At 44.4% G+C, this 108,941-nt stretch carries 100 protein-coding genes and 1 CRISPR repeat array; of the genes, 46 read left to right on the top strand and 54 right to left on the bottom strand.

Annotation, left to right across the window (positions count from 1 at the left end; genetic code table 11):
- Positions 1–347: 347 nt before the first annotated feature.
- The 4 genes from accC to GJQ68_RS19685 form a co-directional block, all read right to left on the bottom strand.
- Positions 348–1,706 carry an acetyl-CoA carboxylase biotin carboxylase subunit gene (gene accC / locus GJQ68_RS19700; protein WP_162418983.1) on the bottom strand — a complete coding sequence of 453 codons (1,359 nt, stop codon included), beginning with the start codon at positions 1,704–1,706 and terminating at the stop codon, positions 348–350.
- A gap of 33 nt (positions 1,707–1,739) precedes the next feature.
- Entirely contained in the window at positions 1,740–2,192 is a 453-nt protein-coding gene (gene accB / locus GJQ68_RS19695; protein WP_162418982.1) for an acetyl-CoA carboxylase biotin carboxyl carrier protein, read from the bottom strand.
- Between the two features lie 111 nt (positions 2,193–2,303).
- Complete coding sequence (efp, locus tag GJQ68_RS19690) at positions 2,304–2,867, bottom strand: elongation factor P (RefSeq protein ID WP_162418981.1); 564 nt, start codon at positions 2,865–2,867, stop codon at positions 2,304–2,306.
- A gap of 23 nt (positions 2,868–2,890) precedes the next feature.
- Positions 2,891–3,889: a beta-ketoacyl-ACP synthase III gene (locus GJQ68_RS19685; protein ID WP_162418980.1), complete on the bottom strand. Its 999-nt coding sequence runs from the start codon at positions 3,887–3,889 to the stop codon at positions 2,891–2,893.
- 296 nt (positions 3,890–4,185) lie between these two features.
- Here GJQ68_RS19685 and GJQ68_RS19680 point away from each other — a divergent pair, with 296 nt between their 5' ends.
- Together GJQ68_RS19680 and GJQ68_RS19675 are read left to right on the top strand one after the other, a co-directional pair.
- Positions 4,186–4,647 (top strand): (2Fe-2S)-binding protein, encoded by a 462-nt coding sequence (locus tag GJQ68_RS19680; RefSeq protein WP_162341956.1) that lies wholly within the window; start codon positions 4,186–4,188, stop codon positions 4,645–4,647.
- Entirely contained in the window at positions 4,644–6,761 is a 2,118-nt protein-coding gene (locus GJQ68_RS19675; protein WP_162418979.1) for a xanthine dehydrogenase family protein molybdopterin-binding subunit, read from the top strand. Before GJQ68_RS19680 ends, GJQ68_RS19675 begins: the two co-directional genes overlap by 4 nt.
- A 26-nt stretch (positions 6,762–6,787) precedes the next feature.
- On the opposite strand, the gene hslU is transcribed toward GJQ68_RS19675, so the two are convergent.
- The 4 genes from hslU to GJQ68_RS19655 all read right to left on the bottom strand — a co-directional run bounded on the left by hslU (position 6,788) and on the right by GJQ68_RS19655 (position 13,360).
- Entirely contained in the window at positions 6,788–8,176 is a 1,389-nt protein-coding gene (gene hslU / locus GJQ68_RS19670; protein WP_162341958.1) for an ATP-dependent protease ATPase subunit HslU, read from the bottom strand.
- 13 nt (positions 8,177–8,189) lie between these two features.
- The gene (gene lon, locus GJQ68_RS19665; RefSeq protein ID WP_162418978.1) at positions 8,190–10,676 is read right to left on the bottom strand and encodes an endopeptidase La; all 2,487 of its coding nucleotides are present in this window, start codon (positions 10,674–10,676) and stop codon (positions 8,190–8,192) included.
- Positions 10,677–10,873: 197 nt separating this feature from the next.
- Positions 10,874–12,193, bottom strand: coding sequence for an RIP metalloprotease RseP (gene rseP, locus GJQ68_RS19660; protein WP_162418977.1), 1,320 nt, complete (start codon positions 12,191–12,193; stop codon positions 10,874–10,876).
- 3 nt (positions 12,194–12,196) lie between these two features.
- Positions 12,197–13,360, bottom strand: coding sequence for a 1-deoxy-D-xylulose-5-phosphate reductoisomerase (locus tag GJQ68_RS19655; protein ID WP_162418976.1), 1,164 nt, complete (start codon positions 13,358–13,360; stop codon positions 12,197–12,199).
- A 251-nt stretch (positions 13,361–13,611) separates the two neighbouring features.
- Here GJQ68_RS19655 and GJQ68_RS19650 point away from each other — a divergent pair, with 251 nt between their 5' ends.
- From GJQ68_RS19650 to GJQ68_RS19640, 3 genes are all read left to right on the top strand, one after another.
- The gene (locus tag GJQ68_RS19650) at positions 13,612–15,075 is read left to right on the top strand and encodes a S1C family serine protease (protein ID WP_162418975.1); all 1,464 of its coding nucleotides are present in this window, start codon (positions 13,612–13,614) and stop codon (positions 15,073–15,075) included.
- A 301-nt stretch (positions 15,076–15,376) separates the two neighbouring features.
- Complete coding sequence (locus GJQ68_RS19645; protein WP_162418974.1) at positions 15,377–15,769, top strand: 3D domain-containing protein; 393 nt, start codon at positions 15,377–15,379, stop codon at positions 15,767–15,769.
- Positions 15,770–15,881: 112 nt separating this feature from the next.
- On the top strand, positions 15,882–16,094 hold the full coding sequence (locus GJQ68_RS19640) for a hypothetical protein (protein ID WP_162418973.1): 213 nt from the start codon (positions 15,882–15,884) through the stop codon (positions 16,092–16,094).
- A gap of 62 nt (positions 16,095–16,156) precedes the next feature.
- Here the strand turns inward: GJQ68_RS19640 and GJQ68_RS19635 are convergent, their stop codons facing one another.
- The 6 genes from GJQ68_RS19635 to GJQ68_RS19610 form a co-directional block, all read right to left on the bottom strand.
- Complete coding sequence (locus GJQ68_RS19635) at positions 16,157–16,795, bottom strand: flavin reductase family protein (RefSeq protein WP_162418972.1); 639 nt, start codon at positions 16,793–16,795, stop codon at positions 16,157–16,159.
- The gene (locus tag GJQ68_RS19630; RefSeq protein ID WP_235941810.1) at positions 16,795–17,238 is read right to left on the bottom strand and encodes a hypothetical protein; all 444 of its coding nucleotides are present in this window, start codon (positions 17,236–17,238) and stop codon (positions 16,795–16,797) included. The genes GJQ68_RS19635 and GJQ68_RS19630 overlap by 1 nt, the downstream gene beginning before the upstream one ends.
- Positions 17,239–17,295: 57 nt before the next feature.
- On the bottom strand, positions 17,296–17,559 hold the full coding sequence (locus GJQ68_RS19625; RefSeq protein WP_162418971.1) for a hypothetical protein: 264 nt from the start codon (positions 17,557–17,559) through the stop codon (positions 17,296–17,298).
- An 81-nt stretch (positions 17,560–17,640) separates the two neighbouring features.
- A complete protein-coding gene (locus GJQ68_RS19620; protein ID WP_162418970.1) occupies positions 17,641–18,321 on the bottom strand; it encodes an SDR family NAD(P)-dependent oxidoreductase in 681 nt (226 codons plus the stop codon).
- A 169-nt stretch (positions 18,322–18,490) separates the two neighbouring features.
- Positions 18,491–19,192, bottom strand: coding sequence for a GTP cyclohydrolase I FolE (gene folE, locus GJQ68_RS19615; RefSeq protein WP_162418969.1), 702 nt, complete (start codon positions 19,190–19,192; stop codon positions 18,491–18,493).
- Entirely contained in the window at positions 19,152–19,562 is a 411-nt protein-coding gene (locus GJQ68_RS19610) for a 6-pyruvoyl trahydropterin synthase family protein (protein ID WP_162418968.1), read from the bottom strand. Before GJQ68_RS19610 ends, folE begins: the two co-directional genes overlap by 41 nt.
- 298 nt (positions 19,563–19,860) lie before the next feature.
- On the opposite strand from GJQ68_RS19610, the gene GJQ68_RS19605 reads away from it, so the two are divergent.
- Positions 19,861–20,640: a murein L,D-transpeptidase catalytic domain family protein gene (locus tag GJQ68_RS19605; protein ID WP_162418967.1), complete on the top strand. Its 780-nt coding sequence runs from the start codon at positions 19,861–19,863 to the stop codon at positions 20,638–20,640.
- Here the strand turns inward: GJQ68_RS19605 and GJQ68_RS19600 are convergent.
- Genes GJQ68_RS19600 through GJQ68_RS19585 form a run of 4 tightly spaced genes read right to left on the bottom strand, consistent with a single transcriptional unit; the run spans position 20,587 to position 25,251 of the window.
- The gene (locus GJQ68_RS19600) at positions 20,587–22,290 is read right to left on the bottom strand and encodes a L,D-transpeptidase family protein (protein WP_162418966.1); all 1,704 of its coding nucleotides are present in this window, start codon (positions 22,288–22,290) and stop codon (positions 20,587–20,589) included. The two genes, GJQ68_RS19605 and GJQ68_RS19600, sit on opposite strands and share 54 nt — an antisense overlap.
- Positions 22,287–23,135 (bottom strand): 3-deoxy-8-phosphooctulonate synthase, encoded by an 849-nt coding sequence (gene kdsA / locus GJQ68_RS19595; RefSeq protein ID WP_162418965.1) that lies wholly within the window; start codon positions 23,133–23,135, stop codon positions 22,287–22,289. The genes GJQ68_RS19600 and kdsA overlap by 4 nt, the downstream gene beginning before the upstream one ends.
- Before the next feature lie 14 nt (positions 23,136–23,149).
- Positions 23,150–23,728, bottom strand: a complete 579-nt coding sequence (locus GJQ68_RS19590) for a KdsC family phosphatase (protein WP_235941809.1) — start codon at positions 23,726–23,728, stop codon at positions 23,150–23,152.
- Positions 23,710–25,251 carry a bifunctional GNAT family N-acetyltransferase/carbon-nitrogen hydrolase family protein gene (locus tag GJQ68_RS19585; protein ID WP_162341971.1) on the bottom strand — a complete coding sequence of 514 codons (1,542 nt, stop codon included), beginning with the start codon at positions 25,249–25,251 and terminating at the stop codon, positions 23,710–23,712. Before GJQ68_RS19585 ends, GJQ68_RS19590 begins: the two co-directional genes overlap by 19 nt.
- 215 nt (positions 25,252–25,466) lie before the next feature.
- Here GJQ68_RS19585 and GJQ68_RS19580 point away from each other — a divergent pair, with 215 nt between their 5' ends.
- The 10 genes from GJQ68_RS19580 to GJQ68_RS19535 all read left to right on the top strand — a co-directional run bounded on the left by GJQ68_RS19580 (position 25,467) and on the right by GJQ68_RS19535 (position 37,283).
- A complete protein-coding gene (locus GJQ68_RS19580; protein ID WP_162418964.1) occupies positions 25,467–26,372 on the top strand; it encodes a mechanosensitive ion channel family protein in 906 nt (301 codons plus the stop codon).
- Between the two features lie 90 nt (positions 26,373–26,462).
- Positions 26,463–27,407: a DUF6089 family protein gene (locus GJQ68_RS19575; protein ID WP_162418963.1), complete on the top strand. Its 945-nt coding sequence runs from the start codon at positions 26,463–26,465 to the stop codon at positions 27,405–27,407.
- A gap of 127 nt (positions 27,408–27,534) precedes the next feature.
- Positions 27,535–30,309 (top strand): leucine--tRNA ligase, encoded by a 2,775-nt coding sequence (leuS, locus tag GJQ68_RS19570; RefSeq protein ID WP_162418962.1) that lies wholly within the window; start codon positions 27,535–27,537, stop codon positions 30,307–30,309.
- A 58-nt stretch (positions 30,310–30,367) separates the two neighbouring features.
- Positions 30,368–30,532 (top strand): hypothetical protein, encoded by a 165-nt coding sequence (locus GJQ68_RS19565; RefSeq protein ID WP_162418961.1) that lies wholly within the window; start codon positions 30,368–30,370, stop codon positions 30,530–30,532.
- Positions 30,533–31,175: 643 nt separating this feature from the next.
- Positions 31,176–32,051, top strand: a complete 876-nt coding sequence (locus tag GJQ68_RS19560; RefSeq protein ID WP_162418960.1) for a YihY/virulence factor BrkB family protein — start codon at positions 31,176–31,178, stop codon at positions 32,049–32,051.
- Positions 32,052–32,539: 488 nt separating this feature from the next.
- Positions 32,540–32,947 (top strand): hypothetical protein, encoded by a 408-nt coding sequence (locus GJQ68_RS19555; protein WP_162418959.1) that lies wholly within the window; start codon positions 32,540–32,542, stop codon positions 32,945–32,947.
- Positions 32,948–33,243: 296 nt separating this feature from the next.
- Positions 33,244–33,669 carry a hypothetical protein gene (locus GJQ68_RS19550; protein ID WP_162418958.1) on the top strand — a complete coding sequence of 142 codons (426 nt, stop codon included), beginning with the start codon at positions 33,244–33,246 and terminating at the stop codon, positions 33,667–33,669.
- Positions 33,670–34,121: 452 nt separating this feature from the next.
- Entirely contained in the window at positions 34,122–35,144 is a 1,023-nt protein-coding gene (locus GJQ68_RS19545; RefSeq protein ID WP_162418957.1) for a virulence RhuM family protein, read from the top strand.
- A gap of 337 nt (positions 35,145–35,481) precedes the next feature.
- Positions 35,482–36,447, top strand: coding sequence for a Smr/MutS family protein (locus GJQ68_RS19540; protein WP_162418956.1), 966 nt, complete (start codon positions 35,482–35,484; stop codon positions 36,445–36,447).
- A gap of 2 nt (positions 36,448–36,449) precedes the next feature.
- Complete coding sequence (locus GJQ68_RS19535) at positions 36,450–37,283, top strand: hypothetical protein (protein WP_162418955.1); 834 nt, start codon at positions 36,450–36,452, stop codon at positions 37,281–37,283.
- Positions 37,284–37,287: 4 nt separating this feature from the next.
- Here GJQ68_RS19535 and GJQ68_RS19530 read toward each other — a convergent pair whose 3' ends face one another.
- A complete protein-coding gene (locus tag GJQ68_RS19530; RefSeq protein WP_262888127.1) occupies positions 37,288–38,454 on the bottom strand; it encodes a cystathionine gamma-synthase in 1,167 nt (388 codons plus the stop codon).
- 87 nt (positions 38,455–38,541) lie between these two features.
- On the opposite strand from GJQ68_RS19530, the gene GJQ68_RS19525 reads away from it, so the two are divergent.
- Positions 38,542–39,240: a TVP38/TMEM64 family protein gene (locus GJQ68_RS19525; protein WP_162418953.1), complete on the top strand. Its 699-nt coding sequence runs from the start codon at positions 38,542–38,544 to the stop codon at positions 39,238–39,240.
- 18 nt (positions 39,241–39,258) lie between these two features.
- On the opposite strand, the gene GJQ68_RS19520 is transcribed toward GJQ68_RS19525, so the two are convergent.
- Genes GJQ68_RS19520 through GJQ68_RS19510 form a run of 3 tightly spaced genes read right to left on the bottom strand, consistent with a single transcriptional unit; the run spans position 39,259 to position 42,469 of the window.
- Positions 39,259–40,113 (bottom strand): TraB/GumN family protein, encoded by an 855-nt coding sequence (locus tag GJQ68_RS19520; RefSeq protein WP_162418952.1) that lies wholly within the window; start codon positions 40,111–40,113, stop codon positions 39,259–39,261.
- 26 nt (positions 40,114–40,139) lie between these two features.
- On the bottom strand, positions 40,140–40,874 hold the full coding sequence (locus GJQ68_RS19515; protein WP_162418988.1) for an RluA family pseudouridine synthase: 735 nt from the start codon (positions 40,872–40,874) through the stop codon (positions 40,140–40,142).
- A gap of 14 nt (positions 40,875–40,888) precedes the next feature.
- Positions 40,889–42,469 carry a peptide chain release factor 3 gene (locus tag GJQ68_RS19510; RefSeq protein WP_162418951.1) on the bottom strand — a complete coding sequence of 527 codons (1,581 nt, stop codon included), beginning with the start codon at positions 42,467–42,469 and terminating at the stop codon, positions 40,889–40,891.
- Between the two features lie 150 nt (positions 42,470–42,619).
- Between GJQ68_RS19510 and GJQ68_RS19505 the strand changes: the two genes are divergently transcribed.
- Both GJQ68_RS19505 and GJQ68_RS19500 read left to right on the top strand, forming a co-directional pair.
- Positions 42,620–43,174 (top strand): hypothetical protein, encoded by a 555-nt coding sequence (locus tag GJQ68_RS19505; RefSeq protein ID WP_162418950.1) that lies wholly within the window; start codon positions 42,620–42,622, stop codon positions 43,172–43,174.
- Complete coding sequence (locus tag GJQ68_RS19500; protein ID WP_162418949.1) at positions 43,174–43,953, top strand: TIGR02757 family protein; 780 nt, start codon at positions 43,174–43,176, stop codon at positions 43,951–43,953. Before GJQ68_RS19505 ends, GJQ68_RS19500 begins: the two co-directional genes overlap by 1 nt.
- Before the next feature lie 145 nt (positions 43,954–44,098).
- On the opposite strand, the gene pyrE is transcribed toward GJQ68_RS19500, so the two are convergent.
- Complete coding sequence (pyrE, locus tag GJQ68_RS19495) at positions 44,099–44,743, bottom strand: orotate phosphoribosyltransferase (protein WP_162418948.1); 645 nt, start codon at positions 44,741–44,743, stop codon at positions 44,099–44,101.
- Positions 44,744–44,826: 83 nt separating this feature from the next.
- Here pyrE and GJQ68_RS19490 point away from each other — a divergent pair, with 83 nt between their 5' ends.
- The gene (locus tag GJQ68_RS19490) at positions 44,827–45,516 is read left to right on the top strand and encodes an NUDIX hydrolase (RefSeq protein ID WP_162418947.1); all 690 of its coding nucleotides are present in this window, start codon (positions 44,827–44,829) and stop codon (positions 45,514–45,516) included.
- On the opposite strand, the gene coaD is transcribed toward GJQ68_RS19490, so the two are convergent.
- The 4 genes from coaD to GJQ68_RS19470 are packed head-to-tail and all read right to left on the bottom strand — an operon-like array spanning position 45,504 to position 47,950.
- Positions 45,504–45,959 (bottom strand): pantetheine-phosphate adenylyltransferase, encoded by a 456-nt coding sequence (coaD, locus tag GJQ68_RS19485; RefSeq protein WP_162418946.1) that lies wholly within the window; start codon positions 45,957–45,959, stop codon positions 45,504–45,506. The two genes, GJQ68_RS19490 and coaD, sit on opposite strands and share 13 nt — an antisense overlap.
- Before the next feature lie 5 nt (positions 45,960–45,964).
- Positions 45,965–46,804 (bottom strand): DUF3822 family protein, encoded by an 840-nt coding sequence (locus tag GJQ68_RS19480; protein ID WP_162418945.1) that lies wholly within the window; start codon positions 46,802–46,804, stop codon positions 45,965–45,967.
- Between the two features lie 2 nt (positions 46,805–46,806).
- Positions 46,807–47,388, bottom strand: a complete 582-nt coding sequence (locus tag GJQ68_RS19475; RefSeq protein ID WP_162418944.1) for a hypothetical protein — start codon at positions 47,386–47,388, stop codon at positions 46,807–46,809.
- 58 nt (positions 47,389–47,446) lie between these two features.
- On the bottom strand, positions 47,447–47,950 hold the full coding sequence (locus tag GJQ68_RS19470) for an NUDIX domain-containing protein (RefSeq protein ID WP_162418943.1): 504 nt from the start codon (positions 47,948–47,950) through the stop codon (positions 47,447–47,449).
- On the opposite strand from GJQ68_RS19470, the gene GJQ68_RS19465 reads away from it, so the two are divergent.
- Both GJQ68_RS19465 and GJQ68_RS19460 read left to right on the top strand, forming a co-directional pair.
- The gene (locus GJQ68_RS19465; RefSeq protein WP_162418942.1) at positions 47,940–49,394 is read left to right on the top strand and encodes an ATP-dependent DNA helicase; all 1,455 of its coding nucleotides are present in this window, start codon (positions 47,940–47,942) and stop codon (positions 49,392–49,394) included. The genes GJQ68_RS19470 and GJQ68_RS19465 overlap by 11 nt on opposite strands.
- Before the next feature lie 47 nt (positions 49,395–49,441).
- Positions 49,442–49,843 carry a DUF1573 domain-containing protein gene (locus GJQ68_RS19460; RefSeq protein WP_162418941.1) on the top strand — a complete coding sequence of 134 codons (402 nt, stop codon included), beginning with the start codon at positions 49,442–49,444 and terminating at the stop codon, positions 49,841–49,843.
- Between the two features lie 33 nt (positions 49,844–49,876).
- On the opposite strand, the gene GJQ68_RS19455 is transcribed toward GJQ68_RS19460, so the two are convergent.
- From GJQ68_RS19455 to GJQ68_RS19435, 5 genes are read right to left on the bottom strand one after another with little or no spacing between them, the layout of a single operon-like run.
- Positions 49,877–50,659: an SGNH/GDSL hydrolase family protein gene (locus GJQ68_RS19455; protein WP_162418940.1), complete on the bottom strand. Its 783-nt coding sequence runs from the start codon at positions 50,657–50,659 to the stop codon at positions 49,877–49,879.
- Positions 50,660–50,667: 8 nt separating this feature from the next.
- Positions 50,668–51,714: a S66 peptidase family protein gene (locus tag GJQ68_RS19450; protein ID WP_162418939.1), complete on the bottom strand. Its 1,047-nt coding sequence runs from the start codon at positions 51,712–51,714 to the stop codon at positions 50,668–50,670.
- Between the two features lie 8 nt (positions 51,715–51,722).
- Positions 51,723–53,012, bottom strand: coding sequence for a D-alanyl-D-alanine carboxypeptidase (locus tag GJQ68_RS19445; RefSeq protein ID WP_162418938.1), 1,290 nt, complete (start codon positions 53,010–53,012; stop codon positions 51,723–51,725).
- Positions 53,013–53,018: 6 nt separating this feature from the next.
- The gene (locus GJQ68_RS19440) at positions 53,019–53,402 is read right to left on the bottom strand and encodes a DUF423 domain-containing protein (RefSeq protein WP_162418937.1); all 384 of its coding nucleotides are present in this window, start codon (positions 53,400–53,402) and stop codon (positions 53,019–53,021) included.
- Between the two features lie 11 nt (positions 53,403–53,413).
- Positions 53,414–54,097: a YggS family pyridoxal phosphate-dependent enzyme gene (locus tag GJQ68_RS19435; protein WP_162418936.1), complete on the bottom strand. Its 684-nt coding sequence runs from the start codon at positions 54,095–54,097 to the stop codon at positions 53,414–53,416.
- Positions 54,098–54,241: 144 nt separating this feature from the next.
- On the opposite strand from GJQ68_RS19435, the gene GJQ68_RS19430 reads away from it, so the two are divergent.
- The 4 genes from GJQ68_RS19430 to GJQ68_RS19415 all read left to right on the top strand — a co-directional run bounded on the left by GJQ68_RS19430 (position 54,242) and on the right by GJQ68_RS19415 (position 58,813).
- Complete coding sequence (locus tag GJQ68_RS19430) at positions 54,242–54,829, top strand: DUF6992 family protein (protein ID WP_162418935.1); 588 nt, start codon at positions 54,242–54,244, stop codon at positions 54,827–54,829.
- A gap of 142 nt (positions 54,830–54,971) precedes the next feature.
- On the top strand, positions 54,972–56,342 hold the full coding sequence (locus tag GJQ68_RS19425; RefSeq protein ID WP_162418934.1) for a TrpB-like pyridoxal phosphate-dependent enzyme: 1,371 nt from the start codon (positions 54,972–54,974) through the stop codon (positions 56,340–56,342).
- Between the two features lie 16 nt (positions 56,343–56,358).
- Complete coding sequence (locus GJQ68_RS19420; protein WP_162418933.1) at positions 56,359–57,288, top strand: amidohydrolase family protein; 930 nt, start codon at positions 56,359–56,361, stop codon at positions 57,286–57,288.
- 103 nt (positions 57,289–57,391) lie between these two features.
- Entirely contained in the window at positions 57,392–58,813 is a 1,422-nt protein-coding gene (locus GJQ68_RS19415; protein ID WP_162418932.1) for a Gfo/Idh/MocA family protein, read from the top strand.
- Positions 58,814–58,888: 75 nt separating this feature from the next.
- Here the strand turns inward: GJQ68_RS19415 and GJQ68_RS19410 are convergent, their stop codons facing one another.
- Genes GJQ68_RS19410 through GJQ68_RS19400 form a run of 3 tightly spaced genes read right to left on the bottom strand, consistent with a single transcriptional unit; the run spans position 58,889 to position 61,695 of the window.
- Entirely contained in the window at positions 58,889–59,929 is a 1,041-nt protein-coding gene (locus GJQ68_RS19410) for a vWA domain-containing protein (RefSeq protein WP_162418987.1), read from the bottom strand.
- A complete protein-coding gene (locus tag GJQ68_RS19405) occupies positions 59,922–60,824 on the bottom strand; it encodes a hypothetical protein (protein ID WP_162418931.1) in 903 nt (300 codons plus the stop codon). Before GJQ68_RS19405 ends, GJQ68_RS19410 begins: the two co-directional genes overlap by 8 nt.
- Positions 60,817–61,695, bottom strand: coding sequence for a DUF58 domain-containing protein (locus tag GJQ68_RS19400; RefSeq protein WP_162418930.1), 879 nt, complete (start codon positions 61,693–61,695; stop codon positions 60,817–60,819). The genes GJQ68_RS19405 and GJQ68_RS19400 overlap by 8 nt, the downstream gene beginning before the upstream one ends.
- A gap of 106 nt (positions 61,696–61,801) precedes the next feature.
- Between GJQ68_RS19400 and GJQ68_RS19395 the strand changes: the two genes are divergently transcribed.
- Positions 61,802–62,137, top strand: coding sequence for a DUF4296 domain-containing protein (locus tag GJQ68_RS19395; protein ID WP_162418929.1), 336 nt, complete (start codon positions 61,802–61,804; stop codon positions 62,135–62,137).
- A gap of 3 nt (positions 62,138–62,140) precedes the next feature.
- Positions 62,141–64,534 carry an endonuclease MutS2 gene (locus tag GJQ68_RS19390; protein WP_162418928.1) on the top strand — a complete coding sequence of 798 codons (2,394 nt, stop codon included), beginning with the start codon at positions 62,141–62,143 and terminating at the stop codon, positions 64,532–64,534.
- A gap of 13 nt (positions 64,535–64,547) precedes the next feature.
- On the opposite strand, the gene GJQ68_RS19385 is transcribed toward GJQ68_RS19390, so the two are convergent.
- The 7 genes from GJQ68_RS19385 to GJQ68_RS19355 are packed head-to-tail and all read right to left on the bottom strand — an operon-like array spanning position 64,548 to position 70,657.
- Positions 64,548–64,973, bottom strand: coding sequence for a nuclear transport factor 2 family protein (locus GJQ68_RS19385; RefSeq protein ID WP_162418927.1), 426 nt, complete (start codon positions 64,971–64,973; stop codon positions 64,548–64,550).
- 24 nt (positions 64,974–64,997) lie between these two features.
- Complete coding sequence (locus tag GJQ68_RS19380) at positions 64,998–65,474, bottom strand: hypothetical protein (RefSeq protein WP_235941808.1); 477 nt, start codon at positions 65,472–65,474, stop codon at positions 64,998–65,000.
- 49 nt (positions 65,475–65,523) lie between these two features.
- Positions 65,524–66,159 carry an ABC transporter ATP-binding protein gene (locus GJQ68_RS19375; RefSeq protein WP_162418925.1) on the bottom strand — a complete coding sequence of 212 codons (636 nt, stop codon included), beginning with the start codon at positions 66,157–66,159 and terminating at the stop codon, positions 65,524–65,526.
- A 1-nt stretch (position 66,160) separates the two neighbouring features.
- A complete protein-coding gene (lpxA, locus tag GJQ68_RS19370; RefSeq protein ID WP_162418924.1) occupies positions 66,161–66,940 on the bottom strand; it encodes an acyl-ACP--UDP-N-acetylglucosamine O-acyltransferase in 780 nt (259 codons plus the stop codon).
- Positions 66,937–68,331 carry a bifunctional UDP-3-O-[3-hydroxymyristoyl] N-acetylglucosamine deacetylase/3-hydroxyacyl-ACP dehydratase gene (locus tag GJQ68_RS19365; protein ID WP_162418923.1) on the bottom strand — a complete coding sequence of 465 codons (1,395 nt, stop codon included), beginning with the start codon at positions 68,329–68,331 and terminating at the stop codon, positions 66,937–66,939. Before GJQ68_RS19365 ends, lpxA begins: the two co-directional genes overlap by 4 nt.
- Before the next feature lie 46 nt (positions 68,332–68,377).
- Positions 68,378–69,400 (bottom strand): UDP-3-O-(3-hydroxymyristoyl)glucosamine N-acyltransferase, encoded by a 1,023-nt coding sequence (lpxD, locus tag GJQ68_RS19360; RefSeq protein ID WP_162418922.1) that lies wholly within the window; start codon positions 69,398–69,400, stop codon positions 68,378–68,380.
- A gap of 15 nt (positions 69,401–69,415) precedes the next feature.
- Entirely contained in the window at positions 69,416–70,657 is a 1,242-nt protein-coding gene (locus GJQ68_RS19355) for an HD domain-containing protein (RefSeq protein WP_202927980.1), read from the bottom strand.
- Between the two features lie 53 nt (positions 70,658–70,710).
- On the opposite strand from GJQ68_RS19355, the gene porX reads away from it, so the two are divergent.
- From porX to GJQ68_RS19340, 3 genes are read left to right on the top strand one after another with little or no spacing between them, the layout of a single operon-like run.
- Positions 70,711–72,264, top strand: coding sequence for a T9SS response regulator signal transducer PorX (porX, locus tag GJQ68_RS19350; protein WP_162418921.1), 1,554 nt, complete (start codon positions 70,711–70,713; stop codon positions 72,262–72,264).
- Positions 72,265–72,271: 7 nt separating this feature from the next.
- The gene (tsaE, locus tag GJQ68_RS19345; RefSeq protein ID WP_235941807.1) at positions 72,272–72,700 is read left to right on the top strand and encodes a tRNA (adenosine(37)-N6)-threonylcarbamoyltransferase complex ATPase subunit type 1 TsaE; all 429 of its coding nucleotides are present in this window, start codon (positions 72,272–72,274) and stop codon (positions 72,698–72,700) included.
- Positions 72,697–73,917, top strand: a complete 1,221-nt coding sequence (locus tag GJQ68_RS19340) for an alanine dehydrogenase (RefSeq protein WP_162418920.1) — start codon at positions 72,697–72,699, stop codon at positions 73,915–73,917. Before tsaE ends, GJQ68_RS19340 begins: the two co-directional genes overlap by 4 nt.
- 11 nt (positions 73,918–73,928) lie before the next feature.
- Here the strand turns inward: GJQ68_RS19340 and GJQ68_RS19335 are convergent, their stop codons facing one another.
- Complete coding sequence (locus tag GJQ68_RS19335; RefSeq protein ID WP_162342017.1) at positions 73,929–74,393, bottom strand: response regulator; 465 nt, start codon at positions 74,391–74,393, stop codon at positions 73,929–73,931.
- A gap of 260 nt (positions 74,394–74,653) precedes the next feature.
- On the opposite strand from GJQ68_RS19335, the gene GJQ68_RS19330 reads away from it, so the two are divergent.
- The 5 genes from GJQ68_RS19330 (at position 74,654) to GJQ68_RS19310 (ending at position 80,426) form a co-directional block, all read left to right on the top strand.
- Positions 74,654–75,766, top strand: a complete 1,113-nt coding sequence (locus tag GJQ68_RS19330; protein WP_162418919.1) for a ThiF family adenylyltransferase — start codon at positions 74,654–74,656, stop codon at positions 75,764–75,766.
- Positions 75,756–76,457, top strand: a complete 702-nt coding sequence (locus tag GJQ68_RS19325) for a hypothetical protein (protein ID WP_162418918.1) — start codon at positions 75,756–75,758, stop codon at positions 76,455–76,457. The genes GJQ68_RS19330 and GJQ68_RS19325 overlap by 11 nt, the downstream gene beginning before the upstream one ends.
- Complete coding sequence (locus GJQ68_RS19320) at positions 76,454–78,586, top strand: 7TM diverse intracellular signaling domain-containing protein (protein ID WP_235941806.1); 2,133 nt, start codon at positions 76,454–76,456, stop codon at positions 78,584–78,586. Before GJQ68_RS19325 ends, GJQ68_RS19320 begins: the two co-directional genes overlap by 4 nt.
- 6 nt (positions 78,587–78,592) lie before the next feature.
- Positions 78,593–79,708 carry a hybrid sensor histidine kinase/response regulator gene (locus tag GJQ68_RS19315; RefSeq protein ID WP_162418917.1) on the top strand — a complete coding sequence of 372 codons (1,116 nt, stop codon included), beginning with the start codon at positions 78,593–78,595 and terminating at the stop codon, positions 79,706–79,708.
- A gap of 172 nt (positions 79,709–79,880) precedes the next feature.
- Complete coding sequence (locus GJQ68_RS19310; protein ID WP_162418916.1) at positions 79,881–80,426, top strand: inorganic diphosphatase; 546 nt, start codon at positions 79,881–79,883, stop codon at positions 80,424–80,426.
- 119 nt (positions 80,427–80,545) lie between these two features.
- Here the strand turns inward: GJQ68_RS19310 and GJQ68_RS19305 are convergent, their stop codons facing one another.
- The 3 genes from GJQ68_RS19305 to sppA form a co-directional block, all read right to left on the bottom strand.
- Positions 80,546–83,173 (bottom strand): valine--tRNA ligase, encoded by a 2,628-nt coding sequence (locus GJQ68_RS19305; RefSeq protein ID WP_162418915.1) that lies wholly within the window; start codon positions 83,171–83,173, stop codon positions 80,546–80,548.
- A gap of 126 nt (positions 83,174–83,299) precedes the next feature.
- Positions 83,300–84,136 (bottom strand): exonuclease/endonuclease/phosphatase family protein, encoded by an 837-nt coding sequence (locus GJQ68_RS19300; protein ID WP_162418914.1) that lies wholly within the window; start codon positions 84,134–84,136, stop codon positions 83,300–83,302.
- A gap of 61 nt (positions 84,137–84,197) precedes the next feature.
- Complete coding sequence (gene sppA, locus GJQ68_RS19295) at positions 84,198–85,955, bottom strand: signal peptide peptidase SppA (protein WP_162418913.1); 1,758 nt, start codon at positions 85,953–85,955, stop codon at positions 84,198–84,200.
- Positions 85,956–86,034: 79 nt separating this feature from the next.
- Between sppA and folK the strand changes: the two genes are divergently transcribed.
- Entirely contained in the window at positions 86,035–86,520 is a 486-nt protein-coding gene (gene folK / locus GJQ68_RS19290; protein ID WP_162418912.1) for a 2-amino-4-hydroxy-6-hydroxymethyldihydropteridine diphosphokinase, read from the top strand.
- Positions 86,521–86,535: 15 nt separating this feature from the next.
- Here folK and fabD read toward each other — a convergent pair whose 3' ends face one another.
- The 3 genes from fabD to GJQ68_RS19275 form a co-directional block, all read right to left on the bottom strand.
- Complete coding sequence (gene fabD / locus GJQ68_RS19285) at positions 86,536–87,414, bottom strand: ACP S-malonyltransferase (RefSeq protein ID WP_162418911.1); 879 nt, start codon at positions 87,412–87,414, stop codon at positions 86,536–86,538.
- Between the two features lie 104 nt (positions 87,415–87,518).
- Positions 87,519–88,142: a carbonic anhydrase family protein gene (locus tag GJQ68_RS19280; RefSeq protein WP_162418910.1), complete on the bottom strand. Its 624-nt coding sequence runs from the start codon at positions 88,140–88,142 to the stop codon at positions 87,519–87,521.
- A 79-nt stretch (positions 88,143–88,221) separates the two neighbouring features.
- Positions 88,222–90,999, bottom strand: a complete 2,778-nt coding sequence (locus tag GJQ68_RS19275) for a T9SS type B sorting domain-containing protein (RefSeq protein WP_162418909.1) — start codon at positions 90,997–90,999, stop codon at positions 88,222–88,224.
- Positions 91,000–91,539: 540 nt separating this feature from the next.
- On the opposite strand from GJQ68_RS19275, the gene GJQ68_RS19270 reads away from it, so the two are divergent.
- From GJQ68_RS19270 to GJQ68_RS19245, 6 genes are all read left to right on the top strand, one after another.
- Positions 91,540–92,223, top strand: coding sequence for a succinate dehydrogenase cytochrome b subunit (locus tag GJQ68_RS19270; RefSeq protein WP_162418908.1), 684 nt, complete (start codon positions 91,540–91,542; stop codon positions 92,221–92,223).
- A gap of 45 nt (positions 92,224–92,268) precedes the next feature.
- Positions 92,269–94,203: a fumarate reductase/succinate dehydrogenase flavoprotein subunit gene (locus tag GJQ68_RS19265; RefSeq protein WP_162418907.1), complete on the top strand. Its 1,935-nt coding sequence runs from the start codon at positions 92,269–92,271 to the stop codon at positions 94,201–94,203.
- 29 nt (positions 94,204–94,232) lie between these two features.
- Positions 94,233–94,982, top strand: coding sequence for a succinate dehydrogenase/fumarate reductase iron-sulfur subunit (locus GJQ68_RS19260; RefSeq protein ID WP_162418906.1), 750 nt, complete (start codon positions 94,233–94,235; stop codon positions 94,980–94,982).
- Between the two features lie 165 nt (positions 94,983–95,147).
- The gene (locus GJQ68_RS19255; protein WP_162418905.1) at positions 95,148–96,560 is read left to right on the top strand and encodes a sodium:solute symporter family protein; all 1,413 of its coding nucleotides are present in this window, start codon (positions 95,148–95,150) and stop codon (positions 96,558–96,560) included.
- 27 nt (positions 96,561–96,587) lie between these two features.
- Positions 96,588–97,028, top strand: coding sequence for a GNAT family N-acetyltransferase (locus GJQ68_RS19250; RefSeq protein WP_162418904.1), 441 nt, complete (start codon positions 96,588–96,590; stop codon positions 97,026–97,028).
- A gap of 1 nt (position 97,029) precedes the next feature.
- Positions 97,030–98,100 (top strand): alanine racemase, encoded by a 1,071-nt coding sequence (locus GJQ68_RS19245; RefSeq protein ID WP_162418903.1) that lies wholly within the window; start codon positions 97,030–97,032, stop codon positions 98,098–98,100.
- A 22-nt stretch (positions 98,101–98,122) separates the two neighbouring features.
- On the opposite strand, the gene GJQ68_RS19240 is transcribed toward GJQ68_RS19245, so the two are convergent.
- From GJQ68_RS19240 to GJQ68_RS19230, 3 genes are all read right to left on the bottom strand, one after another.
- Positions 98,123–99,004 carry a carbohydrate kinase family protein gene (locus GJQ68_RS19240; RefSeq protein WP_162418902.1) on the bottom strand — a complete coding sequence of 294 codons (882 nt, stop codon included), beginning with the start codon at positions 99,002–99,004 and terminating at the stop codon, positions 98,123–98,125.
- Positions 98,997–100,340, bottom strand: a complete 1,344-nt coding sequence (locus GJQ68_RS19235; RefSeq protein WP_162418901.1) for a sugar porter family MFS transporter — start codon at positions 100,338–100,340, stop codon at positions 98,997–98,999. The genes GJQ68_RS19240 and GJQ68_RS19235 overlap by 8 nt, the downstream gene beginning before the upstream one ends.
- Positions 100,341–100,467: 127 nt before the next feature.
- Positions 100,468–101,157, bottom strand: coding sequence for a hypothetical protein (locus GJQ68_RS19230; RefSeq protein ID WP_162418900.1), 690 nt, complete (start codon positions 101,155–101,157; stop codon positions 100,468–100,470).
- A 242-nt stretch (positions 101,158–101,399) separates the two neighbouring features.
- On the opposite strand from GJQ68_RS19230, the gene moeB reads away from it, so the two are divergent.
- Positions 101,400–102,545, top strand: a complete 1,146-nt coding sequence (gene moeB / locus GJQ68_RS19225) for a molybdopterin-synthase adenylyltransferase MoeB (RefSeq protein ID WP_162418899.1) — start codon at positions 101,400–101,402, stop codon at positions 102,543–102,545.
- A gap of 30 nt (positions 102,546–102,575) precedes the next feature.
- Here moeB and GJQ68_RS19220 read toward each other — a convergent pair whose 3' ends face one another.
- On the bottom strand, positions 102,576–103,085 hold the full coding sequence (locus GJQ68_RS19220; RefSeq protein ID WP_162418898.1) for a DUF4494 domain-containing protein: 510 nt from the start codon (positions 103,083–103,085) through the stop codon (positions 102,576–102,578).
- A gap of 199 nt (positions 103,086–103,284) precedes the next feature.
- Between GJQ68_RS19220 and GJQ68_RS19215 the strand changes: the two genes are divergently transcribed.
- Complete coding sequence (locus tag GJQ68_RS19215; protein ID WP_162418897.1) at positions 103,285–104,763, top strand: SLC13 family permease; 1,479 nt, start codon at positions 103,285–103,287, stop codon at positions 104,761–104,763.
- Positions 104,764–104,794: 31 nt separating this feature from the next.
- Here the strand turns inward: GJQ68_RS19215 and GJQ68_RS19210 are convergent, their stop codons facing one another.
- Complete coding sequence (locus tag GJQ68_RS19210) at positions 104,795–105,595, bottom strand: tRNA pseudouridine synthase A (protein ID WP_162418896.1); 801 nt, start codon at positions 105,593–105,595, stop codon at positions 104,795–104,797.
- 210 nt (positions 105,596–105,805) lie between these two features.
- Here GJQ68_RS19210 and GJQ68_RS23260 point away from each other — a divergent pair, with 210 nt between their 5' ends.
- Complete coding sequence (locus GJQ68_RS23260; RefSeq protein ID WP_202927979.1) at positions 105,806–107,155, top strand: YecA family protein; 1,350 nt, start codon at positions 105,806–105,808, stop codon at positions 107,153–107,155.
- Positions 107,156–107,476: 321 nt separating this feature from the next.
- Positions 107,477–108,937: direct repeats of the CRISPR family, unit length 30 nt; unit sequence ATTTCAATTCCTGTATGGTGCGATTAAGGG.
- Positions 108,938–108,941 lie beyond the last annotated feature (4 nt).

Below are 108,941 nucleotides of genomic sequence, written 5' to 3'. Positions count from 1 at the left end.
ATAACAATTGTCCGAAAGAAGCGGACGTACATGGAAATTATAGCTGATCTGGTCTGTTGAATTCAGGCCATTTCCTTCCGAAGGACTCTCCGAACAGGATGCCAAACAGCAGAGGGTGATTAATAATAAAAAGGAATACCTAAGCATCGATTACAGACTTTCTTAATTTACTAATAGTCAACAATTTCATAATTAATCGCTGAAATTACAAGCGTTTAGTGAAATAGCCCTAAAAATGAAGGGTAGGCGGAAACAGTACTCATTTAGGCGGCAAGAATTAAAAAAGGGAAGACCATGGTCTTCCCTAAAATATCTGAAAATCAGCATTCAAATGATGAATGTTCGAGTTAGCTTTTTTCCTGAGAAATACTGGAAAAATCAAAAGTATCCAGGAATTTGGTCGTAAAATTTCCAGCGACAAATTCTGGGTCATCCAGCAGGGCCAGATGAAAAGGAATAGTGGTTTTGATGCCATCAATTACAAACTCTGCCAAGGCGCGTTTCATCCGAACGATTACTTCTTGTCTGGACTGTGCACTTACGATCAACTTGGCGATCATGGAATCGTAATTGGGCGGAATCACATAACCGGCATAGACATGGCTGTCAATTCGGACCCCCTTTCCGCCAGGCAAATGCAGATTTACAATTTTGCCCGGGCTAGGCCTGAAACCATTGGAAGGGTCTTCGGCATTAATCCGGCATTCCATGGCATACAACTTTGGAAAATAATTTTTACCACTGATGGGCTCCCCTGCGGCGACCTTAATTTGTTCTTTAATAAGATCAAAATCCGTGACTTCCTCTGTAATGGGATGTTCTACCTGTATCCGGGTATTCATTTCCATAAAATAGAAATTGCGGTTTTTATCCACGAGAAACTCTATGGTACCGGCTCCTTCGTAGGAGATGGCTTCCGCCCCTTTTATGGCAGCTTTTCCCATTTTTTCCCGAAGTTCATCCGTAATAAAAGGGGAAGGCGTTTCTTCCACGAGTTTTTGATGCCGACGTTGAATGGAGCAATCCCTTTCTGACAAATGACAGGCTTTTCCAGTGGAATCTCCTATGATTTGAATTTCGATGTGCCGGGGTTCTTCCACAAATTTTTCGAGGTACAATCCGGCATTGCCAAATGCTGCGGCGGATTCCTGCCGGGCATCATCCCAGGCTTTTTTAAAACCTGCCGGTTCCTTCACGATTCGCATTCCCCGCCCGCCACCTCCAGCGGTGGCTTTTAGGATGATCGGATAACCTATTTCCTCAGCTAGAACCAAGCCCTCTTCAACGGATTTTAACAAGCCCTTGGAACCGGGGATGGTAGGTACGCCCGCTGCTTCCATGGTGGCCTTGGCTGTGGCCTTATCCCCCATCTGGTTGATCATTTCCGGACTGGCACCTATAAATTTGATGTTGTATTCTTCACAGATACGTGAAAATTCAGCATTTTCGGAAAGGAACCCATAACCTGGATGAATGGCATCTGCATTGGTGATTTCTGCCGCTGCGATAATTCGGGGGATATTTAGGTACGAATCTTTACTAGGGGGAGAGCCGATGCAAACTGCTTCGTCTGCAAAACGCACGTGCAAACTATCTTTATCGGCAGTGGAATAGACCGCTACCGTCTTCACGCCCATTTCCTTACAGGTTCGGATGATCCTTAGTGCAATTTCCCCTCTATTGGCTATTAATATTTTATTAAACACGTTGTTTGGAGTCAATTTAATTGGAAAAAACGATCAATTCTGAGGTTCGACCAGAAAAAGCGGTTGATCGTACTCAACGGGAGAAGCATCCTCTACCAAGACCTTCACTATTTTTCCGGAAACTTCAGATTCTACCTCATTAAAGAGCTTCATGGCTTCGATGATACAGACCGTCTGCCCTTTTTGTATGGTATCACCCACATTGATAAAAAAATCAGAATCAGGGTTAGGAGATCGGTAAAAAGTACCAATCATGGGAGATTTTACTTCCAGAAAATGGGAACCGCCGGGATTGGTATTTTCCGGCGAATCCGCTGCCGGTCGAGCTTCTTGTCGGACCACAGGGGGATTATCGACACTTTTTGCGACAGGGTTTTCTGAATTTTTCTTGATAGAAAGCTTGAATTCATCCGTTTCAATTTTGACTTCGGCCAGCCCGGAATTTGAAATAAAGTCAATTAATTCTTGTATTTCTTTTGCCTTCATAAATCAGTTTATTTGGTTATCTCCAGAGAAAAGGATTTCCCTGTTGACGAGGTTCTGTTTTTTATTTGTTAAAACTATGTAATATAATCAATTTCTGCTGAAATATCAGCATTATTTCACCCTTTCCGAGTAGGAACCGTCCCGTGTATCGACTTTAATAAGAATATCCTGTTCTACAAAAAGCGGCACCATGACTACTGCCCCCGTTTCCAATGTGGCCGGTTTCAGGGTATTGGTAGCGGTATCTCCCTTGATCCCGGGCTCTGTATAGGTCACCATCAGTTCTACGAAAGGTGGAAGTTCCACTCCCAGAGGCTTTTCTGTTTCTGCATGAATCAAAATATCCACGACCTGCCCTTCTTTCAGCAGTTCGGACCTTTCGATTAGTTTTTTTTCAATCGGAATCTGCTCGAACGTTTCGGTATCCATAAAATGAAAACCAAAATCGTCATTGTAGATGTATTGATGCGGTCTTTTCTCCACTCTGGCGGTGACTACCTTTTCTCCTGCACTGAAGGTTTTGTCCAGCACTTTACCTGTGGTGAGGCTTTTGAGCTTGGTTCTTACAAATGCGGGGCCTTTGCCGGGTTTGACATGCTGAAAATCAACTATCGCCATGATGTCGTGGTTGAATTCCAAACAAAGTCCATTCTTAAAATCAGCTGTGCTTGCCATATATAACGGTTATTATAAGTTTTTTAACGTTGCGGGTCGTATCCCCATTTTAAATATATCGCTCCCCAGGTAAATCCTCCCCCAAATGCTGCCAGGATTAAATTGTCACCTTTTTTTAGCTGGGATTCGTAATCCCAAAGGCACAACGGTAAGGTCCCAGCGGTGGTGTTTCCGTATTTTTCAATGTTTAACATTACTTTCTCCGGCCCGATTCCCATTCGGTTTGCCGTGGCATCAATGATCCTTTTATTTGCCTGATGAGGAACCAGCCAGGCCACATCCTTTGCTTCAAGCTGATTTCTTTTCATGATCTCGGCACTCACGTCAGCCATCTTGGTAACGGCAAATTTAAAAACCGTTGAGCCTTCCTGAAAAACGGAATGTTCCCGGTTTTTAACGGTTTCCAATGTGGCCGGCTTTCGACTGCCTCCTGCCCGCATGTGTAGGAAATCAGCACCGGAACCATCGGTATGGAGTAAAGAATCCATTATTCCCAATGATTCCTCGGTAGGTTCCAGAAGGACTGCTCCGCCGCCGTCCCCAAATATAATACAGGTGGTTCGGTCCTGATAATTCACGATGGAGGACATTTTGTCCGCACCGATTACAATCACTTTCTTATGAGCTCCGGTTTCAATAAACTTGCTGGCGATGGTCAGGGCATATAAAAATCCCGAACAGGCAGCAGAGATGTCAAAACTGTAGCTATTTTTTGCTCCAACATTATCCGCCACAATATTGGCAGTGGCAGGAAAAAGCATGTCAGGGGTTACCGTTGCACAAATAATTAAATCAATTTCCTCCGGGTTGGTATTGGTTTTTTCAAGTAGTCCTTTTACTGCTTCGGTGCCAATCACGGACGTACCCTGATTTTCTCCTTTTAATATTCTTCTTTCTTTGATTCCGGTCCTGCTGGTGATCCACTCGTCATTGGTATCAACCATGGTTTCCAGTTCTTTGTTGTCCAAAATATAATCCGGTACCCAGGCATGAACGCCTGTAATTACAGCTCTTTTTTTCATTTGATGTATCTTGTCTCAAAAAGGAATTGGGCAGGACTGTCAGTTGTCTCCATGGTTCTGACAGCGAATTTTGGCAAATTCCGGTTTTTTACTGTTTATTTTAAGGTTTGATCCTGACAGTATTAAATTAAGAATCCCAAAATTATTTAAAATGTCCTTGCCCACCAAAGATTTTACGGATATATGGAAAATAAATGGATATTGTGCTGCTAGTCTTACTTTACTGAACAGGTTCATTGTATTTCTCCGTTGAATTAATTAAATTAATCGAGATAGATGGAAACCCAAAGGATATCATGAAAATTAGTGTAAATAATAAAGAATATACTGTGGAAGTCGATGGGAACCCCAGCCTACTGGAGGTTCTCCGGGAGCAACTGGATCTCACCGGAACCAAATATGGTTGTGGGGAAGCAGCTTGTGGAGCCTGCAAGGTGCTGGTAAATGGCACACCCACTCCCGCCTGCATTACTCCTGTAACCAGTGTACAGGGAAAACAGGTCCTGACCATAGAAGGATTGGAAACCGAAGGGAAGTTGCATCCGGTTCAGCAAGTTTTTCTGGAGGAGGACGTGTTTCAGTGCAGCTATTGCGCTCCCGGAATGATCATGACCGCAGTCGCGCTGGTGGAAAACCAAAAGGCAATGGGAGAGCAGGAGATTATTGACGGGATGAATGGAAATATATGCAGGTGTTGCACCTACCCCGCCATTGTGAAAGCACTCCATAAATTAACTCAAACCGAGACTAAAGGATGAAAGATACCCCGAATAATCAACCCGATACAATGAAAAAACCGGCTCCTGAAAAGGGGATCAGCAGGAGAAAGTTCTTCAAATACATGGGTACCGGAATTGCCACTTATTTCGTTTGGACGGATTACCTGGCTTCCGAAGCCCTTTTTCCCGGAGAAGATGCACAGGCCGCTCCTGACCAACTGTCTTCCTGGATTCATGTTTCCGAAACGGGAGCCATCACGGTGTATACGGGGAAAGTGGAAGTAGGGCAAAATATCCGGACCTCCCTGACGCAGGTGGTGGCCGAGGAGCTTTTCGTTCCGGTTTCGGCTATTACGCTGGTCATGGGGGATACGCAGCTTACTCCCTACGACAGGGGTACCTACGGAAGTCTTACTACCCCGCAGATGGCACCCATTTTGCGAAAAGCGGCGGCTAGCCTGCGGGAAATATTGCTACAGGAGGCAAGAAAGGAGTGGAACCTCGGAGAAGTGGAGCTGACCTTAGAAAAAGGCACCGTACAGCATCCTGGAAATGGGAAGAAACTGGGCTATGGAAGTCTGGCCAAAGCCAAGCGTTTGCTTCAACCAATGGATGAAAACGTAAAGACCATTCATCCGGATAAATGGAAGGTTTCCGGAACCTCTGTGAGGAAGATAAAGGGAGAAGATTTTATTACCGGAAAGCATCGTTATGTCTCAGATAAGGTACTTCCGGACATGGTGTATGGGAAAGTGCTCCGAGCCCCTGTATATGGTGCCAAACTGCTTCGGGCAGATACCAGCCGTGCTGCCGAATTGCCTGGCGTGCAGGTGGTGAAAGAGGGGGACTTCATTGGCGTGACGGCAAATAATTCCCGATCGGCCGCAATGGCACTTGCCATGATCGAAGCCGAATGGGAAAAATCCCCACAGGTCCCCGGTAATCAGTTATTTGAGCACTTGGAAGAAAGTGCCGGAAATACCGATCCGGTACCTGCGGCAGTTTCGGATGCTTTTGATAATGCTGCTACAAAAGTGGCGCATGATTTTAAGGTCAGCTATATCGCACACGTGCCCCTGGAACCCAGAGCGGGTTTGGCCCGATGGACCGGTGACCAACTGGAAGTCTGGACGGGCACGCAAAGACCCTTTGGAGTTCAGGAAGAGCTTGAGAATACGTTTTCTATTCCCAAGGAAAAAATCAGGGTATACATGCCCGATACCGGCTCCGGATATGGAGGAAAGCATACGGGAGAGGCCGGAATAGAAGCCGCCAAACTAGCCAAAGCAACCGGCCGACCGGTCAAAGTCAATTGGACCAGGGAAGAGGAGTTTAAATGGGCTTACTTCAGGCCGGCGGGGTTGATTCGGGTAAAGGCAGCCCTAACTGGTAACCGCATCTCCTCCTGGGAATTTCATAATTTCAATTCGGGGGGAGCCGGAATCTCATCCCCTTATTCCGGACAGAACAACTACCAGGAATACCACCGCTCTGATTCTCCCTTAAGGCAGGGATCCTATCGTGCATTGGCATCTACGGCGAATATCTTTGCCATCGAATCCATCGTCAATGACCTCGCGGGAATGGTCCGGACGGATCCAATGCAATTCCGCTTGGATAATCTGGAAGACGAACGCTTAAAAGCCGTTATCAAGGCTGCTGCCAAATCCTTTGATTGGAAACGAAAAAAGGCTGGTACCAACCATGGTTTTGGGATGGCCTGTGCGGCGGTAAAGGGAGGTTTTGTGGCCACCTTTGCGGAAGTGGTGGTAGATCCTGACAGCAGGGAATTGAAGGTTTTGTCTGCTGTCACGGCCTTTGAATGCGGAGCGATTCTGAATCCCAGGCATTTGGAGAGTCAAATTACCGGATGTGTGCTGCAGGGGCTGGGAGGAGCACTCTTTGAGGCCGTTGAATTTAATGAAGGGAATGTCTCCAACGCATTTCTATCCTCCTACAGGGTACCGCGATTCAAGGACGTTCCTGAAATGAAGGTTGTGCTGGTCAACCGCAAGGATCTCCCCTCGTCCGGAGCAGGCGAAGCACCCATTACCTGCATTGCTCCTGCGATTCGAAATGCAATAGACGATGCTGTCGGGGTCAAACTTTATGATTTGCCCATGCTTCCCTCTGGGGTTGTTCCCCGGTCTTGATGAATGGGTTAACGGCCCTTTCCCCATTATAGGATATACTGAGAAAGGTCTCGGTTCTTGACCAGACTGCTTAGCCTTTCCTGAACCATTTCTTTGGTAATCATGATTTTACTATTGGGTCCGATCGTGTCGGGAACCTCGAAAAGAAAATCGTTTAAAAGGTGGCTCATTACGGTATGAAGTCTTCTGGCACCGATGTTTTCCACCTCCTCGTTGATGCTGAAGGCCAAGGCGGCGATCTCATGAATGGCATCATCCGTGTATTCCAGGTATACTTGCTCTGCTTCGAACAAAGCCTGGTATTGTTTGGTCAGGGCATTTTTGGGATCTTTCAGGATTTTATAGAAATCGCCTCTGGTCAGGCTGGATAATTCCACCCGGATTGGAAACCGCCCCTGCAATTCCGGAATAAGATCCGAAGGCTTGCTGACGTGAAAGGCTCCTGCCGCAATGAACAGCACGTGATCGGTGTGTACCAAGCCATATTTGGTATTTACCGCACTTCCTTCTACAATAGGCAGTAAATCTCTTTGCACGCCTTCACGGCTCACATCTGGCCCTCCTCCGGATTTTCCCGATCCGGAAGCAATTTTGTCGATCTCGTCAATAAAAATAATGCCGTTATTTTCAGCGAGATGAATTGCCTGCTCCTTTACTTCATCGAAATCAATTAATTTGGAGGCTTCTTCCTCCATTAAAATTTTCCTGGCTTCGGAGATGGTTACCTTTCTTTTTTTGGTTTTTTTAGGCATCATATTGCTCAGCATGTCCTGGATACCGGCCATACTGGCTTCATCCATCATACCATTGCCGATCATGCCTATTCCCGAAGAAGCAGATTGTTTGACATTGATCTCGATTTTCCGCGATTCCAGTTCCCCGTCTTTTAATTTTTCCCGAAACCGTTCGCGTGTTTTTTCATTCAATTCCTGCTCGGAGGCCTGATCCGGGTTGAAGTTCTCTCTGGAAGTAGTGCTGGGAGTGAACCCACTTCCTTTTACCGGAGGAATAAGTATATCCAACAGCATGTCCTCCACAATCAGGGCTGCCTTTTCTTTCACTTCTTCGTTTTTGGTTTCCTTGACCAAATTGATGGCATGTTCTACCAGGTCCCGGACCATGGATTCTACATCCCTGCCCACATAACCTACCTCGGTAAATTTAGAGGCCTCTACCTTGGTGAAAGGGGCATTGGCGATTTTAGCTAGCCTTCGGGCAATTTCTGTTTTACCTACCCCGGTAGATCCAATCATCAGAATGTTATTGGGGACGATGTCTTTCTGAAGTTCGGACTTGACCATCAGTCTTCTGATCCGGTTTCTAAGTGCGATGGCTACATTTCTTTTGGCATCATTTTGCCCAATAATGTATTTATCCAACTCAGCAACAATCTGCTTTGGTGTCAAATGATTCATGGTGTTCCTGTCTTTAGTTTCCCCCGTTTTCCCGGGATTTTGTATCAAAGGTAAACGTCACCGGATGGTCCACTGTTTCAGGAAGCAGCGCGATGCGCAATACCTCACTTACATGATCCACAAAATGGAAGTTAACTCCTTTAAGATAGCTTTCATCTATTTCTTCAATATCCCGCTGGTTTCGCTTACAAAGCAGGATATCCTGGATTCCTGCCCGTTTGGCAGCCAGAATTTTTTCCTTAATTCCCCCAACCGGCATCACTTTTCCGCGAAGGGTAATTTCACCTGTCATCGCCAGCTTGGATTTTACTTTTCGCTGGGTATAAACGGAGGCAATGGCCGTGAGCATAGTAATTCCGGCCGAAGGGCCGTCTTTCGGCACCGCGCCAGCGGGAACGTGTATATGGAGATCGTATTGGTCAAATACCCGGTGATCAATATTCAAGGTGTCCGCCTGCGATTTTAGGTAGGAAATGGCTGTCATCGCTGATTCCTTCATGACATCTCCCAATTGACCGGAAAGGGTCAATTTTCCTTTTCCACGACTGATACTTGCCTCTATAAAAAGGATTTCCCCACCTACAGAGGTCCATGCCAGTCCGGTGACTACTCCGGCCAGCGAATTGTCCTGATAAATTTCTTTATCAAAGATTTCTCCGCCCAGGACTTTACGCACCATTTGGGGCGTTATTTTTTTCTGGTAGGTTTCTTCCAAAGCGATCGATTTGGCAATATTCCGTATCATTTTCCCGATTTGCCGCTCCAGGCTTCGAACCCCCGATTCTTTCGTATAGTCCTCAATGATTTTTACCAGTGCCTCTCTGGCAAAGGTGACATCTTTGGCTTTTAAGCCATGCTCTTTACGCTGTTTGGGTACCAGGTGTCTTTTGGCGATCTCTACTTTTTCTTCCATGGTATAGCCCGTCACCTCGATGATCTCCATCCGATCCCGAAGTGCTGGCTGTAGGGTTTCCAGGGTGTTGGCAGTAGCTATAAATAAGACCTTGGACAAATCGTATTCTACTTCCAGGTAATTGTCCACGAAGGCACTGTTTTGCTCCGGATCTAAAACTTCCAGAAAAGCCGAGGAAGGATCCCCTCTGAAGTCAGAGCTTAACTTGTCAATTTCATCCAGGACGAATACAGGGTTTGAGGATTTACCTTTTTTCATGTTCTGGATAATTTTTCCGGGCATGGCTCCTACGTAGGTTTTTCGATGTCCCCTGATCTCCGCCTCATCGTGAAGTCCACCAAGAGACATGCGGATATACTTTCTTCCCAGGGCTTTGGCGATGGATTTCCCCAGCGATGTTTTTCCCACACCGGGAGGCCCGTAAAGGCAAAGAATGGGGCCTTTCAGATCCTGTTTTAACTTCAAAACAGCCAGGTATTCAATGATTCGTTCCTTTACCTTGTCCAATCCGGAATGGTCCCTGTCCAGAATTTTTTTTGCCCGATTGAGGTCAAAATTATCTGCGGTAAATTCATTCCAGGGCAGATCCACCAAAACCTCTGCGTAGTTTAGGGAGATGGGGTATTCCGCCGCTGCAGGATTCATCCGCAGGATTTTATCCAGTTCTTTATTAAACTGTAAAGCCACTTCCTTAGGCCATTTTTTCCGTTTTCCTTTGGAGCGAAGTTCTTCCACTTCTTTTTCCGGTCCCTCTTCGCCCAATTCCGTTTGCAGCACTTTCATCTGCTGTCGAAGGAAATAGTCTCTTTGTTGCTGGTCAATGTCTGTGTGGACTTTTTTCTGGATTTCGCTTTTGAGCTCCAGCATTTGTATGTCCTTCATCATGAATTCCAGCAAGAGCGTCGCCCGCTCAATACCGTCGTTTATTTCCAGCAGCTTTTGCTTGGATTCCACCGGAGCATTAATATTAGAGGAGAGAAAATGCGTTAGAAAGGGCGTGCTGTCAATGTTATCCAGGGCTACCTGAGCCTCTCGCGGGATCTCAGGATTTAACTGTAGGATCTTAAATGCCGCCTCTTTCAGGGACTGCTCAAGGGCCTCGATTTCCTCGCTATTGTTGGGAAAGGTTTCTTCCAGGTAGCGTACATTTGCCAAAAAATAAGGGTCCTCTGTAAGTTCTTTATCGATTTCAAAGCGTTTTTTCCCCTGAATGATTATGGTCGTGTTTCCGTCGGGCAAGACAATCATCTTGATGATCTTTGCCAATGTTCCCACATGGTAAATGTCTTCCCAGGAAGGATCTTCCATGTTGGGATTTTTCTGCGCACAAACCCCAATAAGTTTATCGCCTTTTTGTGCTTTCTTGACCAGTTTAATAGACCGTTGCCTGCCTACCGTTATGGGGATTACCACTCCGGGAAACAAGACCGTATTTCTTACCGAAAGAATGGATATTTCTTTGGAGAGGTTCTCATCCTGCAATGCGCTCTCATCCTCGTCATCAGTAATCAGTTGTATCAGATCTCCTTCTCCCGAATAATCGCCTAACATTAATGAATGATATAGTTGATTGTCGTTATTGTTCATACAGACAGAATGACAGGTGTAATGCCATGTTTAATTTTTAATGTTGAAAAAACCTCTGGTAAGCCAGAGATTACGGTAAAAGTAACCAAGGCTTGTGCCAACTTGGTACTACGAACAAATTGTCAGGTAGTAAAGTAATACGTGTCGCAAGCCTTGCATCCTGCTGGAAAAGCTTTCACTTTGCCAGTGAGTCAGGGTCAGGCACCTGTGAATATTTTAAGTATATCATTGCCGATGGCAAATGCCATGATTGCCAGGAGCAATACCATCCCTACTTTCTGTGCATTTTCCAGAAAGCGATCCGAAGGACTGCGACCTGAAATCATTTCATATAACAAAAACATGACGTGTCCACCATCCAGGGCGGGAATGGGGAGCAGGTTCATAAATGCCAGAATCATGGAAATCAGACCGGTTATAGACCAGAATTTAGTCCAATCCCAGGTAGAACCATAAATTTTCGCCATGCCAATGGGACCGCTGACATTTTTAGCAGAAACCTCTCCGGTAAACATTTTGCCCATGGCCCGGGCATTAATAATTACAATACTAAAGGCTCTTTCGGTTCCTATAGGGATTGACTCGATAAAAGAGTAGGTTTTTCTCACCGGCTCCAGCAGGTTTTCGACGGCAATGCCGATCGTGCCCTCTTCGCTGACATCCACTTGGGTTATCAGTTCCTGTTTATCCCTTTCTATGGTAAGCTCCACGTCCTGGCCTTTTTGTTCTTCCAAAGCCGCTTGTAGTTCGTTGAAATAATAAACTTCCGTCTCATTGACGGCAAGTATTTTATCTCCGGGCTTCAGTCCGGCTTTTTCTGCATTGCCATCAGGACTTACGTCCAATACGGCAAAGGGAAACCGGATCTGCACGAAGTTGGACATGCTTTCTTCGTTAGAAAAGGAGTTAATGAATCCTCTGGGAATGTCCACACGCAGGCGTTCACCTGCTCGTTCCACGGTATAAAACCCATCAGAACTCAACAAAGCATCGCCACTACTGAGGTCGTTCACAGATTCATAAGGAATGCCGTTGATATCCAGTATTTTATCTCCGTCCTGCAAACCGATTTGCTCTCCAATATCGTAGGCCACTATTCCATGTTCCATCACCTGGTCTCTGGAATAAAAGGTTTCCCCCCTGTCGTATACCAAAAAAATAAAGATAAATACGCCCGTGACAACGTTTACAAAAATACCTCCCAACATAACGATTAAGCGCTGCCAGGCTGGTTTGGATCTAAATTCCCAGGGCTGTGGCTCGGCGGACATCTGCTCTGAATCCAGGGACTCATCCACCATTCCGGAGATTTTGACAAAACCTCCCAAAGGAATGGCTCCAAGGGAATATTCAGTGCCCTTCCATTGGAAACCGGCGATTTTGGGAGGAAAACCGATGGAAAATTTCTCTACCCGCATGCCAAATAATTTTGCTGCCAGCAAATGTCCCATTTCGTGCAGACCTACCAATAGTGACAAGCCCAGTAGCAATTGTGCTACCATTATTAATGTATCCATTCTTTATAATCTACTGATGATTTGTTCTGATAATTTCCGGGTTTCCTGATCGGTTTGAATGAGATCATCCAAACTCGGCGTTTCAATAAAACCAATTTTTTCCATACTCTGTTCAATCAAGTCGGACATTTCAAGGAATCCAATTCGATCCTGCAAAAATGCTGCCACGGCTACTTCGTTGGCAGCATTCAGAGAACAAGCCGCATTTCCTCCTTTTTCCAGGGCCTGGAATGCCAGGCCTAGATTTCGAAACGTCTCTTTATCGGGTGCTTCAAACTCCAGGTTCGGGTAATTTTTGAAATCAAACCTGGGGAAAGTGGATTTAATCCGATCCGGGTAGGACAATGCAAATTGTATGGGGATACGCATATCGGGTAGACCAAGTTGCGCTTTTATAGACCCATCTTCAAACTGAACCATTGAATGAATGATGGATTGCGGGTGGACCACTACCTCAATTTGGTCTGTGTTCAAGTTAAAAAGCCATTTGGCTTCAATTACTTCCAGCCCCTTATTCATCAGCGAGGCCGAATCAACGGTGATTTTGGCTCCCATGTCCCAATTGGGATGCTTTAGGGCCTGTTCCTTGGTAGCACCTGCGAGGAATTCTTTGTCTTTTCCCCGAAAAGGGCCACCGGATGCAGTCAGAATTATTTTTTCAATGGGATTGTGGAATTCACCCACCAAACATTGGAATATAGCAGAGTGCTCGGAATCTACCGGATAGATATTTACCGCTTTTTCCCGGGCTCTACGGGTAACCAGGTCTCCCGCCACTACCATGGTTTCCTTGTTGGCGAGTGCAATGGGTTTTCCCGCCTCGATTGCTTTTAACGTCGGGATAAGCCCCGCATAACCCACCAGGGCAGTCAGTACAATGTCTATTGTGTCCATTTCTACTATGGAGGCAATTGCATTTTGACCCGTATATACTTTTATAGGATACTTCGCTAGTCGCTGCTTGACATCGGCATACAATGCCTCATTCCCTATCACCACCGCATTGGGCTGAAAGCGGATGGCCTGCTCAATAAGTAATTCCTTATTGTTCTGGGCGGTAAGAATTTCGGCCTGAAATTTCTCCGGATGTTGTTGGATGACTTCCAGGGTTTGGGTGCCAATGCTTCCCGTGGAACCCAGGATAGCCACTCTTTTGATTGTTGACATGGGGTCGTTTTACTTTCTTCAAAAAGTACACTGCTAAATCCGACAGTTTCAATTAAAACTACTGACAAATTTACAAGGTAAAAACAGTTTTTCCTGATTTTTTTGACCTTTTTACACATTCCCCTTTTTTGGCATAGAATTAGAAATTAAATCGGCCTAAAAGGTGGCCCCGGTTTCTTTACTAAATTGTGTTAAATTAACCGATGGGATATTAGAGGTTTTCGTAAAACAGAAAAACTAGTCACAAAGTTATGCAAAAATATTTGGTTGTCATCATCACTTCATTTTTAGGGGGAATTTTGGGAGCGTGGTTTTTTGCTGCTCAGCTGTACATTCCTCAGCATACCCTTTCGAATCAAGAATGGCAGGAAAACCTGGGCTACCGCACCTCCAATCTGGAGGAAAAGTCAAATGAAAGGATAGAAACCAATAAAAGTCAAACGGAGAGGGTTCCGGACTCATTTGTAGACGCTTCTGAAAAAAGTACCGGATCGGTGGTGTTTATTAAAAACTTTTCCGGAACAGATTCCCGGAGGTACAGTATTTTTGATTATTTCTTCGGTCAGGGAGTTCCACAGCAGACCGTAAGTACCGGATCAGGGGTGATTTTTTCTGAGGACGGATACATCATTACCAATAATCATGTGGTGGAAAGGGCGGAAACCATCGAGGTGGTCCATAAAAAACGAACCTATAAGGCCAGCTTGATAGGAGCAGATGCCAATACGGATATTGCCGTTTTAAAAATTGAGGCCGAGGGGTTGCCAGCTATAAAAATCGGCAGTAGCCGATCCTTACAAATAGGGGAGTGGGTGCTGGCGGTGGGAAACCCCTTTAACCTCACTTCCACAGTGACCGCAGGTATCGTATCGGCAAAGGAAAGACAAATCAATATCATGGGAGGAGAATTTCCATTAGAGTCATTTATTCAGACAGATGCACCTATCAATCCCGGTAATTCGGGAGGTGCGCTGGTAAATGTTAACGGAGAATTGGTAGGAATCAACACCGCTATTTTGAGCCGAACCGGATCCTACACCGGATATGGATTCGCAGTTCCGGTGGATATTGCGACCAAAATTGCCAACGACCTGATTCGGTTTGGAGAGGTGCAAAAAGCCATTCCTGGTGTTGAAGTCCGGGAAATTACGCCGGAGCTGGCCGAAGAAATGAATCTGAAATCGCTGGATGGAGTAGTGGTCTCCCACGTCATTCGAAATGGTGCAGCAGAAAGATCCGGTATTCAGCAAAACGATGTAATCGTGAGTATAGATGGAAATCCCATTTCAGGAAAAGGTAGTTTTGAAGAAGCATTGTCTTACTACTATCCTGGAGATAGGGTACAGGTATCCTACCTCAGGGATAACCTTCGTCAAGAATCAGAATTAACGCTTCAAAACCTATTAGGAGGAACCGGAATCATTGAAAAATCCTTTTATTCCTCTCCTTTGCTGGGGGCAAAACTTGAATCCATCAATACGATTGAAATGGATCGTTTTGGTTTGGAATATGGAGTGAAAATAACGGGATTGACCAGAGGCTACCTTAGGGATTTAGGAATGGGAGAAGGCTTCATCCTAACCGAAGTTAATAATAAGCCGGCGGACGACCCGGAGAAAATAGGCCAATACCTTGAAGCATTCAGCGGGCGATTAAGAATAGAAGGAATGACGGCTGGAGGTCGGCCATTTGTGCAGGAATATACCATTCAGTAGTTATATTTTGGGGGAGTTCATAATTAACTCACGAGCGCTTTTTTGTTCCCCGGATCCAGCTACCGACAAAGGCCTTGATTGGATGGGGCCTTTCCAGTGCCGGGATTTGATGTATTTTTTGTATATTTGCACTTGTAAACGACGTGTAGTGACCTGGTAATCTGTCAATTCTGCAAGCCTAAACACCGGTATAACCTTTGCTGCCTCTGCGTATTTTCTACCTACTACATGTGCGTGGGTTCCTTTTAGTAATGGGGAAAATGGAACCCCCAGGAGCTATAGCTGTTAATCACATTGAATCATGAAGTATCGTACCAAAAATCATCACCTTATCGTTTTTTCTTGTCTATTGTTTCTGGTATCCTGTTCGGAAACCAAAACAATGGAAGTAACGGCTACGGCCTATAATTCATTAGAGAGCCAGACCAAAAAGGGAGATGCCGTGACAGCCGCCTGGGGAGATCAACTCAAGCCCGGCATGAAAGCCATCGCCGTTTCCAGGGATTTGCTGGAGCTTGAGGGCATTGAACATGGCTCGAAGGTATCGATAGCGGGCTTGCCAGGAAAATTCACCGTGTTGGATAAAATGAACAAACGGTGGAAACAGAAGATTGATATCTATATGGGGGAAAATGTGGGGCAAGCTAAAGAGTGGGGCAAAAAGAAGGTGGAAATCAGCTGGCAGGTAGACTAAAAAGTAAGCTAAGTGTCATTTAGATTTAATGTAGCCCAACAATGTTCCTTGATGAACAAAATGCCCCAACTCTCAGGTGCCAGGTAATGGAAATTAGAAAAATGCTTGCTACATGAACAAAGGAAGACGCGAAGAACTGACAAAGCTCAAATACATCAGAAGGTGCAAAGCCATGGGATATGATCCCAAGAAGAGTTATGCCTTCAAGGCGCAGGGAAAGCCATGTAGCTGTAAGCTCTGCCGCAGTAATAAATACGAAAGAACAGTCAAGCACAGAAACATGGATGGAGACCGGGAATGGTATCGGGACCGGACACAGTATTAAAAGGTTTTTTATAATCTAATCCCGTACGGGTTTCTGGTTTTCGCTGGCTTATTCCAATCCTTTTAAGAGTCACCTATTTCTTTGACCGGTTGATCTGCTTTGGGATAGGCTAGTCGGGCTAATTTTTTGCCTAAGTGATAGCCATCCAGTCCGGACACCGTAACCGTACCTAGTTTTTCCAGGTCAATAAAACCCTCCACTCCTAAGGCCTCTTCCTGAACATAAACCTGATCGATGCTTCCGATAACCAGCACCGTATCGTTTACAGAAAGGGTTTGTCGATCCAGGAGCGTACAACCCACTTTCAGCGGGCTTTCCTTTACATAGGGGGCAGGGAATTCATCTCTGTACTCTTCTGTTAGTCCGGTGCCCTTAAATTCTGAAATAGGCCAACGAGCAGCGCAATGATGGGCTTGTTTGTAGATGGCTTCTGTTACATGATTTAGTGTAAAAAAGCCATTTTGAATGATGTTTTCAAGGGTGTGCCGTTCAACCGTATGGGGTCTGAATAAAACCCCTACCGTTGGCGGTGAGGCTCCAATATGGAAAACCTGGGAAAAAGGTGCCAGGTTGGTTTCGCTGTTTTGTTGATTGACCGTGCCAATGAGGTTAAGGCTTTTGTACCCACTCAGGCAATTAACAAAATCCCTACGGAAGGATTTGTCTGCCTGAAGGATCTCTTGCTGGGTAAAGTGCTTCATCAGGTTAGAATTGCTTCCTCCATAGAATCACAATATTTAATATCCAGATTTTCGATAATGTTCCCCGGATTATTTTCAAGGATTTGCTTTTTGGCAATCATCACCATTTTTTCAAACCATTTTTCCGGGGGAAGGATTTTTCGATGTACGGTAATGCCCTCAAAATACATTGCTTTTTTCCAATCTAAAAAGTACCACTCCATGCTGGGCTGGTGGAAGGCACGCAATGCTCTTTTGTCAAAAATGAATTTATGGTAAGAACCTTTTTTAACGACTGATGCTATTTTATGGAATGTTTCTTTAAAATCTTCAATGGGAACGTAATCCACAAGCAGTTCGCAGATGATTATTCCACGGGATTCATCGACATAGACTTTGGCATACCTTCCCTCAAAAGAAAGGTCAAAGTTTTCCATCGCTGATTTATTTAGGGTGTCGTTCATTTTTGCCTCTTTTTAAATCAAATACCTTTTAATTTACGGAATTTTTGAATAATGGATTTAATGAAAAGAGTTTTTCCGATGTTTTTTTTCATTTTCTACCTCTTCTTTAAAATTACCCAGGTCTTCTTCTAACTTGATCGCGTAATTGATGGTCGTTTTCATCAATTCCTGCTGCGCTCCAATTTGTTCTTTTAAACGAGCGAGTTCGCGATTCATTTCGGCTAGTTTTTCCTCGTATGCCTTTCTCAACCGCTCTTTCTCAAGCTGCGCCTTCTTAAGCTCTGCTTTAAAGATCAAAAATGATTCAGGTGGAGTCCTCATAAGTATGCAATTATTTTTTCAGGGACAATACCCTAATCGTTACACTTTGTTCAACATAAAGGTTTTAAATAAACGAAATTTTTACCTTACGGCTGACATCCCTCCATCGACTTTTATTACTTGTCCGGTCATCCAGGAGGACTTTTCAGAAAGTAAAAATAATATGGCTTCTGCCATATCTTCCACCGTGCCAAACCTTCCCAAAGGGTGTCTTTTTCCGGCAGCTTCTTTCTTTTCAGGGCTGGAAAGTAACGCTTCTGCAAGGGGAGTATCCGTAAGTGAAGGGGCCACGATATTTACCCGAATGCCTGCAGCCGCCCATTCGGAAGCAAGGGAGCGCCCCAGTCCTTCCACCGCTCCTTTTGCACCTGCGATGGATGCGTGAAAACCCAAGCCCGTCTGAACGGCCACGGTACTGAGCAGCACCACGGAGGCGGCACCTGATTTTTTTAGCGGTCGTTGAAGCGCCTGTAAGACCTTTATTGCCCCCAGGTAATTAATTTCAAGATCCTTCCTGAAATCTTCCAGGCTGAAGCGGTGAAAGGGTTTCAATTGAATGGTTCCCGGAAAATATACCACTCCGTGGATTTTTTCAGGCACGCCCGCAATTTCTTCAAAGTCCTCCGTCACATCCAACTTGTTTTCGCCTTCCTGAGATCGGGAATACGAAAACACATTGGCTCCTTCAGCTTGAAGCAGTGCTTTAACTTTCTCTCCGATTCCACTATTTCCTCCGATTATTACTATGTTGCTATTTTTCATGATATGTCATTGCTACGTAAATAATAATGAATAAACCCTCAAATTGTTTGATTTAAAGTAGCGAAAAAGAGGATTATCCATTTCAAAAAAAACTCCCCCGATAATAAATCGACGGAGTAATTAATTAGAATCCAGCCAGTGATCGCAATAAACGCATTTCTCGGTAATGTTACCGGGGCAATTCCAGGTATTTGAGAAATTCGTTTCGCTTCTGGTCTTCGTTCTCGAATCGACCGCTGTAAAAGGACGTTACCGTGCTACTACTCGTGTCTCGAACGCCTCTACTGGATACGCACATGTGATCGGCATCCAATATTACCGCTACATCTTCTGTGTTCAAGGCAGCTTTCAGTTCGTTACCAATTTGTACCGTTAATCGCTCCTGGACCTGAGGTCTTTTGGCAAAATATTGGACGATGCGGTTTATTTTGGATAAACCTATCACATGGCCGTTTGAAATGTAGGCCACATGTGCCTTGCCATAAATCGGCACAAAATGATGCTCGCAATGAGAATAGAAGGTGATGTCTTTTTCAACCAACATTTCATTGTAGCGAAATTTATTTTCAAAAAGCTTCGCTTCAGGCTTGTTTTTTGGGTCAAGACCGCTAAAAACTTCTTTTATAAACATCTTTGCCACTCGTTTTGGGGTGCCTTTCAGACTGTCATCTGAGAGGTCCAACCCGAGAACATGCATGATTTCTTTAAAATGTTTTTCTATTAATTCCATTTTGAGATCATCATCCATTTCGAATGCATCTTCTCTTAATGGTGTATCGTGAGAAGATGAAAGGTGTTCATCCCCAAATTCTTCAATGGTCTGATTAAGATCAATTCCCGCTGAATTCAACAAAGTTTCTTTCTGTTTCATATAATCGAACTGTTAAGTCGTATTTCTTTTCTATTTTTTCCCTCAAAATATTCCAAATAACCACAGCAATGTTTTCTGCAGTTGGGTTAAGTACTTTAAATTCATCTGTATCTAAATTTAGGTTTTTGTGATCAAATTTATCGGTAACATGTTCCCGGATAACGTCTTTCAATCGTTTCATATCATATACATACCCCGTTTCCGGATCGATTGGTCCTTCCAGTTTTACGATTAAATCATAATTATGACCATGATAATTCGGATTGTTGCATTTTCCGAAAACCTGTTTGTTCTTCTCTGCCGTCCAGGAGGCATTGTGAAGCCGATGGGCCGCATTGAAATGTTCTTTTCGGTAGATGGCTAATTTCATAGAATCACTAACAGGTATTTCCCTTTTTTTGTTTATTATTTAATTCAAAAAACTCAACAAAAATTCCACGTTTATTTTTTGAGTTGCTGGCTTCTTAAAGGAAAAAGGACAACAAATCGTTTGATGTTAAGCGTTTTTCAAGCGAAACAACAAGAAAATAAGCCTGTTGGGTTCAAATTAAAAAAAAATATTAAGCGAAAGAAAAACATCAAAATAAATAAGCGGCGTGAAACTTAACCGAATTCAAATGCTGTTATTAAGCTACCTTTGGTGGCGGATCCTTTTATCCTGACCCGGCATGAAACTAAAAACTTACTCCATGCAACAACTTGTATTTATTCTTCTTTTTTTCGCCAGCCCCGTGTTTTCTTCTGGCGATGCGAACTTGTCGGTGTCGGATTTAAAGGCTACGGCGCAGCTAGGGACATCGGAACGCAAGAGCCCCCCTGAATTGGTAGAAAGCATTTGGACAAATGTAAAAAAACAAGCGCCGGCATTACGGAAAGAGGTTTTGAAGGTTGCTGTTCAAGGATATCGTATTTTGCTCGAAAAAGGAGTTTTGCCAGAGGGCAAACCCCTTACCATCATTGATTTTGATTTGCCGTCTACCGAACGGAGATTATGGATCATCGACATGGGTACTAAAAGTCTGACCCATGAATCGCTGGTTGCGCACGGCAGGAATTCCGGGGAATTACTGGCCAGAAAATTTTCCAATAAATCGGAGAGTTTTATGAGCAGCTTGGGCTTTTACCTTACAGGAGAGAGGTATGTGGGCAAACATGGGGCTTCGTTACGTCTGGATGGATTGGAAGAGGGGATCAATGATCAGGCCAGAACCAGGGCTATCGTAATTCATTCGGCTGACTATGCAACCGAAACGTTTGTTAAGAGGCACGGGAGGTTAGGCAGAAGCCTGGGCTGTCCCGCGCTTCCAAAGGAAAACCACGAAGAGGTGATCGATCTGATCCGGGACAAAAGCTGTCTTTACATTCATGCCAGCCAGGAATCTTATAAGGAAAAATCAATTTTGCTCTCCCATAACGCTGCTAGTGAGAGGGGTCTGCAGCAATTTTAATAGTTCACTGTCCCGGTCATAAATATCCTTTCGGATATTTTGTATCTGATTGGAATCGGTCCAAAAGGTGAGGTAAAGGATGATAACAGGAATCTTTTGATTTAGTCTGACGATTTGTTCCGTTTTTTGCTGCATGGCACTCCGGATCCGTTCATCCGACCAACGGGGCTGGTCTTTCAATAATAATTGGGCCAATTCAAACGGCTTCTGTATGCGGATGCAGCCGGAACTCAGTGCCCGGTCTTCTCTGTAAAACAATTCCCTGGAAGGGGTATCGTGAATGTAAACACTGTAGGAATTGGGGAACATGAATTTGACCAATCCCAGGGAATTTTGAGGGCCAGGATTCTGCCGGATCAGGTAGGGGAAATTGGCTCCGGTCATTTGCTGCCAATCCACGGTGGTAGGGTCGATTTCCTGTCCTGAATGATCGATCACCCGCATATTTTTTTGGGCCAGATAATTGATATTTTTCCGGATAGCAGGTAGCACGTCGTTTTTTAGGATAGTGGGGGGAATGGTCCAGGTAGGACTAAAAACCAGGTAGCTCATGTTTGCATTAAACACGGGTGTTTTCCGGTAAGATTTTCCAACAATTACATTGGAATGAAGCAAGGTGTCCCTATTACGGATTAGATCCATGGAATAATTGGCGATATTTACCAGAATAAAATCCTGTAGCGTGGTATCCGGCAGCCACCTCAGACGCTCCAAGTTCACCGCTACCTTATCCATTAATTGTTCCGGACTCTGGTTCAGGGCCTCAAGGGTAGCCCGGCCAAGTACCCCATCCGACTGAAGGCCATTTCTACGTTGAAATCTCCTAACGCCTTCGGCCATTATGCTATCGTATTTATCCCTTTGCTCCGCTAATACCGGGTAGCTTTCCAGGTCTCCCCAGAAAACCAATTTCTCCCGTATTTGTGAGACGTGTTCGTTTCGTTGATTTACTTCCAGGGGTTCCTCAACGGAGAAAGCGATCCAATTTTTTTGGTGGTACGCCTTCTCTAATCCATTTAGTTTTTTCATGGATTGCCGCATCCTTTCGTAAATGCCGAATTTTGGACGCAGGCTCAGGAGCTCCTCTTTGACATGAGTGCCTGAAAGTGCCCGGTTTAATCTTCCCAAGGTGCTGGGTTCATTTTGTTTCGTTCGGATGTCCCAAATCCCATTCAGGTGCTCTGGATGGACTTTTCCCTTATATAGGTGATGCGCATACAAAAGGAATGCATCACTAAGAAGAATATCCAGCAGGGCAAGTTCTCTTTCCGAAAGGGATGTTCCCGCCATGTCTTTATCAAAAAGAGTGTTGATCGCTTCAAGGTGATAATCCTCAGGCAGCAACCCATCGAACCCCGCCTGGCGGATTAAATACTGAAGGTCCCTTGCCTTACATGTGGGTTGTTGTGCAACCGACCATCCGGGAAGAAAGGCTCTCTCGGAGTAGAAGGTGAGCAGAGTAGACCTGGAATGGATAGGGGAGGGGTTGTTCGCAACGCTTATCTGGGTTTCGTTTCCTTCCAGCAGGGATCTGATTTCCAACGCAATAGGGGCATCGTTCGAAAAAGCCTTTATTGGGAAAAAGGTCACCTCCGACAGAATCGATAAAAGGAGAAGAAGGAGTACCCGGAAACCAATAACTGTGCTCATATCAGTGAAAAATCTTTATATCGGTCACCCATCTCCCAGGCCTCTCTGATCATACCAAGAAATGCTTCCATTTGAGAAAGCGGCACCATGTTGGGGCCATCACTAAGTGCCTTGGAAGGTTCGGGGTGGGTTTCTATAAAAAAACCATCTACCCCTGCAGCTCCGGCTGCACGAGCCAGGTAGGGAGCCATTTGCCGCTGCCCACCACTGCTTCCCAGGTTGGCGCCGGGTTGCTGCACACTGTGGGTCACATCGAACACCACCGGGGCAAACTGCCTCATAATCGGTATCGCTCGCATGTCCACCACCAAATTATGATAGCCTAAGGCAAAACCCCTCTCTGTCAGGCATACGTTCTGATTGCCCGTGGAGCGAATTTTATCTACGGCGAACTGCATGTCTTCCGGGGCCATGAATTGCCCCCTTTTTATTTTGACTGCTTTTCCCGAATTCCCAGCGGCTAGTAAGAGATCGGTTTGCCGACACAAAAACGCTGGGATTTGGATGACATCTACGACAGAAGCCACGGATTCTACCTGGTAGCTTTCGTGTACATCCGTAAGTAAGGGGACTCCCAGTCGCTTTCCTACTTCTTCGAGCACCTTGAGGGATTGATCAAAGCCAATGCCCCGAAAGGAATTTCCGGAAGTCCGGTTGGCCTTATCAAAGGAGGCCTTGAAAACGTATTCAAATCCATGGGTTTGGGCATACGCTTTCACCTTGCTTCCGATTTCCAGACAAATGTCCAGGCTTTCCACCGCGCAGGGACCGGAAAACAATACTGGCTTATTTCCCCCTAAAATCAGTTGATTCCGAATGGTCATGGTGTACGAACTTCTTTTCATTGCTAGCATTTGGGTTAATGTCCTGAGTCAGGTTGGGAAATGGTGGAAATAATTGCGTGCAGTTTGCCCTGGGCAAACAGGATCAGGTCTGCCAGTTCTCGAAAGGATCCCCTGCCTCCGGGTTTCGAGGTGACATAATGGACCTGATCGCATATGTAATTTATGGCATCAGCCGGTGCGGCTGATAAGCCCACTTTTTGCAATAACTCCAGGTCGATCAGATCGTCGCCTATGTAGGCCACCTCCGCCGTGGAAGTGTTGGTTTTTCTTAAAATTTCCGCTACCGTGCCCCACTTGTCCCTTACGCCATGCAAGTGAAAATCCACCTTCATTTGATCACAACGCTTTTTGGAGACCGCTACTTCCCTGCCGGAAAGAACACCGACTTTTATTCCGGTTTCCTGTAGGTAGCGAATAATTTGTCCGTCTTTTACTTGAAATTTTTTGTACTCCATACCCTGGTCATCTAAAAGAATTCCCCCATCTGTGAGCACCCCGTCCAAATCGGTAAGAAGTAGTTTGATTTTTTTTGCCCGGTCCAGGGTATCTTTACTTACATGCCGATAATAGTCCATCACCTTTTGTTTTTCCATTGGATGGAGTAAAGATCTAATCTTCGTTGGGCCAGATTCCTCACACTGCCTGCTTTGCGGAGTTTGGTCAATAAATCCAGGTCAACGTCCGCTACAATGGTGGTTTCCGTATTTAGCGATGCCTCCGCAATGATGGCATCGTGAGGGAAGGAGAAGTCAGAGGGCGAATAGATGGCCGCTTGCGAATGCTGAATATCCATATTTTCTACCCTTGGCAGGTTACCAACCGAACCGGTAATGGCCACGTAGCATTCGTTTTCGATGGCCCTCGATTTCGCGCAGGTGCTTACTCTAAGGTAGGCATTTTTTGTATCCGTCCAAAAGGGAACAAACAGGATATCCATTTCCTTTTCGGCTAATATCCGGCTCAACTCCGGAAATTCAATATCGTAGCAGATCAAGATGCCCACCTTTCCCGCATCGGTATCGAAGACTTTGATCCCGTTTCCACCCTGGAGGCCCCAATAGGACTGTTCATCCGGAGTGATGTGCAGCTTGTACTGTTTGTCCATGGTGCCATCTCTTCGGCAGAGGTAACTCACGTTGCGAAGTTTCTTATTATCGTATTCCGGCATGCTGCCGGCAATGATATTGACATTGTAGGAAAGTGCCAGGTCACGCATTCGATTGACGATCTCCTCCGTGTAATCAGCCAGGTTTCGGATAGCTTCCGAAGCATCCATTTTATTAAATTCAGCTAGTAGCGGGGCATTAAAAAACTCCGGAAAGAGGCAGAAGTCAGATTTGTAATCGGAAACTGTATCTACGAAAAATTCTACCTGCTGCATGAGGTCGTCTACGTCATTAAACCGCCTCATTTTCCATTGTACCAGCCCCAGTCGGACGATGGTTTTTTTATTGCCAATAAGTTTTTCGTCCTTTTCGTAATAAATATTTATCCATTCCAGGAGGGTGGCATAGGCCCTGGAGTCCGTATCTTCCGGCAGGTATTTGGTGATTACCTTGCGGACGTGAAATTCGTTTGCCAGCTGAAAGGAAAGAACCGGATCAAAGATTTCCTTGTTTTTTACCAATTCAATGTATTTCCGCGGCGACATCTGGTCGGCATATTTGCTGTACCCGGGTATTCTGCCTCCTGCAATGATGGATCGGAGATTAAGATTTTCACAAAGTTCCTTACGGGCATCGTAAAGTCTTCTGCCCAGACGAAGGCCACGGTACTCTTTGTCTACAAATACATCCGTACCATATAAGGTGTCTCCATCTTCATCATGGGTGTCAAATTTCCCGTAACCGGTAATCTGATCGTAGTTATGATTATCTCCGTATTTGGAGTAATCCACGATAAGGCTTAAAGCAACGGCGACTACCTTATCATTGTCTTCCAGGCAAATCTGACCCTCTGGAAAGGCATTCAACTGATTCTCGAACTCCTCCTTTGTCCAGGTCATACCCTGGGTTTTATAGGCTGAGACCATGATTTTACGAATATCATCAAAATCGGAAAGTTTGATGTTTCGGAGTTTTAGTCGGTGTTCGAGTTCTTCTTTTTGCTTACTCATATCGTAAAATTAAGCACAAATTTACCTAAATTGACTGCCAAAGCTGTATTTACACCGCGAATTTATCCTTCTTTTTTCAACAAAAAGGCTAATTTACGCAGATAAAAATCCGGGAATGCTTTTTCCCGGATAAAGACTTTGAAAATGAGAAGTGTTGGTCTGCCAACCATTTCAGCAGGGAAGTGTTGATTGGCTAACGATTAATTTCTTTATATATGGATGAGATAATAGAAGATATAGAAAATGGCGATTTTGGAGCCTTTTTGGAAAAATTCAATGAGTTTTTAAACCTAAAATTACTAATGCTCGGCGAGACCAAGCTGACCATTGGTTTATTCATAGGATTGACCTTGTCCATTATTCTTTTGTTTGTTATTTCTGAAATAGCCAGAAAATTTCTGGCTAATAAAATATTGGCGCGGTATAATCTAGACCTGGGGATCCGGCAGTCCATTGCTACCATTTTCAAATACCTGGTGATCATCTTTGGCCTGGTAACGATCCTTCAAAACAGCAATGTAGATCTGAGTGCCTTGGGAATACTCGCCGGAGCCATTGGTGTAGGGATTGGCTTTGGACTGCAAAATATCACCAACAACTTTATCAGTGGCTTGATAATTCTCGTCGAAAGGCCCATCAAAGTAGGTGACCGGATAGAAGTAGATGATGTAAACGGAGATGTGATCAAAATTTCTGCCCGATCCACCATGGTACTCACCAATGATAACATTTCCATCATTTTACCCAATAGCCAGTTTATCGACAATCCGGTGATTAACTGGTCGCATAACGACCGAAATATCCGGTTTAACATACCAGTTGGAGTCTCGTATAAGGAGGATCCGGCAAAAATTAAACGAATACTGATGGAAGTCGTCAAAAACAATACGGGTGTTCTAAAATATCCGGAACCTGATGTACTCTTCGAACAATATAACGATAGCAGTATCGATTTCAACCTCAGGATTTGGACTTCGGAATACATTAATAAACCCAAAGTGCTAAAGAGTCAACTCTACTATGCCATTTTCGCAAAATTTCGGGAGGAGCAGGTAGAAATCCCCTTTCCCCAGCGAGACCTGCATATCCGCTCCGGACTGGAAAAATTTACACCTTCCTAATTTTTTTTATTATGCCCTTTTCATTTATCTTTAGGCCGTTAAATATCAACGGATTATTCGGGTTGGAATCGGGTGTAGTAGTTTTATGATATGATAAGAACCGTATTTTTTTTAGCCTTATTTTTAATTGTGTCTTCCAAAGAACTGCTTTCGCAAAGCATGTATCGATTTCGATTCGAAGAGCCCTGGTCTTTTTCCTTGCAGGCGGGACCTTCGCAGTATTTTGGTGACTTATACGCCCTTTGGCAATACTATGAAGGAATACAGCCGGATTACAATGCCGCTTTTAGTGCGCGGTATACATTTGGAACGAACTTAAAAGCCAGAGCAGACATTACCTATATTGAAATTTCCGGGCAGGACGTTAAGGCAGATCCTAGGAGCGGCAGGATTCCCAGGGATTTGCATTTCAGAAGCAGGAACTGGGAAGCGGCCTTTCTGGTAGAGTATTATTACAAACCGGTCAAAGTATATAACATTACGCGTGAATTTCTAAATCCCTATGTATTTTTTGGCGTGGGGGCGACCACCAATGATCCCAAAACACAGTATAGGGATCAATGGGTGTCTTTAAGGCCGCTGAGAACCGAAAATGAATTGTATTCAGACATTGTCATGGTTTTTCCCATGGGCCTGGGTTTAAAATACAAGGTAAATGTGTACATGGATTTTTTTATAGAGGGTAACTATCGCTTCACGCTTTCCGATTACCTGGACGATATCAGCACCTACAATATTTCGGCGTACCATGAAGAGTTGATTGCCGATTATATCTCCGGAGAAAATCCGGATCGGCTTCGCTTATCTGTCCGGCAGGAGCGGTACCTGCTTCCGAATGGCGAACCCAATGTGGAAATGATTCGAAATAGTAGGGGAGCCCCCAGAAGAGGAAGCGGAGACCCCAGACTCAATGAACCTGAAGCACGGTACGACGGGTATTTCACCTTAAATTTCGGTGCCGAAATTTACTTTTCTCAGGACATTTGGGACAATTGGATTTTTAGATATCGGGGTAGGGGATTTAGGTTCTGGTAAGATTCTTTCGGTTTAACTACCATTGATTGTACTATTTTCACAGATCTCCTGCTATATTCAAAATGAATACAGATATTTTTTATAATTTTGACTTTGAAATAACCAAAAAAACTGACCAAAACAGCACATGTCTGAGTATAATTTTCGCGCCATAGAAAAAAAGTGGCAGGATCGTTGGGAGAAAGAGAAGCTTTTTAATGCAAAACCGGACCCTGAAAAACCCAAATTTTATTCCCTGGACATGTTTCCCTATCCCTCCGGAGCAGGCCTTCATGTAGGACATCCCCTGGGATACATAGCCTCCGACATAGTAACGCGATATAAACGGTTGAAGGGATTCAACGTCCTGCATCCGATGGGCTATGACTCTTTTGGGCTGCCAGCCGAGCAGTATGCCATACAGACAGGGCAGCACCCTGCTATAACGACCGGAGAAAATATCAAACGCTATACAGAGCAACTCAAAAATATCGGGTTTGCATTTGATTGGGAAAAGGAAGTGCAAACTTCCGATCCGGACTATTACCGATGGACCCAGTGGATATTCATGCAGCTTTTTGATAGCTATTACGATTTGGATGCGGATAAGGCCCTACCCATAAGCCATTTGGTTTCCATTTTTGAGAAAGAAGGCAGCCGTACTGTCAGGGCAGTCTGTGATGAAGATGCTACTGACTTTAGCGAAGCAGATTGGCAGCATTTTTCAGAATCAGAGCGGCAAAAGATACTGTTACAATACCGACTCACCTTTTTGGCAGAGACCACGGTAAATTGGTGTGCAGCCTTGGGGACAGTCCTGTCAAACGACGAGGTGAAAGATGGGTATTCAGAGCGGGGAGGCCATCCGGTGGAGCGAAAACGAATGATGCAATGGAGCATGCGGATCACTGCCTATGCCGAGCGTTTACTAAAAGGGCTGGATTCGCTGGACTGGCCCGATCCGGTCAAGGAAATGCAACGAAATTGGATAGGTAGATCGGTAGGAGCGGAGATGTCCTTTGCGATAGAGGGAATGGAAGAAACCATCAAGGTTTTTACCACCCGAATTGATACCATTTATGGGGTAACTTACCTGGCATTGGCTCCTGAGCACGAGTTGGTAAGTCAATTGATCACGGAGGATCAAAAAGAAGAGGCCCTAGCCTACGTTTCTCAGGCAAAAAACCGATCAGAGCGAGACCGGATGACGGACGTAAAAACCATTTCAGGGGCCTTTACCGGAAGCTATGCCACCAACCCATTTAATGGAGAACGGATCCCTATCTGGATTGCAGACTATGTCCTCGCGGGCTATGGAACGGGAGCCGTGATGGCCGTGCCGGCTCATGATGAGCGCGATTATAATTTTGCCCGACACTTTAATCTGGAAATCCGCCAGGTGATAGAGGGGAGCATGGAAAACGGTTCCTTTCCCGGCAAGGGCGGAACGATCATGAATTCCGGGTTTATTTCTGGTATGGAGATGCAAGAAGCCATGGATAAAGCCATTGCTTTTCTGGAAGAAAAAGGAATTGGAAAGGGTAAAATCCAATATAAAATGAGGGATGCCATTTTTACCCGGCAGCGCTATTGGGGAGAACCGCTGCCCGTTTATTTCAAGGAGGGCCTTCCGTATTTGATAGATGAAAAAGAGTTGCCACTACGCTTGCCGGAAGTGGATAAATACCTGCCCACTGAAGATGGGGCACCTCCTTTGGGACGGGCAAAGAACTGGACCTATACTACTTCTGAGGGAACGTTTCCGTTGGAGATGAGTACCATGCCGGGTTGGGCTGGATCCAGCTGGTATTTTTTCCGGTATATGGATTCAGCCAACAAAGAAAACTTCGTCAGTAAGGAAGCGGCAGATTATTGGGGAGCGGTGGACCTGTATATTGGTGGCGCAGAGCATGCTACCGGGCATTTGTTGTATTCCAGGTTCTGGACCAAGTTTCTCTATGACAGGGGCCTTGTGCCCATAGCCGAGCCATTCCAGAAAATGATCAACCAGGGCATGATTCAGGGCAGGTCAAATTTTGTGTACCGGAAAAAAGGAAGTAATACCTTCGTAAGTCATGGATTGATCGGGGACCATGAAGTGATCCCCATGCATGTGGATGTCAATATAGTACATAACGACCAATTAGATTTAGAGGCATTTATACGCTGGCGTCCGGACTTGGCTGATGCGGAATTTATTCTGGAAGAAGGCAAGTACCACTGCGGTGCTGAGGTGGAAAAAATGTCCAAATCCAAATACAATGTGGTCAATCCGGATGATGTGATCGAGAGCTATGGGGCAGATACCCTGCGCCTGTACGAAATGTTTTTGGGCCCCTTGGAACAGTTTAAGCCCTGGAATACCAATGGGATAGATGGGGTGTTTAAATTTTTGAAGAAATTGTGGCGGCTATTCCACGATCAGAACGGAAATTGGCAGGTGAGTGAGGAGAAGGCCTCCAAAGAAGCTTTGAAAGCCCTTCACAAGACCATCCAAAAAGTGGAGGAAGATGTGGAACGTCATGCCTTCAATACATCGGTTTCTTCCTTTATGATCTGTGTCAATGAGCTGTCTGCACTCAAGTGCAAGCAAAGGGAAGTTTTGGAGCCTTTATTGGTCATCCTTTCCCCCTATGCTCCCCATATAGCGGAAGCACTTTGGGAGAAGCTGGGCCATGCCCAATCCATCATACATGAGCGTTACCCAGAAGCGGAAGAGCAATACCTTACAGAGGACAGTCATGAATACCCTGTTTCCATCAATGGCAAAATGCGGGCAAAGATCAAGCTGTCACTGAGCCTTTCCAGGCACGAAATCGAATCAGCAGCCCTGCAGCACGAGGACCTGCAAAAATGGATAGCCGGCAAGACACCCAAAAAAGTCATCGTAGTCCCGGGCAAGATTGTGAATATCGTATTGTGATGGATATTTGGTGAGGCGGGAGATGGTGTTTGTTTAAAACTTATAAACAGATATTTCCATGATGAATAAGAGCAAATCCAATAAAGAACTCGATGTTGACTTTATTGGTGGTGAAGAGCTTACCGAGCGAGAAGAGCGTGAAATAAAAGAATACTTTGCTAAACAAAAAGCAGGTAAGCAAAGAAAGCCAATAACCAGAAAGTCAAAAGAGCGAGTGAAGTAAAACACAGGGCATAAGACGGGTTTTGCGTCAGGCGGGGTGAACTTGAACTGGTACATTTTAACCGACAGAAAAGGTTTCGTATTAATGTTCGTCCCCAAATAAAGCGTCCATTTTTCGATTCCTGCCCCCAAAGAGGTGATTTCGTACTTCAATACTGCAGTTCAGAACTGAAACGATCCGCTTTTTAACTGCAAAAAGGCACCTTTTCACCCGGATCAGCTGCCAAAATGGCATCCTATTCTGCCTTTTAGCTGCATTGTCCCACTTCCGAACTCCAAGCTTGCGGTTCAGAACGGGACAGGCCGGGTTCCGAAGTACCCCCCCCCCACTTCCGAAGTACCCTCTTCCAGCAGAAAACTCGAAAAGCTTCGGTCAACCTGTCAGGTTTTTTATATTTTAACCGGAAAATTTTGATTTTTGGGTCAAAATGTACCGTTCTGAACATCAATGGGGGACTTCCGAACCGCAAGGTCCGAGTTCCGAACCTCGAGCTTGTCACTTTGAAGTCCCTCCCCCCACTTGCGAAGTGGGGGGTACCTTGGTTCGATTCACAGTAAATTACGGTATATTGGAAAAAGATTTTGTCAGAGGCAGCTCCATCTCCAGATCGGGGCTTCTTTAAAGCTATTGAACTTCAAATCACATGCCCAGAGAATTTATGGACAAAAAGGTTCAATCCATTTTCGAACTATCGTTCTCCGAATGGAAGGCCATATTGCTAAAAGTAAAAGACCAGATTGGTGAAAATAATGTGGTAATTGTTTCGGCCGGTGTGGGATTTTTTGGTTTTTTGGCCATTTTCCCTGCCATTATGGCCCTGATTTCCATTTACGGTTTCGTCATGGATCCTCAGGAAATAGAGGAGCAGGTATCCAAAATCAGTTCCATGCTGCCAGTGCAGACCCATGAAATCCTCCAATACCGGGTGGATCAGTTTATCAAATCCACGGGAGAATCCTTGGGCTGGGGTACCGTTTTCGCCATTCTGCTGGGCATTTGGATTGGCAATATAGGGACCAAATCACTGTTTAGGGGAATAAACATTGCCTATGAGACCAAAAGTCACAGGGGGATCCTAAAACACAATGGGCTTACGTTACTATTTACCTTTGGGGCCATTATTTTAATCATTCTAAGTGCAGCCTTGATTGTGGCATTTCCTTCCATCATCGAACAAATAGGTTTACCGGATAATATTGAACGCCTTATCAGTTGGCTTCGATGGTTGATCATGGGGCTTATTCTGGTGGGTAGTATTGGCCTGATTTATAGATTTGGACCAGAAAGAAAACGGCCTACGTTCCATTGGGTCATTCCAGGTGCCGTTTTAGCCACCATTTTGTGGCTTTTGGCTTCCTGGGCATTTTCATTTTACATCCGCCATTTCTGGAATTTAGGAGAAATCTATGGCTCCCTGTCGGCGGTTGTTTTTCTGATGCTGTGGCTTTTTATCAGCACATTTATCATTCTCCTGGGAGCAGAATTGAATTCCGAAATGGAGCACCATGCCATGGAGTAGTCGGTGGATCCTTAAAGAAGAAGGATGCCATTTTCATCGTTCCGGTAGGAATCGTTTACTAGCTACATTTTAAAGAGGTATAGCCCTTGCTACACGGGTAATAGCAGGGAATAGCGTTAGAAAATTTTTAGTGGAAAAAAGCGAAAATACCGACCCGGTTTTTTATCAGAAGATCAATGGAATGATTGCCGATGATGCGATTAGGACGAGGGTTACGAATAGATCCATCACAGAAAAAGGAACTGGACAGGTACTATCAGGCGCTAATTTCAGCCGTTTTTGGGCTGGAATTTGAGCAAGGCCCTTGGAATTACCCCCCTGCGCCGCGATTACCGTCATGGGTTTTCCGGGAGAAAAGCTGAATAGAAATGAAAAACCTAGTTGGTGATCCTTGCATTTTTCTTATTTTTAGGAGATCTTACTTACCTTGCCAAGAGCGAAATAACCGCAAGGGTTGCGGTTAGGCAATAGTTGTGGCACATACGAAAATGAAAGATTGGACAGAAATAAAGAACAGAATTCTCTTTTCATACATGGGGTGTGACTTGACTTCTATTACTGTCGACAAAAAAGAAGCTGGACTAATAAGAGATTATTTAGAGAAAATTGTAAATCTGGAAAAAACCTCGGACTACATTTTCAAATTCGACAACTCTGGGACAGAAGTTTACTTTTACTTAAACTCAGACCAGCATTTTGACTTTGATCCTAAGACGATTTCAAGTGCAGAACAATGGAACAAATTTCTCAAGACCTTTATTAAAATCTCAAAGGACATGGAGAGTGAAGTTCTTTTTCGTCCAGAGGACAGCAATCCAGGAGAAAATATTATTGTCAAGCTAATAAATGGCAATGTTGAATATGACTTTGACGTATTTGAAACATACCGAGAATAAAAAAAGTACGTGCTACAACCTTGGCTTGAGTGCAGCGGGCAGAAAGCGAATAAAATAAAATTCAGTACAATGAATTACGTTTGGGTTAGCCGGACGGAAAGCACTCCGAAAGTGCCTACCGCACCAAAGCCTGGACGTTGTAGCGCATTACCCACATCAAGAATTCGTTTCTTAAGCAAACGACAAATGTGGGAATGTGAATTGAGTAAAAAATGAGAAATTTGACAAAGACACAAAAGATTAATAATTAATAACAGAATTTGAGGTTAGTCAAAATTTGAAATATGACCGACAATATGAATTATATCGACCGTGATGACCTTGGATTATTTTGTGCCTTCATTGAACGAGTTACTGTGACTTTTAACCTGACAAGAACAATTAAATTCGACATCATTAGACCCGTGGATCTATCAGAGGCAAAATTACGGTACAATAAAGGAACTCTGACATTTAAAAATGTAATACAAAGTGACATAAAACTCAAAAATGAAAGACACGAGTACCCAGAGTTTCATCGTAGCGCAATTCTTGACAGAAGTGACTTACTGACCACGACAATTGAAAGCAAAGGCACTGACAAAGAAAACTATAAGGACTACTACATGTTAATAGACCATGGAAACTCACAAAACTCATATCATATCATCTGTGGGACACATGAATTAATTATTGAAAACAATCCAAAACATCTTAAAGAATATGACGGATTTTTGGAATGAATAATAGAAAAACGCGCTACAACAACTAAGTTTTCCCCGCTCTGGCGGAGCAGGCTGTGCGGCTTGTAAAAGCCAAGCATGAAAACGCTGTTGCACGGAACCGGTGAAGTACCTATTATGGGGATTGGGTCTGGATTTTGTGGGTGCCTGGTGGCTCTTTCCGGACAAAAAAGTATCGGGGAGATTACCCATCGCTTAAAAAATCTGTTTTGAATGGATTTTTAGGCCTTCAGGACCTTTTTTGGAAGAATAATTTTGTGGTCTGGGCATAATTTTCCAAGGCCTATCAAAATCCGGGGTTGAATTTGGTATGGGATAGATGGAAAAGCAGTTTTGGGAACTACCGTAGGTTTAGTGCAACAGCCAAAAAAGCGGTAGAAATGGCGATTGAGCAAGATGAGGAAACGGCTATGCGATGGATAACAAACTAGTAATCTTCAAACAGTGAGTTAATGGACGAATTAAGCCCTAATCAATCATCATTTATACTTTACACGTCCCAAAATGGAGATGTAAAAGTAGATGTACTGCTACAAGACGAAACGGTTTGGCTCACCCAAAAAGCCATGCAAGAGCTATTCGGCAAGGCTAAAGCAACCGTTAGCGAGCATATCAGCAATGTATTTAAAGAGGGAGAATTAGAAGAAAATTCAGTTGTTCGGAAATTCCGAACAACTGCCGATGATGGCAAAGAGTACACCACATCGTTTTACAATTTGGATGTCATTATCTCTGTTGGTTACCGGGTAAAGTCACATCAAGGCACACAGTTCCGTATTTGGGCTACTAAAACCCTTCGAGAATACATCATCAAAGGTTTTGCGATGGATGATGAACGCCTCAAGCAAGGTCACGCAATTTTCGGTAAAGACTATTTTGATGAGTTACTGGAGCGTATCCGTGAGATACGTGCCAGCGAAAGACGTTTTTATCAAAAAATCACCGACATCTACGCTCAATGCAGCATTGATTATGACCCAAAAGCTGAAATCACCCAAACTTTCTATAAGACCGTTCAAAACAAATTGCACTGGGCGATTACAGGTCATACAGCAGCCGAAATCATCAAGCAACGAGCCGATGCAGACAAGCCCAACATGGGATTAACCACATGGAAAAGTGCTCCTTCTGGAAAAGTATTAAAAACGGATGTTTCAGTAGCCAAAAACTATCTCAGTGAAAAGGAATTAAAAGACCTCAACCGAATCGTAACCATGTACCTGGATTTTGCCGAACTACAAGCAGAAAGGCAAAATCCAATGAAAATGAACGACTGGATAGGGAAACTAGACGGATTCCTCCAATTCAATGATTACAAAGTATTGAAAGATGCAGGTAAGGTAACGGCTACCATCGCAAAGCAACTAGCGGAACAAGAATACCAAAAATTCAGAATAGAGCAGGATAAAGCTTTTGAGTCAGATTTTGACAAGGAAGTAAAACGAATTACTAAGAAGAAGAATAGCAATGAATAAACAGCCTACCCTTCTCAGCCACACACAAATTGTCCCGACCCTTCGGGATTGCCAAGCCGCTCAAGCCAACCGCACAATCCAAAACATGTCAATAAGTGTGTCTTTCTCCACGCAAGGACGGAAGAAAAGAAACCACGATTGCCTAACATTGGGTATAGTGCCTAGCTTCCTGAACGGTCCCGCTACGCATATACTAGCCGCTGCGAATATAGTTATTTGGAAAAACCATTTTGGTATTTTTTAACGGCTGCGGACACTTTTCTGCGCACTGACTGATTTTTGATAGGGATTGCGAAATAATGGTGCTTTTCCCCTTTCTATTTGGTAATTTTAGGCTATGAATATAGGGGATAGGGTCAGATTGCTTCATGGAAAAGAAGAGGGTGTCATTACCAGGCTTTCGTCCGGTGGACAGGTGGAAATTGAAATCGAAGACGGTTTTCGGATTCCAGCCATGAAATCGGAAGTGGTCGTCATTGACAAAGCAGAAAAAGAATATTTTGACACACCTTCCTCATCCGGCGCTATTTATACTGGAGAAAACAGGCCCAAACCAATAGAAAACGTTCACAAAGGCGGGTTTTTTTTAGCTTATGTACCCTATAACGATCAGGTTCATGATGTCCTGCTCATCAATACGACAAAAAAAGAGTACCTTTTTTCGGTGGATGAGCTACAAGGGGAAGCCTCAAAAAATGTGGCAGCAGGCGTATTGCAGCCTGGTAGCTCCACGAAGGTAGCTGAAAAAATGATTCGGGATTTTGAACAATGGCCTCCCTTAAAATTCCTAATGGTGCCTTTGAATAAACAGGTCGAGGCCAGCCCAAAACCCATTGAAAGAAAAGTGAAATTCAAAGCCAGTGCCTTTTTTAAACACAAGGGAAAGGCACCTTTGATTGAAAAAGAGGCTTATTTTTTTAAATTGAATGAGCAGGAAAAACTACTGGATGTCAAAAAGTTGAATGAAGAACTGAATCCAACCGATGCCAGTACCTTTCCAGCAAGGAAGGTAAGCCGACCGGCCGCATCCATTGACCTTCACATCGAAAAACTTACGAAGGATCACGATTTGATGAGTAATGGGGAAATGGTACAGTTGCAGTTGGCAGTTTTTGAAAAGAATTTGAACGATGCCATTGCCTCCGGGATGGATGAAATTACGTTTATTCACGGGATAGGGAATGGGGTGCTTCGAAAGGAAATTCACCGTTACCTGAGCCAGATGAAAGGGATAAAATATTTTAAAGATAGCCAGAAAACAAATTTTGGCTATGGTGCAACCGCTGTTAAAATTCATGAATAACGATGGAATCTACCTTACCATTCATTATGCAGGTTTTCGACAGGCACTTTGATGCCGGTAAGTCGGTTTTTGGTGAATTGTCAAAAAAGATTAAGTCCAGGAAGGCACTGGATTTACAGGAGGAGCTATTCTTTTTCAAGTTGTTTTTGCAGGTTTTAGAAAAGGTTCATTTTGAGAATAAGCAACAAGTAGCCCGGGCCTTCACGCCATTCAAGTATTTAAATAAAAACCTGCGTAAGGTACACCATATCCGTTTGATAGCGGAGGGATTTGATACTTATTTCGGAGAAAAAAGGGCCGATTATGGGGATTATGAGAAACAGATCGCCCAAAATAAAAAGGAGGTATATACCCAGGTTTACGAAATCATACTGTCCATAACCTTGAAGGACTGGGAAGACCTTTACCATCAAGTCAGACATTATTCAGAAGGCTTGTCGGTACTGACTATCAATACCGCTACCACCCAAATCATCAACGAAGAGGTTGATTTTTTTTATTTTGACACCAAATCAAGGCTGGATCCTCAAACCCTTTATGAAATTTTCAACGGTTTAAAAAGGGTTACTGCCTTGGAAAAAATTCGTTTAAGTATTGGGTTAAACACCATTTTTACCGACAAAGTACACCTACAAATCAACGAATTGTCTCAACAAATGGAAAGCTGGCAAAGAAGTCAGTTGCTGCTACAGCATTTGGGTAGTTTCCTCGGACAGAAAGAAAAGGTAAGTAAAAAATACCAGTTGGTACTTACTCAGGTTCAAAATGCCCATCAGGAAATCACGCAATCCGTAGCGGAAAGGTGTCGCGAATTATTCACCAAAATGCTCCATTAATCCCTTAGATGGTATCCAGGGCCTGGGCGATGTCATTTTTCAGGTCTTCGGCATCTTCTATTCCCACACTTAACCGGATCAACGAATCCGATAGTCCCACCTTTTCGCGCTCTTCTTTTGGAATGCTGGCATGAGTCATGGTGGCCGGGTGCCCGCATAGCGACTCGACTCCACCCAACGATTCTGCCAGCACAAAGACTTTAAAACTTTCGAGCACCTTGATGGCATCGGCTATCCGATTGTTTTTTAAGGTGAAGGAGACCATGCCTCCAAAATCCCGCATTTGTCTTTTAGCGGTGGCATGGTTGGGATGATCTTCAAAGCCCGGCCAGTAGACATTGTCTATTTTGGGGTGATTTTTAAGGTAGGCAGCAATGGTTTTTCCATTTTGACTGTGCCGTTCCATGCGCAGGTGCAGGGTCTTGATGCCTCTTAGGACCAGAAAACAATCCTGTGGTCCAGGTACCCCTCCGCAGGAATTCTGAATAAAGGCCAGCTTTTCTGCTAATTGACTGTCTTTTACCACAAGGGCCCCCATGATGACATCCGAGTGTCCGGCCAGGTACTTGGTGACCGAATGCATGACCAGGTCTGCACCTTGATCCAGCGGGTTCTGAAGGAAAGGAGTGGCAAAGGTATTGTCGACCCCAAATAGGATACCGTGATTTTTGGCGATTGCTGCCAACGCCTTGATGTCAATGATGTTCATCATGGGATTGGTAGGCGTTTCGGCCCAGATCAGCCGGGTGTTTTTATTAATGAGCGGTTTGACCTGCTCCATGTCTTCCATATTGACAAAATGGAAGCGGATGCCGTAGTTGGAAAATATCTTTGTAAAAATCCGGTAGGTTCCTCCATACAAATCATTGGTGCTGATGACCTCGTCTCCCGGTTTGAGAAGTTTAAGAACAGCATCTATTGCTGCCATACCTGAGGAAAAGCACAGGCCATGCTTGCCGTTCTCCAGTGCAGCCAGATTGTTTTCCAATGCTTTTCGGGTCGGGTTTTGGGTTCTGGAATATTCATACCCCTGATGGTCGCCCGGAGATTTTTGAACGTAGGTGGAAGTCTGAAAGATTGGGGTCATGATCGCCCCGGTACTGGGATCAGGCTCAATACCTGCATGAATGGCTTTGGTTCCAAATTTCATAAGTAGCGAATGATTTTCCAATTTGCTGGCACTTATTTCTGTCCCGAAGGTGTATAAGCTCCAGTTGGATTGAATTAAAGTTGGTATTATTTTTAGCTTTGCCCAAAGATGAATAAAAAACCCACTATTTTCAAGCAATTGACCGTTATCTATCGTAGAAACCCCTGGGTGCTGCTTGCTTTTTTATGGACAGCTACGGTCCCTTCCCTGGGAAGTGTGCTGATCGTACATTGGCTGTATGAGAATTGGGGGGAGTTTTTCATTCCGTCTTTGTGGGCAGCTGATACCGCATTATTGTATGGAATCGCCGGCGCACTCCTGATGGGGCTGGCCTTGATACCCACCACCTTGTTTGCTATACTCAGCGGATTCCTTTTTGGCTGGCAGGCATTTCTGTTGTTGGTGCTGGCTTACAGCCTTGCCAGTGTTTTGGGGTATCTTGGGGGGAGATTCTTAAACAAGGATAGCTTGCAGCATTTACTGAAACCCTATCCAAAAGCAAAAGATATCATCGAGCGTAAAAAGGATCAAATGGGCAAACTGGTGTTTTTTGTCCGGATTAGCCCCGTGGTTCCCTTTGCCATTTCCAACCTGATTTTTGCTTTGCTGGGTAGCGGGCTTCAGCGGGTGGTCTGGTTCGGTTTATTGGGAATGCTGCCAAGAACTTTTCTGGCCTTTTTTACGGGAACCCTTGCCAGTAGCATCCAACAGGCCCTGGCCTCCGGTACCTATTCCTGGCACTATCCGGCAATTGGTCTTTTGTTGGTAATTAGCCTTTGGGGGATTTATTCGTTTTTTAAGCGGTAAAGCATGGCTAATCGATCGCTATAGGTAAACACGCTCCAGTAAGTACCCTTCTTTTTTAAGCAAGCGGATCAGTCCCTTTTCTCCGGCCAAATGTCCGGCACCCACCGCAAAAAACATGGTTCCCTTTTGCATCATGGCACCCATGGTCTTGATCCAGTTTTCATTTCTCTTATCGACCAGGACTTCTTTGTAATCCATATATTCAGGGCTTTCGGTGACCAATTCCAATAATTGCGCTATGTCCTCTTCCCGGTAGCTAGACAGAAGTTTTCGAAACTCTTCTTTTCCTTGTTCCAGATTTTCGGTGTAATTAAAAAAACTTCGGTACTGCTCCTTTAATGGGATCTGCTCAAAAAAAGCCAGTTGCTCATCCACCGATTCCAGGCCGAGTACCGAAATGTTTTCAGCTTTGGCCAACTTCATCAGTTCGCTTTCAAACGCCATGGTTTCACATTCGAGCAAGTTGGGGTAAATTAAAGACATCAATATCATAGGCCGCATGCGTTGCATTTGGTCCATATCCATTCCGGTTCTTTCTTTAAGAAAATTTCGGATTTTCTCGTACTCGGTTTCCGACAGAAAATCCGTGATCTTCTGACCGTCTTCATTGTACATGTTTTCCATCATGTTCCCATAAAGTGCAGGGTCATCCAAATCTACCTCCATGACCAAGGCATCCGCAATCCCGAGTCGCTTGCTTACCTGCTGACTAATTTGAAAATCGTCTTCACACATTATATGGATGGTGCCAAAAAGGTAAGAGGAGGTTTCCAGGTCCTTGCCGGATATCTTCCAAAAGACCCCTTCATCCTGTGAAAAAGCAGAAACTGCCACCAGGAAAAAATAAATGCATAGTATGAATCGCTTTAGCATAAGAAATTATTTAATGGGCCACCTTATTAACCACTAAAAGTCTGATCCAGATGGCGGTCCCCGGTCTTTAGCTGCTCAAACTCCAAAAACTGTTCCCAAAAGGACTCCTCCGGAAGCGCGGCTCTGAGAAATAGTTTTTCTTTTTTGATAGGGTGAACAAAAACCAGGTGAAAGGCGTGTAGGTTTATACTTCCATCGGGATTCGGTTTGGCAAAACCATACTTGACATCTCCTCTTATGGGGCATCCTATGGCGGCTAATTGGACGCGCAACTGATGGGGACGGCCGGTTTGCGGGCGAAGTTCTACCAGCCAGTGGTCATTTAATTTACCCATTCTTTTATAGCCTAGTTCGGATTTCTTGGCATCAGGTACTTCCTTATCGTAAGCCTTTGACAGGTTTTTTTCACTGTCCTTTACCAGCCAATGAGTCAGTTTGGCCATTTCCTCGGATGGCTTTCTTTTGACTACGGCCCAATATACTTTGTGTACTTCTCTTTTTCTGAAGAGGGCTGTCATGCGTTCCAGGGCCTTGGAAGTACGGGCAAAAACCACGATGCCACTTACAGGTCGATCTAGACGGTGAACCGGGTGTAAAAAGACAGCTCCTGGCTTGTTGTATTTTTTAGCGATGTAGTCCTTGCAATAATCCGTTAGTGTCTTGTCTCCGGTTTTATCTCCTTGTACCAACACCCCAGCGGACTTATTGACTACCAGGAGGTGATTGTCCTCAAAAATTACATTGAATGGTTTTTTCATGATAGTGGGCCGTTTGATTAGTATTCGGAAGTGTAATGAAATTCGATATCCGGAAAATTATCCTGAACCATTTGTAGCCAGGCCTTACTTTCGGCCATAAATACCAATTTCCCATCTTTATCCCGGGCAATATGCCGTTGTTTGGATCGTACAAATTCATCCAATTTCTTTTTATCGCTACTATGGATCCAGCAGGCTTTGTACAGGTTCATGGGTACAAAATCCGCCGTGGCATTGTATTCGTTCTTGAGCCTGAACTGGATGACTTCAAACTGGAGTTGACCAACGGTACCTACTACTTTCCGGGCACCGATTTCAAAGGTAAACAATTGTGCCACACCTTCCTCCATTAATTGCTGCAGACCTTTGTCCAGTTGCTTGGTTTTCATGGCATCTTTATTCACCACTTCCCGGAAAATTTCCGGAGAGAAACTGGGAATTCCCTTAAATTGTAATGTTTCGCCATCCGTAAGGGAATCACCTATTTTCAGGTTGCCGGTGTCGTAAAGCCCGACAATATCCCCTGGGAATGCCTCCTCTATGATTTCCTTGTCCTGTGCCATAAAGGAAGTCACATTTGAAAAGCGCAGGGCTTTGGTTCCTTTTACGTGGTTATAGGGCTTGTTACGTTCAAACCTTCCCGAGCAAATTCTTAAAAAAGCGATTCGGTTACGGTGTTTGGGGTCCATATTGGCATGGATTTTAAAGATAAACCCGCTAAAGTGATCTTCATCCGGTTTTACTTCTCTTTCCTCCGTTACCCGACTTTTGGGCCCGGGAGCGATTTTAATAAAGGTATCCAGCATTTCCTGTACACCGAAATTATTGACCGCAGAGCCGAAAAAGACGGGCGCAACCTTGCCTTCCAGGTATTCCTTGGGGTCAAAATCAGGATAAACTCCCTCAATTAATTCGACGTCTTCCCGCAATTGCTCCGCCAGGTTACTGCCAATTATTTCGTCCAACTGGGTATCACTAAGGTCTTCTATGATGATTCGGTCATCACTTACTTTTCGCTGGCTAGGGGTGAATAGGTTTAGTTGCTTGTCGTAGAGATTGTAAACGCCCTTAAAAGATTTACCCATGGAAATGGGCCAGGAAAGGGGTCGCACCTTGATATTTAATTTTTGCTCCACCTCATCCAACAGGTCGTAGGGGTCCTGTCCTTCCCGGTCCAGCTTATTGATGAAACAAATGACCGGCGTATTTCTCATCCGGCAGACTTCCATTAATTTTTCCGTCTGTATCTCCACCCCCTTGACACAGTCAATGACCATGATGACGGAGTCCACTGCGGTGAGGGTCCGATAGGTGTCCTCCGCAAAGTCCTGGTGACCGGGTGTATCTAATAAGTTTATTTTTTGTCCTTTGTATTCAAAACCCATCACTGAGGTTGCCACTGATATTCCCCGCTGTTTTTCAATTTCCATCCAATCGGATTTGGTAGCCGTATCGATTTTATTGGATTTTACAGCACCTGCCGTTTTTATCGCTCCTCCAAAAAGCAGCATTTTTTCTGTGAGGGTGGTTTTTCCTGCATCGGGGTGTGCGATGATACCAAAGGTTTTTCTTTTTGCAATCTCTTGAATCAAACTCATGGGGCAAAGGTGTTTTCAGGCTGCAAAGGTAGGTAAATCAGTCGAGAATGTGTGATCGGAACCCAGTTGGTGGCCAATTTTATGACCCTTGTGGGTATTTTTGTTTGTTTGCCCTATTTACTTTAATTTTGTTTCCGTCTTTGGCAATGCATGAACACAATCGAACATTTCTTTCATAGGTTTTTCAAGTTCATTTGGAATGCCATCTTTGTTTTAACCTATCCGGTTTTGGCTACCTTTGGTATAATATTCATTGGAGTCACCTACTTTTTTTCATTTATATCTACCCTTCTGGCCAGATTTAGCACCTCCTCACCCGAGATGGAAAATAAGTCCGAATGGAAGCAGCTATCCCCCGAGTCGGAGCTGATTGAAGGGAAGCTGTATAAGCAGATTATTTTTGGGCCGGAATGCTATCAGTTCAGGAGAAAAGATGGAATACCCTCCGTGATGGATGATTTTATTTTTGGAAAAAAAGTGATTGTATTGGAAGAAGGCTTGCTTTTGGAAAAGTGGAACACCACAGAAATGGCTCAAATACCTGATTTTGATATTTGCCTGTACCAGCCGGAAGCGGATAAACTGGTTAAATTAGCGCATATCAAGTGCTTTGATTGGCACCTTTCTGATAAGCGGGATGACATTGTCTACTTAAAATGGTTTGATGGAACCCAGGGTGGCGAGATGGAAGTGGCACTGACCTGATGAAAGATCTGAAACGATTTCTGGAAGAAAAGGTAAGCTTGTATAACCGCCCCGATTTTATTGAAGACGACCCCATATCCGTACCCCATCGGTTTGCAAAAAAACAAGACATCGAAATTTCTGGTTTTTTTGCCGCCACACTGGCTTGGGGACAACGAAAGACCATCATCAATAAAAGCCTGGAGCTCATGGCGATGATGGATAATTGTCCCCATGACTTTCTCTGCCACCATACGCCAAGCGATCTGAAGCCATTTTTGAAATTCAAACACCGAACGTTTAACGACCTGGATACCCTGTATTTTATTGATTTTTTGTCCCGGCACTACCGGCAACACGAAAGTCTGGAAACCGCCTTTACCCCGGGATGGACAGGGGAAGTGGATATTATGGAGCGGCTTTTAGGAAACTTTCACGAATTATTCTTTGATGCCGCTCACGCTCCTCACCGAACCCGGAAACATGTGGCCACGCCAAAGCGAAAGGCCGCCTGCAAGCGGATAAACATGTTCTTACGGTGGATGGTGAGAAAGGATGACTGTGGAGTGGATTTTGGCATTTGGAACCGCCTCTCACCCGCACAGCTTGTTTGCCCCTGTGATCTCCACGTAGACAGGGTAGGACGTTCCCTCGGGCTGATCCATAGGAAAGCAACCGATTGGCAAACGGCCCTGGAGTTGACACGCAATTTGAGAAAATTTGACCCGGAAGACCCTGTCAAATATGATTTCGCTCTCTTTGGGATGGGGGTAATGGAAAAAGTGACCAATAAAAAGTGAGCTTAATCAGCCTAAAACAATTGTAGGCAACCGGTTCGTTGGGAAAGCCTCCTTAGCACCAGGCAACATTCCCGGCGCATCTGATTGCTGAAAAATAGGCAACGATTTCGTTAGATTTATCCCTGTTAATGAGTAATTATCAGTTTTATTTCGGCCAGGTATCCGGTTCGTTTCGCCAGCTGTCCAGGGCGGACATGTCTTCGGTGGAGACGTATCCTTGTTCCAATGCTTGCGGCAACATGGAGGCATAGTCGGAAAGGCATACCAATTTCACCTTTTCTTTGGCAAAGTTTTGAGCTGCTATATCGAAGCCGTAGGTAAAAATCGCCACCATTCCCAGTACTTCAAATCCTGCGTTTCGCAGATCCTGTACCGCTTTAAGCGAACTTCCCCCCGTGGATACCAGGTCTTCCACAACGACTACTTTTTGCCCCGGGGTAATTTTTCCTTCAATCATGTTTTCCATGCCATGACCTTTTGGTTTGGAACGCACGTAAACAAAGGGAAGGTTCAGTTTGTCTGCTATCAAAACACCCTGTGGAATACCGGCAGTGGCGACACCCGCAACGGCTTCTACATTCAAAAAATGAGTCTGAATGGCTTTCGTTAATTTTTCCTGAATAAGACTACGAACTTCCGGATAGGATAACGACAATCGGTTGTCGCAGTAAATAGGTGATTTCCATCCAGATGCCCAGGAAAAAGGTTTCTTAGGAGAAAGTTTAATGGCCTTTATTTCCAAAAGCTTTTTAGCAATAAGGGGGGCAGTGGCTTTATCATAAATTTCCATAAGTTAAAATTAACCAATAAATGCATACTCACGGTTGTGAGGCCTTGAAAAAAAATGCATTTTTGAAAAAATAAGCGTTGATTATGAAAATTTTCATCAATGATAAGCCCCTGGATTTGGTAGCCGCTTCCGAATTCCTGCCAAAGAAAACATTTGAATGTGTGTATGAAAACCCCTCCGAATTGCCAGCCACGGCGGATTTTCATGATGATGTCCTGATTATAGATCCCTCCCGGGATATTATTGTACGCTTATTGTATCTGATGCGCCATCGAAAGCTGAAGAATCTGGATAGCATCACCCTGGTGACGAAGGAAAAGAAAGCGTTGAAATCGTTTATAAAAAGTAGGTTTATGATCATAAAGGCGGCTGGGGGGATTGTAACCAAAGGGGAAAAAGTACTTTTTATACACCGATTGGGGAAATGGGATTTGCCGAAAGGTAAATTTGAAAAAAAGGAATCTCCCAAAGCCTGCGCCCTCAGGGAAGTGGAAGAGGAATGTAACGTGAAGGTAAAGCTAAACGGCCCCATTTGCAAAACCTGGCATACCTACACTCAAAACAGAAAAAGCATTTTAAAAAAGACCTATTGGTACAGTATGGAATGTGTCGATGATTCGAAGATGAAACCCCAGCTGGACGAGGGAATTGTAGACACCAAGTGGATGAATCACCAGGAAGCCAAGGTGGCCTTGATTAATTCATACCCTTCCATGCGTTATTTGTATCAGCAGTTTTTAAGGCTGCATCCGGGGATTTATCAGACTTTATAAGGAAGAAACTTATCTACATTGCCTCCATAGCGGTGGACTTCCCGGATGATCGTTGAGCTTATGGCAGCAAATTCCGGGCTGGTGATTAAAAAGACGGTTTCTAATTCTTCATTCAGGTAACGGTTCATTTGGCTGATGGTGTTCTCATACTCAAAATCCGTAGTGTTTCGAAGTCCCCTTAGTAAGTATTTCGCATCATGGGCCTTTGCCAGTGATGAGGTAAGCTCATTATATACTACTACTTTTACACCAGAAATACCGGTATACAGCGATTCAATTTTGCTTACCATTAAATCAATGTCAAAATACCGGTTTTTTTTGGTCGTATTATGCCCGATGCCTATGATGATTTCATCAAAGAGATTTAACCCTCTCATGACGATATCATGGTGTCCTTTGGTAAAGGGATCAAATGAGCCCGGGAAAAGGGCGGTTTTTTTCATAAGGCCTAATGTTGATGCCAAAAAGCTTCCAAAAGCTGTGTGTTCTTAAAATTTTCAGCCCCCTTTTCATAACTCACCTGTTGTGCTGGGGTTGGTTGGTGGATATTTTTAAAATAGTTACGTAGGTTTTCCAGTGAGGTATGAACCCAATCCAGGTTTCCATAAAGATTGATTCGGCAGTGAGCCTGGTCAAAAGCGAGTTGCTTAAGTACGACAAATACGTAGCGCAGGAATGCTGGCTCTTCGTAGACGAGAAATCGGTTGAATACCACTAATTCTCCTGCTTTAAATCCGGCGATGTAGATGCTATTGGGTGCTGCATGGATAAATAGTTCCTGATCGAGTAAATCTTTGGTATGGCTCAGAAAAAAATCCAATACATGGGCTGCCCCGTGAGCTAGTTCTAGTTCCGGTAGCTTGCTGTCCAATTGCCGGAGCAGGAGTTTTGAACTGGTTCCCAGGACCTGAATGCTGTTATTTTGAATGCCTGTATAGGTAACTTCGTCCTTTTCCAGGTCCACCTCGGTAGAAAAGCCCAGGTAGAGGCTACTATGCGCTGGGTTAAAAACCATTCCCGGCACCAGGGTGAATCCCTGATGGTGATGATATAGTTTTCCGGCAGTATTGGGAGCGTTGATTAGTTCATCGGAAGCAAGGGATTGCTCCAAATCGTCCTGACCGGAAAGGGTGTACAGATTAGCGGCAGCTATGGCATTTCCCGACTTGCTATGGGCTATGACGACCAGGAGGCTTTCATATAAGAAAAGCGATAAACTTGATAGGTTTTCGCTATCAAATTTATCGCTAATAAATTTTCGTTGGGTATGAGCAGTATCCTTATCCAAACTTATTCCCAGTTTCCTGAGGTAGAAGAATCGGTTCTTGATCCTACCCTCAATGCCTTCTCATTGTTATTCCTTCTTCGCTCGGGATTGATGGGTGCTGGGTCTCTTATTTCAAACACAGCGATTTCCCGATTGCTTCGTTCGATTTTATCCGCAAAAAACTCGAAGGTTTTTCCTCCAGAACCAGGTACAACATTCAATAAGTCCAGATTAAAATCAGGGAATTTATTCTCATTAAAGAGAGAGTCCTGAACATTGACAGAACCCAGGGTATCTACAGAAACAGTAGTTACCTCTTCGCCATAGTCCAGCAGCTCAGTCGTTTCAGTTCTTTGAACGATGTAAATCCGTCCGTCTTCAATAAACTCCTTGAGCTCGTTCCAGTTGGATGCATATTCACCATTAGAACCCTGATATGCAATCTGCGCATCCCGCAGCATTTCCAATTTCTCAATGATCCTGGCTTCGGTTCTCTCAAGCATTTTCTCTTCTTCCACTACTTCGTCCACTCCCAAGTATAGTCTATACCCAAGGCCCAGAGCCGCAAGGAGAAACACAATCGATAAAATTTTACTCAATGTCATGTCAATATTTTTAAAGCTTGATTAAATTTTTGAAGGTTAGATGGTTTTTTCCAGAACGCTATTTTATGGAATTATTTTCAAAATTAAAATATCCTTTCCATATTCTTACATCATTGAGTGAATTTATTCCCCGGAACACGGCATGTTTTTCAGAATAAGGAATATTTTTGATTTCATCCAGGTCTAAAAAGCGGATTTCCTCAATCAGTTGCTGTTCATCTCTCAACTCCGGATCCTTTCCCAGAACTAACCTGCCTCCCATTAGCTGCACTTCAAAAAACAGTTCGATGGCATGAAGGGGCGGAGCGAGCAACTCGTGTACAAAAAGATAGGACCCGACTTCAATTTCCAATCCAGTTTCTTCCAGGAATTCCCTGCGAAGATTTTCCCGGGCATCCTGGCCATAGATCATTCCGCCACCAGGGACATTCCAAAAGGAGACGTTTTCGTCCATCCGGTGTTTGATCATGAGCAGCTTGTCATTTTGAATTAATATTCCATTCACCCGGGTCCTCAACCGGTTTCCGAAATTATCCGCAATATCTTTTTTTATGTTCGCCATTTATCATTTAGCTTCGTCCTCCATCTGTAAAGATAACCAAGTGGTACCAAAGCCCTCTGAATCCATTAAGAAATTTTTCCCCCACGAGCCTACCCGTGATCAGCATTGTTTTTTTGAAGCAATGGATGATTTTCTTTTGGTAAAAGGTACGAGTAGATCCTTTATTCTTAAAGGCTATGCGGGTACCGGCAAAACCTCCGTCCTTGCAGCGCTGGTTCGTGCATTGCCCGGATTGGGACTAAGGCCTGTGATGCTGGCACCTACCGGTAGGGCGGCCAAAGTCATGAGCTCCTATGCAGCGAAAACAGGGTATACCATTCATAAAATTATTTACAGACCGAAGGAGAAATCCGGCGATGGACTGTATGGCTTTGAGGTTCAAAAAAATTATTACCAGCATTCGGTTTTTATCGTTGATGAGGCATCCATGCTTTCGGATGATAAATCTACGGGTAATTCGCTGCTGTCAGACCTGATCCATTTTGTTTTCCAAAACCCGGATAGCCAACTGATATTAGTCGGGGACCTGGCCCAGCTTCCACCGGTAGGAAGTGATGCCAGCCCGGCATTGGATAAGGACTACCTGGTGCGACGCTTTAACCTGGAAGCCAATGAGGTTGAATTGAAAGAAGTTACCCGGCAGCAATTGGATTCGGGTATTCTGGTAAATGCCACCGCACTGCGGGAGCAAATTCAGGAAAAGGTTCCGAAAATCTCTTTCAGAACAAAAGGATTTGGGGATTTTTTTAGAATGACCGGCGAAAGGTTGGAGGATGGGCTGCGGTATGCTTACGATAAATTTGGACTGGACCATACCATGATCATCACCCGATCCAACAAAGCAGCCGTCCAATACAACCGTTACATTCGGAATTCACTGTTTTTCTACGAGGACGAATTGAGTGCCGGGGATCGGTTAATGATTGTTAAAAACAACTATACCTACATGGAATCGTCTGAAAAGGTCAGCTTTTTGGCGAATGGAGATTTTGTGGAAATACTAAAAATTCGTTCATTTGAGGAATTATATGGCCTGAGGTTTGCTACGCTGGAACTTAGGCTCATAGATTATCCGGAAGAGCTGCCTTTTGAGGCGAAGGTGATTTTAGATACCCTTCACACGGACACGCCGTCGTTGGGTTATGAGCAATGGAAAGAGTTATACAAGTTGGTGACCGAGGATTACCTGGATTTATCCAGCAGGTCCAAAATCAGAGAGGCTTTAAGGAAAAACCCCTACCTGAATGCGCTGCAAGTGAAATTCGCCTATACGCTGACTTGTCATAAATCACAGGGAGGGCAATGGGATGCTGTATTTGTGGATCAGGGCTTCCTAAAGGAAGATCAAGTGGACAGCACTTACCTCCGATGGCTATACACAGCGGTGACCAGAGCAAAGAAAGAATTGTATCTGGTGAACTTTCACCCAAATTTCTTCCTTTAATAACAGGCTTTGAAAATGAATGAATTAATTAAATCTAATAAACAGCTATGAAAAGGTTAGTAACACTCGTATTGGCAATGGTCGTTGGCGCTGGATTCGCCATGGCACAGGAAAAGGCCGTCGACGGGCCCGTAATTACTTTTGAAGAATCCTCGAAGGATTTTGGAGACATCACCCAGGGAGATAAGGTCGAAAATGTGTTTAAATTTGAAAACACAGGAAATGCGCCCCTGATTATATCCAACGTGGCAGCTACCTGCGGATGTACGGTACCAAGCTGGCCAAAGGAACCCATTGCACCTGGAAAAAAAGGGGAGATTAAAGTATCTTTTAATTCGGCTGGCAAAATGGGAAAGCAAAATAGCGTCGTTCGCATTTACTCTAATGCTAGTGAGCCCATAGAAAAAGTATCTATGATCTCCAATGTACTTCCAAAGAGCAGTAGGTAAGCAAGTATTGCTTTAGATAAAACGGCCTGGCGATTACTTTTCGTCAGGTTTTTTTTGGTCCGGATCGTTAAGGATTCCCGTTTTCATGATGGGGGCAAGGGCCCTGGCCCAATCCGAGTAAATGTATTTGTTGGGATGCAGCCCATCTGATACCAGGTGCGCCGACAGGCCTCCTTTACTTCGGTAGCTTTCCGTAATTTCCAGGAAGGCCATCCCCCTCTTTGATGTTTCTCTTTCAATGATTTGATTGAACCTATCAATCTCCGCAGCAATGCGACCCACCTCCTGCGGCCCGTTTTGACCAAATGGAGTCACGCCCCAATCCGGAATAGATAGTACGGCAACTCGGTTAGTGTTACCGTTGACTAAGGTGCGGCACAAATCCAACAGATCCTGTAGGTCTGTATGAAACGTTTGCGGAGACTCACCCCGATATTGATTATTTACTCCTATGAGCAAACTAACGAAGTCAAACCGCTCGTTTTTCAATCCCTGGTTAAGGGTGGCTTCCAGCAATTCACCGCTGGTCCATCCTGTTTTGGCTAAGATCTGAGTGTTGGAAAATGCCCAGTCTTCCACTTCCAATATCCTTTTCACCTGTTCCGGGTAGGTATTTTCTCGCTTTTCTCCCTCTCCTATGGTATAGCTGTCTCCCAGGGCAAGATACCTGATTTCTTGGGGCGGTTTGGAAGTTTCGGTTTTTGGGGGTAATGGCAGCATGGAGTCTTGATTGATACAGGAAGTTAGTAGGCAAAGGTAAGCTATTAGCCAGCGTGGAACGGGACCAATTCGGCTGCTGGACTTAGCAAAATTCATGGCTGTTTTTATTGAAAAATCGGCCCATTGGTTTCTAGAATTCCTGTTTCCGCATCCATGGTCATCTTTGCTCCGAAGGGTAGCAAAAACTGTTTGGGAACATGTCCGATCATGGCTCCCCGGTAGGCGGGAATTTTCAGGTGCAGGAGGTAATCGTCCAGAATTTGGTCTATGGTGAGGTTGCCATAGCCCCCACTGGGGTCACAATCCGTACATTGCCCAAACACAAAGCCTTTTATTTCATTAAAAACTCCCATTAGCATCAGCGTACTCATCATTCGGTCGATTCGGTAGGGCTCCTCCCCGATATCCTCCAAAAATAAGATTTTATCTTTAAAATCAGGCAGATAGGGCGATCCGGCCAAAGCGGTAAGAACGGTTAGGTTTCCGCCCACAAGTTCTCCGCTTGCTTTGCCGGGGTAAATGGTCCGGATGCGGTTTTTCTTGATTACCAGATCATCGGTATCCTCCTGCTCATTCTGATAGGTGATTTTATTCTGTTCGCCAAAAAAGACGGTTCGAAACTGATCGGCATTAAAGGGATTCCAGCTTCCCGAACCATTGGGACCATGGAAGGTCACCAATCCGGTTTGCGCATGGACGGCATTGTGCAGGGCAGTGATATCACTGTAGCCGAGAAGGGGCTTTGGATTGTTTTGGATCACCTGATAGTTTATGAGGGGTAGTATTCGGGCGGCACCGGATCCACCTCTGATACAAACGATCGCTTTGATGGCCTCATTCCCAAACATTTCATTCAGATCAGCCGCCCTTTCTGCGTCCGTGCCAGCCAGATGGCCTCGTCTGCTGCTGAGGTACTTCCCTTCTTGCACCTGTAGCCCGAGCGCCTCCAACGCTTCCCTGGCAAAGGTAAATTCCATGATGTCCCCGGTTGCTGCCGAGGGGCTGATCAAACCAACCCGGTCACCGGGCTGCAGCCTATGGGGAAGTAGGTTTTTAGGGGCAGGTTGATCCTTGCCGAAGGCAGGAATGCCTGCAACCGAACCGAATCCCATTCCCATCCCCAGCGTTTTGATAAAGGTTCTTTTTTTCATGGCAAAATTTAGAAATTATCCCGGATATAAAGCAATACTTTTTCCATTTCATTACGCACCAGAGAAGCTTTGTGCGGGTAATTGTTATTCATAAAAGCAAATGCAAACACTTTGTTTTTCTTGGTTTTAAGAAATCCTACCATGCTATGGTTATTGCTGATCGTGCCCGTTTTGGCCATTACATAAGGCACAGGAGCCTGGTAATTGTATTTCAAGGTGCCTGTCCGGCCGCCGGTAGGTAGTAGACGGAATAGGTCTTCGTCCGGAAATAAGCGATATATCTTTTCCGCCAGGGTCACCATCGTTCGGGGGGTAAAGAGGTTGTGCCTGGACAATCCTGATCCATCTACCCACTGTGGCTCATCGGGCAGATCGTACAAATAAGTTTCTTTTATGTATTCGATCGCTTTCTCACTGTTTAGTTCCCGATGGACTTCATCTGAAATTTGAAGGAGCAGCTGTTCGGCGATAAAATTATCGCTTTCCAGCAACATTTCTTTGTACAGGGACAGCGTCGGAATCCCTTTTAAAATGTAGTGATCCGGAGGAAGTTTTTCATCAGAAAGTACCACCTTTACCCCCCAATCATCGGATGCCAGGCTGGCAAATGTTTCGTGAGAAGTGATGAAAGGTACGCGCATCTCCCTGCCATTGTAGGTTCTGGGGTTGTAAAAGAACCGATTGCTGTGCCAGTCCCTTTGGACGTTTTTTAGAGTTTTTTCAGATGTTTCTACTGAAAAGTAGGTAGGGCTTATGACGGGGCGGTTATTGATGTTTCGGGATCGAATCAAGTTACCAAATAGGGGAGTGGGGGATTTTTCCGGAGAATAGGAATGGTAGTAATCGTCCCATTGCCAGCCATAGCCAAAAGGATCGTCTTTCCAGTTGCTATGAGAAAAATACACAGTATCGTAATCAGACAAAAAATCTTTTAGGTCTGGAGAAGGGAGCGGCGGATATTTCCAGGAAGGGTCTCCCGTTCCCCATAGGATAAGTTTTTCTTCCTTATTAATAAACCTCAGGAAGGTGGTGCTGTCTCCCAACACCATTAATGAACCAAAAAAAGTGAATAATTTAGTAGTGGAAGCTGGGATAAAGTACAGATGACTATTTTTGTCATACCTCACCAATTGGCTGTCCAGATCGTAGAGCATAAATCCGGTCAGGTGATTATCAAAAAAAGAACCATCACCCAACAACTTGTCCAGACCCAAAAAGTTAGCTTTGGCTTCCTGGGCATGGGAGGATTGGACGATCAGACAAAGAATAAAAATCCCCAGAAGGCTTCTTTTACGCATAGGTGATTATTGATTTTTTTTGCTAATACTAACAAATAACATTATCCACCCTAAAATAAACCCAATGCCGCCAAGTGGGGTGATCGCTCCCAGCCAGGTGACCTGACTCAGGCAGAGCAGGTAGAGGCTCCCGGAAAAAACAATCATACCTCCTAAGAAAAACCAGGCACTTAGGCGAAGACCTTTTAGCTGAGGATTTTGTTGATAAAGAATTCCCACCATCAACAAGGCAAGACTGTGGTAGAAATGATAATCAACGGCAGTTTGGTACGTATCAATCCTTCCTGTTTTGACCAATAAAGGCTCCAGGGCATGAGCCCCGAATGCCCCAAAAATAACTGCCAAAGCTCCGAAAATGGCTGCCAGTTGCAGCATGGATTTTGCATTCATTTCCTTCTATTTTAATGGTAATTTCTTTCGCCAAAAACGGCACTTCCGATTCGTACCATGGTACTTCCTTCTTCCTGCGCAATGCGGTAGTCTCCGCTCATGCCCATGGAAAGCTCGCTCATCTGAACTTGATCGGGTAAGTCCATGTTTTTAAGCTGCTCAAAGAGGGCTTTAAGGCCCCGGAACTCAGATCTGATCTTTTCGGTATTCTCCGTATTGGTGGCCATGCCCATTAAGCCCAGGATGCGGATATTTTGCATCCCCTTTATTTCGTCTCCGTTTAGAAAAGCAGTCAATTCCTCTTCATCCCAACCATATTTGCTTTCTTCAGTGGCGATGTGTACTTGCAGCAGGCAAGGTATCACCCGATCCACTTTCTGTCCCTCCTTATTTATTTGTTTAAGTAAGCGCAGGGAATCTACGCTGTGAATCAGGTGAACAAATGGAGCGATGTATTTTACCTTATTCCGCTGCAAATGGCCAATCATGTGCCAATGGATATCTGTAGGCAATGCTTCCGCTTTTTCGGTCAATTCCTGCACTTTGTTTTCTCCAAAGTCCCGCACTCCGGCATCATAGGCCTCTTTAATGGCTGAGCTGGGCTTGGTTTTACTGACGGCTACGAGCCTGCAGGCGGGGTCAACAAACGAACGGGTAATGGCCGAGATGTTAGTGGTGATGGTCGGTTTTTCCATATGCTAAGCTTTCCTATTTTGTTCGGAAACAAAGATATGGGTATATTGATAAAAACACACTTTTTACCGACTTGTGAGTTAGAATACCAGGATCCGAAAATCAATAATTTAATGATGAGCAATTTTGAATTAAACTTAAAACGTATGAAATGGAAAGTATTGCTTTTGCTGGGCGGCATGGTGTCCGGAGGTTATTGTAAAGGACAGGAGAGTGCATCCGTTCGTGAAATAGATCAGGACCGCAGGGTACTTGAAAGTAGGGGGATGCTGGTATTGGGAACCTGGGCAGTCGGAAACATGGTATGGGGAGGGATCGAAGCTTCCCGGCAGGAAGGAAAAACAAAGGCTTTTCATCAAATGAACCTTTATTGGAATTCGGTGAACCTGGCGATTGCTGGCCTGGGATATTTCAATGCCAAAAAATCGCGGGAGAAGGCTGGTTTGTGGGAGAGTTTGAGAGCTCAGCAAAAGACGGAAAAAATTCTTTTGGTCAATGCCGCCTTGGATTTGGGATACATGGCAACGGGTATGTATTTGAAAGAAAGGGGTAAACGCATGCAAAACCAACAGTTACGTGGGTTTGGAAATTCCGTTATTCTTCAAGGAGCATTCTTGATGGTTTTTGATGGGATCTTGTACGCATTGCAATCCAAGAACGGAAAAAAATTTGAACCTTGGGTAAAAAATGTGAATCTTAGTACCTCCGGGCTGGGTTTAAAAGTAAGATTTTAAGTAAAATTGCCTGCTGACAAAATTCAATCACTGTGAATACTCATTGCTGCTGATAGGAGGGGAATGTTTGTATTTTGTTGGGATCTCATCCGAAAAAGTGTAATTTAAATCAATAAACCGTAACGTAACGCATAGCTATTACATGAAAATTAGAAAAACTAACTTAGAAGAAAAGGAGATTCCGGAAAAATGGTACAATATTATTGCGGACATGCCCAACAAGCCGCTGCCGCCGCTGCATCCGGGTACCCTGGAACCTATTGGTCCCGATTCGCTGGCTCCCTTGTTTCCCGAAGCACTAATCAAACAGGAGGTAACCACCGATAAATGGGTGTCTATTCCGGATGAGGTTCGGAACATGTATTCCATTTGGAGACCTACCCCGCTGTACCGGGCATATGGACTGGAGAAGGCCCTGGACACTCCTGCCAAAATTTATTATAAATACGAAGGCGTGAGCCCTTCAGGATCGCATAAGCCCAATACCGCCATTCCACAGGCCTATTACAATAAGCAAGAAGGCATTAAAAGAATCACAACCGAAACCGGTGCAGGACAGTGGGGATCTGCCTTGAGTTTTGCCTGTCAACACTTCGGTATTGCCTGCGATGTGTACATGGTAAAACTCTCCTATAATGATAAGCCCTACCGGAAAATGATGATGAATACCTGGGGGGCTAATGTCTATCCCTCTCCTTCGGACCGGACGGAGGCAGGAAGAAAGATCCTTGCCGAAAACCCAGATTCTCCCGGAAGTTTGGGGATTGCGATTTCGGAGGCGGTAGAAATGGCAGCTACCAGGGACGATACCAAATATGCACTGGGTAGTGTGCTTAACCACGTCAAACTGCACCAAACGATCATAGGCCTGGAGGCGATCAAACAAATGGAAAAAGCAGGTAGTGACCTGCCGGATATTGTCATTGCGCCATTCGGCGGCGGATCAAACTTTGCCGGATTATCTTTCCCCTTTCTGCGACTGAATCTGGAAGAGGGCAAAAAGATTCGGTGTATTGCCAGTGAGCCTTCTTCCTGTCCTAAATTGACCAGGGGAATCTTTCGATATGATTTTGGGGATACGGCCGGCATGACTCCCCTTTTGCCCATGTATACCCTGGGGCATGATTTTATTCCGGCGCCGATCCATGCGGGAGGCCTGCGTTACCATGGTGCTGGTGTCATTGTCAGCCAATTACTTAAAGATCAACTGATCGAAGCCCGGGCTCATGATAACCTGGAAATTTTCGAAGCCGGCGTTCTTTTTTCCCGGGCTGAGGGAATTATACCCGCACCGGAGGCCAACCATGGCATCGCAACGGCCATTCAGGAAGCCAAAAAATGCAAAGAAGAAGGGGTGTCCAGAACCATTTTATTTAATCTCTGTGGTCATGGCAATTTTGACATGAAAGCGTATGACGATTATTTTGCCGGAAAAATCCGGCAACACGAATTGAGCCAGGAGGAAATTGATGCATCCATTGCCAAATTAGGAACGCCTACCATCCCGGCATGATCCTTTCGGGAAGATTATGAAGAGAAGGAGTTTTTGTAAAAAAGGAATGGCGGTATCCGGTGCGTTGGTAGCGGATCCCACATTCCTTTTTCCCTTTGACCAGGGATGCCAAAATCCTTCGGATATGCCGCTGGTGGATACGCACCTTCACCTTTGGGATTTGTCAGCGATGGATTATCCCTGGTTACAGGGGGCGGATAATCCGCTAGCGAAAGATTTCTTATTGCCGGACTTCCGGCAGGCAAGCAACGCTTTTCCCATTTCTAAAATGGTGTTCGTAGAATGTGGCAGGATTCCCGAACAGTATTTACAAGAGGTAGACTGGGTGGTCGACCAATCTGAAAAAGATCCGCGAATAGCAGGAATGGTCGCTTATTTTCCGCTGGAACAAGGTGATAATGGACTAGAGGCCATGGAAATGTTGGCTGAAAGGAAAATTGTTCGGGGCATACGAAGGAGCCCCCTATTCGGAGATTCCGGTTTTTTAAGAGGTCTTGAACATTTGAAGCGTTTTGATTGGTCCTACGACCTGAATGTAAATTCCAGGCAATTAAAGGAGGTGGTAGCTTTCGTAAAAGGTTTCCGGAATCAGCCATTTATTTTAAATCATCTTGCTAATCCTGATATTGCAGATGGAGACTGGAAAACCTGGGCCCGTGCCCTGGCCCCTTTCGCTTCCATGGAGCAGGTTTACTGCAAGGTCTCCGGCATGCTCACCAAGGCAGGGGCGGGTTGGGAATTGAGCGACCTGCAACCCTATTTTGATACTGTTATGGAGGTTTTTGGCCCGGATAGAGTGGTATTCGGTGGCGACTGGCCGGTGGTACTTCGAGCGGGCACCTATAGTGATTGGGTAGCAGCCTTTTATTCCTTGTCTCAACACTTATCTTTGGAAGAAAAGAAGAAATTATATTATCGAAATGCCGAAAAAGTCTATGATCTTTAAAATAAGTGGCTGATTTGGTGAAAATTGAGAGTCGGAATCTGCTTTATCATAAGGACAAAAAGAATTGTTTTTTTAAATTTAATCCACAGAAAAATAGCTAAAGATGCGAAAACAACCGAATAAAAGCGAAACGAATGATTCCCGGAGACAATTTGTCAAAGCAGCCTCCCTCAGTGCAGCCGGTTTTTTTATCGTTCCAAGGTTCGTGCTTGGAGGAAAGGGACATGTGGCACCCAGTGATAAGGTCAATGTGGGAATGATCGGAGTAGGGGGAAAGGGCCGTCAAAATGCGCTGGACCTGATGAAACTGGATGATGTTCAGATTACTTCCATTGCCGACCCTGGGGAATATTGGGATTTGGCGAATTTTTATTACCGCTCCATTGCGGGCAGAGGTCCGGTAAAGCGATTGGTAGAAGGGCATTACGAAGATAAAACGGAAAATTACAAACTCAATGAGTACCTGGATTTTCGTGAAATGCTGGAAAAAGAAAAAGGATTGGATGCCATTTGTTGCTCCACTCCGGACAATACCCACGCCTATGTGACCTATGCCGCAATGAAATCCGGAAAACATGTCTATTGCGAAAAGCCCCTGACACATAATATTTGGGAAGCCCGGATGGTCAAGCAATTGACGCAAGAGACCGGTTTGGCCACTCAAATGGGAAATGTGGGCCATAGTACGGATGGTATCCGGCAGACGGTAGAGTATTTGCGAGCCAGGGTGATCGGAGAGGTAAGGGAAACCCATTCCTGGGTTCCTGCATCCCGCTGGATTCCAGAGATGAAAGGTGTTCCTGATGAAGGTACGCCCAAGCCTCACGGTTTGGACTGGGACCTCTGGCTAGGTCCTTCTGCTAATAGGCCCTATCACGAGTGGTATTCACCGGTTACCTGGCGGGATTTTTGGGACTTTGGCTGCGGTGCGCTAGGAGACTTTGGCTGCCACGACATGGATGCCGCTACCTGGGCATTCGAACTGGGGTATCCGGAAACCATCGAAGTTTTCCCTGCAGGATTTAGTAACGAGCACATAGCCCCTTATGGAGAGATTGGCTATTACCATTTTCCGGAGAACAATACAGGGAAACCCATACAGTTAACCTGGTATTCGGGCGGTGTAAAACCTCCGTTACATCCTTCGCTTCCAGCAGGATATCAATGGCCTTCCCGAGGAACCTTGTTTATAGGCGATAAGGGAATTATTGTTAATGGCGGTGATCGGGTACCCCACGTGTTTCCGGAAAGTCTCGCAGCAAGTATGAAAGTACCCGAGGAAATGATTCCCAGATCAAATGGCCATTTCAGAGATTGGGTGGATGCCATTAAGGGCGGCCCGGCAGCTAGTGCCAATTTTGAATACGGAGCCCATCTTACAGAGATCACCCTTCTGGGAGTCTTGTCTCTGAGAATGGGGGGACAGAAAATTCATTGGGATTCCGAAAATCTCAAAGCAAAAGGATTAGACGTGGCAGACCAATACATCCGCGAATCGGTCCGACCCGGCTGGGAAATGGGGTAATGAATGCAAGGCCTACCATGCCGCTACCAGGCCCGGTCTGAATTGGACCGGGCTTCTTTTATTCAGAAAGTCGAATTAATCCAGCAAAAAGTTATTGAAAAAGGTGCTTTTTAAAAGCATCCAGACAAAGAAGAACAAGATCCCCCAAAAGAGGTAGGGCCTGTAATAGTCCATGGTTTCTTTGTACCGGGACTCGATGATTTCTGCTTTTTCCAATTCATCGATTTTTGTAAAAATAGTTTCCAGGGCACCATCGTCAGAAGCTCTGAAAAACTCACCTTCGGTAATGCGGGCGATGTTCCGGAGGGTTTCTTCATTCAGGTAACTCTCGATCATTTGGGGCCGGCCAAAAAAATCCGTTCCGTAGGGGACCATTCCGTCTTTTCCAACCGCTATGGTGTAAATTTTAATATCCATGGCCTCTGCAAGCTGGGCGGCAAAAACCGGATCTACATTACCCGCATTGTTATCGCCGTCGCTGAGCAAGACCATGACCTTGGATTTGGCTTCTGATTCCCTCATTCGGTTGATGCCAGTGGATACCGCACTACCAATGGCGGTTCCTTTGGCATCCATCATATTGAAGGTGATGCTCCCTACCAGATCTGTTAAGAGTTCGTAATCTGTGGTGAGTGGAGCCAGGGAGAAGGCCTCACCGGAAAAGATGACCATTCCGATCCGGTCGGCGATGCGGCCATTGATAAAATCAATAGCGGTTTCTTTTGCTGCTTCCAGGCGATTGGGAGAAAAATCCTGTAGATCCATGGATTCGGAAATGTCCAATACCAACATGATGTCTATCCCTTCGGTGTATTGTTCCACTTTTTCATTGGTGCGCTGAGGCCGGGCGAGGGCGATCACTACCATCCATAGGGCAAATAGAAAGAAAAGGGAGGGAATGAGTCTTAAATAGGTCCAGAAATTTTTCTGCGAAGCCTTTTTTGGAAGCGAAAGCTCCAGTACAGGTTTTTTCAGAAATTTGATGAATTTTCGAAGTAGAAAAAACAAGGGAATCGCCCAAATCAAATGAAGCAGGAAAAAATTCTCCCATTCAAATGACTGCAGGGTTTCTGGTAAAAACCAATTCCAGGAGATATAGGAAGAGAGGTCATTCATGATGTTGAATCTTTTCAATTTTTTCTTCCAATTGCCGCTTCGAAATTTGAAGTAAATTTTCGCAAGCTTCCCGGATATTGCTATCTACCCGATTGGCATAGATGATTAATTCGATCTTCCGGAAGTCTTTAATTATGTCCGGTTGCCGGAGGAAGATAGAAATTTCGGTACTGGTCCACTCGTTGACAGGTCGTCCGGTAAGGGTTTCCAAATAGCTTTTCCAAAGTCCCAGCAGTTCATCTGCTTCCTGGATTTGAGGATTTTCTACTAATCTTTTCATGGAAAGTTCCCAATTATCCAAGAACCGTTTCCATTTCTTTTTCTCCCGGCGAACCTGCCAGCGTTTCTTCAAGCCATCTCCAAAGAAATAAATGGCCCCAGCCAAAAGAATCAAGGCTGCTACCAAAGCCATAATAAGATAGGGGTAGTTAAAAAAAGAAGGGAGGTGTTGGTAACTGTCGTTTTGGCGAAAGGCCAACGATTCCGGGATTTCATCAATCGTCAACTTCAGATTCAACAAAGCGGCTTCTGGATAATGACTAATGCTGTCATATTTCAGAATCTCAAATACCGGAATGCGGTAATTTTGAACAGAGTCAAGAGAAAAGTTAGCCAGCCAAAAAACAGCACTATCCAACGTGGTACTATCATCAGAAATGGAAGAGAAGGATTGTTTTTCCAGCAATTCGAAATCCCCGAAACGGTAGGTAGAATCCGGAAACAATACCGGCAGGTCGCTTGGGTATTGCGCTTTGAGCACGTAGCCCACTCTTTCCCCCAACCTGGCCGAATCCTCCATAAAGTACCCTTCAACGGATATTTCCTGTCCCTGTATCCGGTAAGGCTGTGCCATCAGGAATACCACCAAGACAAACAGCTTCACTATTTTATCCACGTTTCATGGTTTTGTTTCTCAATTTGAATAATTCCATCAATGGAAGGACGATATCCTGCCGGGTGTCTATCTGAAGGTAATTGATCTGGTTTCGTTTACAAAATTCCCTGAGATGGTCTCTTTCGGAACCAAAAGAGGAGGCTATTTTTCGCGAGAAACCGCCAAAAGCAGTATTTACCCAAGTGGTCTTTCCACCCTCTTTATCAAATACGGGAATGATTCCCAGAGAGGGGAGGGCAGATTCGATCGGATCGGTCATTTGCAAGACCACCAAGTCGTGTTTCTTGGCCAATGCTTTGAGCGGGCGTTCGTAATCGGAATCAATAAAATCGGAAATCACAAAAAGGATACTTCGCTTTTTGATCAGGTTGAGGCAGAAGGTAAACATGCCGTTAAGGTCAGTACCTTGGGATTTTTTTTCCTGGTCAAAGATACCCTTGATGATTTTTACCGCTTGCCTGCTGCCTTTTCCGGGTAGTATTATTTTCTCTTTTTCGTCCGAATAACTTATTAATCCCACCTGAGATCCCTCATGTACAGCTGCCAGTGTTAGGACCCCGGCAATTTCTCTGCCCTGGTCGATTTTTTTCCGATCCTTACTGCCGATGTCCTGGGACCCGCTGGTGTCTAAAAGAAAGTAGACGGATTGATCTTTATCCTCCTTAAAGGTCTTCACGAAGGCTCCATGACCCTTGGCAGAAACTTTCCATTCTACTGTCCGGATATCGTCGCCATACTGATAGGGCCTGAGATCGTCAAATTCCAGACCGGCCCCTTTAAAAATGGACTGATGGTCACCCTGAAGGTGGCTATTGGCCACTTTTCTCAAGGTGATTTCATACCTTCTCAATTTTTTAATCAGTTGGTTCATTTTTCAGTTTCAATGAAAAGCCTAATTTAGCAGTCTCCCTTGAATAATAAAACGACTTCGCCTTTACTTATTGCCAATTGTAAAAGGAATTGGGTAATTTTGTGCCGTGAGATTTAATTATAGTATAGTTGCCCTTTTCATAGCGCTGGTTTCCTGCGGAGGCAAGGAGAAACCCGAGGAACTCTTGTCAGAGGATAAGATGGTGGAAATATTAGTAGATATTCACCTGGCAGAGGGCTTTGTCCAATCCCTTTCCATTCCCTATGATTCCTCTAAAGTACTTTACCCCATTCTCGAAAAGCAAATTTTTGAAAAGCACGGAATTGCCGATACCGTGTATATCAACAGTCTGGAACATTACCTGCTGGATGCCGCCAAAATGGAATACCTTTACGAGCGAACGATTGATTCGTTAACCTTAAGAGAAAAAATCGTACAATAATTAATGAAATTATACCCTGCAAATCTGGAAGAAAAGATCGATTTTGATAAAATTAAAGAATTGATCAAGGAAGAATGCACCGGTAGTCTGGGCGCGGATTTCGTAAAAAAAGTCTCCTTTTCCAAAGATCGGAAGTTGCTGACGAAACTATTGGCTCAAACGGAAGAATTCCGGAAAATCCTGGTTTCAGGAGAGCCCTTTCCTGCTTCCAATTTTATCAATATATATCCTTACCTGGAAAAGGCTAAAATTGAGGGTACCTTCCTGTTTGAAGATGAGTTTCATGAAGTCCGGCTGGGACTGAATACCTTGCAAGGATGTGTTTCATTCTTGACTAAATTTCAGGAAGAATACCCTCAGCTATCGCAATTGCTGGGCATGGTGGAGGAAGACATTCCCCTGGAAAAGCGTATTGGGGAGGTGCTGGACGAGCGGGGGAAGATAAAAAATAATGCCTCACAGGAATTGAACCTGATTCGAACACAGCTGGCTTATGAGGAAAGCCGGATACGCAAAGTGCTGGATCAAATATACCGTTCGGTAAAGGCCCAGGGCTTCACTCCTGAAGATGCCTCGGTTACGATCCGGGGGGGGCGCATGGTGATTCCGGTTTTGGCAGAATATAAAAAGCGCATCAAGGGCTTTATTCACGACGAATCGGCTACGGGGCAAACGGTATACCTGGAGCCGGCAGAGGTTTTGGATATTAACAATGAGATCCGGGACCTCGAATACATGGAACGCCGCGAAGTACAGAAGATACTGACGAAACTCACCGATGAGTTGAGGGTTTACATTCCGGCCCTCCGCAGGGCATTTTATTTTTTAGGGATGATCGATTTTATTCGAGCTAAAGCAAAATTTGCCTTAAAAATTAATGGAGTAAACCCGAGGATGGCTTCTGTCAGGGAAATGTCCTGGGAAAAAGCAAGGCACCCGCTGCTGGAAATGGCTCTTAACCAACAAAAAAAGGCTATCGTTCCGGTCAGTTTACGACTGGATCCCAATCATCGGCTTTTGGTAATTTCCGGGCCCAACGCAGGGGGGAAATCCGTTACCTTGAAGACCGTAGCATTGGTACAATACATGTACCAATGCGGACTGTTGGTACCCATGGAGGCCAACTCTACCTGTAGCATTTTTGATCAATTCTTTATCGATATCGGGGACGAGCAAAATATCGAAAATGACCTGAGCACCTATAGTTCCCATTTGATGAACATGAAGCATTTTACGTTTTATGCCAATAAGAAAACGGTGTTTTTCATAGACGAATTCGGAACCGGTACCGAACCGCAATTCGGAGGGGCGATTGCCGAGGCAATATTGACGGATCTTAATAAGTCGGGTTCCTATGGAATTGTTACCACTCACTATGGAAACCTGAAACAACTGGCCTCCAAAAGTCCGGGGATGGTCAATGGGGCCATGCGGTATGATGTAGACAAGCTGGAGCCCTTGTATGAACTGGAGATCGGAAAACCGGGAAGCTCTTTTGCCTTTGAAATAGCCGGAAAAATTGGAATACCAAATGAGATTATTCTGCACGCGAAGGCACAGGTAGGGGAAACCCGTGTAAAATACGACAAACTCTTACTTAGAGTAGAAAGTGAAAAGAGCAAATACGAAACCCTGATGGCCGAAGCCCAGCGGAAAGACCGGCTTCTAAGCCAAAGACTTCAAGAATACAATTCACTCAAAGCGACACTGGATGATCAGCGAAAGGCCATTATAAATGAAGCCAAGGCCCAGGCGAAGCTACTTCTGGACGATGCGAATAGAAAGATTGAACATACCATTCGGTCGATCAAAGAATCTCAGGCCGATAAAGCTGCAACCCGTCAGCTAAGAAATGAGCTGGAGGCCCATAAGACCACCATAAAACCCGAAAAGCAGGCTGTGGAGCCACCAAAAACTATAAAAGTGCTGGAAGGGGAAGTGAAGCCGGGAGATCAGGTGCGGGTGAAAGACAATGGTGCGCTGGCTGAAGTATTGGATATCCGGGGATCGCAAGCATCCATTCTTATTGGAGACCTCCAATCAAAAGTTAAATTGAATCGTCTGGAAAAGATATCCAATACCTCCTTGAAAAAGGAAAAGAAGGCGGTTGAGAAACGGATAAGCTACGATACCATGTCCAAAATGGTGGATTTCTCCCCTAATTTGGATATTCGTGGAAAGAGGGGGGAAGAGGTGCTTCCCTTGATCCAAAATTTCATTGACGAAGGATACATGCTTGGCATGAATGATCTCAAGATCATTCACGGCAAAGGCGATGGGATTCTAAGGGGATTGACCCGAAACCTGATCAGCAAAATGCCCTCGGTAGCTGGATTTTCCGATGAGCATGCCGATAGAGGGGGATCGGGGATCACCCTCGTCCAACTTAAAGTTTAATGGTTGGTATTTTTTACCGTTTGTAGGCTTGGCGGGCCAATAAGGTCCAGTTTTTACCTTTTTTGTGCCAAACGGTCAAAACCCCCAGGTTTACAGGAGCCGGGTCGCTGTTTCGGTTGTGGGTTTTTCCGATGAGAAAATGCCTGACCAATGCGATGTTTCCCTTAAGGTCGACGGTCTGGTTTTCAATATTGATTTCCGTAAAATTCGATTCTCCGGAACTCAATGCAAGGATGTATTCGGACTGGTTTTCGATCAAACCATTTGAGTGCCCGTAGGTCAATTGGGGATCTGTCAGTTTTCTTAACTGAGATTCGTCAGCGTTGACCATGGCCTCCATCAGATCATCTACCGCATTTTCTACGGCTACCACCTCTTTACTCTGGGCATATAATGCAGAAAGGGAAAAGAAAAAAACAATAAGCAGGTATTTGTGCATGGGTTTAGTAGTTTAAGGTAGGGGTTACTCCATTAAAACCAGATCGAACACATAGAAGCCAGCTAAAGCACTTACCCGGGCATTTTGAGGGGCAGGTACATTCCATTCGAGCCGAAGTCGGTTTTGCGTTCTGGTAAAAGATATTTCCCTGTTCGCGGCAGGTTGGATGCCGGAAAGGATGATTTTATCGTAATTTTCACCCTCGAAGGCCCAGTTGCCATTGCTGTCAAATAGCAGGTTGCTGTTTTCGGTGAGGTAGTTTTTTCCGGTATTGTTGGAGATAAATCGAATCTCGAAATCCGTGTAGGTGTCGTTTTGCAGCGTTCCATCTTTTGAGACGGAGCCTCCATTTCTTACGGTCCAGGTTTCGCTGCCGGAGGCTCCGGCTAGTTCTTCGATGGCAAGCTGCTCGGCTGTCTTTTCCGGTTCATCGGTACCGCCACCATTGCATGCTACCAACCCGACTAAAAACAGTGCTGTCCAGTAAAATTTCACTACCATTTTCATAGACTATTCCTAAAGAAGTAAAATTAATCAATTCCAAAATTAATCAAAGTAATCTTTGCTTTTTATAATCTTCAAGACAGAGGATTTGTTCACAAAAGTCATACTCTCTGGAGTCATTGGATGCAATAAGCAGGCATTTTGATTTTCCGAAATCAGCTATCAGGTTACGATACCATTGGATTCCTGTTTCATCCAGATTGGAAGTGGGTTCATCCAGCAGCACCAGCGGGCTTTGCGAAAAGAAGCATATTCCAAGCTTCAATCGTTGTTTCATCCCGGAAGAAAAGAGGGAGATGGGTTTGTTGATGGCTTTTTTCAGATGGAGCAATGCTGCTAAATCTTCCATCCGAACCGGGGCATCCAGTGATTTAAAGGAAAAATGAAAGCGAAGAAATTCTTCAAGGGTGAATTCTTCAGGCAGCTCCAGGTAAGGAGCGCTGATCACCAAATGTTTGTAAATATCATCCGTTGCTATACTGGATTCCTCAGAAGTGAAGGTCAATTTCCCCTCTGTCAGCGGCATTTGGCCGGAAAGGCATTTGACCAAGGTCGATTTACCAGAGCCATTTGCACCGGTGATAGCCAATTTTTCTCCGCTGGAAACCCGAAGGCTTAAGGCCTTAAAAATCCATTCTCTTTGAAATTTTTTCCCTCCCAGGCTAAGGTCTACCGAAAACATGTTATTGAATATACCCTTTCATGACACCCCTTTCGGAGGATCGGATAAAATTCACTATTTCATCCCGTTCCTTGGTTGCGGGGAGATTGATTTCGATCTCTTCCAGTGCCCGGCTGTTGTTCCAGCTATTTAAGAAAAGGTATCGGTACACTTCCTGAATTTCACTAATCGTTTTTCCTTCAAATCCCCTCCTTCGAAGCCCCAGGGAGTTTACACCTGCATAACTCAGCGGTTCTCGTGCTGCCTTGGTAAAGGGGGGGACGTCTTTTCGGACCAGCGAACCACCGGATACCATGCTGTGCATGCCGATTTTCACAAATTGATGGATGGCACTGCTTCCACCGATAAAGGCCCAGTCATCAATGGTCACATGACCGGCAACCTGTACCGAATTGGCAATGATCACCCGGTCATGGATCAGGCAGTCATGGGCTATGTGAACATAGGCCATCAAAAGACATTGTTTTCCGATCTTGGTGGTTTGCTTATCAGCAGTGCCCCGATTTATGGTTACAAATTCCCTGATAGTCGTCTCGTCTCCGATTTCAACCAGTGAATCTTCCCCCTTGAATTTAAGGTCTTGCGGAATGGCCGCGATGACGGCACCAGGGAAAATCCGGCAATTTTTTCCAATTCGGGCCCCGGGATAAATGGTCACATTGGAACCAATCCAAGTACCATCCCCGATTTCTACATTGGCATGGATGGAGGAGAACGCTTCGACAGAAACGTTCTCCCCTAGTTGGGCCTTTTCACTTATTTCGGATAATTTATTGATCATGCGTCTTTTCTTACGATACTGGCGGTCATTACGGCTTCACAAACCAGGGCGTTTCCAACAAACGCTTCGCCTTTCATTTTTGCGATTCCTCTGCGAATGGGATTGAGCAATTCGCATTTGAAAATTAAGGTATCACCAGGCAGTACCATTTTTCTGAATTTGCAATTTTCGATGCTAAGGAAATAGGTCCAATAATTTTCAGGGTCTTCTACGGTACTCAAAACCAAAATTCCACCAGTTTGTGCCATGGCTTCCACTTGAAGTACGCCTGGCATGACCGGATTATTTGGAAAATGGCCCATAAAGAACGGTTCGTTGATGGTCACGTTTTTCACTCCCGCTACCACCTTGTTGTCCAGATAGATGATTTTATCCACTAACTGAAAGGGATACCTGTGCGGTAAAATATTGCTAATTTGGTTGATATCCAGAACGGGAGGAGATTTCGGGTCGTAATAGGGAATGTTCATCGGCCCGGCTTTCTCCATGGCTCGCTTAATTTTCTTGGCAAAAGCGACATTGGCTGCATGCCCGGGCCTTGCGGCAAGAATTTGAGCTTTTAGCGGCCTGCCTACCAGGGCCAGGTCACCGATAACGTCCAGCAGTTTGTGGCGGGCGGGTTCGTTTTTATAACGAAGTTCCACATTATTAAGGATTCCCTCCTTCTTTACTTCCACTTTTTGCTTGTTGAACATTTTGGCAAGATTGGATAATTCCGCCTCCTCTACCACCCGGTCCACTACCACAATGGCATTGTTCAGGTCTCCCCCTTTAATTAAATTGTTGTTGTAAAGCATCTCCAGTTCGTGGAGGAAACAAAAGGTCCTGCAGGAAGCGATTTCCTGCCGAAACTGGCTAATGTCTGTGATGGAAGCGTGCTGACTTCCCAGGACAGGGGAATTGTAGTCCACCATGACCGTTACCCGGAAATCATCCAGGGGAAGCGCTGCCATCTCCACTTCTCTGGCACTATCCTTATAATGAATGCTCTCCGGTACCTCAAAAAACCGGCGAAGCGCATTTTGCTCTTCCAGGCCTGCATCTTCCAAGATGTCAATAAACTGTATGCTGCTGCCGTCTAATATGGGAGGTTCCGGTCCGCTCAGTTGGATCAACACATTGTCTATTTCCATACCAACCAGTGCTGCCAATACATGTTCTACTGTAAAAACCCTCGCGCCGCTTTGCTCCAGGGTGGTACCTCGCGATACATCCACCACGTTGTCTACATCTGCGTCTATGATCGGCTGTCCCTCCAGGTCCATTCGCTGAAATTTGTATCCGTGATTCGGATTTGCGGGCAAAAAAGTCATGTTCGCTTCTATCCCGGTATGTAAGCCTACCCCGGATATGGTCACCTGCTTTTTTATGGTATGTTGTTTTACTTTCATTAAAATAACTAACTAATAACTGAGATCTGCCGAATGACTGACAAATTTATAGTTTTTTTTCCAGCTCTCTTAATTTGTCCTGAAGTATGGGTAATTTTTTGAATATAGTGTATGATTTTAAGAATGCTTTAATATCAAAGCCTATATAACCAAAAATAGTTTGTCCCGGTTCTGTAATTGACTTCATAACTCCGGTGTTGCCTCCGACGGTTGTTCGGTCTGCAAGCTGTATGTGGCCCACAACAGCACTTTTCCCAGCCAGAATGCAATTTTTCCCCAAGGTAGTAGATCCGGCTACCCCAGCCTGAGAAGCGATTACCGTATTTTCACCCAGAATGACGTTATGGGCAATTTGAACCTGGTTGTCTATTTTCACCCCTTTACCAATTCGGGTTGATCCCATTGTTGCACAATCAATGGTCGTATTGGCACCAATGCTCACATGGTCTTCCAGGATTACATTTCCTAACTGTGGTATGTTTTTATAAGTCCCGTCTTCCTGCGGGGCAAAACCAAAGCCATCCGAACCAATGACGCTGCCGGCGTGAATTTCGCAATGGTTGCCGATGATTGTCCCGGGATATAATTTTACTCCGGGATACAAAACACAATTATCTCCAATCGTCACCTGGTCTCCTATGTATACTTGAGGATGAATTTTGACATTAGTGCCGATGGAACAGCCTTTACCTATATAGGAGAAAGCCCCCCGGAAAAAGTTTTTGCCAATAGTGCTGCTTTCGTGCATATGGCTGGGCGTTTCCGTCCCTATCAGTTCTGATGTTGTTATTTCTTTGTAAGCTTCTAACAGTTTCGTAAAACCCGTGTAAGGATCTTTTACCCGTATGAGGGTCGTTTGTATTTCTTTTTGAGGGGTAAAATCATTCGAAACAATGATTGCGGAGCATTGGGTAGTATAGAGATATTGCTCGTACTTCAGGTTGGACAAAAACCCGATGCTTCCAACTGTCCCTTCTTGTATTTTTTCAAGGCGGTTGATTTTTATCGAACCATCCCCTTCCACATTTCCATCTAAAAGTTGCGCAATTTGATCGATGGTAAATTCCATGAGGTTTAGTTTGTTTTACCGTAAAGTTAAATTTTTAGCATGACAAGCATAATATTTTTTAACAATTTTACTCATAGCCTTTATGTTTGGCAGATCCGCAGCCTGTGCCACATCCATTACCTCACCCTTTTTGGTCAAAATATAGATCTTGTCTTCTGCCAGGTATCCATAGTTACTGATTACTCCTGACGAAAAAAAATACGGCATGTCGCGATCAGATAGGCCCAGTTTGGATTGCAGCCCGGACTTCATTCGGTTGATCTCATCCTCCGTGAATGCCCGGTTTACGAGCTGGATTTTGAATAATTTTCGGGTCAAAAACATGTGGGAAATCTCCCGAAGGACCAGATCGCTACTGTTTTTCCACAATTTGATAGCCCCCCACACATCATAGTCATCTAATTGGGAAAAATCTTCCAGCCAATCGGGAATTTCTGCGGCTGGTCCAACCGAAAGGTCACGTTGAAGAAATTCCAACAATTCGACCGAACCTGCCAGCCGTTCACCCGAGTACACAAGTTCTTTTGCCCTAAGAATAAGGTTAATGAGCATTTTTTCTGCACAGACAGTGGTTTTGTGTAAATAAACCTGCCAGTACATCAGCCTGCGGGCATTTAGAAAATTCTCGATGCTGTAAATTCCCTTTTCTTCTATTACCAAGCGATCATCCACTATGGTCATCATTTTTATGATGCGATCAGCACCGATGGTACCTTCCGAAACACCTGTAAAAAAACAGTCTCTTTGGAGATAGTCCAGGCGGTCAATATCTAACTGGCTGGAAACTAATTGGTGAAAGAATTTTCTTTCGTAACTTCCCAAAAAAATCGCTTTAGCCAATGAAAGCTGGCCGTGAAATTGCTTGTTTAGCTCATCAAAAAACAAGAGCGATAAGGATTCATGGTGAAATCCTTTCAAAAGGATGGATTCCAGCGCATGGGAAAATGGCCCGTGTCCAATGTCATGAAGCAGTATGGCAATTTGGGAGGCTTCATACTCCTGCTCGCTGATTTCAATCCCTTTGTTACGTAATTGGTCCAGTGTAATGCTCATCAGATGCATGGCACCTATGGCATGGTGAAATCGGGTATGTAGGGCTCCCGGGTATACCATATCTGTCAAACCTAGCTGTTTGATTCTGCGTAACCTTTGGAAATAGGGATGATCAATAACGGCAAAGATCAGTTCACTGTGGATGTTGATAAACCCATAAACCGGGTCGTTGATTATTTTATGGCTTTTCAATGTCCTGTTCATTAAGACAACGTGCTAAAAGTTAAGTAAACTTAAAAAGAATTAAACCAATTGATATGCAAAACTTCAAAATTTTATGGGCCGATGATGAGATTGATCTCCTGAAGCCCCATATTTTATTTTTACAACAAAAGGGCTATGACATCGTCACCGTTAACAGCGGATTGGACGCAGTGGAAAAAGTAGAGGAGGAAAACTACGATCTTATTTTTCTTGATGAGATGATGCCTGGGATGACAGGTTTGGAGGCCTTGCAGCAGATCAAGAGTTTGAAGCCCCAAATTCCGGTAGTAATGATCACCAAGAGTGAGGAGGAGCATATAATGGATGATGCGATCGGCGGAAAAATAGCTGATTACCTCATCAAACCCATTAACCCTAACCAGATTTTGTTGTCGGCAAAAAAAATCCTCCAAAACAAACAGTTGATTAGTGAAAAGACCAACCTTTCTTACCAGCAAGACTTTCGGAATATCAGCATGGCCTATAACGATGCCATTGATCATGAAGAATGGGCCGACATATTTAAGAAGCTGACCTATTGGGAATTGGAAATTGATGAGACGGAAAATAAAAGCATGCAAGAGGTGTTGGAATCTCAAAAAGTGGAAGCCAACGTCAATTTTGCCCGGTTTATCAAAGAAAATTATCTGGATTGGTTGAATGTACCCAATATAAGCAAACCCGTATTGTCTCATCAGGTGATGAAACAGCACGTGTTTCCTAAATTGTCGGAAGGGAAGCCTTTGTTTTTCATTGTCATCGATAACTTGCGACTTGACCAATGGGAAATGATTGAAAATCAATTACGGGATTACTTTACAGTAAAGGAAGACGAAACCTATTATAGTATTCTACCGACCACCACGGCGTTTTCAAGAAATGCACTTTTTAGTGGCATGATGCCATTGGATATGGCCAAATCTCATCCTGACCTATGGGAGGGGGAGGATACGGATGAAGGTAAGAATAACAAGGAAGCCGAATTTTTGAAAGTAAACCTAAAGAAAAACCGGCTTTCCATTCGCTCCAGCTACCACAAGATCCTGCAAACCAACCAAGGAAAAGCAGTTCTCGATCAGTTTCCGAACTTAATTAAAAATGATCTGAACGTGTTGGTTTATAATTTTGTGGACATGATGTCTCATGCGAGAACCGACATGAAAATGATCCGGGAACTGGCACCTGATGAGTCAGCCTACCGCTCGCTGACCACCAGTTGGTTTCAGCATAGCTCCCTGTTTGAGTTGTTCAAAAAAATCAGCCAGGCGGGAGCGGATGTGGTTGTGACTACCGACCACGGCACCAAGCGGGTTAATAAGCCCTACAAGATCGTTGGCGATCGGAATGTGACCACAAATTTGAGGTACAAACAGGGAAAAAATCTTAATTTTGAATCCGGAAAGGTATTTGAAATCAAAAAACCAGAGGAAGCCCGACTTCCTCAGTTAAATATTTCCTCGAGCTATGTGTTTGCCGTGGAGGACTACTTCTTTGCTTATCCGAATAATTACAACTACTACGTAAACTTTTATAAGGATACGTTTCAACATGGTGGGGTCTCTCTTGAAGAGATGATTATTCCCATCGTTCATTTACAGCCAAAATAGCGATCATTTGGAATCCTGGGAATGCAAACAGTTGGATGAAATTTCAAATTCCGCCGAATTAATCCTAGATTTATGCAGTGATTACACGGTGTGGGTATTCAAGGGGGAGATGGGGGCCGGCAAAACTACCTTGATTAAGGAAATTTGCAACTTGCTGGCGGTAGTAGACCCGGTAAGTAGTCCTACCTTTTCCCTGGTGAATGAATACGAAACCAAAAATGGAGAAATCATCTATCATTTTGACTTTTATAGAATAGAAGACCCTATGGAGGCAGTCGAAATAGGTGTGGAGGAGTATTTCTATAGTGGTAATTACTGTTTTGTAGAGTGGGCAGAAAAAATTCCTGGTTTTTTGCCCGATACATTCGCATTGATAGAAATCGAAAAAGGAATGGAAGAAATTAGGCATCTAAGGGTAAAAATCAGCCATCAATGATAACGGGATCAGGATTTTCTGAAATAGCTAAGGAAACGGGAGTGTTTACCCAGGAATCGGTGGCCAGGGTAAAGAAGAAGGGTTCGCAGGTTTTAATAGGAATCCCCAGAGAGGTAGCCGATCAGGAAAAAAGGGTGGTACTGACTCCTGAAGCAGTTTCCCTTCTGGTTCAAAATGGGCAACGGGTAAAAGTTGAAACCAATGCCGGCAAACTGGCGAAGTTTTCGGATAGGGATTATTCCGAGGCAGGTGCCTCGGTGGTTTATTCCCCTAAAGAGGTATTTGATGCAGACGTGGTTTTAAAAGTAGAGCCGCCAACGCTCGAAGAAATCGAGTACATGCGTCAGGGCTCCTGTCTGATTTCCGCGCTCCAATTGGGCAAGCAAAAGGCCGCATTTATTCAGGAACTGAATCGAAAAAAGGTTACCGCTGTGGCATTCGAGCATCTGGAAGATAAGGTAGGTGGAATGCCGGTGGTCCGTGCCATGAGTGAGATTGCGGGAAGTACGGTGATGCTCATTGCTGCTGAGTACCTGAGTAGTGTAAGCGAAGGGAAAGGGCTGGTATTGGGAGGTATAACCGGTGTGCCGCCTACTCAGGTGGTGATCATCGGGGCGGGTACCGTGGCTGAATATGCCGCAAGAGCCGCTTTGGGCCTGGGAGCCAATATCAAAATCTTTGATAACCACATTTATAAGTTGCGCAGGATCAAACAAGTCTTGGGACAACAGGTTTTTACATCCACCATCGATAATTTTGTGCTGGGGCAGGCCCTAAGGGAATCGGACGTGGTGATCGGTGCGCTTCGGGCGGAAAAAGGTAGACCAAAAGTAGTCGTTTCAGAAGAAATGGTTGCCCAAATGATGGATGGAAGCATTGTTATAGACGTGAGTATTGATCAGGGGGGCTGTATTGCTACCGCAGAAATGACCAACCATAGCGATCCGGTATATGAGAAATACGGGGTCATCCACTATTGTGTACCGAACATTGCCGCCAGGGTTTCTAGAACGGCTTCATATTCCCTAAGCAATATTTTCACGCCGATTTTACTTCAAATGGCAGACCTTGGAGGTGCTGAAGAAATGATTTTCAATTACAAGTGGTTTATGAAAGGAGTCTATACCTACCGGGGTAGCCTCACCAATGCCCATCTGGGGAGAAAGTTTCAAATGGCCCACAAAGAGCTTCAATTGTTATTGGCAGCGAGGTATTAGTACTGACAGCCTTAAGAGAGTAGGTTCTGTCGAAGAAGAAATTCTAATTGGTCATTGGCCTTGAGCAAACTATCGGTAAGCTGTTTGTTTTCCCGTCTCAGGGAGTAAACCTCAAATGCATTTTTCACCACGGTACGCAAATAATCCTCTTCCCAGGGTTTGGTCAGGTAGTGGTAGACTTTACCTTTATTGATCGCATCAATAACTGCCTGAATATCGGTGTAGCCGGTGAGTAAAATCCGCATGGGATCGGGGTGCATGGGGATGATGGATTCCAAAAAATCTACCCCGTTTTCTTTAGGCATGCGTTGGTCGGTAATAATAATATCAATGTCCTGCTGTAATAAAATATCCCTCCCCTCATCAGCTGATTCTGCCAGATAAATCTTATAATCCCTCCTAAAAGTAGCCTTAAACGCCTTAAGGTTATTTACTTCGTCATCTACATAGAGTATCGTGATCTTGTCTTTTTCCATGCCTTAAATATCGTAATTGCCCTGAAATTTGAAAAGAATAAAAATTTGATTTTTAATTTTAAATAAAATAACGGTCTTTTTCAAATATTATTCATTAGTTTAATCGTAATTTATTTATATTCAAAAGTTTATTTTATAAATTAAGGATTTAAACCTAAAATACAAAAAATAATATAATAAATTAATTCTGTATTTTTGATTGTTTATGAACACAAAAATATAACTTTACCAATATTATCACCTATTTTAGTCATAAAATTATGGACGACTCAACTGATAAAAATGAGTTAGATCATGTATGGAAACCTGTAATATTATCACCTAGAGACCCGGTGGATAAGGAAGTAGTAACAAAACTGAAGGATACAGGTAAAGTAATGTTTTTTGATACTTTTGAACTGCAATTGACCGAGCTGATAAAAACTTCGAACCCCAAAAGGAGTTTGAGCCTGGAGGAGTTGTCGGAGAAGAAGGTGGAATTTTATACTGCTTCTGGCAATAGTGCTCAGGAAAGCGGTAATTGGATATACTATCCCTGGAGAAAAACGCTGGTCCGCATTTTAGAGGAAAAAGACTTTATCCGGTTACGTACCGTCAGAAATAAGTATAAAATCACAGAAGAAGAACAACAAAAGCTTCAGGAGCAGTCTATTGGGGTAATTGGTCTGTCAGTAGGTCAAAGTGTCGCGCTTTGCCTGGCGATGGAAAGATGTTTTGGAGAGTTGCGCATCGCTGATTTTGATACCCTGGATTTGAGTAATATGAATCGGATCCGTACAGGTCTATTTAATTTGGGGCTGAAAAAGTCCTGGATTGTGGCCAGGGAAATTGCAGAAATAGACCCCTACTTGAAAGTCAGTCTGTTTAATGATGGCATTTCTGAAGCGAACTTGGAGGAATTCCTTACCTGGAAAGGAAAGAAGCTAGATTTGCTGATCGAAGAATGCGATAGTTTACCGGTAAAAATCCAAAGTAGAATCAAAGCAAAAAGTTTGGGCATACCGGTAATAATGGATACCAGTGACAGGGGAATGATGGACATAGAAAGATTCGACAAGGAGCCGCAAAGGCCTATTTTTCATGGACTTTTAGCCGATTTTGGTAAGGAAGCCGATTTAATGGCTAAGCTTCCGGATAAAGGTAAGGACGTTATGATGGCTTTGCTGCAGTTTGATAACCTATCCCAACGGGTACAGTACAGTTTTTCGGAACTTGGAAAATCCATAACTTCCTGGCCTCAACTTGCCTCCTCCGTTGTTTTGGGAGGAGCGGCTTGTTGCCATTATGCCAGAATGATACTACTCGGGCTACCCGTAGCATCCGGAAGGTTTTATGTTGATTTGGACCAAATAATCGATCTGAATGAAGGTTAGAGTTAGGATAGTCAGGGCTATTGACGACATTGAAGCCACGGAAAAATATATATTTGGGCATCATAAAGTTCTGGAGTCGTATGGGATTACGAAAGTGACTTCCGCGGATCGGTCCTGGGCGTTGAATCCGCATGTCTACCTGATTTTGTTCGAGTCCATGGAGGATTTGAGAATTTTGGGTGGCGGAAGAATTCAGCTTAGAACCGAAAACTTTCCCCTTCCTTTTGAACTGGCAATAAGAGAAATTGATCCTCAAATCAATGATTACCTTTCGGAATTTAAGGATTTGGAGGTAGCCGAATATTGCGGATTGTGGAATAGCCGGGAGGTAGCCGGATACGGTATAGGTAGCATTTACCTGGTAAGAGTAGGAATTGCGATTCTTCCGCAGTTGAATCTGAAAAAACTCTTTGGACTGAGTTCGCCTGTGACCCTGAGTATTTCCAAAAGTGTCGGGTACCAGGTGATTTCCATTTTAGGAGACAATGGTTCCTTTTATTACCCTAAAGAAGGGCTCATAGCCACTGCGTTGGAAATTAACGATATCAACGAGCTTTCACATGCCCAGGATTCCGAGCGGTCTTATATTTTTGATTTAAGAAAAAAAATAAATTTCAATACGATCGAAAGTGGTCCGAAAGGGAAGATGGAATTGCAGTTTGAACTACAGATACCAAAGCCTGATAAATGAAACATTTATACCATTACATGAGGAGCATCGGCTTGTCCTTGTTTTTGATTTTGTTCGTTACTCTTCCGATTATTTATTATTTGGGTGTCTTTAGCCAGGATGAGGGCATGCGTTTCCAAAATTTCAGTTATTTCACCACCAAGGAGGATTTTACTTTTTCCTCATTAGACAGCGAATTGTTTGATAAAGAAGCCTATCAAACCATCGATTTGGGGGTTTTGGAAGAGGATTTGTACGTAAAAATGGATTTAGACCAAATAGATGGACTAATCCAGGACAGTCTCTATGTGATTGAAATCAGCAATCCCTCATTTCGGGAAGTAGAATTGCTTCGATTTAATGCTTCGGGAGAAATCGCCTCCCGGATCAGTTCGGGAACCAAATTATCAAAAACGAATCCCTTAAAGAACCCTAATCCGTTTTTTAGAATTATTCCGGGTGAAGAACTCAATTCCACCCTGGTTTTTAAAATAAGATCCAGCGTTCCAGTAGAATTTGATGTTTCGATTTCCCCCTCGATTACTTTTTTTCAAAATTACAGCCTGCGGTTGATCATCATCAGCACCTATTTTGGGATCATGATCGCTTTATTTTTGTATAATCTGATCCTTTATTTTTCTGTCAAGGATAAAGTTTATCTTTTTTATTGTTTTTACATTCTTTTTATCGCCCTGGCCCAACTTTCCCTGTCGGGGTATTCGTATTTTTTTCTGATGGAAAATGCCTTTCTGTATGAGGTAAGTATTATTGGATTTACAGCGCTTTCGAGCATCTTCGTCATTCCTTTCATTCAATTGTTTTTGAAAACAGATGTTTATGTCCCCAAATACGATAAATTTCTTTACCTAATCCCATTATCATACGTATTAGCCCTGATCTTTAGGGTTTTTGGATTTGTTCAGTGGAGCTATTCCCTAACGGACCTTAATGGGATGGTCTTGGCCATTTGTTTTTTCTCCGTTGGGATAATAGCAGCCAGAAAGGGGTATCGGTCTGCCTATTTTTTCTTGCTGGCCTGGAGTTTTTTACTTTTTGGTCTGGTAGTATTCATCCTGCATAATCAGCGGGTCATTGATTTGGGTTCCTATGCTAATTTCCCGCTGTTGGCAGGTACCGCAATCGAAGCCTTATTACTTTCCTTTGCATTGGCTGACAAAATCAATATATTAAAAAAGGAAAAAGAACACGAACAGCTGGACAAATTGGAAGCGCTGAAAGAAAACGAGCGCCTGATTAAAGAGCAGAATCTTTATTTGGAGGAAATGGTAAAATCCAGGACCGAAGAATTGGAAAAAACGCTAAAAAACTTGCAGAATACCCAAACACAGCTCGTCAATCAGGAAAAAATGGCATCTTTAGGTCAGCTAACCGCCGGGATTGCCCACGAAATCAATAACCCAATTAATTTCGTGAGTTCCAATATTTCTCCCTTAAAACGGGACCTGAAAGATATCTTGGAATTAATGGAAACTTACCGGGAGAAAGGAAAAGAGGAGTTTACTGAAGAAACCAAATCGGAAATAGAAGAGTTGGAGGAGGACATTGAAATCGAATACCTGCTGGAGGAAGTAGAACAGTTGCTCAATGGCATGGAAGATGGTGCCAGGCGGACCGTTGAAATCGTACGGGGGCTGAAGTTGTTTTCGAGAGTGGATGAACAGGATGTTAAAAAAGTCGATTTGCACGACGGTATCGACAGCACCTTGATTCTACTGAATAGCAACATGTCCGGGAGGATTAAATTGACGAAAAATTACGGGTCGATTCCGATGGTAGAATGCCTGGCTGGGAAAATTAACCAGGTTTTTATGAACATTATTAGTAATGCCATCCATGCCCTTATGGATCATCCCATCGAAGGAAGAGAACCCGAACTTACCATCAGTACGGCTTTCGAAAACCAACGGGTGATCATCAAAATCCAGGACAATGGACCGGGTATGCCCCCCCAGGTGAAAGACAAAATATTTGAACCTTTCTTTACAACCAAGGCGGTTGGAAAAGGAACGGGGCTGGGTTTGTCTATTGTGTACACGATTATCGAAAACCATAAGGGTACTTTAAAAGTTGATTCAGAAGAAAATGTAGGAACTATTTTTATAATTGATTTACCGATAGATCAAAATTAACAGCTGATGAAACAAAAAATCAATGTGCTGTACATTGATGATGAAGATAATAATCTGAATTCGTTTAAGGCAGCATTGAGAAGGGAGTTTAAAGTCTATACCGCACTGGATGCAGAAGAAGGACTGGAAATAGCCAGAACCAAAGAATTTGAAGTGGTCATTGCCGATCAGCGGATGCCAGGCCTGACGGGAGTGGAGTTTTTTGAAAAACTGGTGGAAATCAATCCGGATCCCATTCGGATATTGCTAACGGGCTATTCAGATATTTCCAGCGTGATTGATGCCATCAATAGGGGAGAGGTATACCGATTCATTGACAAACCCTGGAATCTGGAACAAATCAAAAATGCGATAATCAATGCTGCCGAGATTTATTTTGCGCGCAAAGAGCTAAAGGAAAAAAACGAGCGCTTGCAAAAGTTGCACTCCGAAATGAACCAGTTTGTTTATAGTCTTTCTCATGAACTCAGAGGTCCATTGATGAGCATTTCCGGTATTTCCAAGCTGGCAAAAACAGAAGTCCTCGAACCGGGAATTATAGAATATTTTGAAATGATCGACTCGGCTACCCTTAAACTAGACGATTTTATTTATAAAATGCTGGACTTTTACCGATCTACCAAAATCGAGAATAAAGTAGTAGCCATAAATTTCAAAGACATCCTGGATCAATTGGTAACGGAATATAAAGAAAAATGGGACTTGAGTTTACTTGAAATGAAGCTTGATGTAGTCCAGGAAGGGTCGTTCTATTCCGACGAGTCAAAAATTCGGGTGATCATCAATAACCTTTTTAGTAACGCTTATAAATTTCAAAAAGAAGGTGAAAAAGGGTGGATTCAAATCAAAATTAAGGCGGGCACCAAAAAAGCGAATATGGAGGTAGCCGATAATGGAATTGGAATCGAAGAAAAGCATCAAACCGACGTGTTTAACCTGTTCCATCGTGCCACGCAGCGCAATGTAGGCTCTGGGTTGGGATTGTATATGGTGAAGGAATCAGTAGAGCAGCTCAAAGGAAATGTCATTCTTGCCTCCGATGTGGGTAAGGGCACGGTGATTTGCGTGGACTTGCCCAACCTGGGAGCCCCGGAATCAGATACACCTGAAGCAGATCGGTAGCAATTATCTTCATTTAAATTAATTCAAAGGGGTTTTTGGTGAAAATAGGCTTTCCAAGCACCGGCTTCCATTTTTATTTTGCTTGTCCCAAAATTTTATCCTGTTTCCTTTGTCGACCGGCAAAATGGAGCTAATTTGCATGCTCAATAATGTTAATTAAATTGTTTTTTATATGATTAATCCTTGGCATGATGTCAGCATAGGTGAAGATTCTCCAGAATACGTAATGGGAGTAATCGAAATTCCCAAAGGGAGTAAGGGAAAATACGAATTGGACAAAAAATCCGGAATGTTATTGCTCGACAGGGTCCTTTTTTCTGCGGTTCATTATCCGGCTAATTATGGGTTTATACCCCAAACCTTTTGCGAGGATCACGATCCGCTGGATATCTTGATCATTTCCCAAATCGACATTCCATCCATGACGCTGGTAAAGGCGAAAGTCATAGGGGTAATGCGTATGGTAGACGGAGGAGAAGCCGATGATAAGATTATTGCCGTAGCTGCAGACGACCAATCGGTCAACTACATAGACGATATTTCAGAGTTACCTCCCCATTTGATGAAGGAAACGCACCGTTTTTTTGAAGATTATAAAAAGCTGGAAAACAAAGAAGTAAAGGTGGAGGATTTTTTAGGTAAGAAAGATGCCATGAGAATCATCAACGATGCGATCGCCCTTTACGACCGAACCATTAGACCTATCAAGCATAAATAAGCAGTCGAAAACACCTATTTTAAAAAGTATTATTTTGAAGAGCAGGCATTTAGCGGCTCTTTTTTTGTGATTATACAGGTCATATCATGCCCTTTTCTTTTGATTTTACATCCCAATGGTTAGTTTTCCAATTTTTTCAAACTTTCCTCCAGTGCTTTCATCTTCGACTGAGCATCCGCCATTTTTTTCTTTTCTTTTTCCACGACGGCCTCCGGGGCGTTGGAAACAAATTTTTCGTTGGCCAGCTTTTTCGAAACGGAATTCAAAAACCCTTTGGTGTATTCCAATTCTTTCATCAGGTCTTCTTTTTCTTGCTCCAGATCTATTTCCTCCTCCAATGGAATGTAGATCTCATCCGCCTTCACAACAAAGCTAACGGCATTTCCTTCGGGATCACCAAAATCTATTGCCGAAATAGTGGCCAATTTTTTTATGATTTCTTCAAATCGGGTATACAGGCTTTGAGTTTCCGTGTGAATGTATAGGTGTAAAGGCAGCTTGGGAGAGAGTCCCTTCGATGCGCGAATATTTCTGATCTGCGAAATTACTTCAAAAATTTGTTGCGCCTCGGAAACAATTTGTTCGTCATAGGGGCTGTTTTTTGGCCATTGAGAAAGCATGATTGCGTCTCCGTCTTTCCGCTCTCCAATTTGCTGCCAAAGCTCTTCCGTAATAAAAGGCATGAAAGGGTGGAGCATTTTCAATAAATCCTCGAAAAAAGCAACGGTGCGTGCTTTCGAATAAGCATCTATTGGTGCCTGATAGGCAGGCTTAATCATTTCCAGGTACCAGGAGCAGAAGTCATCCCAAACCAATTTATATACCGTCATCAGGGCATCCGAGATGCGGAACTTTTCGAAATGGTCCGTGAGCTCTGCCAGTGACTGCTGAAATTTACTTTCAAACCAGGCGATAGCGGTTTCGTTTGTAGGATTGGGGCTAGAGCTTACTTCCCACCCTTCGATCAGTCTGTAGGCGTTCCAGATTTTATTACAAAAGTTTCTGCCCTGCTCCACTAGTTTTTCATCAAAGGGCAAGTCATTGCCAGCCGGGCTGCTAAACAACATGCCTGTCCGAACCCCGTCAGCGCCATAGGTGGCTATCAGGTCGAGAGGATCCGGAGAATTGCCCAGCGATTTGGACATTTTCCTCCCCAACTTATCCCGTACGATTCCAGTCAGATAAACGTTCTTGAACGGTTTTTCACCGGTATACTCGTAGCCGGCAATAATCATTCTGGCTACCCAGAAAAACAATATCTCCGGGGCAGTTACCAGGTCATTAGTCGGGTAATAATAGGCCAGATCCCGGTTTTTTTTGCCCGTTTTGAAAAAATCAGGATCAAAGACGGAAATGGGCCACAGCCAGGACGAAAACCAGGTGTCCAGTACATCTTCGTCCTGCTTCAAATCGTCCTCGGTAAACTTTTCATTGAACTTTTCCCTGGCAAGGGTAAGGGCTTCTTCAGTACTATTGGCAACAATATACTCCCCATTGGGGAGGTAATAAGCTGGAATTCGGTGGCCCCACCAAAGTTGGCGGGAAATGCACCAGTCCCGGACATTTTCCATCCAGCTCTTATACATGTTTTTGAACTTGGGAGGGAAAAGCTGAATCGTATCGTCCATCACCGCCTTCAGGGCCGGTTGGGTGATTGCTTCCATTTTCAAGAACCATTGCAGGGAAAGCCTCGGTTCGATGACGGCATCGGTTCTTTCCGAATGCCCCATGTTGGAAGCATAGGCCTCCTCTTGAGTCAGCTGTCCGGCCTCCTTGAGAAGTTTTGCTATTTTTTTTCGGGCAACAAAACGGTCTTCTCCGATTAAAATAGTGGCTTTTTCATTCAAGGTTCCATCATCGTTCAAAATGTCAATGACTTCTAATTTGTGCTTTATGCCAATTTCATAATCGTTGATATCGTGTGCAGGCGTAATTTTGAGACATCCGGTTCCAAACTCACGATCCACGTATTCATCTTCGATGATCGGAATCGCTCGCTCGATCAAAGGGATCAATGCTTTTTTACCTTTTAGATGGCGGTACCTGCTGTCCTCCGGGTGGATGCATATGGCAACATCTGCCATGATGGTTTCCGGACGGGTAGTGGCAATGGTCAGCGACTCGTCCGAACCCTCAATTTTGTAGGCAATATGGTATAGGGTGGATGGCACTTCCTTAAAAATAACCTCGTCGTCCGAAAGGGCCGTTTTACCTTTGGGATCCCAATTGACCATTCGGATTCCCCTGTAGATGTTTCCTTTCTTATGTAATTCTACAAATACATTGGTAACGGCTTCGCTCAGGGAGGGGTCCATGGTGAATCGGGTTCGGTCCCAGTCACAGGAAGCTCCTAATTTCTTTAGTTGTTCCAGAATTATCCCCCCGTATTTTTCTTTCCATTCCCAGGCATGGTCTAAAAAAGCTTCCCTACTGATGGATTTTTTCTCGATTCCTTTCTCTTTCAACATCGCCACTACTTTGGCTTCAGTAGCTATGGAAGCGTGATCCGTTCCGGGAACCCAGCATGCATTTTTACCTTCCATCCGTGCTTTTCGAATCAGGATGTCCTGGATGGTATTGTTAAGCATGTGGCCCATGTGGAGTACACCGGTTACGTTCGGCGGTGGTATGACAATGGAATAAGCCTCCCGATCATCCGGTTCGGAATGAAACATGCCGTGATCCATCCAGTATTGGTACCATTTGGATTCGGAGCTTTGGGAGTCGTATTTGGTAGAAAGTGACATGCTGATTTAATTTAGGGGGCAAAAATAACACAAAAAAGGATGAAGGTATACTTTTTAACCCTCTGAATTCTAAAAAATCCATCAATTGAGCAGATCCCGTGCAGGCACTGTCTAGAGCTTCCTTTGCTATTTCAGATGGGCCAACAGCGGGGAATGTGTGCTTGGGGATTTTTCGCCGCAATTAAAACCACGGGAGACAAGTTGCTCCACGGAAAAATCAGCATTGAAAAAAACAGTTCCGATGCTCTTTTCCGGATAGAAGGCCCTACGAAGCGGAAAGGAAATTCGTTTGGTACTGGAATTGGGAGGGGAGTACGACTGGTCTTCGTCGTTTTGAATGGTGTCCTCTATTGAGTTCTGGTAGGCAGGCTTGTATTCTTCCCCGTTGAAATCACCTGTCAGGATGCAGGGCAAGTGCTCCTTATTTATCTCCGTGATTTTTTTATGTAGCCGCTTTTTACTCTCCTCCAGGGCAGATGGATCGATGGGATGGTAGTGCACGTTAAACACATAAAATAATTCATCGTTTGATGTTTTGAATTTACCCCAGGAGCAAGTTCTGTTGCGGGCGATATCCCCACCATTCACAGGCTTTTCCGGAGTCGGAGCAAGCCAGAACGCCCCTGTATCTAAAAGCTGAAATTTTTCAGGATTGTAAAAAACGGCACAAGATTCTCCAGATTCCCTGCCTTCTCCTATATAAGGGAAATCGAGGTCCTTGTTAAGGTCTTCCACCTGCGTGTACAAGCCTCCGTTTCTTCCGATAATATCCATTTCGTGGATTCGGATCAGGTTAATGAGTTGAGATACCCGGTTTTCCCAGAGATAGCCTGAATCAGATGGGGTGTCCAACCTGACATTGTATGTGGCGATGGAATCCGGCTCCTGCGCCCATAGCCCGGTGATTTTTAAAAAGGGGAGTAGCAGCAAGAACAGGTAATATTTTGATAAGGGGAATGACATGGATATAGTGAGGTATTTACCGGGGTTTTAATTGCTTAGGTTATAGATGATATAAATTTAATTAGTCAATTTCCGGTAGAAATGGGAGGATGGCCATTCTACCTTCCAGTTTTTTCATTCGTTCCATTATCTGGAATATTTCGTAGGAAGCCCCATATTTTACGCGATTGTAGGTGCTTTGCACATCGGTGCCAAAGTCGGACAGAAGTTGTTCCAGGAGGGTTTTTTGTTTCGGATAAGCAACGACCCGATAGTCGTCTTCCAAACCTGCCTTTTGAGCAGCTATGTGAATGGCATCTTCGAAGCCGCCGATGACATCTACCAGGCCAATCGTTTTGGCCATGCTTCCGGACCAAACCCTGCCACCGGCAATGGCAATGACTTCCTCCCGGCTCATTTCTCGGCCATCAGCCACGCGTTGAATAAACGTATCGTAGCCTTCTTCCACCTTTTTTTGCATGATGGCTTTTTCTTCTTCGGACATGGCCTTGGTAGGATTTAGGAAGTCGGAATAAGTCCCGGTGCTGACCACATCAGTCGTGATTCCTAGTTTGTTGTTGAGAAGCCCCTGTGTGTTAAATAGAATGCCGAAAATACCAATAGAACCCGTAATGGTATTGGGCTGCGCTACAATGGTATCGGCGGGTGCGGCCAGGTAATACCCACCGGAAGCGGCATAGTTAGACATGGAGGCGATGAGGGGTTTTTCCTTTTGCGCTTCGGATAATTCCCTCCATAGTACTTCTGAAGCTACGACGGAGCCTCCCGGGGAATTTATTCGCAATACGATGGCTTTCACATCCTCATTTTTTCGTGCTTTTCGGATCTCCTTCAGGAAGAGGTCTGAACTGATCTGATCTGGATTTTGGCCGCCGACGATCTCACCATCCGCCATGATGATCGCTATTTGATTCCGCGAAAGCCTGTTCTTCTCTTTCGCTGTCTGATTGATTCCGCTTATGTTTATACTATTGATATCTTCATCTTCTTCCAGGCCCAGTTTTTCCCGGAGCCTTCCTTTGACCTGATCGTCGTACCAAAGGGCATCTATCAATCCCAGGGAAACGGCATCCTGGCTGTTGCGGACAGACATGTTGTCGTTGATTTCCTGAACAGTTTCCAGCTCCATTGAACGACTTGCTGCCACTTCATTCAGGACCACCTGATTCAGGTCATTCAAGTAAACGCTTGTTTGCAAGCGGTTTTCCTCACTCATCTTTTCCAGGATGAAGGGTTCGATGGCACTTTTAAATTCCCCCACCCGGAATATTACCGGTTCTACTTCGATTTTATCCAGCAGGCCTTTTAGGAAAATGGGATTGGCGGAAAAACCATTAAACTCCAAATCGCCGATGGGATTGAGGTAAATTTCGTCCGCTACGGAACATAGGAAATAGCCCGTTTCTGAAAAATATTCGCCATAAGCGACGATAAATTTCCCGCTTTCTTTAAATGATTTTAATGCATTTCGAATTTCGAGGATGTGCGATTGACCGGCGGAAAGAAGGCCGCTTTCCAGGTAGATGCCTTTGATATCCGAATTTTCTTTGGCCGTTTCAATGGCACGGATGACCTGATTGAGTCCTACACTGGAAACATTTCCAACGAAAGGCAAGGGAGGTAGGGACATGTCGTCCTCCGGAGCGCGCTCTACCAGTACGACACCATTTAAATTAAGGTGAAGAAGTGTATTTTCTTCTATTTCTATTTCACCGGAACCGGCAGTGACGGCGATGATTCCCGCCATAATAAAAAAGGCAAGCACCCAAAAAACCAGCATTCCGACGATCACGGCTAAAACGTTGCTTAAAAATTTCATAGACACCCTCTGTTTTAGTAAGTTTCAAAAATAACCTATTTTTGCCAAAACTGAGTATTTTGAATTAATAAAATTGGTTATGCATACGGTGGTACTGGGCTTGGGTGGAAATGAGGGCGATAGGCTGTTATTATTGAATGAAGCAGTAAATTGCTTGCTACAGGAGATGAAGTTAGTGAGAGCTTCTGCTATTTACGAAACAGAAGCCTGGGGAGGGGAATCACGTAGCCCTTATCTGAATCAGGTACTGGTACTCCAAACAAAAATGGATCCTGAGAAAACCCTCGCCTGTATCCAGCAAATAGAGCGTCGCCTGGGTAGAAAACGGGAAACTAAATGGGGAGACCGAACCATGGATATAGATATCCTTTATTTTGACGAAGCGGTTATCCAATCGGAGGTATTGCAGGTACCCCATCCTCAGTTGCGCTTTCGAAAGTTTGTACTGGTGCCCTTGGCAGAGGTTTTGCCCGAGTATATTCACCCATTGGAAAAAACAAGCAATAAAGAACTATTGAAAAAATGCAAGGATCCATTAACCGTCGGTCTCTATTCCGACGGTTAATGGCTTGGTTTTGATTTATTCCATCGAGTCGACTTCGGCTTCTTTGTGTATTTTTTTAACCAATCCCTGCAGGACCTTTCCGGGTCCACATTCCATAAATGTTACGGCCCCGTCTTGCACCATGTGCTGCACCGATTGAGTCCATTTGACAGGTGCTGTGAGCTGTGCAATAAGGTTTCTTTTGATGGTTTCCACATCCTTCACGGCAGTAGTACTAACGTTCTGGTAAATAGGACAATTAGGAGTTGAAAAAGTTGTGGAATGGATGGCTGATTCGAGTTTGACCCGGGCTGGTTCCATCAGTGGCGAATGAAAAGCACCGCCTACAGGTAGTGGAAGGGCTCGTTTCGCCCCGGCAGCTTTCATTTTTTCACAGGCGATTTGTATTCCTTCCAGGCTTCCCGAGATGACTAGCTGCCCGGGACAGTTGTAATTAGCAGGAACCACTACATGTCCCACAATGGTGGAACAAATGGCTTCTACCTGTTCATCGGGCAGTCCGAGAATGGCTGCCATGGTAGAGGGGTTAATTTCACAGGCCTCTTGCATGGCCAGTGCCCGTTGATGAACCAGCCGTAACCCATCTTCAAACCGCAATGCCTTATTGGCCACCAATGCGGAAAATTCACCCAGGGAGTGCCCGGCAACCATGTCAGGCTGGAATTTCTCAGATGTCAAGGCTGTTATTACCGAATGAAGGAACACCGCTGGCTGGGTGACATTGGTTTGTTTCAAGGCATCGGCAGTACCTTCAAACATGATATCTGTAATCTTGAAATCTAAAATTTCATTGGCCAGTTCAAATAGTTTTTTTGCTTCGGGTTTTTGGGTATACAGTTCTTTTCCCATTCCTGGATACTGGGCTCCCTGGCCCGGAAATACGTAAGCTACCATGATAAAAGGCGGTTTTGTTGGTTAAGGGTACAAAGGTAATGAAAAAATTAAGGCAGCTTCAACCGATGGTCCGAAGCTGCCTTAAAATCAATTCGCTTAGCTGCTTAATTTTCGAAAAACTGCACCTGGCCCGTTTCTACATTGTAAACGGCTCCTACTACCATGATTTTACCCTCTTTTTCCAGGTTACTGATGATCGGACTTCGTTCTCTAACTTCTTCCATCGCCTCAAGCACATTAAAGGTAGCCACTTTCTCTATGAAAACAGAATCTTCTGTGGCCCCATTGGACTCTTTTGTAGCCCTGTCTATCGCTGGTTTGATTTTATGCAGAAGGGCCGTAATATTTCCGTCTTTTACCTTTTTACAGGCACTGGTTACGGCCCCACATTTGGTATGCCCCAGTACCAATACCAATTTCGAACCAGCGTATTTCACCGCATATTCCATGCTACCCAAAATATCTTCGTTGACTACATTTCCGGCTACCCTGGCACTAAATATATCGCCTAATCCCTGGTCAAAAATCAACTCTGCAGATGTTCTGGAGTCAATACAACTCAACACAACCGCAAAGGGCCATTGGCCATCCCGGGTCTCGTTGACCATTTGGAGCAGATTTCTATTCGTGCTCAGGTTACTGATAAATCGTTTATTTCCCTCCTTTAAAAAAGTCAGCGCATCTTGCGGGGAAAGGCTATCTTGGGTTGTTTTAGTATGGGCTTTCATAAAATCCTTGTTACTTTATAGGTTTAAAATTTAAATAAATTGATTTCTTTTCAATAACCACTAAATTAGTGATTTGGCGTTACTTCATCAACTGAATGGTACCTTTACTTTTCTTTTGGCGAAGGTTTTCATCCAGTACATCGAAGTAAACGGTTGCTTCATAGTAATAGGTTCCTGACGGCAACTCATTGCCTTCAGTGTCCCTGCCATCCCAATTAATGTAAATATTGTTTTCAGTTGCCAGCGTGCTGTTATAGGAATGAACCAGGGTACCCCAGCGATTGTAAACATTGATTTCTACCGCCTCCACAAATCGAGGACACTTGTCATACGGGTTGTCAAATGCCTGAAAGGTGTCATTAATGTTATCTCCATTTGGAGTAAATACATTCGGTAATTCATAATTAGGGCAATTGTCTATACAAACGACGTTGCTGGGTTCACTTTCATTACCTGACCGGTCGACGGCCGTGATGTAATAGCAACCTTTCAATTCCGTCAGCCCTTCAATCCGGGTCTCCATTTGAATTACGGGAACGGTGGACACCAAATTAAACGTTCCTTCCTCTCCAGTATTGGAAAAGTAAATGCGATAACCGTTCAGCTCCGAATCACATTCCCCGGTAAAATCTGGTTCCCAACTCAGATCGTGGTAGAAATCACTAAAATTACATGGTTTGTCTGCCAGGAAGTCAGTGCATTCGGGCCCCTCATAGCTCAATACCGGAGGGCAGGGAAGCCGGTCGTCATCAGGCCGGGCACACACGATCTGGGAATTATTCGCCAGTGGATATTCCAGAATATCCAGGTTGTAACTTCCATTTGTTACCACGTAATAGCAATACTCCTTTTCGGTATCCAGCGGTACGCCATTATGACTACCGTCATCCAGGTAAACGAACCCATCTTCCGTTACATTTACCTCGGCTATAAGCGTGAAATTTTCGGTGTCTTCTCCCGCTGCATCAGTACGGTTTCGGTATACCAAATGGGGGAAACTTGAATCCTCGTTGTTCCACGGAACCTGAAATTCCCATTGAAGTTCGATGGCTTCGTTGATGATCGTAGGATCAACTCTAACCGAAGAAGCAATGCTGCTGGTGTCTATTTTTTCCCCATCCGAAAGCAGGATGACTTTGTAATTATAGACCAGATTTTCGGTATTTAACTGACTATCCGTAAATACAGTATCGGGAGTGGTAATCAATGACGTGGTGCCACTTGTTCCGGCAAAACCCTGATTGCGAATTAGCTCATACGTAAAAGGTACCGGATAGATGTCGGTATCAATATCGTATGGGGGAGTCCATCTCACCAGGATTTCACCAGATTCCGAGCTGGTTTCTTCTACGCTCACATTGGTAATCAAGGGTACGTCCACGTCTACGGTGATACATATTTCTTCAGAAACGTAACTTTCACCCGATCTGGGAGAAGGAAAGGCAGCCACCAGGCGGTAACAGTAGGTATTGCCGGGACTTAATCCCATCCCCTGGTTGGTGTCCTGAAAATCAAACGTATCCATGTTGGTTTCTCCTACCAGCGTGTATCCCTCCCGAATTCCGGTTTCACAGGAATCTGGTTCATAGGGGTCGCTGTTGATCCTGCGCCAGACCTGCATGGTTTCGGCTGCATTGGAGCAAACATAGGGATCCCATTCCAGGAGAGCTGAGCGGCCTTGCTGCTGCTCGATGGCATAAGGCGTGGGGGGAGGGGCCACTACCGTGATATTCCAGGTTTGAATATCCACTAATGCCGGTCCCGAATCCGGCTGATCCTGTATCCGGACCCGGACTTGATACGTTCTTGCCCTAACATGATTACATACCGTCTGCCATTCAAAACTAATAATACCAGGCGAGGGTTGGAACGTCGATTCGGGACTGTACGAAGCTGGTGAAGAGGTGATTTCTACCGGATCCCCAAAGACTTCAATCATGATTGGGTCCCCATCCGGATCCATTCCCTGGAAGATTTCAGTGATCTCGGTACCTGCTTCTACACAGATGTCCTCAGGCATGATCAATTCGGGCCTTCGATTATCCGTATTTTCAATGATGATCTGCATGTCCCGTAGTACATAACCTATGCGCTGCCATTCTCCTGCCACCAGGCGCCATTCCTCAATTCGAAAAGCCACATTGTATTGACCTGCGATTCCGGGGGCATCCCAGATCAGGTCGCCGGTGACAGGGTCCAGTTCCAGAAAAGGAGGGGTGGTACCGTCCTGCCGTGTAAAACTAAATTCTCCCGAAGCCGGGCTCCGATAGTTATTTACTTCTCGTTGGAAAGCTTGTTTCGGGACATCCAACACGTATGCGAGGCTATCCCCGTCTGGATCATAAGCTCCCGGATTGTGAATGTAGGTCTGATTTACCGCACCATTATCTACGGGAGCGATGGTGAGTATGGGAGAATTATTGACACCTAAAAACGGATCAATGCTGATCATGGTCTCTATATAAAAAGGAGTGTCCACCGACTGGTCCATGTTCAAGGTGTTTGCATTTCGGTTAAATTCCATAAACCGAATGGTGTAATTGCCGGGACCCTGGTAGGTGTGGGTGATCACAAATACATTTTTCTCAATATTGTTTCCAAGATTTTCGGTAAAGTTAAAGGCACTCTCCGTATTCAAAACCTCTGATCGACCGTCCCCAAAATCAATCTCGCCCGGACCAAAAACAACGGTAGAACGGGTATCGGTATATCCCACTACGGTAATCTGATAGGTCAGCGTTTGGGTGGAAATTCTTTCCGCGATGATTTCCCCAGCCCGGATGTGGGTGGCATGGGAGGAGGTAACCGAGGCAATCATGAGGACAAAAAGCCCCACAATAAACGGAACGTACTTCATTATTTCGGTGGATTTGTGCAAGTTAATCCGAGGTTGATTTCCAATCATTAGGGTTACGTTTATACAAAGTCTCTTTTACGCTAATGCAGGGATATACCAACAAAACGTTTTTATTTTTTCAATGGTTACCCTAAATTATATCTTTCTTAGGAATATTTCATTTTCCGGACGATATTATTACCCATTGCCCGCCTGATCTGACAACGACAAAAGCGCTTACTGCCTGCAATGTTCAGTCTATTGATCCATGCGAAGTCCCGGAATACCAGGTAAAGGGATTCTGGTGTCTGCTGTCTCAAAAGTAAACGTTTGGAGACGTACATCCTCTCCTCCTAACCCTTTAACGCTTCATTGCTGAAGTTTATATATTTTATCAAACAAAGAAACCTGGCTAGTGGTTAATTCTACAGTTAAATTTAAGTGAATTATTTAGAACTATTTAAAATAAGAGCATTGATTGGGGTTTGATTGTTTACTATTGAATCCAAATGTAAATTTGGATCGAATAATTTAGATCAGACCGTAATAACGAAAAATTCTATGAGTTGGGTATCCAAAACCTTGAATAGTACACTTGGCAAGAAATTATTAATGGCCCTTACGGGCATATTCCTTATTTTGTTTCTGGTGGTTCACTTAGCCGGAAACTTGCAATTACTTCTTCCCGACGATGGGAAGGCCTTTAATATTTACGCTGAAACAATGGCTTCCAACCCATTGATCAGGGTGGTAGGGATTTTGAATTTTGGCTTTATCGCGTTACACGCTATCTATTCTGCCATCCTGACCCGACATAATAAAAAATCAAGGCCAGTGGGATATGCGGTTACAAACGCCTCCGCCAATAGCACCTGGAGTTCCAGAAATATGGGTATTTTGGGAGCCCTGATTCTCGTGTTTATTTTGGTACACTTAAGAGGGTTTTGGTATGAGTTTAAGTTTGGAGAGATTCCTTACGTGACGTATGATGGCGTGACTTACAAAGATGGTTATACGGTGGTTGCGGCTGCCTATGAAAACATTTTGTATGTTATTTTTTATGTGGTAAGTATGGGGGTATTAGCTTTTCATCTTTCTCATGGGTTTGCCAGTGCCTTCCAGACGCTTGGCATTAATCACAGCAAATACACTCCTTTCATCAAGAAATTGGGCTTGGGGTTTGCCATTATTATTCCGGCGTTATTTGCGCTAATACCTATCATCATGTTTTTACAGAACAGTTGAGGTGATTAAAAATTGAAATTAAAGGGAATTTAAATTTGAATATTGATGAAGCTTAATTCAAAAATACCCAGTGGTCCTTTGGCCGAAAAATGGACGAATCATAAATTCAATGTTAAATTGGTCAATCCAGCCAATAAGCGAAAATACGAAATAATTGTGGTTGGAACGGGTTTGGCGGGAGCTTCTGCAGCGGCCTCATTAGCCGAATTGGGATACAGTGTGAAAGCATTTTGTTTTCAGGATAGTCCCAGGAGGGCCCATTCCATTGCAGCCCAGGGAGGGATTAATGCAGCCAAAAATTATCAAAATGACGGTGATTCTGTTTTTCGCTTATTTTATGACACGATTAAGGGAGGTGACTACCGCTCAAGAGAAGCAAATGTGTATCGCCTTGCGCAGGTATCGGTAAATATTATTGATCAATGCGTGGCTCAGGGGGTTCCCTTTGCCCGAGAATATGGTGGCTTATTGGCCAACAGGTCCTTTGGTGGTGCACAGGTGTCCCGGACCTTTTACGCCCGAGGCCAAACCGGACAGCAGTTGCTTCTGGGAGCCTATTCCGCATTGAGCAGGCAGGTAGCCAACGGAAAGGTAAAGCTATACCCAAGAACAGAGATGATGGACGTAGTAGTGGTGGATGGTAAGGCCAGGGGTATTGTGACCCGGAACCTTATTACTGGAGCCATTGAATCTCACAGTGCCCATGCGGTGTTGCTATGCACCGGTGGATATGGAAATGTTTTTTTCTTATCTACCAATGCGATGGGTTCAAACGTCACTGCCGCCTGGCGTGCACACAAAAAGGGAGCCTTTTTTAGCAATCCCTGTTACACCCAAATTCACCCGACCTGTATCCCCGTGTCCGGAGATCACCAATCCAAATTGACATTGATGTCCGAGTCCTTGAGAAATGACGGAAGGGTTTGGGTTCCTAAAACCGTTGAGGTAGCGGAAAAGCTGCGGAAAAGAGAGATTGCGCCAAAGGATATCAAAGAGGAGGATCGGGATTATTACCTGGAAACCAAGTATCCTTCTTTCGGAAACCTGGTTCCCAGAGATGTGGCTTCCCGAAATGCGAAGCAAGTCTGTGATGAAGGTAGGGGAGTAAATGAGACCGGTGAGGCGGTATTTCTGGATTTCAGAGACGCTATCTTGAGAGACGGAGAAGACGCCGTAAGAGGGAAGTATGGTAATCTATTCGATATGTACCAACAAATTACCGGAGAAAACCCCTATAAAACGCCCATGATGATATACCCGGCGGTCCATTATACCATGGGCGGGCTATGGGTAGATTATAACCTGATGACCACCGTTCCGGGCCTTTATGCGTTGGGTGAAGCGAATTTTTCAGACCACGGTGCCAACCGTTTGGGAGCATCTGCATTGATGCAGGGATTGGCGGATGGTTATTTCGTAGCCCCCTACACCGTTGGTGATTACATCGCAGGATTGTCCTATGATAAGGTACCGGAAGACCATCCGGAATTCCGAAAAGCGGAAGAAGAGGTAAAATCCAGAGTGAAGCAACTCTTGGAGATCAAAGGGAGTAAAACAGTGGATCACTTCCACAAGAAATTGGGGAAAATCATGTGGAATCACTGTGGGATGGCTAGAAATGCGGCTGGCCTGACGAAAGCTAAAGAAATGATCCGGGCTCTGAAAGAAGAATTCTGGTCCGATGTAAACGTACTGGGAACAGGAGAAGAATTAAATCTCTCGTTGGAGAAAGCCCATCGGGTAGCTGATTTTCTGGAATTGGGAGAATTAATGGTGGACGATGCCTTGCACCGAAACGAATCTTGTGGTGGTCATTTCAGGGACGAATACCAGACCCCGGAAGGAGAGGCTTTGAGGGACGACGAAAACTTTGCCTATGTAGCTGCCTGGGAATATTTAGGAGCCGGTAAAGACGAAGCACTACATAAAGAAGCGCTCGTGTTCGAAAATGTCAAGCTTACCCAACGAAGCTATAAATAATTCATTGAACCTAAAAAATTCATTACAACATGAATCTAACTTTAAAAGTGTGGAGACAGAAAAACACCTCTGACAAAGGGGGTTTTAAGACATATAAAATTAGTGGTATTTCGGCAGACATGTCCTTTTTGGAGATGTTGGATGTGCTAAACGAAGATCTTTCCGGCAAGGGAGAAGATCCGGTACATTTTGATCATGACTGCCGGGAGGGAATCTGCGGTATGTGTTCCTTGCACATAAACGGGCAACCACATGGCCCCCAGCAGACCACCACTTGTCAATTGCACATGCGTTCTTTTAAAGATGGAGAAACCATTACGATTGAACCCTGGAGAGCCAATGCATTTCCGATCGTAAAAGATCTGGTGGTGGACAGAAGTGCCTTCGACCGGATTATTCAATCGGGTGGCTATGTTTCGGTAAATACCGGAGGAGTGCCGGATGCGAACGAAATTCCGATACCAAAGGTAATTGCGGACGAATCGTTTGATGCGGCTACCTGTATTGGATGTGGTGCTTGTGTTGCGGCGTGTAAAAATGCTTCTGCCATGCTTTTTGTATCTGCCAAGATTTCCCAACTGGCCTTATTGCCTCAGGGAAAGGTGGAAAAAAGAGCACGTGCTGAAAAAATGGTGGCACAGATGGATGCAGAAGGTTTTGGTGCCTGTACTAATACGGGAGCATGTTCGGCCGAGTGTCCAAAGGAAATAAAGCAAAGCAATATCGCACGAATGAACAGGGAATATTTCGCTGCTTCTGTAAGTACGGAAAAAGTATAGCTTTTCCTGATAAAAAGTTTAGAGAGACCGGGTAACCGGTCTTTTTTTTTATGCACTTTCCAATGACAATTGTTTTTTCCAATCGTCGAACATGAGCAAAAGATTAGGAATTTTCAGTTTTTATTGCATTAATGGGAAGCAATTTCTTGACTTAACCAGTAAAAAATGGCTTTAGTAGATTTATCCATCTTTATCATTTACATGATATTAATGCTTGGCGTGGGGTTTTACTTCATGCGAAAAAATACCGGTCAGGATGATTATTACGTGGGGGGAAGAAATATAGGGAGCTGGCACATAGGCCTTTCGGTAGTGGCCACGGATGTTGGAGGTGGCTTTTCGGTAGGCCTGGGTGGTTTGGGTTTTTTGATGGGCCTTTCAGGCAGTTGGATGCTATTTACGGGGCTATTGGGTGCCTGGATGGCTGCTGTATTGCTGATTCCCAAAGTCCGGGCGAATCCTGAATTTGAAAATTTTTACACCCTTCCCCAGATTTTTCAAAATTTATTCGACCGGAAAGTCGGCATCGTGGCTGCTGTGATCTGTTTTGTGGGATACTTAGGTTTTACCTCGTCGCAGTTGCTGGCAGGTGCCAAACTGGCAGCTGGAACATTTAAACCCCTGGATTTGGATCTTGCCTTGCTGATCATGGGGATCATTGCAGTAGTGTATACGGTGCTGGGAGGACTTAAGGCGGTTATTTACACGGACACGGTACAATGGATCGTATTGATGATGGGATTTATCTTTATCGGACTTCCGGTATCTTATTTTCACGTAGGAGGTTGGGAGGCCATTCGTGAGACGCTGCCAGCAGAATACTTTTCTCTGACAAATCTGCGCTGGCAGGATCTGGCTAATTGGGGAATTACCATCTTACCGATTTGGTTCGTGGGAATGACGCTCTACCAGCGGATTTTTGCCAGCACGGATGTGAAATCTGCCAAAAAAGCCTGGTTTATCGCGGGCTTATTTGAATGGCCCATCATGGCTTTTATGGGTGTTTCCCTGGGGCTTTTGGCCAAAGTAGCTTTTGAGCAGGGGCTTATCGCAGTAAGTCAGGAAAACCTGGACCCGGAAATGGGCCTTCCCATTTTGTTGAGCACGGTGCTTCCTCCCGGAATTATGGGGTTGATGATGTCGGCTTATTTTTCTGCCGTTCTTTCTACAGCAGACTCCTGTCTGATGGCTGCGTCCGGAAACCTCACCACCGATATTTTTGGCAGGTACCTGAAGACTAAGAAGGATGGGTTTGTGATGCGCATAAGTCAGTTGTTTACCCTTTTAATTGGTATTGTGGCCCTGATCATTGCCATACAGATGACCAACGTGCTAGAGTTGATGCTTTATTCTTATGCCTTTATGGTGTCCGGGCTGTTGGTGCCCATCATTGCAGGGTTGTTTTGGAATATGCGCTCTCCACTGGCAGCGATTTCATCCATGATCATCGGTGGCGGAACCACCGCGGTTCTATCCATGTTGAACCTGGAACTGCCATTAGGTCTGGATCCCAACTTTTTTGGAGTTTTAGCATCTTTAGCAGTGTTTTTGCTTATTTATAGGTTAGAAAAAAAATAGAAAGATAAACTAAATGCGATCGGATAAATGTCTACAATAGAAACACTTTCAGTAAAAGATAATGCCACGGCTTCACAAAAGCACGAAGTAGCCGATTTTTTGTTTCAACACCTGGATCAATACGGAGATCCAAAAGAGGATATCTTGCGTTGTCTGGACTATGCATTGGATCAGTCGGATGAAAAAGGTGGCTTTGCAGTCCTGGCAAGGGAGGATGGTAAGATAGTGGGTACGGCCGTATTAAATCGGACCGGAATGGCAGGCTATATACCGGAAAATATTCTGGTGTACATCGCCGTAGATGCCTCCCAAAGAGGAAAAGGGTTGGGTAAAAAACTCATGAAAAAGGCCATTGATATGGCCGAAGGAGATATTGCCCTTCACGTGGAGCCGGATAATCCGGCCAGAATACTGTACGAAAAACTGGGTTTTACTAATAAATACCTGGAAATGAGACTGAAAAAATAATATGGCTTTCTTAAACCTTTATCGCAATAAACTTAGAGAAAATTTTGATTTCCTGAAAAAGGAATTTGATACCAATGAGGTGTCCTGGGGCGTGGTTTCGAAAGTTCTCTGCGGCAACCGTAAATACATTAAGGAGTTGATTGACATGGGAGCAGACGAAATCCATGATTCCCGGATCAGTAATTTGGCAAAGGTAAAGGAAATCAATCCCAAGGTTCAAACCGTCTACATCAAGCCTCCGTCCAAGCGAAACCTGGCGGATATGGTCAGGTATGCGGATGTCAGCCTAAATAGTGAGCTAAATACCATCCGGTGGATAAGTGAGGAAGCTGTCAAACAAAATAAAAAGCATAAGATCATTATTATGGTGGAAACAGGCGACCTCCGGGAGGGCGTCATGGGCGATCATCTGATAGACTTTTATGCCAAAGTATTTGAACTGCCCAATCTGGAAATTATTGGTTTGGGCACCAATCTTAATTGCCTGAACGGAGTGATGCCCTCTGCCGATAAATTGATCCAATTGTCTTTGTACAAGCAGATTATTGAATTGAAATTCAATAAAAAGATTCCCTGGGTGTCAGCAGGTACTTCTGTTACCATTCCGCTCATGCTTCACAAACAGCTGCCAAAGGGCGTTAATCATTTTCGCGTGGGGGAAACCCTGTATTTTGGAGTAGACCTTTTCGAGGAAAAAACCATCGAAGGCATGAATCCGGATGTTTTTGAACTTTTTGCGGAGATTATCGAAATGCAGGAGAAACCCTTGTTACCTTCCGGAAATCTGGCGAACAATCCGCAAGGTGAAACGGTAGATATTGATGAGTCGCTGTATGGAAAATCTTCCTACCGAGCCATTTTGGATTTGGGTCTACTGGACGTGGATCCCAAGTACATGATTGCCGATGACGGCGAATTTGAAATATTGGGAGCGAGTTCGGATATGCTTATCATCAACCTGGGAGAGAATCCAGAAAAATACAAGGTAGGTGATTTAATCAAATTCCGACTTAAATACATGGGAGCGTTGGCCATTCTTAACTCCAGCTACATCGAAAAACGAGTGGTTTGACCTAATTGAGGAGGACCTGCGGTCACAAATTTTGAATGTGCCGGATGTCCTCCATTTTGTATACGGGCGTACCCCCGGAATAGGTGGCAACGAGGGCACCCAATGCACAGGCGAAGTCCAATATCTTTTCGGGAGAATCATTCGCCAGGTATTTGTACACGAAGCCAGCCAGAAAGGCATCTCCTGCACCTACTGTATCTTTAACCGCAACGGGATACCCCGGATGGCTGATTATTTCTCCGTCCTGGTAAAGGGCAGCTCCTTTACTGCCTAATGTGATGCAAATTAGTTCAAAATCAAAAAGCTCGTTTAATTTTTCCAACGCGGCCTCCATTTTGCTGGGAAGGTCATAGAAATCAGCCAAAAGGGTAAGTTCGTCTTCATTGATCTTCAATACATCGGCCTTCGTTAACAAATGCTCGATTAAATCGGCAGTATAGAACGGCGGCCTTAGATTAATATCCACAATTTTTAGGGCTGGGGTTTCCAGCAATTTATCAAGGGTGGCTTTACTTTCCTCGCCTCTTGCAGCAAGGGTGCCGAATATAAATGCGTCGGCGTTTTTCACCTCCTTCTCCATGCTTTCGGTCCATTGAATGTAGTCCCAGGCAGCAGGCTTGACGATTTCGTACCGAATGTTTTCCTTTTCCTGATCGTTCACGACTACGGTTCCTGTGGGGTGGATAGGATCTTTTTGAATAAAGCTATCCGAAAGACCGAAATCCTTAACAAAGCCGATCAATTTATTTCCAAGCTTGTCATCACCAATTCTAGAAATCATTTCCACGGTCATTCCTAAATGCTGTAATTGGAGGGCCACGTTCATGGGAGCTCCTCCGGCGATACTTTCTTTTGGAAAAATATCCCACAGCATTTCTCCGAAACAGATAATTTTTTTAGGCATTGTCTTTACTAAATTCTTGTTGAATTTCTTCCAGGGATCTGCCTTTGGTTTCAGGCATTTTAAATTGCACCCACAACAGCTGCAATACCATCATCAGGGCAAAGAAAGCAAAGATGATTACCGGGCCAAATTGGTTGGCAAAGAAGGGAAATACATTGGCAATAAGGGCAGCAAGAATCCAATGGGTAAAACATCCGATGGATTGACCATAAGCTCGTATTTCATTGGGAAAGATTTCGGAGATAAATACCCAGATCACCGCACCTTGTCCAATGGCATGAGAGGCGATAAACATAAAAACAAAGATTGGCAAATAACTACTATTGATTTGACCACCTGAAAATGAATACGCAATCAAACATAAGGAAATGATGTATCCGACGGATCCTGTGTACATCAATTTTTTACGACCTATCCGATCAATTAAAAATAAGCCCAGCATGGTCGCCACCATATTAACCGCCCCGATACCTACGGTGGAAAGCAAGGCACTTTCGGCACTGATACCGGCCATTTCAAATATCCTGGGGGCAAAATAGATGATGGCGTTGATCCCTGATAGCTGATTGAACATCGCAATGAAGATCGCTAATAAGGTTATTTTTAGGTATTTAGCATGAAACAAGGCAGAAAAACTCACTTTTAGCCTATTGAGCTTTTTCTCTTCCAATGCTAGCCGAATGGCCTCCGAAACCCCTTCCGGGTCGGTGCGCTTCAAAATCCGTTCGGCGTTTTCAAAGTCGTCCCTTTTGGCAATTAACCATCGGGGACTCAGCGGTACCCTTAATACCAACAAGGTATAGATGAGAGCTGGAATGGCTTCCACGCCCAACATCCAGCGCCAGCTATCTACGGCTATGCTTATGTCGATCAGGTAATTAGAAAAATAAGCTACCAGAATGCCAAAAACCAAATTAAACTGAAACAGGGCCACCAGTTGACCTCGATTTTTTGCCGGTGATATTTCACTGATGTACATGGGGGCTACTACCGAGGAAGCTCCCACCCCTATGCCTCCGATGAAACGGAATACCATAAACGAATAGACTTCCGGTGCCAGTGCGGAACCGAGTGCCGAAATGAAGTACAAGACACCAATACCTATCAACGATGATTTTCGCCCGTAACGATCGGCAGGAATGCCTCCAAATAAAGCACCGATCACCGTTCCGTACAGGGCAATGGCCACCGCCATGCCATGGCTCCAGTCACTCAGTACCCAAACTTCCTGAATCTGTCTTTCAGCACCTGAAATAACGGCGGTATCAAAACCGAATAAAAATCCTCCCAATGCCGCAACAACGGAAAGAAATAGTACATAACTGTTGATTTTCATAAAGTAATTACTAACGATAATAACTTTTAAATCTAAACAGATATGTGCTTTTTAAAAAGAGAAAACAGAATTTATCTCGAAATAGAAAACAAAAAGAGAAGCTGGTCAGTATTGCTGCCGCTGATTTTTACTTACCAATAAAAATCCGGTAGTAAAATTGGAGCTGCATGAGCATGTCGGCCTTGATCCTCTTCTGCTGTTGATCATTACCATCTAGTTCAGAAAAGGGGCTGACTACTAAAGTTGCTTCTACTCCGATGTCCGCATCTGACTTCAAATCCTTGAAAATACCCACCCTGAAGGGAATGTAGATTCCAGCGTCGGAAGCAGCATAGGTCTCGGTTCTTCTGGAAGGATCATTTAGTATTAATTTCTCATCGGTTCTTTGGGAATAGTAATACCCCAGGCCTAATCCCGTATATACCTTTATCAATGAAGGTAGGTAACCGCTCTGATTAGGGTTGAAATGGTAAATGGGCATGACATCCGCAAAATAGATGTTTCCTTTGAAGGCATGAGGCAAATTTGATTCGGCTATCTTGTCTATTTGTTCCATATTGTAAAAATCACCGCTATTTATCATTTGCCAGCCAACTGTTGCTTTTACATCAAAGAACGTTTCAATTTTTTTGCTATAATCCAAACTCAGTACAGGAAGCACCTTAAATTGCAACTTGCTGTGAACGCCCGTATTGTCTCCGTACATTTTGGCGGGGCCGATACCAATGCCCAGTCGGTCCTTCCTATTATCCTGAGCAAAGGAGGATAGCGAAAAAAAGAATAGGATGCCGACAAAAGTTAATAAAATTGTTTTCATTCGAGTTTCGGTTTTAACTTGCAAGTTAGTAAAATCACCTCAATGTATAAAAGAATCTGTATTTGAAACCTGGAAATAGAATTTTTGGTTTAATTTTAAGTGAATTTCTATCAATTCATTGCGTATTGGTATGTACGTGATTCGGTGTATTTTGGATTTCCCATTCCTAATAAGATTTAAAGTACATTCTTGAATCAGATTGGTTGAGGTGATGGAGAAATTTAGGAGTGGAAAATAGGCTTATGAGCAACAACATTTTTTCTGATAAGGAATTTGAACACTACAGCCGGCATTTTGCCTTGCCCGGATTCGGGCCTGAGGCCCAGGAAAAGCTAAAAAAATCCCGGGTATTGGTCGTTGGTTCCGGCGGTTTGGGAAGTCCCCTGCTCTTGTACCTGGCCGCGGCAGGGGTGGGACAGATCGGAATTATAGACTTTGACCGGGTAGCCCCATCTAATCTACATCGGCAAGTGCTTTTTGATGGTTCCCAGATTGGCGAGGCCAAGGTATTGGCAGCAAAAAAGAGACTTGAAGGCATCAATCCTTACATTCAGGTTAAAACCTACGAACAGCGGCTAACTTCAGATAATGCCCTGGAAATCATATCCGGATACGATGTGGTGGCCGACGGGACGGATAATTTCCCAACCCGGTATCTGGTAAATGACGCTTGTGTATTGGCTGGAAAACCGAATGTGTACGGTTCGGTTTATCAATTCGAAGGCCAGGTGGCGGTATTTAATTACCGGGATAAAGAGGGGAATACAGGCCCGAATTACCGGGATTTATATCCCAGCCCCCCACCGGCGGGATTGGTGCCCAACTGTGCAGAAAGTGGTGTCCTGGGAGTGCTTCCGGGGATTATTGGTAGCATGCAAGCACTGGAGGTTATCAAAATCATAACCGGAGTTGGAGAGGTTAGCAGTGGAAAAATAGTTCTTTTCGATGCCCTGACCTTAGTCAGCAGGAACTTTACCATCAAGAGGAAGAGCGGAAACCCCCTGAATGGCGAACGGCCCTCGATCAACAAATTGATCGATTACGAAGCATTTTGTGGGATAAATACAGCATCCAACGTGAAGCAGCTTTCCGTCGAGGCCTTTCGGTCGTTACAAGCCCAAGGCGAAAAATACCAGCTAATTGACGTTAGGGAACCCTATGAATACGAACGGTCCAACCTAGGTGGTGAGTTGGTGCCATTGGCTCGCATTGATTCTTACGCGAAACAGATTGTTAGGGATAAAAAAGTGATCGTCCACTGTGAAATGGGTGGTCGGAGTGAACAGGCCATCAAGCACCTGGAAGATAATTTTGGGTTTTCCAATCTTTTTAATCTGCAGGGAGGTATCAACGCATACCTGGCCAAATACCAGGAGGATTTAAAATAAGGGTTCAGAGAAAACTGAGGTAGGTGGTTTCTATTGTCCCTCCTCTTCCTCAGGATTCGGGTTCTCCAGGGGTTTGAAGTTATCCGGGATGGCAGGATTGAGTTCCTCATCATCCTTTTCATACGGAAAGATCTCCACGATCGGACTTTCGCTTACTTCGGGCACGTTAAAACTAACCAGCATGTTGTTCAGGCTCTCGTAAATTCGTTCGTAGGCCTCTTTTACATGGTGGGCAGTGACGAGCATGTACTGAGTCACCTTTTTTTCCTTGCCACTATCTGCATCCGCCACGATGTAGGTAATCTTGCATTTGTGCCAAACGTCAATATCATCGTAGAAAAACACATCCACAATATTGCTTTTGCCGATACTCGTTACCTGAAAGTCGCCGCGGATAACGCTGCCGAGCATGTCGTATATGCGGGCTTCGGCCTCCGTAAAGGAGACAGCATCTACCAGGTATTGTTCGGATACATTTTTGAGCAGGCCCTGCTCGTTTTCTTTGGCATATTTTACTTTACACAAAAACCAGGTTCTCATAATTCGTTCGCTTCAGAATTGCTTTGGAGCCACGAAGGTAAACCGAAATCCCTAAAACAAAAAAAGGTTTTTTTCAAATCGTTTGGAACCCCTACCAATAGGGGAATCCCTTACTTTTTTGTCAAATCATTCGCTTTTTTACAGTAGTTCTTGAAAATTCAGCTTATTTTGGTGTTTTTCCAACCACCAAGTGCCAGTGATGAATGTATCAGGGAATGCCAGTGGCGTATCTGCTGCCAATAATTTCGGTCTTTTTTTGGGACCTTTTCTGTTTGCTGTATTTTTTGCCGGGGAGTATGCTGCTATCTGGACCTTGGGTGAGAGTGGAAGCGTCATTGCACTCGGAGTTTGGATGTTGTGTTGGTGGGTGACAGAAGCCGTACCCATACCTGTTACGGCCCTATTGCCCATGATCTTATTGCCCTTGATGGGCGTTTTCGAAATGGGTGAAGCGACGGCTCCCTATGCCAATCCCATCATTTATTTGTTTATGGGAGGGTTTATCATTGCCCTGGCTATGGAACGCAACCAATTGCACCTGCGGATTGCACTAAATCTGATCAAATTCACCGGAACCCGACCGGATGGGATCATTCTGGGTTTTTACCTGGCAACCCTGTTTTTGAGCATGTGGATTAGCAATACGGCCACTGCGGTGATGATGTTGCCCATTGCCCTGTCCATTTTGCAGTTAATTCAGTCTACCAATCCGGATCTGGCCGGTAAAAAGGGCTTTTCCAATTTTGCCTTTGCCCTGATGCTAGGCATCGCCTATGCTGCCAATATTGGCGGGGTGATCACCATTATCGGCACCCCTCCCAATGTGGTTTTAGTAGGATACATGCAGGAATTGTACGGGGTTTCCATTGATTTCAGCCGCTGGTTACTGATTGGTTTGCCAATTGGCCTTATCATGGGCTTGCTGATGTATGTGCTACTGGTAAAAGTGGCTTATCCCAATAAACTGGGACATATTGCCGGGTCAGCGAAAGTCATTCAGGAGCAGTTGCAGGCGTTGGGGCCGGTGAGTACTGCCGAAATCCGGACTGCGGGCGTGCTGGTGATGACGGCACTACTCTGGATTCTCCGAAATCCCTTAAACAAACTTTTGCCTAATCCTTTTCTAAACGACACTATTATTGCGATGATAGGGGGCGTGTTGGTGTTTTTAATCCCGGCATCGCGACTTCAAGGAAGGAGGTTGCTGGATTGGAAGAGCATGCAGCAGCTTCCCTGGGGGATTTTACTGCTTTTCGGAGGAGGGATGTCGCTCGCTAAGGGCATGGAAGCCGCCGGAATCATTCAGGGAATAGGTGGGTACATTTCCGAAAATCAATGGTTTTCCGTCGCGGTACTGGTACTGACCCTCACAGCCGTTTCGTTGTTTCTTACCGAAGTGATGAGTAATGTAGCACTTGTAACCATTTTCCTTCCGGTGGTCATGGGGATTGCTAATGGGTTGGGGGAGGAGGTATTGTTATTTGCGATACCGGTTACCATGGCAAGTAGTTTCGCCTTCATGCTTCCCATTTCCACTCCTCCCAACGCCATTCTGTTTAGTAGCGGGTATATCGGCATGCGGGAAATGATGAAAGTAGGCATTGTATTGAATTTGCTTGCAATACTACTGCTGTGGATTGCTTCGTATTCGCTGATTTATTGGGTATATGTGCGTTGATGTCATGAATTCGTCTAGTACTGCTGGGAATTTAAGCAATGTCCAGGGTTTCGGTTCTGAAAGTCACCTCCTCCAGTACCAGGCCGACGGCAGGTGGTTTTGGGCATAAGGGGCTTTTTTCAGTACTTTGCAAGGCTTTTTCAAGCGTATCCAGGCCAAGCTCACCGTTGCCAAGCATAAAAAGGGATGCCGCCATTCTTCTTACCTGATGCATCAGAAAACCCGCTCCTGTTACCCTAAATACCCAGGTGTTTTCTGTTGTAAGCCAGGGTAAATCTTCCTTTACGGGAAGGATAGCAGCGTAATCGATTTGCCGGATAAAATTTTCGGTATTTTTCCCGGGGCTGCAAAAGCGGCGAAAATCATGTTGGCCCTGGAAAAGTGCGGCTCCTTGTTCCATTAGGGACAAGTTCGGGTTTTTGCCCGCGTAGGCCAGGGTAGCGGTCAGAAAGGGATGGGGTTTTTCGCCGATCGAAAAAAAGTAACCGTACTGTTTGCGACACACATCCTGAATGATGTTGAAAGAAGCAGTTACAGGCTGGCAACTGAGCAGCCGAATATCCGGAGGTAGGTTTTCATTGGCATGGGGAAGGAAGGAGGCGGTGTCGAGTGGATGTTTTAAAAAAAGCTCAAAGGCTCCATTAAGGCAGGAAACGCCACTATCCGTTCGGCTGGCTCCCAGCAGCGTGAAATCTTCATGGCCAAGCAGGTAGCGGAACCTTCGTTGCAGGGTGCCCTGTATGGTTTTTACTCCTTTTTGGACCTGCCAGCCATGGTAGCGCAGGCCCAGGTACTGTATCCGAAACAGGTAAGTGTAGGGACGGGTTTGCATAAGGTAAAACTACGGTTTGGGAAGAAAGGGTGCAAGGGTAGGCCTAAGGTTTGTGGTTGTCGTTTTTCCGAAATAAGAGATCGTGTTGGAGTGGGGTTGGAAGGAATGGATTTTTTTATTTCTCGCTGGCAATAAGTAAATAGGAAAACGACTTCTTTTAAGCATATGTTGAAAAAGTTTCTTTATTTAGAAGTTCAGAAAAATTCGGCTATGAAAATCGGAAGAAACGATCCTTGCCACTGCGGTAGTGGAAAGAAATATAAAAAGTGCTGTCTTCATAAGGACGAGGAAAAGGAAATTTTCGAAGCAAGCATGGAAAGCGACTCGGAAGAGCTGTTTCCAGTTGAGGATTTTTGGGAAGATTCGATTCTTGATTTTGATGATGATGATGATGACATGCCTCCGTTTCAGATGAATCCGGATATTTCCGATGAAGAAAACAGGCTGCTGGAAGAATGGTGGAATATTTACGATGATTTGGATAGCCCGGAGAGGATTCAAAACCATATTGAAAGCTTTATGTCTGAACATCCGGAACTTATGCCTCATCTTGAGATCAACGAAGGGGTGGTGTTTTCCATGGGAAATGGCTTGAGACGGGAAGATAGGTTTAGCGACTATGTTTCGTTTTTGATTGACTATTCAAAGCGCTTTCCGGAAGTTTACGCTGAGGCAGAGAGCTATTATAACCTGGATATTATCGCCTGGCTGATAAGTATCGGGAAAAATGATGAAATAGACCCTTATTTGACTCCATTCGTTGCTAATCCCTCCGAGTATGCGGACGAGCTATTTGATTTAGTGGATTTACTTACCGCCAAAGATATCATCAAGCCTCTACGTTACCTGATATCCAAAACGAAACCCAAAGTGGTGGATTCCATGGAGGTATGGAGAGGAGAGGATCTTCTTATCCCCCTACTATACGATAAACTAACACCTTTTTTGAAAAAGGAATATACCGATGAGGACCTGTCGAATTTGGTGGATCAATTGAAAGAATTCTACTCCATTGAGAATCGGGATGAATTGCTATCTCTTTGGACTTCCCGGTTTGGGGATATTTTCAGGTCTTATAAAAAATGGGACTTTGATTTGCGCTGGACCAAGAAGGAAAAGATTGCATTTTATTTTTCCATAAGTGATAACTACATGAGGTATTTGCATGAGCACTGTGGAATATCCTGGATAAGTGCCCAGTTTCACAGCAACATGATTTATGAGTATGGGCTGGCCTATCTTGATCTCAAAAAGGGTAAAAAGCTAAAACAACCTTTTGATTTTTCTAAAGAGACCATGGATAAAGTCATCCAAACTGTTGCAGGAGATACCTTTGGTATACTAAATCCCAATACCGTTTTCAGTTTTATAAATGCAATTTATTATTTCCCTGAATACCTGTCCGCTTGCGATATGTCGGAGGATGAGGATTCGGAAGCGGTGCGAGAAACGCTGGTTTATTTTTATGATATGCTTTTTCCTAATTTAGCTGGGTATAGTTCATTGACCTTTTGCTATAAGGAATTCCCTTTCTGGGAAAAACCTCCGTCAGGAAATTAGAATCCGGAAAGTTATTCTTTTTTAGTTTTGCGTCAGTTAATCCGTCCAAATGGTTTCCGGTCAAACCGTATTATCCAGGTTCTGAAAGGTTGGGTTTAAAAATATCAGATTGGTAAGAACGGGAGGAGTTAGTAATCGGATGATTTTCCAATTGCGATCGTTTTTTCTGCTCTGCCTTGCAATCCAGCCTTCCCGATTCGCTATGCTACTTGGGACAGGTGCTCGCTAAAAAGCATCACCCGGGCTTTTCTCAACGCTCGGTCCTCTGTATGGTGCGATTAAGGGTTATCATCATTGCCATTGTCAAGGGTATTGAAGTAAATTTCAATTCCTGTATGGTGCGATTAAGGGCATGTATTTCTGGTTCTACAGATCGTACTGGAGGTGCATTTCAATTCCTGTATGGTGCGATTAAGGGAAAGCCGGAGGCCAAGCTGAAGCGGAAGCAGCAACATTTCAATTCCTGTATGGTGCGATTAAGGGCCGTGAAAATCCCGTGATGCTGGCCATGCACAGGGACATTTCAATTCCTGTATGGTGCGATTAAGGGTTTCTGATAGCTCGAAGGAACTCGTTCAGAGTGTATATTTCAATTCCTGTATGGTGCGATTAAGGGTAATCCAATCTTCCCAGTTTCTCCAAAGTATTCGATATTTCAATTCCTGTATGGTGCGATTAAGGGCAGTTCTGTACTCAGCGGATTCGAGTTCATGCTTTCTATTTCAATTCCTGTATGGTGCGATTAAGGGTCCGAACAGAACAAGGAAAAGCGCATAGAGAAGGCCATTTCAATTCCTGTATGGTGCGATTAAGGGCGTTTTGTCTAAGGTAAGAAAACCCTTTTTCGATATATTTCAATTCCTGTATGGTGCGATTAAGGGGCTGTGCTGGCAGAAAAATGCCGTGGAGAAAGCCCTATTTCAATTCCTGTATGGTGCGATTAAGGGGGTTTAGTTACCTGTATTGGTATGGTGATTTCAATTCCTGTATGGTGCGATTAAGGGCTAATGAAAACATGAGGGCTACACTTTCAGAAATAAATTTCAATTCCTGTATGGTGCGATTAAGGGTTTAAAGCCAGGTAGGATTTGCGCTGTTCACTGCAATTTCAATTCCTGTATGGTGCGATTAAGGGATTGGTGGATAGTTCGACCGTTGCCCCCTCTAAGTGATTTCAATTCCTGTATGGTGCGATTAAGGGCGGTGTATTAAAATGATTCATTCGAAATTGAACCGTATTTCAATTCCTGTATGGTGCGATTAAGGGCGCCTGTAATAGCCGTTTCTTCAACATTCATGTTGTATTTCAATTCCTGTATGGTGCGATTAAGGGGATGGATGTTTAATATGTTTTGTGAACATAACAGGATTTCAATTCCTGTATGGTGCGATTAAGGGATCATTTATCCCAGTTCTTGAATACCTTTCGTTTGTATTTCAATTCCTGTATGGTGCGATTAAGGGCCTGACCAATACGTATGATCTAGCACCTAATACCGAATTTCAATTCCTGTATGGTGCGATTAAGGGTCGCTTAACCAATGCCGGAGCCTCTTCAAAAAAAGAATTTCAATTCCTGTATGGTGCGATTAAGGGATTATTGAAGGTCATGAAATTGATATTAGGGATAGTATTTCAATTCCTGTATGGTGCGATTAAGGGTTTACGACTGCCAAAACAGTAGTGTCCATTGTGTAATTTCAATTCCTGTATGGTGCGATTAAGGGAGTTTTGCTTTAGCATTGCTAGACTATTTCAATTCCTGTATGGTGCGATTAAGGGTTAG

Source organism: Cyclobacterium roseum, from assembly GCF_010119225.1.
GTDB lineage: Bacteria > Bacteroidota > Bacteroidia > Cytophagales > Cyclobacteriaceae > Cyclobacterium > Cyclobacterium roseum.
This window is presented reverse-complemented; position numbering and strand designations above follow the sequence as displayed.

What these genes read in the sequence shown, in the direction of transcription:
- accB (WP_162418982.1), bottom strand. Translation starts at nt 2,192, where the DNA reads ATGAAGGCAAAAGAAATACAAGAATTAATTGACTTTATTTCAAATTCC.
- efp (WP_162418981.1), bottom strand. Translation starts at nt 2,867, where the DNA reads ATGGCAAGCACAGCTGATTTTAAGAATGGACTTTGTTTGGAATTCAAC.
- GJQ68_RS19685 (WP_162418980.1), bottom strand. Translation starts at nt 3,889, where the DNA reads ATGAAAAAAAGAGCTGTAATTACAGGCGTTCATGCCTGGGTACCGGAT.
- GJQ68_RS19680 (WP_162341956.1), top strand. Translation starts at nt 4,186, where the DNA reads ATGAAAATTAGTGTAAATAATAAAGAATATACTGTGGAAGTCGATGGG.
- GJQ68_RS19675 (WP_162418979.1), top strand. Translation starts at nt 4,644, where the DNA reads ATGAAAGATACCCCGAATAATCAACCCGATACAATGAAAAAACCGGCT.
- hslU (WP_162341958.1), bottom strand. Translation starts at nt 8,176, where the DNA reads ATGAATCATTTGACACCAAAGCAGATTGTTGCTGAGTTGGATAAATAC.
- lon (WP_162418978.1), bottom strand. Translation starts at nt 10,676, where the DNA reads ATGAACAATAACGACAATCAACTATATCATTCATTAATGTTAGGCGAT.
- rseP (WP_162418977.1), bottom strand. Translation starts at nt 12,193, where the DNA reads ATGGATACATTAATAATGGTAGCACAATTGCTACTGGGCTTGTCACTA.
- GJQ68_RS19655 (WP_162418976.1), bottom strand. Translation starts at nt 13,360, where the DNA reads ATGTCAACAATCAAAAGAGTGGCTATCCTGGGTTCCACGGGAAGCATT.
- GJQ68_RS19650 (WP_162418975.1), top strand. Translation starts at nt 13,612, where the DNA reads ATGCAAAAATATTTGGTTGTCATCATCACTTCATTTTTAGGGGGAATT.
- GJQ68_RS19645 (WP_162418974.1), top strand. Translation starts at nt 15,377, where the DNA reads ATGAAGTATCGTACCAAAAATCATCACCTTATCGTTTTTTCTTGTCTA.
- GJQ68_RS19640 (WP_162418973.1), top strand. Translation starts at nt 15,882, where the DNA reads ATGAACAAAGGAAGACGCGAAGAACTGACAAAGCTCAAATACATCAGA.
- GJQ68_RS19635 (WP_162418972.1), bottom strand. Translation starts at nt 16,795, where the DNA reads ATGAAGCACTTTACCCAGCAAGAGATCCTTCAGGCAGACAAATCCTTC.
- GJQ68_RS19630 (WP_235941810.1), bottom strand. Translation starts at nt 17,238, where the DNA reads ATGAACGACACCCTAAATAAATCAGCGATGGAAAACTTTGACCTTTCT.
- GJQ68_RS19625 (WP_162418971.1), bottom strand. Translation starts at nt 17,559, where the DNA reads ATGAGGACTCCACCTGAATCATTTTTGATCTTTAAAGCAGAGCTTAAG.
- GJQ68_RS19620 (WP_162418970.1), bottom strand. Translation starts at nt 18,321, where the DNA reads ATGAAAAATAGCAACATAGTAATAATCGGAGGAAATAGTGGAATCGGA.
- folE (WP_162418969.1), bottom strand. Translation starts at nt 19,192, where the DNA reads ATGAAACAGAAAGAAACTTTGTTGAATTCAGCGGGAATTGATCTTAAT.
- GJQ68_RS19610 (WP_162418968.1), bottom strand. Translation starts at nt 19,562, where the DNA reads ATGAAATTAGCCATCTACCGAAAAGAACATTTCAATGCGGCCCATCGG.
- GJQ68_RS19605 (WP_162418967.1), top strand. Translation starts at nt 19,861, where the DNA reads ATGAAACTAAAAACTTACTCCATGCAACAACTTGTATTTATTCTTCTT.
- GJQ68_RS19600 (WP_162418966.1), bottom strand. Translation starts at nt 22,290, where the DNA reads ATGAGCACAGTTATTGGTTTCCGGGTACTCCTTCTTCTCCTTTTATCG.
- kdsA (WP_162418965.1), bottom strand. Translation starts at nt 23,135, where the DNA reads ATGAAAAGAAGTTCGTACACCATGACCATTCGGAATCAACTGATTTTA.
- GJQ68_RS19590 (WP_235941809.1), bottom strand. Translation starts at nt 23,728, where the DNA reads ATGGAAAAACAAAAGGTGATGGACTATTATCGGCATGTAAGTAAAGAT.
- GJQ68_RS19585 (WP_162341971.1), bottom strand. Translation starts at nt 25,251, where the DNA reads ATGAGTAAGCAAAAAGAAGAACTCGAACACCGACTAAAACTCCGAAAC.
- GJQ68_RS19580 (WP_162418964.1), top strand. Translation starts at nt 25,467, where the DNA reads ATGGATGAGATAATAGAAGATATAGAAAATGGCGATTTTGGAGCCTTT.
- GJQ68_RS19575 (WP_162418963.1), top strand. Translation starts at nt 26,463, where the DNA reads ATGATAAGAACCGTATTTTTTTTAGCCTTATTTTTAATTGTGTCTTCC.
- leuS (WP_162418962.1), top strand. Translation starts at nt 27,535, where the DNA reads ATGTCTGAGTATAATTTTCGCGCCATAGAAAAAAAGTGGCAGGATCGT.
- GJQ68_RS19565 (WP_162418961.1), top strand. Translation starts at nt 30,368, where the DNA reads ATGATGAATAAGAGCAAATCCAATAAAGAACTCGATGTTGACTTTATT.
- GJQ68_RS19560 (WP_162418960.1), top strand. Translation starts at nt 31,176, where the DNA reads ATGCCCAGAGAATTTATGGACAAAAAGGTTCAATCCATTTTCGAACTA.
- GJQ68_RS19555 (WP_162418959.1), top strand. Translation starts at nt 32,540, where the DNA reads ATGAAAGATTGGACAGAAATAAAGAACAGAATTCTCTTTTCATACATG.
- GJQ68_RS19550 (WP_162418958.1), top strand. Translation starts at nt 33,244, where the DNA reads ATGAATTATATCGACCGTGATGACCTTGGATTATTTTGTGCCTTCATT.
- GJQ68_RS19545 (WP_162418957.1), top strand. Translation starts at nt 34,122, where the DNA reads ATGGACGAATTAAGCCCTAATCAATCATCATTTATACTTTACACGTCC.
- GJQ68_RS19540 (WP_162418956.1), top strand. Translation starts at nt 35,482, where the DNA reads ATGAATATAGGGGATAGGGTCAGATTGCTTCATGGAAAAGAAGAGGGT.
- GJQ68_RS19535 (WP_162418955.1), top strand. Translation starts at nt 36,450, where the DNA reads ATGGAATCTACCTTACCATTCATTATGCAGGTTTTCGACAGGCACTTT.
- GJQ68_RS19525 (WP_162418953.1), top strand. Translation starts at nt 38,542, where the DNA reads ATGAATAAAAAACCCACTATTTTCAAGCAATTGACCGTTATCTATCGT.
- GJQ68_RS19520 (WP_162418952.1), bottom strand. Translation starts at nt 40,113, where the DNA reads ATGCTAAAGCGATTCATACTATGCATTTATTTTTTCCTGGTGGCAGTT.
- GJQ68_RS19510 (WP_162418951.1), bottom strand. Translation starts at nt 42,469, where the DNA reads ATGAGTTTGATTCAAGAGATTGCAAAAAGAAAAACCTTTGGTATCATC.
- GJQ68_RS19505 (WP_162418950.1), top strand. Translation starts at nt 42,620, where the DNA reads ATGAACACAATCGAACATTTCTTTCATAGGTTTTTCAAGTTCATTTGG.
- GJQ68_RS19500 (WP_162418949.1), top strand. Translation starts at nt 43,174, where the DNA reads ATGAAAGATCTGAAACGATTTCTGGAAGAAAAGGTAAGCTTGTATAAC.
- pyrE (WP_162418948.1), bottom strand. Translation starts at nt 44,743, where the DNA reads ATGGAAATTTATGATAAAGCCACTGCCCCCCTTATTGCTAAAAAGCTT.
- GJQ68_RS19490 (WP_162418947.1), top strand. Translation starts at nt 44,827, where the DNA reads ATGAAAATTTTCATCAATGATAAGCCCCTGGATTTGGTAGCCGCTTCC.
- coaD (WP_162418946.1), bottom strand. Translation starts at nt 45,959, where the DNA reads ATGAAAAAAACCGCCCTTTTCCCGGGCTCATTTGATCCCTTTACCAAA.
- GJQ68_RS19475 (WP_162418944.1), bottom strand. Translation starts at nt 47,388, where the DNA reads ATGACATTGAGTAAAATTTTATCGATTGTGTTTCTCCTTGCGGCTCTG.
- GJQ68_RS19465 (WP_162418942.1), top strand. Translation starts at nt 47,940, where the DNA reads ATGTTCGCCATTTATCATTTAGCTTCGTCCTCCATCTGTAAAGATAAC.
- GJQ68_RS19470 (WP_162418943.1), bottom strand. Translation starts at nt 47,950, where the DNA reads ATGGCGAACATAAAAAAAGATATTGCGGATAATTTCGGAAACCGGTTG.
- GJQ68_RS19460 (WP_162418941.1), top strand. Translation starts at nt 49,442, where the DNA reads ATGAAAAGGTTAGTAACACTCGTATTGGCAATGGTCGTTGGCGCTGGA.
- GJQ68_RS19455 (WP_162418940.1), bottom strand. Translation starts at nt 50,659, where the DNA reads ATGAATTTTGCTAAGTCCAGCAGCCGAATTGGTCCCGTTCCACGCTGG.
- GJQ68_RS19450 (WP_162418939.1), bottom strand. Translation starts at nt 51,714, where the DNA reads ATGAAAAAAAGAACCTTTATCAAAACGCTGGGGATGGGAATGGGATTC.
- GJQ68_RS19445 (WP_162418938.1), bottom strand. Translation starts at nt 53,012, where the DNA reads ATGCGTAAAAGAAGCCTTCTGGGGATTTTTATTCTTTGTCTGATCGTC.
- GJQ68_RS19440 (WP_162418937.1), bottom strand. Translation starts at nt 53,402, where the DNA reads ATGAATGCAAAATCCATGCTGCAACTGGCAGCCATTTTCGGAGCTTTG.
- GJQ68_RS19435 (WP_162418936.1), bottom strand. Translation starts at nt 54,097, where the DNA reads ATGGAAAAACCGACCATCACCACTAACATCTCGGCCATTACCCGTTCG.
- GJQ68_RS19430 (WP_162418935.1), top strand. Translation starts at nt 54,242, where the DNA reads ATGAAATGGAAAGTATTGCTTTTGCTGGGCGGCATGGTGTCCGGAGGT.
- GJQ68_RS19425 (WP_162418934.1), top strand. Translation starts at nt 54,972, where the DNA reads ATGAAAATTAGAAAAACTAACTTAGAAGAAAAGGAGATTCCGGAAAAA.
- GJQ68_RS19420 (WP_162418933.1), top strand. Translation starts at nt 56,359, where the DNA reads ATGAAGAGAAGGAGTTTTTGTAAAAAAGGAATGGCGGTATCCGGTGCG.
- GJQ68_RS19415 (WP_162418932.1), top strand. Translation starts at nt 57,392, where the DNA reads ATGCGAAAACAACCGAATAAAAGCGAAACGAATGATTCCCGGAGACAA.
- GJQ68_RS19410 (WP_162418987.1), bottom strand. Translation starts at nt 59,929, where the DNA reads ATGAATGACCTCTCTTCCTATATCTCCTGGAATTGGTTTTTACCAGAA.
- GJQ68_RS19400 (WP_162418930.1), bottom strand. Translation starts at nt 61,695, where the DNA reads ATGAACCAACTGATTAAAAAATTGAGAAGGTATGAAATCACCTTGAGA.
- GJQ68_RS19390 (WP_162418928.1), top strand. Translation starts at nt 62,141, where the DNA reads ATGAAATTATACCCTGCAAATCTGGAAGAAAAGATCGATTTTGATAAA.
- GJQ68_RS19385 (WP_162418927.1), bottom strand. Translation starts at nt 64,973, where the DNA reads ATGCACAAATACCTGCTTATTGTTTTTTTCTTTTCCCTTTCTGCATTA.
- GJQ68_RS19380 (WP_235941808.1), bottom strand. Translation starts at nt 65,474, where the DNA reads ATGGTAGTGAAATTTTACTGGACAGCACTGTTTTTAGTCGGGTTGGTA.
- GJQ68_RS19375 (WP_162418925.1), bottom strand. Translation starts at nt 66,159, where the DNA reads ATGTTTTCGGTAGACCTTAGCCTGGGAGGGAAAAAATTTCAAAGAGAA.
- lpxA (WP_162418924.1), bottom strand. Translation starts at nt 66,940, where the DNA reads ATGATCAATAAATTATCCGAAATAAGTGAAAAGGCCCAACTAGGGGAG.
- GJQ68_RS19365 (WP_162418923.1), bottom strand. Translation starts at nt 68,331, where the DNA reads ATGAAAGTAAAACAACATACCATAAAAAAGCAGGTGACCATATCCGGG.
- lpxD (WP_162418922.1), bottom strand. Translation starts at nt 69,400, where the DNA reads ATGGAATTTACCATCGATCAAATTGCGCAACTTTTAGATGGAAATGTG.
- GJQ68_RS19355 (WP_202927980.1), bottom strand. Translation starts at nt 70,657, where the DNA reads ATGAACAGGACATTGAAAAGCCATAAAATAATCAACGACCCGGTTTAT.
- porX (WP_162418921.1), top strand. Translation starts at nt 70,711, where the DNA reads ATGCAAAACTTCAAAATTTTATGGGCCGATGATGAGATTGATCTCCTG.
- GJQ68_RS19340 (WP_162418920.1), top strand. Translation starts at nt 72,697, where the DNA reads ATGATAACGGGATCAGGATTTTCTGAAATAGCTAAGGAAACGGGAGTG.
- GJQ68_RS19335 (WP_162342017.1), bottom strand. Translation starts at nt 74,393, where the DNA reads ATGGAAAAAGACAAGATCACGATACTCTATGTAGATGACGAAGTAAAT.
- GJQ68_RS19330 (WP_162418919.1), top strand. Translation starts at nt 74,654, where the DNA reads ATGGACGACTCAACTGATAAAAATGAGTTAGATCATGTATGGAAACCT.
- GJQ68_RS19325 (WP_162418918.1), top strand. Translation starts at nt 75,756, where the DNA reads ATGAAGGTTAGAGTTAGGATAGTCAGGGCTATTGACGACATTGAAGCC.
- GJQ68_RS19320 (WP_235941806.1), top strand. Translation starts at nt 76,454, where the DNA reads ATGAAACATTTATACCATTACATGAGGAGCATCGGCTTGTCCTTGTTT.
- GJQ68_RS19315 (WP_162418917.1), top strand. Translation starts at nt 78,593, where the DNA reads ATGAAACAAAAAATCAATGTGCTGTACATTGATGATGAAGATAATAAT.
- GJQ68_RS19310 (WP_162418916.1), top strand. Translation starts at nt 79,881, where the DNA reads ATGATTAATCCTTGGCATGATGTCAGCATAGGTGAAGATTCTCCAGAA.
- GJQ68_RS19305 (WP_162418915.1), bottom strand. Translation starts at nt 83,173, where the DNA reads ATGTCACTTTCTACCAAATACGACTCCCAAAGCTCCGAATCCAAATGG.
- GJQ68_RS19300 (WP_162418914.1), bottom strand. Translation starts at nt 84,136, where the DNA reads ATGTCATTCCCCTTATCAAAATATTACCTGTTCTTGCTGCTACTCCCC.
- sppA (WP_162418913.1), bottom strand. Translation starts at nt 85,955, where the DNA reads ATGAAATTTTTAAGCAACGTTTTAGCCGTGATCGTCGGAATGCTGGTT.
- folK (WP_162418912.1), top strand. Translation starts at nt 86,035, where the DNA reads ATGCATACGGTGGTACTGGGCTTGGGTGGAAATGAGGGCGATAGGCTG.
- fabD (WP_162418911.1), bottom strand. Translation starts at nt 87,414, where the DNA reads ATGGTAGCTTACGTATTTCCGGGCCAGGGAGCCCAGTATCCAGGAATG.
- GJQ68_RS19280 (WP_162418910.1), bottom strand. Translation starts at nt 88,142, where the DNA reads ATGAAAGCCCATACTAAAACAACCCAAGATAGCCTTTCCCCGCAAGAT.
- GJQ68_RS19275 (WP_162418909.1), bottom strand. Translation starts at nt 90,999, where the DNA reads ATGAAGTACGTTCCGTTTATTGTGGGGCTTTTTGTCCTCATGATTGCC.
- GJQ68_RS19270 (WP_162418908.1), top strand. Translation starts at nt 91,540, where the DNA reads ATGAGTTGGGTATCCAAAACCTTGAATAGTACACTTGGCAAGAAATTA.
- GJQ68_RS19265 (WP_162418907.1), top strand. Translation starts at nt 92,269, where the DNA reads ATGAAGCTTAATTCAAAAATACCCAGTGGTCCTTTGGCCGAAAAATGG.
- GJQ68_RS19260 (WP_162418906.1), top strand. Translation starts at nt 94,233, where the DNA reads ATGAATCTAACTTTAAAAGTGTGGAGACAGAAAAACACCTCTGACAAA.
- GJQ68_RS19255 (WP_162418905.1), top strand. Translation starts at nt 95,148, where the DNA reads ATGGCTTTAGTAGATTTATCCATCTTTATCATTTACATGATATTAATG.
- GJQ68_RS19250 (WP_162418904.1), top strand. Translation starts at nt 96,588, where the DNA reads ATGTCTACAATAGAAACACTTTCAGTAAAAGATAATGCCACGGCTTCA.
- GJQ68_RS19245 (WP_162418903.1), top strand. Translation starts at nt 97,030, where the DNA reads ATGGCTTTCTTAAACCTTTATCGCAATAAACTTAGAGAAAATTTTGAT.
- GJQ68_RS19240 (WP_162418902.1), bottom strand. Translation starts at nt 99,004, where the DNA reads ATGCCTAAAAAAATTATCTGTTTCGGAGAAATGCTGTGGGATATTTTT.
- GJQ68_RS19235 (WP_162418901.1), bottom strand. Translation starts at nt 100,340, where the DNA reads ATGAAAATCAACAGTTATGTACTATTTCTTTCCGTTGTTGCGGCATTG.
- GJQ68_RS19230 (WP_162418900.1), bottom strand. Translation starts at nt 101,157, where the DNA reads ATGAAAACAATTTTATTAACTTTTGTCGGCATCCTATTCTTTTTTTCG.
- moeB (WP_162418899.1), top strand. Translation starts at nt 101,400, where the DNA reads ATGAGCAACAACATTTTTTCTGATAAGGAATTTGAACACTACAGCCGG.
- GJQ68_RS19220 (WP_162418898.1), bottom strand. Translation starts at nt 103,085, where the DNA reads ATGAGAACCTGGTTTTTGTGTAAAGTAAAATATGCCAAAGAAAACGAG.
- GJQ68_RS19215 (WP_162418897.1), top strand. Translation starts at nt 103,285, where the DNA reads ATGAATGTATCAGGGAATGCCAGTGGCGTATCTGCTGCCAATAATTTC.
- GJQ68_RS19210 (WP_162418896.1), bottom strand. Translation starts at nt 105,595, where the DNA reads ATGCAAACCCGTCCCTACACTTACCTGTTTCGGATACAGTACCTGGGC.
- GJQ68_RS23260 (WP_202927979.1), top strand. Translation starts at nt 105,806, where the DNA reads ATGAAAATCGGAAGAAACGATCCTTGCCACTGCGGTAGTGGAAAGAAA.